Annotated in this window: 98 protein-coding genes, 2 tRNA genes and 3 pseudogenes (1 of these 103 running past the window's edge); 45 read left to right on the forward strand and 58 right to left on the reverse strand. The window is 61.1% G+C overall.

Annotation, left to right across the window (positions count from 1 at the left end):
- Positions 1-85: 85 nt before the first annotated feature.
- Positions 86-328, forward strand: a complete 243-nt coding sequence (locus tag FJ426_RS24135) for an isochorismatase family protein (RefSeq protein WP_281405499.1) — start codon at positions 86-88, stop codon at positions 326-328.
- Positions 329-489: 161 nt separating this feature from the next.
- Here the strand turns inward: FJ426_RS24135 and FJ426_RS24140 are convergent, their stop codons facing one another.
- The 5 genes from FJ426_RS24140 to FJ426_RS24160 all read right to left on the reverse strand — a co-directional run bounded on the left by FJ426_RS24140 (position 490) and on the right by FJ426_RS24160 (position 5,559).
- A complete protein-coding gene (locus tag FJ426_RS24140) occupies positions 490-1,251 on the reverse strand; it encodes a Crp/Fnr family transcriptional regulator (RefSeq protein WP_140498452.1) in 762 nt (253 codons plus the stop codon).
- Positions 1,252-1,382: 131 nt separating this feature from the next.
- Complete coding sequence (locus FJ426_RS24145; protein ID WP_140498453.1) at positions 1,383-2,162, reverse strand: response regulator transcription factor; 780 nt, start codon at positions 2,160-2,162, stop codon at positions 1,383-1,385.
- Positions 2,163-2,602: 440 nt separating this feature from the next.
- The gene (locus FJ426_RS24150) at positions 2,603-4,255 is read right to left on the reverse strand and encodes a GMC family oxidoreductase (RefSeq protein WP_140558006.1); all 1,653 of its coding nucleotides are present in this window, start codon (positions 4,253-4,255) and stop codon (positions 2,603-2,605) included.
- A gap of 144 nt (positions 4,256-4,399) precedes the next feature.
- Positions 4,400-4,879, reverse strand: a complete 480-nt coding sequence (locus tag FJ426_RS24155; RefSeq protein ID WP_318012505.1) for a MucR family transcriptional regulator — start codon at positions 4,877-4,879, stop codon at positions 4,400-4,402.
- A gap of 485 nt (positions 4,880-5,364) precedes the next feature.
- On the reverse strand, positions 5,365-5,559 hold the full coding sequence (locus FJ426_RS24160; protein ID WP_140498455.1) for a hypothetical protein: 195 nt from the start codon (positions 5,557-5,559) through the stop codon (positions 5,365-5,367).
- A 685-nt stretch (positions 5,560-6,244) separates the two neighbouring features.
- On the opposite strand from FJ426_RS24160, the gene FJ426_RS24165 reads away from it, so the two are divergent.
- The 4 genes from FJ426_RS24165 (at position 6,245) to FJ426_RS24180 (ending at position 10,402) form a co-directional block, all read left to right on the forward strand.
- Positions 6,245-8,251, forward strand: coding sequence for a DUF4838 domain-containing protein (locus tag FJ426_RS24165; RefSeq protein WP_140561292.1), 2,007 nt, complete (start codon positions 6,245-6,247; stop codon positions 8,249-8,251).
- Positions 8,252-9,008: 757 nt separating this feature from the next.
- Positions 9,009-9,338 (forward strand): DUF768 domain-containing protein, encoded by a 330-nt coding sequence (locus tag FJ426_RS24170; RefSeq protein WP_140498457.1) that lies wholly within the window; start codon positions 9,009-9,011, stop codon positions 9,336-9,338.
- 79 nt (positions 9,339-9,417) lie between these two features.
- Positions 9,418-9,918, forward strand: a complete 501-nt coding sequence (locus FJ426_RS24175; RefSeq protein WP_140561381.1) for a metallophosphoesterase family protein — start codon at positions 9,418-9,420, stop codon at positions 9,916-9,918.
- Between the two features lie 178 nt (positions 9,919-10,096).
- Complete coding sequence (locus tag FJ426_RS24180) at positions 10,097-10,402, forward strand: hypothetical protein (RefSeq protein WP_140561294.1); 306 nt, start codon at positions 10,097-10,099, stop codon at positions 10,400-10,402.
- A 135-nt stretch (positions 10,403-10,537) separates the two neighbouring features.
- Here FJ426_RS24180 and FJ426_RS24185 read toward each other — a convergent pair whose 3' ends face one another.
- From FJ426_RS24185 to FJ426_RS24220, 8 genes are all read right to left on the reverse strand, one after another.
- Positions 10,538-11,722 (reverse strand): FAD-dependent monooxygenase, encoded by a 1,185-nt coding sequence (locus tag FJ426_RS24185; protein WP_140561295.1) that lies wholly within the window; start codon positions 11,720-11,722, stop codon positions 10,538-10,540.
- Complete coding sequence (locus FJ426_RS24190; protein WP_140561297.1) at positions 11,719-12,441, reverse strand: class I SAM-dependent methyltransferase; 723 nt, start codon at positions 12,439-12,441, stop codon at positions 11,719-11,721. The genes FJ426_RS24185 and FJ426_RS24190 overlap by 4 nt, the downstream gene beginning before the upstream one ends.
- Positions 12,442-13,527 (reverse strand): type III polyketide synthase, encoded by a 1,086-nt coding sequence (locus tag FJ426_RS24195; protein ID WP_140561299.1) that lies wholly within the window; start codon positions 13,525-13,527, stop codon positions 12,442-12,444.
- A 455-nt stretch (positions 13,528-13,982) separates the two neighbouring features.
- On the reverse strand, positions 13,983-15,170 hold the full coding sequence (locus FJ426_RS24200; RefSeq protein WP_140561300.1) for an extracellular solute-binding protein: 1,188 nt from the start codon (positions 15,168-15,170) through the stop codon (positions 13,983-13,985).
- Positions 15,171-15,204: 34 nt separating this feature from the next.
- Complete coding sequence (locus FJ426_RS24205) at positions 15,205-15,966, reverse strand: glucosamine-6-phosphate deaminase (RefSeq protein ID WP_140561302.1); 762 nt, start codon at positions 15,964-15,966, stop codon at positions 15,205-15,207.
- A 2-nt stretch (positions 15,967-15,968) separates the two neighbouring features.
- Entirely contained in the window at positions 15,969-17,021 is a 1,053-nt protein-coding gene (locus FJ426_RS24210) for a LacI family DNA-binding transcriptional regulator (protein ID WP_140561304.1), read from the reverse strand.
- Between the two features lie 211 nt (positions 17,022-17,232).
- Positions 17,233-18,417, reverse strand: a complete 1,185-nt coding sequence (gene uxuA / locus FJ426_RS24215; RefSeq protein WP_140561305.1) for a mannonate dehydratase — start codon at positions 18,415-18,417, stop codon at positions 17,233-17,235.
- Positions 18,418-18,452: 35 nt separating this feature from the next.
- Positions 18,453-19,127 (reverse strand): GntR family transcriptional regulator, encoded by a 675-nt coding sequence (locus tag FJ426_RS24220; RefSeq protein ID WP_140561383.1) that lies wholly within the window; start codon positions 19,125-19,127, stop codon positions 18,453-18,455.
- Positions 19,128-19,356: 229 nt separating this feature from the next.
- On the opposite strand from FJ426_RS24220, the gene uxaC reads away from it, so the two are divergent.
- The 6 genes from uxaC to FJ426_RS24250 all read left to right on the forward strand — a co-directional run bounded on the left by uxaC (position 19,357) and on the right by FJ426_RS24250 (position 25,167).
- Entirely contained in the window at positions 19,357-20,757 is a 1,401-nt protein-coding gene (uxaC, locus tag FJ426_RS24225; RefSeq protein WP_140561307.1) for a glucuronate isomerase, read from the forward strand.
- Positions 20,758-20,759: 2 nt separating this feature from the next.
- Positions 20,760-20,975, forward strand: coding sequence for a hypothetical protein (locus tag FJ426_RS24230; protein ID WP_140561309.1), 216 nt, complete (start codon positions 20,760-20,762; stop codon positions 20,973-20,975).
- A 119-nt stretch (positions 20,976-21,094) separates the two neighbouring features.
- Positions 21,095-22,270, forward strand: coding sequence for an extracellular solute-binding protein (locus FJ426_RS24235; RefSeq protein ID WP_140561384.1), 1,176 nt, complete (start codon positions 21,095-21,097; stop codon positions 22,268-22,270).
- Positions 22,271-22,347: 77 nt separating this feature from the next.
- The gene (locus tag FJ426_RS24240; RefSeq protein ID WP_140498466.1) at positions 22,348-23,415 is read left to right on the forward strand and encodes an ABC transporter ATP-binding protein; all 1,068 of its coding nucleotides are present in this window, start codon (positions 22,348-22,350) and stop codon (positions 23,413-23,415) included.
- An 8-nt stretch (positions 23,416-23,423) separates the two neighbouring features.
- On the forward strand, positions 23,424-24,320 hold the full coding sequence (locus tag FJ426_RS24245) for a sugar ABC transporter permease (RefSeq protein WP_140498467.1): 897 nt from the start codon (positions 23,424-23,426) through the stop codon (positions 24,318-24,320).
- Position 24,321: 1 nt separating this feature from the next.
- The gene (locus tag FJ426_RS24250; protein ID WP_140498468.1) at positions 24,322-25,167 is read left to right on the forward strand and encodes an ABC transporter permease subunit; all 846 of its coding nucleotides are present in this window, start codon (positions 24,322-24,324) and stop codon (positions 25,165-25,167) included.
- An 88-nt stretch (positions 25,168-25,255) separates the two neighbouring features.
- Here FJ426_RS24250 and FJ426_RS24255 read toward each other — a convergent pair whose 3' ends face one another.
- From FJ426_RS24255 to FJ426_RS24275, 5 genes are all read right to left on the reverse strand, one after another.
- Complete coding sequence (locus FJ426_RS24255) at positions 25,256-26,251, reverse strand: Gfo/Idh/MocA family oxidoreductase (protein WP_246675592.1); 996 nt, start codon at positions 26,249-26,251, stop codon at positions 25,256-25,258.
- Between the two features lie 17 nt (positions 26,252-26,268).
- On the reverse strand, positions 26,269-27,291 hold the full coding sequence (locus FJ426_RS24260; RefSeq protein WP_140561312.1) for a Gfo/Idh/MocA family oxidoreductase: 1,023 nt from the start codon (positions 27,289-27,291) through the stop codon (positions 26,269-26,271).
- A gap of 7 nt (positions 27,292-27,298) precedes the next feature.
- Positions 27,299-28,483: an extracellular solute-binding protein gene (locus FJ426_RS24265; protein ID WP_140513467.1), complete on the reverse strand. Its 1,185-nt coding sequence runs from the start codon at positions 28,481-28,483 to the stop codon at positions 27,299-27,301.
- Between the two features lie 222 nt (positions 28,484-28,705).
- Positions 28,706-29,899 (reverse strand): extracellular solute-binding protein, encoded by a 1,194-nt coding sequence (locus tag FJ426_RS24270; protein WP_140561314.1) that lies wholly within the window; start codon positions 29,897-29,899, stop codon positions 28,706-28,708.
- A complete protein-coding gene (locus FJ426_RS24275) occupies positions 29,896-30,948 on the reverse strand; it encodes an N-acetylglucosamine-6-phosphate deacetylase (RefSeq protein ID WP_140498473.1) in 1,053 nt (350 codons plus the stop codon). The genes FJ426_RS24270 and FJ426_RS24275 overlap by 4 nt, the downstream gene beginning before the upstream one ends.
- A 110-nt stretch (positions 30,949-31,058) precedes the next feature.
- Here FJ426_RS24275 and FJ426_RS24280 point away from each other — a divergent pair, with 110 nt between their 5' ends.
- Positions 31,059-32,300 (forward strand): ROK family transcriptional regulator, encoded by a 1,242-nt coding sequence (locus FJ426_RS24280; RefSeq protein ID WP_181172791.1) that lies wholly within the window; start codon positions 31,059-31,061, stop codon positions 32,298-32,300.
- A 201-nt stretch (positions 32,301-32,501) separates the two neighbouring features.
- Here the strand turns inward: FJ426_RS24280 and FJ426_RS24285 are convergent, their stop codons facing one another.
- The 6 genes from FJ426_RS24285 to FJ426_RS24310 form a co-directional block, all read right to left on the reverse strand.
- The gene (locus FJ426_RS24285) at positions 32,502-32,954 is read right to left on the reverse strand and encodes a VOC family protein (protein ID WP_140561317.1); all 453 of its coding nucleotides are present in this window, start codon (positions 32,952-32,954) and stop codon (positions 32,502-32,504) included.
- A 64-nt stretch (positions 32,955-33,018) separates the two neighbouring features.
- Positions 33,019-33,297, reverse strand: coding sequence for a hypothetical protein (locus tag FJ426_RS24290; RefSeq protein WP_140525297.1), 279 nt, complete (start codon positions 33,295-33,297; stop codon positions 33,019-33,021).
- A gap of 83 nt (positions 33,298-33,380) precedes the next feature.
- Entirely contained in the window at positions 33,381-34,079 is a 699-nt protein-coding gene (locus FJ426_RS24295; protein ID WP_140561318.1) for an ABC transporter ATP-binding protein, read from the reverse strand.
- On the reverse strand, positions 34,076-35,911 hold the full coding sequence (locus FJ426_RS24300; protein ID WP_140561320.1) for a branched-chain amino acid ABC transporter ATP-binding protein/permease: 1,836 nt from the start codon (positions 35,909-35,911) through the stop codon (positions 34,076-34,078). Before FJ426_RS24300 ends, FJ426_RS24295 begins: the two co-directional genes overlap by 4 nt.
- An 11-nt stretch (positions 35,912-35,922) precedes the next feature.
- Complete coding sequence (locus FJ426_RS24305; RefSeq protein ID WP_140561321.1) at positions 35,923-36,798, reverse strand: branched-chain amino acid ABC transporter permease; 876 nt, start codon at positions 36,796-36,798, stop codon at positions 35,923-35,925.
- A 185-nt stretch (positions 36,799-36,983) separates the two neighbouring features.
- Positions 36,984-38,336 (reverse strand): substrate-binding protein, encoded by a 1,353-nt coding sequence (locus FJ426_RS24310; RefSeq protein ID WP_140513453.1) that lies wholly within the window; start codon positions 38,334-38,336, stop codon positions 36,984-36,986.
- Between the two features lie 223 nt (positions 38,337-38,559).
- Here FJ426_RS24310 and FJ426_RS24315 point away from each other — a divergent pair, with 223 nt between their 5' ends.
- Together FJ426_RS24315 and FJ426_RS24320 are read left to right on the forward strand one after the other, a co-directional pair.
- Complete coding sequence (locus tag FJ426_RS24315; RefSeq protein WP_140498481.1) at positions 38,560-39,297, forward strand: Crp/Fnr family transcriptional regulator; 738 nt, start codon at positions 38,560-38,562, stop codon at positions 39,295-39,297.
- Positions 39,298-39,521: 224 nt separating this feature from the next.
- Complete coding sequence (locus tag FJ426_RS24320) at positions 39,522-39,794, forward strand: hypothetical protein (protein ID WP_140498482.1); 273 nt, start codon at positions 39,522-39,524, stop codon at positions 39,792-39,794.
- A 265-nt stretch (positions 39,795-40,059) separates the two neighbouring features.
- Here FJ426_RS24320 and FJ426_RS24325 read toward each other — a convergent pair whose 3' ends face one another.
- Positions 40,060-40,746 (reverse strand): Crp/Fnr family transcriptional regulator, encoded by a 687-nt coding sequence (locus FJ426_RS24325; protein ID WP_140513449.1) that lies wholly within the window; start codon positions 40,744-40,746, stop codon positions 40,060-40,062.
- Between the two features lie 46 nt (positions 40,747-40,792).
- The gene (locus tag FJ426_RS24330; protein WP_181172792.1) at positions 40,793-44,545 is read right to left on the reverse strand and encodes an adenylate/guanylate cyclase domain-containing protein; all 3,753 of its coding nucleotides are present in this window, start codon (positions 44,543-44,545) and stop codon (positions 40,793-40,795) included.
- 416 nt (positions 44,546-44,961) lie between these two features.
- Between FJ426_RS24330 and FJ426_RS24335 the strand changes: the two genes are divergently transcribed.
- Both FJ426_RS24335 and FJ426_RS24340 read left to right on the forward strand, forming a co-directional pair.
- Positions 44,962-49,089, forward strand: a complete 4,128-nt coding sequence (locus FJ426_RS24335) for a GMC oxidoreductase (RefSeq protein ID WP_140825547.1) — start codon at positions 44,962-44,964, stop codon at positions 49,087-49,089.
- On the forward strand, positions 49,086-50,789 hold the full coding sequence (locus FJ426_RS24340) for an alkaline phosphatase D family protein (protein ID WP_140561326.1): 1,704 nt from the start codon (positions 49,086-49,088) through the stop codon (positions 50,787-50,789). The genes FJ426_RS24335 and FJ426_RS24340 overlap by 4 nt, the downstream gene beginning before the upstream one ends.
- Positions 50,790-51,074: 285 nt before the next feature.
- On the opposite strand, the gene proX is transcribed toward FJ426_RS24340, so the two are convergent.
- From proX to FJ426_RS24355, 3 genes are read right to left on the reverse strand one after another with little or no spacing between them, the layout of a single operon-like run.
- Positions 51,075-52,127 (reverse strand): glycine betaine/L-proline ABC transporter substrate-binding protein ProX, encoded by a 1,053-nt coding sequence (gene proX, locus FJ426_RS24345; protein ID WP_224519139.1) that lies wholly within the window; start codon positions 52,125-52,127, stop codon positions 51,075-51,077.
- A 56-nt stretch (positions 52,128-52,183) separates the two neighbouring features.
- Complete coding sequence (locus FJ426_RS24350; protein WP_140498487.1) at positions 52,184-53,122, reverse strand: proline/glycine betaine ABC transporter permease; 939 nt, start codon at positions 53,120-53,122, stop codon at positions 52,184-52,186.
- A gap of 2 nt (positions 53,123-53,124) precedes the next feature.
- Complete coding sequence (locus FJ426_RS24355) at positions 53,125-54,318, reverse strand: glycine betaine/L-proline ABC transporter ATP-binding protein (RefSeq protein WP_140561328.1); 1,194 nt, start codon at positions 54,316-54,318, stop codon at positions 53,125-53,127.
- Positions 54,319-54,539: 221 nt separating this feature from the next.
- On the opposite strand from FJ426_RS24355, the gene FJ426_RS24360 reads away from it, so the two are divergent.
- On the forward strand, positions 54,540-55,202 hold the full coding sequence (locus FJ426_RS24360) for a cysteine hydrolase (RefSeq protein ID WP_140561330.1): 663 nt from the start codon (positions 54,540-54,542) through the stop codon (positions 55,200-55,202).
- Here the strand turns inward: FJ426_RS24360 and FJ426_RS24365 are convergent.
- The 15 genes from FJ426_RS24365 to FJ426_RS24435 form a co-directional block, all read right to left on the reverse strand.
- Positions 55,188-55,502 carry an NIPSNAP family protein gene (locus FJ426_RS24365; RefSeq protein ID WP_140498490.1) on the reverse strand — a complete coding sequence of 105 codons (315 nt, stop codon included), beginning with the start codon at positions 55,500-55,502 and terminating at the stop codon, positions 55,188-55,190. The two genes, FJ426_RS24360 and FJ426_RS24365, sit on opposite strands and share 15 nt — an antisense overlap.
- A gap of 16 nt (positions 55,503-55,518) precedes the next feature.
- The gene (locus FJ426_RS24370; RefSeq protein ID WP_140498491.1) at positions 55,519-56,601 is read right to left on the reverse strand and encodes an LLM class flavin-dependent oxidoreductase; all 1,083 of its coding nucleotides are present in this window, start codon (positions 56,599-56,601) and stop codon (positions 55,519-55,521) included.
- 42 nt (positions 56,602-56,643) lie between these two features.
- Entirely contained in the window at positions 56,644-58,155 is a 1,512-nt protein-coding gene (locus tag FJ426_RS24375) for an aldehyde dehydrogenase (RefSeq protein ID WP_140561386.1), read from the reverse strand.
- Between the two features lie 4 nt (positions 58,156-58,159).
- On the reverse strand, positions 58,160-59,173 hold the full coding sequence (locus tag FJ426_RS24380) for a flavin reductase (protein ID WP_140561332.1): 1,014 nt from the start codon (positions 59,171-59,173) through the stop codon (positions 58,160-58,162).
- A 112-nt stretch (positions 59,174-59,285) separates the two neighbouring features.
- Positions 59,286-61,160, reverse strand: a complete 1,875-nt coding sequence (locus tag FJ426_RS24385) for a helix-turn-helix domain-containing protein (RefSeq protein WP_140561334.1) — start codon at positions 61,158-61,160, stop codon at positions 59,286-59,288.
- An 88-nt stretch (positions 61,161-61,248) separates the two neighbouring features.
- Positions 61,249-62,748 (reverse strand): aldehyde dehydrogenase family protein, encoded by a 1,500-nt coding sequence (locus FJ426_RS24390; protein WP_140561336.1) that lies wholly within the window; start codon positions 62,746-62,748, stop codon positions 61,249-61,251.
- Positions 62,749-62,829: 81 nt separating this feature from the next.
- Positions 62,830-64,578, reverse strand: a complete 1,749-nt coding sequence (locus tag FJ426_RS24395; RefSeq protein ID WP_140561338.1) for an ABC transporter ATP-binding protein — start codon at positions 64,576-64,578, stop codon at positions 62,830-62,832.
- The gene (locus tag FJ426_RS24400) at positions 64,575-65,345 is read right to left on the reverse strand and encodes a hypothetical protein (RefSeq protein ID WP_181176986.1); all 771 of its coding nucleotides are present in this window, start codon (positions 65,343-65,345) and stop codon (positions 64,575-64,577) included. Before FJ426_RS24400 ends, FJ426_RS24395 begins: the two co-directional genes overlap by 4 nt.
- Positions 65,342-67,099 carry a hypothetical protein gene (locus FJ426_RS24405; protein ID WP_140561342.1) on the reverse strand — a complete coding sequence of 586 codons (1,758 nt, stop codon included), beginning with the start codon at positions 67,097-67,099 and terminating at the stop codon, positions 65,342-65,344. The genes FJ426_RS24400 and FJ426_RS24405 overlap by 4 nt, the downstream gene beginning before the upstream one ends.
- Positions 67,100-67,112: 13 nt before the next feature.
- Positions 67,113-67,853, reverse strand: a complete 741-nt coding sequence (locus FJ426_RS24410; protein ID WP_224619722.1) for an ABC transporter permease — start codon at positions 67,851-67,853, stop codon at positions 67,113-67,115.
- Positions 67,854-67,925: 72 nt separating this feature from the next.
- Positions 67,926-68,867, reverse strand: a complete 942-nt coding sequence (locus tag FJ426_RS24415; RefSeq protein ID WP_140498498.1) for an ABC transporter permease — start codon at positions 68,865-68,867, stop codon at positions 67,926-67,928.
- 190 nt (positions 68,868-69,057) lie between these two features.
- Positions 69,058-70,569 (reverse strand): ABC transporter substrate-binding protein, encoded by a 1,512-nt coding sequence (locus FJ426_RS24420; RefSeq protein ID WP_181171806.1) that lies wholly within the window; start codon positions 70,567-70,569, stop codon positions 69,058-69,060.
- A gap of 101 nt (positions 70,570-70,670) precedes the next feature.
- Positions 70,671-71,294 carry an amino acid synthesis family protein gene (locus FJ426_RS24425; protein ID WP_140561345.1) on the reverse strand — a complete coding sequence of 208 codons (624 nt, stop codon included), beginning with the start codon at positions 71,292-71,294 and terminating at the stop codon, positions 70,671-70,673.
- The gene (locus tag FJ426_RS24430) at positions 71,291-71,683 is read right to left on the reverse strand and encodes a carboxymuconolactone decarboxylase family protein (RefSeq protein WP_140525281.1); all 393 of its coding nucleotides are present in this window, start codon (positions 71,681-71,683) and stop codon (positions 71,291-71,293) included. The genes FJ426_RS24425 and FJ426_RS24430 overlap by 4 nt, the downstream gene beginning before the upstream one ends.
- A 17-nt stretch (positions 71,684-71,700) precedes the next feature.
- Positions 71,701-72,480, reverse strand: a complete 780-nt coding sequence (locus FJ426_RS24435; protein ID WP_181172793.1) for an alpha/beta fold hydrolase — start codon at positions 72,478-72,480, stop codon at positions 71,701-71,703.
- A gap of 191 nt (positions 72,481-72,671) precedes the next feature.
- Between FJ426_RS24435 and FJ426_RS24440 the strand changes: the two genes are divergently transcribed.
- The 4 genes from FJ426_RS24440 to FJ426_RS24455 all read left to right on the forward strand — a co-directional run bounded on the left by FJ426_RS24440 (position 72,672) and on the right by FJ426_RS24455 (position 75,995).
- Positions 72,672-73,352, forward strand: a complete 681-nt coding sequence (locus FJ426_RS24440; RefSeq protein WP_181176987.1) for a GntR family transcriptional regulator — start codon at positions 72,672-72,674, stop codon at positions 73,350-73,352.
- Entirely contained in the window at positions 73,349-74,329 is a 981-nt protein-coding gene (locus tag FJ426_RS24445; protein ID WP_140561349.1) for an aldo/keto reductase, read from the forward strand. Before FJ426_RS24440 ends, FJ426_RS24445 begins: the two co-directional genes overlap by 4 nt.
- An 81-nt stretch (positions 74,330-74,410) precedes the next feature.
- A complete protein-coding gene (locus FJ426_RS24450; RefSeq protein WP_140561351.1) occupies positions 74,411-75,091 on the forward strand; it encodes a GntR family transcriptional regulator in 681 nt (226 codons plus the stop codon).
- A 73-nt stretch (positions 75,092-75,164) separates the two neighbouring features.
- Positions 75,165-75,995, forward strand: a complete 831-nt coding sequence (locus FJ426_RS24455; protein ID WP_210242339.1) for an alpha/beta hydrolase — start codon at positions 75,165-75,167, stop codon at positions 75,993-75,995.
- Positions 75,996-76,087: 92 nt separating this feature from the next.
- Here the strand turns inward: FJ426_RS24455 and FJ426_RS31875 are convergent.
- Positions 76,088-76,632 (reverse strand): annotated as a pseudogene (locus FJ426_RS31875) (glycerol-3-phosphate dehydrogenase); the annotation flags it as partial.
- A gap of 346 nt (positions 76,633-76,978) precedes the next feature.
- Here FJ426_RS31875 and FJ426_RS24465 point away from each other — a divergent pair.
- The 8 genes from FJ426_RS24465 (at position 76,979) to FJ426_RS24500 (ending at position 84,674) form a co-directional block, all read left to right on the forward strand.
- Positions 76,979-77,797 (forward strand): metallophosphoesterase, encoded by an 819-nt coding sequence (locus FJ426_RS24465; protein ID WP_140513420.1) that lies wholly within the window; start codon positions 76,979-76,981, stop codon positions 77,795-77,797.
- Between the two features lie 38 nt (positions 77,798-77,835).
- Positions 77,836-79,041 carry an ABC transporter ATP-binding protein gene (locus FJ426_RS24470; RefSeq protein ID WP_140525274.1) on the forward strand — a complete coding sequence of 402 codons (1,206 nt, stop codon included), beginning with the start codon at positions 77,836-77,838 and terminating at the stop codon, positions 79,039-79,041.
- Positions 79,038-79,958 (forward strand): sugar ABC transporter permease, encoded by a 921-nt coding sequence (locus tag FJ426_RS24475; RefSeq protein ID WP_140561355.1) that lies wholly within the window; start codon positions 79,038-79,040, stop codon positions 79,956-79,958. The genes FJ426_RS24470 and FJ426_RS24475 overlap by 4 nt, the downstream gene beginning before the upstream one ends.
- A complete protein-coding gene (locus tag FJ426_RS24480) occupies positions 79,958-80,845 on the forward strand; it encodes a carbohydrate ABC transporter permease (protein ID WP_140561356.1) in 888 nt (295 codons plus the stop codon). Before FJ426_RS24475 ends, FJ426_RS24480 begins: the two co-directional genes overlap by 1 nt.
- Before the next feature lie 120 nt (positions 80,846-80,965).
- A complete protein-coding gene (locus FJ426_RS24485; RefSeq protein WP_140513416.1) occupies positions 80,966-82,240 on the forward strand; it encodes an ABC transporter substrate-binding protein in 1,275 nt (424 codons plus the stop codon).
- A gap of 111 nt (positions 82,241-82,351) precedes the next feature.
- Entirely contained in the window at positions 82,352-83,185 is an 834-nt protein-coding gene (locus FJ426_RS24490; protein WP_140561357.1) for a phosphodiesterase, read from the forward strand.
- Positions 83,182-83,967 carry an inositol monophosphatase gene (locus tag FJ426_RS24495; protein WP_140561359.1) on the forward strand — a complete coding sequence of 262 codons (786 nt, stop codon included), beginning with the start codon at positions 83,182-83,184 and terminating at the stop codon, positions 83,965-83,967. Before FJ426_RS24490 ends, FJ426_RS24495 begins: the two co-directional genes overlap by 4 nt.
- A gap of 26 nt (positions 83,968-83,993) precedes the next feature.
- A complete protein-coding gene (locus FJ426_RS24500) occupies positions 83,994-84,674 on the forward strand; it encodes an HAD family phosphatase (RefSeq protein WP_140561360.1) in 681 nt (226 codons plus the stop codon).
- Positions 84,675-85,009: 335 nt separating this feature from the next.
- Here FJ426_RS24500 and FJ426_RS24505 read toward each other — a convergent pair.
- Positions 85,010-86,956 (reverse strand): annotated as a pseudogene (locus FJ426_RS24505) (AI-2E family transporter); the annotation flags it as partial.
- Positions 86,957-87,702: 746 nt separating this feature from the next.
- On the opposite strand from FJ426_RS24505, the gene FJ426_RS24515 reads away from it, so the two are divergent.
- Together FJ426_RS24515 and FJ426_RS32075 are read left to right on the forward strand one after the other, a co-directional pair.
- Positions 87,703-88,347 (forward strand): redoxin domain-containing protein, encoded by a 645-nt coding sequence (locus tag FJ426_RS24515; RefSeq protein ID WP_140561364.1) that lies wholly within the window; start codon positions 87,703-87,705, stop codon positions 88,345-88,347.
- Between the two features lie 63 nt (positions 88,348-88,410).
- A pseudogene (locus FJ426_RS32075) lies at positions 88,411-88,581 on the forward strand (MBL fold metallo-hydrolase); the annotation flags it as partial.
- A 90-nt stretch (positions 88,582-88,671) separates the two neighbouring features.
- Here the strand turns inward: FJ426_RS32075 and FJ426_RS24525 are convergent.
- Together FJ426_RS24525 and FJ426_RS24530 are read right to left on the reverse strand one after the other, a co-directional pair.
- Positions 88,672-88,744: transfer RNA gene (locus FJ426_RS24525), tRNA-Ser, on the reverse strand.
- A gap of 32 nt (positions 88,745-88,776) precedes the next feature.
- Positions 88,777-89,970 (reverse strand): site-specific integrase, encoded by a 1,194-nt coding sequence (locus tag FJ426_RS24530; RefSeq protein WP_140625437.1) that lies wholly within the window; start codon positions 89,968-89,970, stop codon positions 88,777-88,779.
- A gap of 175 nt (positions 89,971-90,145) precedes the next feature.
- On the opposite strand from FJ426_RS24530, the gene FJ426_RS24535 reads away from it, so the two are divergent.
- From FJ426_RS24535 to FJ426_RS24545, 3 genes are read left to right on the forward strand one after another with little or no spacing between them, the layout of a single operon-like run.
- Positions 90,146-90,634: a MerR family transcriptional regulator gene (locus FJ426_RS24535; protein ID WP_140625436.1), complete on the forward strand. Its 489-nt coding sequence runs from the start codon at positions 90,146-90,148 to the stop codon at positions 90,632-90,634.
- Between the two features lie 42 nt (positions 90,635-90,676).
- Entirely contained in the window at positions 90,677-90,865 is a 189-nt protein-coding gene (locus FJ426_RS24540) for a DNA-binding protein (RefSeq protein ID WP_140625435.1), read from the forward strand.
- On the forward strand, positions 90,862-91,059 hold the full coding sequence (locus tag FJ426_RS24545) for a hypothetical protein (RefSeq protein ID WP_140625434.1): 198 nt from the start codon (positions 90,862-90,864) through the stop codon (positions 91,057-91,059). The genes FJ426_RS24540 and FJ426_RS24545 overlap by 4 nt, the downstream gene beginning before the upstream one ends.
- Positions 91,060-91,129: 70 nt before the next feature.
- Here FJ426_RS24545 and FJ426_RS24550 read toward each other — a convergent pair whose 3' ends face one another.
- Entirely contained in the window at positions 91,130-91,462 is a 333-nt protein-coding gene (locus FJ426_RS24550) for a hypothetical protein (RefSeq protein ID WP_140625433.1), read from the reverse strand.
- A 758-nt stretch (positions 91,463-92,220) separates the two neighbouring features.
- On the opposite strand from FJ426_RS24550, the gene FJ426_RS24555 reads away from it, so the two are divergent.
- From FJ426_RS24555 to FJ426_RS24585, 7 genes are all read left to right on the forward strand, one after another.
- Entirely contained in the window at positions 92,221-92,619 is a 399-nt protein-coding gene (locus FJ426_RS24555) for a hypothetical protein (RefSeq protein ID WP_140625432.1), read from the forward strand.
- 2 nt (positions 92,620-92,621) lie between these two features.
- Positions 92,622-94,124 carry a terminase large subunit gene (locus FJ426_RS24560; protein WP_246674912.1) on the forward strand — a complete coding sequence of 501 codons (1,503 nt, stop codon included), beginning with the start codon at positions 92,622-92,624 and terminating at the stop codon, positions 94,122-94,124.
- A gap of 67 nt (positions 94,125-94,191) precedes the next feature.
- Positions 94,192-94,698: a hypothetical protein gene (locus FJ426_RS24565; protein WP_140625431.1), complete on the forward strand. Its 507-nt coding sequence runs from the start codon at positions 94,192-94,194 to the stop codon at positions 94,696-94,698.
- Positions 94,695-95,183 carry a hypothetical protein gene (locus FJ426_RS24570; protein ID WP_140625430.1) on the forward strand — a complete coding sequence of 163 codons (489 nt, stop codon included), beginning with the start codon at positions 94,695-94,697 and terminating at the stop codon, positions 95,181-95,183. Before FJ426_RS24565 ends, FJ426_RS24570 begins: the two co-directional genes overlap by 4 nt.
- A complete protein-coding gene (locus FJ426_RS24575; RefSeq protein ID WP_140825549.1) occupies positions 95,180-95,917 on the forward strand; it encodes a hypothetical protein in 738 nt (245 codons plus the stop codon). Before FJ426_RS24570 ends, FJ426_RS24575 begins: the two co-directional genes overlap by 4 nt.
- A 3-nt stretch (positions 95,918-95,920) precedes the next feature.
- Positions 95,921-97,807, forward strand: a complete 1,887-nt coding sequence (locus FJ426_RS24580; RefSeq protein WP_140825550.1) for a hypothetical protein — start codon at positions 95,921-95,923, stop codon at positions 97,805-97,807.
- 77 nt (positions 97,808-97,884) lie between these two features.
- Positions 97,885-100,161 (forward strand): hypothetical protein, encoded by a 2,277-nt coding sequence (locus tag FJ426_RS24585; RefSeq protein ID WP_140825551.1) that lies wholly within the window; start codon positions 97,885-97,887, stop codon positions 100,159-100,161.
- 70 nt (positions 100,162-100,231) lie between these two features.
- On the opposite strand, the gene FJ426_RS31495 is transcribed toward FJ426_RS24585, so the two are convergent.
- Positions 100,232-100,402 (reverse strand): hypothetical protein, encoded by a 171-nt coding sequence (locus FJ426_RS31495; RefSeq protein WP_181175046.1) that lies wholly within the window; start codon positions 100,400-100,402, stop codon positions 100,232-100,234.
- A gap of 351 nt (positions 100,403-100,753) precedes the next feature.
- Here FJ426_RS31495 and FJ426_RS24590 point away from each other — a divergent pair, with 351 nt between their 5' ends.
- Positions 100,754-101,080: a hypothetical protein gene (locus FJ426_RS24590; protein ID WP_140625424.1), complete on the forward strand. Its 327-nt coding sequence runs from the start codon at positions 100,754-100,756 to the stop codon at positions 101,078-101,080.
- A complete protein-coding gene (locus FJ426_RS24595) occupies positions 101,077-101,289 on the forward strand; it encodes a hypothetical protein (protein ID WP_140625423.1) in 213 nt (70 codons plus the stop codon). Before FJ426_RS24590 ends, FJ426_RS24595 begins: the two co-directional genes overlap by 4 nt.
- A gap of 205 nt (positions 101,290-101,494) precedes the next feature.
- Here FJ426_RS24595 and FJ426_RS24600 read toward each other — a convergent pair.
- Positions 101,495-101,571: transfer RNA gene (locus tag FJ426_RS24600), tRNA-His, on the reverse strand.
- A gap of 338 nt (positions 101,572-101,909) precedes the next feature.
- Complete coding sequence (locus FJ426_RS24605; protein ID WP_140498518.1) at positions 101,910-102,368, reverse strand: phasin; 459 nt, start codon at positions 102,366-102,368, stop codon at positions 101,910-101,912.
- A 249-nt stretch (positions 102,369-102,617) separates the two neighbouring features.
- Here FJ426_RS24605 and FJ426_RS24610 point away from each other — a divergent pair, with 249 nt between their 5' ends.
- Positions 102,618-106,406 carry a histidine kinase dimerization/phospho-acceptor domain-containing protein gene (locus FJ426_RS24610; RefSeq protein ID WP_140561366.1) on the forward strand — a complete coding sequence of 1,263 codons (3,789 nt, stop codon included), beginning with the start codon at positions 102,618-102,620 and terminating at the stop codon, positions 106,404-106,406.
- Between the two features lie 271 nt (positions 106,407-106,677).
- Here the strand turns inward: FJ426_RS24610 and FJ426_RS24615 are convergent, their stop codons facing one another.
- On the reverse strand, positions 106,678-108,648 hold the full coding sequence (locus tag FJ426_RS24615) for an acetoacetate--CoA ligase (protein ID WP_140625421.1): 1,971 nt from the start codon (positions 108,646-108,648) through the stop codon (positions 106,678-106,680).
- Positions 108,649-108,887: 239 nt separating this feature from the next.
- On the opposite strand from FJ426_RS24615, the gene FJ426_RS24620 reads away from it, so the two are divergent.
- Complete coding sequence (locus FJ426_RS24620; protein ID WP_140498521.1) at positions 108,888-110,741, forward strand: AsmA family protein; 1,854 nt, start codon at positions 108,888-108,890, stop codon at positions 110,739-110,741.
- Positions 110,742-110,890: 149 nt separating this feature from the next.
- On the opposite strand, the gene FJ426_RS24625 is transcribed toward FJ426_RS24620, so the two are convergent.
- The 5 genes from FJ426_RS24625 to FJ426_RS24645 all read right to left on the reverse strand — a co-directional run.
- Positions 110,891-111,709, reverse strand: a complete 819-nt coding sequence (locus FJ426_RS24625; RefSeq protein WP_140513402.1) for an ABC transporter permease subunit — start codon at positions 111,707-111,709, stop codon at positions 110,891-110,893.
- Positions 111,706-112,671, reverse strand: a complete 966-nt coding sequence (locus tag FJ426_RS24630; RefSeq protein WP_140561369.1) for an ABC transporter permease subunit — start codon at positions 112,669-112,671, stop codon at positions 111,706-111,708. The genes FJ426_RS24625 and FJ426_RS24630 overlap by 4 nt, the downstream gene beginning before the upstream one ends.
- Before the next feature lie 9 nt (positions 112,672-112,680).
- A complete protein-coding gene (locus FJ426_RS24635) occupies positions 112,681-113,823 on the reverse strand; it encodes an ABC transporter ATP-binding protein (protein WP_140561371.1) in 1,143 nt (380 codons plus the stop codon).
- Between the two features lie 80 nt (positions 113,824-113,903).
- A complete protein-coding gene (locus FJ426_RS24640; protein ID WP_140561373.1) occupies positions 113,904-115,001 on the reverse strand; it encodes a polyamine ABC transporter substrate-binding protein in 1,098 nt (365 codons plus the stop codon).
- A gap of 338 nt (positions 115,002-115,339) precedes the next feature.
- Positions 115,340-115,343, reverse strand: partial view of a DMT family transporter gene (locus tag FJ426_RS24645; protein ID WP_140525264.1) — the end only. The gene runs 950 nt beyond the window's last position; 4 of the gene's 954 nt are visible here — the last part of the coding sequence; its start codon lies off the right edge, out of view; it ends in the stop codon at positions 115,340-115,342.

Below are 115,343 nucleotides of genomic sequence, written 5' to 3' on the forward strand. Positions count from 1 at the left end.
TCTCCGATCCCACTACAGAACCGGCAACCTCACAGATCGCGACCACTCCCGAAAGGTGGTCCCAAAACAGCGCTTACACCTCATCGTGACAGGATGCACGACCAGCGTGTGTGTGGAATCGACAATTCGGGATGCCTTCTTCAGGGACTATCGCTGCATACTGCTGACGGATTGCACCAGCGAGCCCATCGCTTGGGACGCCCCAAGGAGCAATCATGATGCCTCGATCACGCTCGTTCAGATACTCTTTGGATGGATATCGACGTCCGACCAATTCCTGAAGTCGGTCGCAGAGCGAGTTCACGGTCGTCTTGAACTAGCCGAATGAGCAGGCGAAGCTGCCTATCAGTCACCTTGGAGCACCGCGGCTGCCGCTCAGGGCCAGCGTAGATCAAGCCCAAACACAACCGACGTCCGGTCCCAATGCAACCCAGCAATCTCAGAGATCGCGACCACTCTCGAAAGGTGCCCCGACGCATCGCCTACGATTTAGTCGTCCGACTTTGCCACAAGATCGGCGATACGGGATACATCAGGCACGTAAAGCTCTTTGGCGTGGCGCAGCACGAGTCCGATGTTTTGCAGGTAGCTCAGCTCGCGTGCCACCGCCTCGCGGTGGGTGCCAATGCGGTGGGCCAGATCCGTATGGGTCGGGATAGGAGAAATCCTCGCCGAACCGTCGGCTCCGATGTCTTCAGCGCATAAGCGCAGCAACTCCTTATGCACCCGGGACCGAACGTTGAGCGTCGAAAGCTCAACGATGTGCTCGACAAGCACCTGCTGACGTTCCACCAACAATTGTACAACCGCATGCAGGGCTTCAGGATCCTGCTTGACTATGTCCAGAAAGGCACGACTGCCGATCGAAGCGATAGTGCATGGTCCCGCCGCTTCGACCGAATATGGCATCTGGATGTCGCCGCTCAAGGCAATTCCGTTAACAAGCGAGCCACGATGCGCAGGGGGGAGCGACACAATCTTGCCATTGCGGGTATAAACGAGCGCTCGAAGCTCGCCCTCGAGCAGAAAAAAAAGCCGGTCGACACTTTCGCCGGCCGGGACCAGGACGTCCCCTTCATTGAGATGCAACCAACGACAGCGGCGGTCTATCTCGATCAGCGTGGACGACTTAACATTGCTGAAATGCTCGATATTTTTCAAATCCGGCCCGTGCATATGGTTGGCATCAGCTACGGAGGTGATCTCCCCGTCAGTCTGCGGGCCTGGATATCGAACGGGCGGTTGTTTCATCCTGGGTAGCGCCCCCTTGCAAAGGTTCGCAGCCGCTTCCGTTGCGGCTGCTCCCCAAACTCAAGCAAATCACATCTACTAAAACGGTCCGTCAAGAACCATTACTCGTTGAGTGAGGCGGCACCCATATTTCAATTCCGTATGGCAATCCCTTCATACGGCGTTGTGTTGAGTATGTAGGCGACTTCGGTACGGTTTCTCGCACGAAGTTTTTTCATGACATTCCGAATGTGTACCTTGACCGTACTTTCACACATGTTGAGCTCGTACGCGATGACCTTGTTCGCCTTTCCTCGACGCAATGCCTCGATGACAGACATCTGACGCGAGGTAAAAGTGTTGTCTCCGTGCGGCTGCTGCTTGGTCGCGGACTGACCGTCGGTGACGGCGCGTCCTGAATGAAAGAGAACACTGGGCGGGACGAAAGTTCCGCCCGCCGCGACAAGCTGGATGGCCTTGGCGGCCACCTGCAACCTGACGCTGGTAGGAATATAGCCACGCGCGCCGTTTTCGACCACTTTGAGAATGTCCTCAAAGTTCTCGATATCCGATAGGATGACCACCCCTACCTCGGGCCTGGTCGCTTTCAGATGGCCTATCTGGGAAAGATGATAGTCCGCCTGGGAGTTCGACCACATCACACACATCAGGACCGTCGAAACTCTCTGCGTTTCTTCGGGATCCGCCATGTCGAACGCTTCGACCGACGCGTAATGCTGGATATGAAATGATGGCTCGATGATTTCGAGGCTTCTGCTGAAGCAGTCACACATCAAAGGCCGGCCATCGATGATTGCAATCTCGATTCCCTCTCCCGAGGACGGTGAGAGACGATTGACGTCGAGAATAGATGGATATTGATCAAGATCAGTTTTGTCCGTCCGATCATTCGCAGGCAAAAAACTTGTCATGACTCACCCCCGCGCAAATCTCGCCCCAACGGAGATTTCGCTTTTAAACCCATACCTTAACACTTTAGTAATAGCTTGTGGACCGGAGGTGGTGGTGTGACAAAACGCACAGCGCGGCCAAAATTTCGGTTTCCCCAAGCAATCAAAGTGAAAAAGTCGTGGTTGCAGTATTATAGTTGGCTTCGAAGTCCATGCGCTTACCAATAGGGGGTAGCTACGGAAGTAGCGGTCATCCAGAATCGTTACGACAAAGAGCTGAACAGGGGTGGCTATGTGAGCCGTTGGTCAGACCTTCGCTCAAAACGCGCACACTTTCTCGGCAAAGCGTAAAATTACATTCAGGAGCCGGCATATTCCATATGGCGGACCTGCGGCATGAGACGTCGCAGCCTGCTCCCTTTCCTCGTCGATTGACCGCTTTGGCGAAGGTGGAGGCGAGCTTATTCGAGGCTTTGCCGCAAGTGCTGGCCCAGTCTGATAGCGAGCGCGACAATGGTGAGGGTGGGCATGTCGTTGCCTCCGGTCGGGAAGACCGAGCTGCCGGCGACGAACAGATTTGCGAGGCCGTGCACCTGGCACGAACTATCGACCACGCCGGTTCGCGGGTCGTCGCTCATCCTCGTCGTGCCCATGTGGTGTCGAACCCAGTGATATGGAATGTCTCGCTCCCCCGCCGGGTTTTTGTCCTGGCCTGGATGAATGGCGCTTCTATGCCCCAGCCGCTTCATCTCTTCAGTGATGATCGCCTGGACACGCTCAAGCGTCCGTCGGACGAGAGGCCCCACGTTCCATTGCAGCTTCACACGGGGCAGACTGAACTCGTCGAGCCTTGTATCGAGCGTGACGCGGCTTGCCGGATCCGGTTCTTGTTCCAGTATCGTGTCAAAATGAAAATGCCTTGCACGCCGACGTGAGTGCCAGATCCGTTCGAAACCTGCCGATATTGCTCCCGCCGGATGCATCAGGATAGTTCGGCCGCATTTGATAAGGTCGCGATGCAGCCGGCCTCTCCGCAGCCAGAAGGCAAGATACTGCAAAGCTTCGGAACCATCCATGTGATTGACGCAAGGCCCAGGCTTGATCCATGTGCGGGAATCGAGGAGGCGCTCGCTTGCACGTATTTCGGGCCGCAGCGCCAGTCCGAATGCATCATTGGTGCCGCGGTTTTCAGGCGACAATCCGGTCGTGCGGGTCCAGGGCACGTGGAGGTCTATCATGTTGTCGGGCTGGCTGACTTGCAGGCTTCCCCATTTTACCCGGGGATGCTCCATGAAATAGCGGCCAACCAGGTCATACTGGTTTCCTATGCCATTCGGCGCCTGTCGGTTTGAAACAAGGAGCAGGCGCGCGTTTTCGATACCGCCGCAGGCCAGCACGAAAAATCGCGCACCAATCTGGAATCGTTTGTTCGGCGTACTCGCTACCTCGATGGAGCGAACCCGCCTTCCGCAGTCGTCGGTGTCGAGCCGCAGCGCCGTGGCATGCAGCACGACCTGGACGTTTTTTGCGTCCTTAAGCTTCTTGCGAAGCGTTGCTCCGAGATCCGGAGTGGGACTGAGAAAGCAGCGTTCCGAAAAGAGCGGCCCGTTTTCAGGCATGACCGCGGAAGTCGGCCAATCGGTCAGCAGGTCGTCGATTCCGAGCAGGCGGGCTGCGGTCTCATAGTGGGGTAGTAATGATTTATGGTCGACGGGCCAACCACTCAGGGGTATCCAGGGCCGATGCTCGAAATCGCCATGATCCAACATCTTGCACCATCCGCCCCAACCAGCCTTGCCTGTGCTCCCGCCGAACTGACGGAGGCGGCAAAGGTCAAGAGCTTCGTAAGGTTGGCCCACGGACAGCCCGCGCGACAGCCGTTGGCGCCAGTGCTCGTACGTCATGCCACCGCTTTCGATGACGCATATGCGATGCCGCGTGCCTTCTAGTTGTGATGCTATCGCCAGGCCTGCGGCACCCGCTCCCACGATGCACACATCCGCCTCCAGGCGCATGCCTTGCGGAAAGGCGTTGCAATCTTCAATCATGGCGTCGATCGGGCATGATGTCGATCGGGACCAGCAATTGCACGCCTGTGAGAATAGCGTGGCCATTTGCGCCTTGCCCCCAGCCCCATTTGGCTGTTGGTCCCGCTGGCATCGGGCGGGCACGTCAAATTTGTGATCCGAAGAAAACAAATGTCACGATACGAGCAACGGCGCGAGGACTGCCGGAGCCTCGCCCTGTGCTCCATTCGGTTAGCCTCTGGAAGTTCGGCCACTGGCATTCCGTTGTCCAAGCCTGATCCTCTTGGCTGCCTCCGAGCGCAACGCAGTTAAATTTGGCGCCACAATCGGATAATCCGGCGGCAAGCCCCATTTCTGGCGATATTGCGCTGGCGTCATGCCGATGGATGTAAGGTACCGCTTCAAGGATTTCATGCGGCGCCCGTCCTCCAGGTTGACGATGAAGTCAGGGGTCACCGACTTGCGGATCGGCACGGCTGGAACAGGTTTCGGTTCGGGCTGGTGATCGCCCACGGCAAGCTTTTGCAAAGCACGGCCGACATTCTGGATCAGGTCAACCAGATCGGAAGGCGACGTCCGGTTTTTCCTGACATAGGCCGAAACAATATCAGCGGTTAGCTCAATGTGGTCGGCGGGGTCAGAGTCCATGAGTCCGCTCATTGCCTGAAGAAGGCTATCTTCCGTGGCCGAGGCGCGGAGCACGTTCTGCATCGCTCATTGAAGGATTGCCCACCGTCACAGGAGAATGCTCCTGATGCCCCGCTCCTTGCATGGCCCAATGCCATCCCCAGGTGCCGTTTGTGTCAATTGTCCCTTGGCGGCAGCCGATCCATCCAAAAGTGGTACCGCTTGGCAATCCCGATCCCGTGATGGCAGCGGCGAAACCGGCAACACCGGCGGCACAGCTAAGCCGGCAAGACCGCACTGATCCGATGCCGGCGCGCACATGTCGCGTACCGGTATCGACCGTCAAATCGATATCCAGCGCCGCCTCGCTGCGACGGCTCGACTTGTTCGCGACGGCTCGACTTGTTCAAGGCTGTCGTGTCTGGAGCTTCATGGCGCGCTTAAAGTCACGATTGTCCACGCGGCCGGCGCAAGACATCTCCAAGCCCGTAAGCCTTGAACAATGCTTGCGCCTTGCACTGCGCATGTGCGCTTGGACCTGAGCGGCGCGGCTTGACGAACCGCTCTTTCTACCACTCCGAGCCGGTATAGCCCGCAGCTTCCTTCCACAATGCGAGTGCGATGCTTGGCGAGCGGCCTTTCACTTCAATGTCTTTGCCGCGGTACTTTCCAGCCGCAATCCACACTGTCTTTGAACGCTGATAGATGTTGATGTCGAGGGCGCTGGCTAGAGCTTCCCAGTCCCTGCGTCTCGAAAAATCCATCCGACCCCCATCTCTCCATAATGTGGAGCAGTAACGAACATGGCGGATGAGAGTTCCCAGATCGTGAGGACTTCACCATTGGTTTGCGCAAATGGGTCGCACAGCGGTGAAAACTGCCTCCGCTGGCTTCGCCAGCGGAGTATTGAATTGGGCGATATCCCCAGGCTGGAGCTATTTGGCCGCCTTTGCCGTCCTCTCCGCACCCACCAGACTGCCAGCGGTTTTTCACCAGATCCGCAGGTGCCACCCGATCGGGCCGGCCTCGGACGACCCGGTCTTTGTCCGAATCGGCAAAACGGCGAGATGAAAGAAGCCACTGAAGCACTCAGTGAGATTGTCAAAAGAATGTGTTTGATCATGATAAGCCTCCAAAAGAGGGCATTGCTTATCCCGTGGAGATGGATAGTTCCCGAAGAATATCGCGTATATCTCGATTAATTCTTTGCAACCTTTAAATGATATGGGACTCTGCGTGTATGTACCTATTATACAAAGAGAACCCTAACACGCTGATCTTCGTCTTGGCCCCGAACTGCAGACTGGCCATCAATGGATCGGCATGCGGGTAAGGGAAACGTAACGGCTGAAGCATGCAAAGCTTACGTGATACAAATTGTTGTGAACGCCCGTCCTCGTAAAATGGGTCTACATTCTTGGATGCGCGCGCATAGGTGAGGTCTTTGGCATGGGGCCGTTATCGCGAAGGACGTTTGCACAGGGAACGGTTCTGGGCCTGTTACACTGGCTTGGCTTTACCAACCCTGGCAAAGCGGCCACTCAATCTTCAGCTGGCGTAACGCTTATCGCCCGCGGCAGACCTGCGGCAACGCTCGTTACTTCGGATCAGCCGAGTGGCTCTGTTCACTACGCCGCCACGGAACTCGGCTGGCACATAAAAAAAGCGACCGGCATCCAACCTGCCATCACAACTGAAAACCATGTCTCGCCGGCTGGCCTGCGTAACGCCGCCCATATTTTTCTGGGCGACACCCGGTTCGCCCGGGCAGCCGGAATCACATTCGGCGCATTGGCGCGTGAAACCTGTATCATCCGAACCGTCGGCAACCATCTGTGCGTCGCCGGCCTCGATCATCCCGGCAGTGCACTCGACCAAAACACGTCCGCGGGCACCCTCTTCGGCGTGTACGAGCTCCTTGATCGCTATTTCGGTGTCCGATGGCTATGGCCAGGTGAACTGGGAACGTTTGTCCCAAAGGCACAGTCCTTGGTGATCCCCGCGCTTGATTACGTCGTTACGCCCCGGTTCATGCAGCGTCGCGTGCGCGCTGGGGCTGGCTTCACGAGCGAAGAACATCCCGAAATGGGTTTCACCGCAGCAGCGGCGAAAGAATATATGAAAGCCCAGGCCACGTTCCTGCGTCGCCACCGAATGGGCCGCAGAGTACCCACGAACTACGGTCACGCTTTCGTCGACTGGTGGCAGCGGTATGGCACCGAGCATCCCGAATGGTTTCAATTGGTCAGAGGCAAACGGGGCCCGGTGAGGCTGGGCGCTCGCTTCTCGATGTGCATTTCCAATCCGGGCTTGCGAGAAGAGATCGTCTCGCAATGGCGTGAGCATCGGAGCGCCTCTGCGGGACAGCCAACTTTCGTCAATGCGGTCGAGAACGACATCCCGGGGCAGTGCGAGTGCGAAATATGCAAAGCGCTGGATGGCCCAGAGCCGCCTGACTATCGAAAGTTCATTCCGTCGAAGTCGAAGATCGCCAGCAAGCCTTTCGTATCGGACCGCTATGCGCGTTCATGGCAAGCCATTCAGCGGATAGCCGCGAAAGACGACCCTAACGCGGTCGTGGTGGGATACGCCTATATGAATTACTTCGCGGCACCGACATCGGGAATCAAGTTGAACCCGAATATCCTGATCGGGTTTTGCCCATCGGCCTGGTACTATCCACGCAGCGGCGAAGAGCAGGACTGGATAAAAGACCAGTGGCGCGGATGGGCGGCAACGACTGCCCAGGTGTTCATGCGCACCAACTATTTCCTGGATGGCTACTGCATGCCGCACATATTCGCCGGCCAGTTCGCCGACGAGTTTCAGAACGCGGCGCGAAACGGGATGGTCGGAACCGATTTTGACTCGCTGACAGGCCATTGGGCGACGCAAGGTCCAAATCTCTATTTGTTGATGCGCCTGCAGACACATCCTGAGACTGCCGTGGAGTCATTGTTGTCGGAATATTATTCAGCCTTCGGACCTGCGGCCGACGACGTCAAAAGCTATTTTGATTATTGGCAGGCGTATACTTCGAACGCTCGCGCCCAGCTGCGGGAGGGGTTCGAGGCTCTTGGAGCATCTCGTTGGCGAAGCTGGGCGAAGGCGGCGCACGCTGTCTATCCAGAGGAGAGTTTCGCGCCGGCGGAAGCCCTGCTTGACAGGGCGGCAGCCTCCGCAATCCAAGATCCGGAAGCCTCGATGCGGGTGAAGTTTCTTGAGCTGGGATTGCAGCATGCGAAGCTGTGCTCGCGAGCGGCCAGCAAGCTCACGCTCGGCGATCCGCAATCCGCCTATGAGCGCGGAAAGCCGGAACTGGAAGCGTTGCTGCAATTTCGGCGATCATATGAGCATATGTGGATATCCAACATGAATCACTGCGCGTGGGTGGAGAGCCAGAGTTGGATCCTGCCGGGCTTTGCGATTCAATCTCCGGACCTTGATCCGGAATGATCCATCTATTTTGAAAGAAGATTTGCGGGAAGCTAGCTGGCCAAGCCGCGCGATATCGCGCCCTGGCCAGCTAGGGAGAGGTGGTCGGCGTTGTGCCAGGCACTGCCGACTGTGCTCGGTGCAGTTGCGGGAGCGCTTCTGTCCATGAACGGGGGGACTGCGTCAAGACAGGCGACAGACACGACAATCACCTCGCAATTTTTCCTCAATCGCCGGAGAGGACACGTCGTGCTGCGCGGAAGTCGGTGCCTGGCTCTGGTTTCCCGATGTGAGGCCGAGACTTGCCGGACTGCATTTTCCTGTCGGCTTTGAGCTGTGTTAACGTTGCCCTTGAACCGGTGGATCGGACCGAGGGGACTAGGGTCCGAAACCCGATTTTCATCCTGTTTGGCTGACACCTCCCATTGTTTTGGGAGCTGTGAACCACCTGGGCATTTCGCGATTCGAAGGCGAACCTTCAACCGCGCCCTAGAGTATTGTTAGGCCCAGGTACTTCCCACCTCCCTTTATAGAACACGGGAAGTCTGTAACCTATGACTGCAAATTGTAAGCTGACAGTTTGGGGCTACTCCGTTCGGATACCGTGTGTTGCCGACGGCAAGGGCCGCGGCACCGATGGCAGCGGCAATGGCCATGCTCAACCGGCGCGTTCATCGGATCCCCGGTACCCAAGGTCAACGTCACAAGAGTCCGCAAAGTGTAGCCAGGAACATGGAACAACCGCTCTCAGCAGCAGTTGTCCGGTTCAGGAGGCAATATGAGCGCGACGATCGAGTTCTTTCGAACCTGGCTGCAGGAGAATGTCGGAAACCTGGCGACCGACACGCAAGTCAGCGTCGCGGTGTTGGCCCAGCAATTCGAGCAGGATGCGGACGCCGCAGGATACGGGCGCGAGGTTCGCGAAGAAGATATCGGCAACATAGAGGACGCCATCCAGCAGGCCCTCGACAAGGCGAACGCAGCCAACGGCCGGCAACCAGTTCCGGAGGAAGATGGCTCGCTTACGCCGATTATCGAAGGTCTTGAGGCTGCGGAGCCTGAACACTCAGCGTCTGCCGCCGGTGACGGCCGTAAGGAAGGAAGCTGACGAGCGCGTACAGCCGAATACCGGATCGTTAGTCCGGCGTATCGGGCTGGGTCGATCAGCGAGGGAAGTCGCGCACAGGATGATCTTCTTCACGAGCGATACTCATTTCAACGATCCACGCATCCTGCGAATTGATCGGCGGCCGTTCGGCTCGCTGGCAACGCATGACGCGGCGCTGATGAGCCTCTGGAACGAGACCGTCGGCTCGGACGACGAGATCTGGCATCTGGGTGATTTTGCCCGCCCGAAGGCCGGCATCGAAAACATCCTGTCGCAGCTCAATGGGCGCAAGCACCTGATCATCGGCAACAATGACGGAAGCGATGCAACGCTCGCATCTGGCTGGGCCAGCATCCAGCACTATGCGGAACTGGTGGTGGACGGTACCCTCCTCGTCCTGTGCCATTATCCGTTTCGGACCTGGAATCAGATGGGCAAGGGATCGGTGAATTTGCACGGCCATTCGCATGGCAAGCTGAAGCCGCTTACTCGCCAGCGTGATGTCGGCGTTAACGTGTGGAATTTCCGGCCGGTTTCCCTGCCGATCCTGCTCAGCAAGCACAACCGTCGATCAGGCTGAGCGTGGCCCGTCGCCACTGACCGGCAGTCGTCCTTTATACAGTTCTGGATGTGCTTCGCTCAGCATCAAAGCCGGACAAGAATGAAGATCGATCACGATTTTCCGTTACAGGAACAACAAGGACGGCGCTCCGTTGGGAAAGTGATCGCAACAAGCGATTTAACCAATGGAGGCACTTATGATGAAAACGATCTTGGTCGCATCCGCCCTGTCCTTAGCGCTCGCCACATCCGCCCTGGCCCAAACGAGCGGCTCGGGCAATGCCGGCGGTACCGCAGGCGGCGGCATGAACAACAGCGGCACGAGCGTCAACGGCTCCGGCAGCACCACGGGGACCGTCACAACTGATCCGAATGCGACGAACTCGACCACGACAACACCAAACGGCACGAATGACCGTTGCAAGGACACTGCGGGCAATGACGTCGACACCAATACCGCCAGCGGCACTGCCACCTCGCCGTCCCAAAATTGCAACAAATAGTTCCGCCAGCAGAATTCAGCTCAGGTCCGGCGATGACCCGGGCCTGAGACGTCATCCCGAATCGCAAGGCTGGGCCTATCGAAAGACAGAGTTCATGACCGCTATAGCGTCTTGGAGCACCAAGTCTTGAGCCTCTCAGTCGCACGCGATCGGCAGCGGTTTCGTCTTGCCGGTCAATCTGGCTCCCAGCGTCAGGCTGTTCGGGAAACCGCTGACGAACGTGTTCATCGCGGCAGCGGACATGGGGTGGGAGGCAAGGCGTGCCAACAAGGCAGCCACGCGAATGCGGGTTGCAAATTGGCTGTTCCAGCCCTTGGAATAGCGGCGTCCAACAGCAATCCTTGCCGCTCGGTCCCAACGGGCGAACCTAGCCAGTTCATTGGCCAACAACCAGCCTGACTGCAAGGCCATCGAGATGCCTTCAGCGATGATGGGATGGGACTCACCGGCGAGGTTGCCCACCCGAAATATGTCGTTGGCAAAACATGGGCGTATGCCAGGCCGTATGGGACCTGCGGCGAGCCATTCGCCATCGAGCGTGGCATTCACGATCGTGGAGGCGACACGGGGACACGAAGCAAGGATATGCGCATGAACAGCTTGGGCTGCCGACGAGGCGTTGCCTTTTTTGCGTAGCCTGATCAAGGCGTCGCGGCGTATGCAGCACGACAGCGACATCCTGTTCCGGTCGGCCCAGACCATGCCGCCATAGCCGCCCGGAAATGCCAGCAGGGGCATGAGGTCGCGGTCGAGCTCAGCGCCGGTGAAATGAGCCTTGAATCCGAAAAGATCGTGCGGCGCGTTGGTTTTCGGCAGGTTCGTCGGAAGCCTTCCTTGTTCCCACGAGCCATGCGCGGCAATAACGACCGGCGCAACGAGAACTCCCTGATCGTGCTTGCTTTCGATCCGAACCATAGCGTTGTCACCATCGGTGGTGATCTCCGCCGCCCGCCAAGGCTGGAACACGTCGGCTCCGGCATCGCGAGCCGCATCCAAAAGCATGCCATCCAGAACGTCGCGCCCGAGCGCGCGTCCAAATGCATCTCCCGCGGCCCGCGGCATGCCCGCATCCGTGCCGGGACCCGATGCAAAAAGTGCAACCCGCTTGACCTCCGGACCGGCTTTGGCGCGAACCGCGGCGCCTCCGCCCAATCTATCCAATAGATCCAGATTGACCGCGGACATGAATTCCCCGCAAACTTTGCGGCGCGGGAATTCACTTCGCTCGACGATAGCAACGGCGCGCCCCTGGCCGCTCAAAGCCAGGGCCACCGAAGAACCACTTGGCCCGGCGCCTATGACGATGGCGTCGTACATCATGGCAAACCTTCCGAAGCGCGGTCGACGGCAAGGAAGGCATGGGTAAACGGTCCAATTCTGCGTTCTGCACACTGGCGCCTGAAATCCGGGGGCCATAGGCTGGAAAGCTCATGACCCGCAAAACCGGCGCGGACGCTTGCCGGCGCATCGTGCAAAGTCACCTCGTTCGCGCCAATGACATGCAGAAGCGAGCAGGCTCTTAAGGCAATGGCGTTTCGGCTCGGCTCGGTGGCGAGAAACACTGGCGCCAGAGGGCGAATCGCCAAAAACAGGCGTTTCAGGGCTGCGTCCGGAAAATGGTGCAGAAACAAGTTGGCCGATACCACATCGAAGGCGCCGGCTCGGGGGCTTTGGATCCATTCGAAGACATCATCGATGATGGTTTCGACCCGCCAACCAAGTGCGTAGAAATCAGCGAACCGCCTGTCTGAAATGAGGTTGAACTGGTCAAGCATGACCAGGTCGACATCTGTCCAGCGCCGGGCGAGGCGCTTTGCGACGGAAAGCATGAATGCTCCATCGCCGGAACCAATTTCCAAAAATCTGGTCGGGCTTTTGCGCACGCTTGCCTTCAACAGGCTGGCCATGATCGCGCTCTGAAACATCAGTGCGTTTATCCAGGCGAGATCACGCCGCGAACCGACGGCCCTTGGATCGTCGGGAGGCAAATTGTCGAGCAGTTCCCGCTCGATCCGACGATGGTCGAGATCATTGGCCATTCAGGTATCGCCGGCTGTGTGGAACATCATCGTCTCGGTCGTCAGGCCAGGTCCGAATGCCATGGCACAACCCACACGGTCTTCCTTTGTGGCCTCGCGCAGCATTCGCTCGAGTACGAACATGACGGTAGCAGAGGACATATTTCCGTTTTCACGAAGGACCTCGCGGGAGGTCGACAACGCATCGGAACGGAGATTCAGCGCGCGCTCCACTGCGTCGAGAACGGAGCGGCCGCCCGGGTGGACGGCCCAAAGGTCGACGTCTGAAACGCTCCTGTTTCCCAGAATGCTGCCTATGTCTGTGCCGAGTGCATGGTGGATTGCGGCGGGAACCTCTCCCGACAACACCATGTCGAAACCGTCGTCGCGTATGTTCCAGGTCATGAGGTCGCGGCTGCCGCCATCGACGAGCGCGTGAAAACTATCCAGTCCTATGCCAAAAGGACTGGCGCTTACCGACGCAGCCGAGCAGCCATCGCCCCACAGGCAGAACGAGAGCAGCTTTTCAAGGTCGGAGGTCTCCTTGAGGTGAAGCGTACAGAGTTCGATGCTGACCACCAGAACCCGGGCCTCGGGTTCCGACCGGATGATGTGTCGTGCCTGCTTGAGTGCGTTGATCGCTGCATAGCAACCCATGAAGCCGAGGATTGTGCGCTCGATGGAGGTCGGCAGGTTGCACCGGGCAATTATTTCCAGATCCAGGCCGGGGGCGGAAAACCCCGTGCAGGTGGTGACGATCAAATGTGTGATACGGCTCCTGTCCTGACCATGAAGGAGCTTCTCCACGGCCTGTTCAGCCAGAGCGGGCGCTGTGGCCGCGAACATCTCCATGCGCTTTGCCGTGCCTGGAAACGCGCCGCGTTTGAAAACACCCTCCAAATCGACACTTGGGCCTTCAGGATCATCGGCGGGCGCAAAGCACGAATAACGATGCTCTATTCCGCATCTGTCCGCCATGCGATCAAAGATCGCCCGGCGACGGGGATCTTCCGTCAGCTGGGAACCGGCAAATTGAAGAAAGAAGCGGTGAACGCCATTCTCCGGAACGGCTGCCGCAATCCGGTTGATGAAAGCTTGAGCGGGCATCTTTTCCTCGGCCTACAGCTTTAGGCTGGTGTACCGCGGGCGGTGACTACGAACCCGACCGGGTCGGGACCAGCCCCTGAGAGGTGGTAAACACTCTCATAAACGTTCGGGACAGATGAAAGCTTCCCTCGTCCTCGACGATTTCCAAGGTGCCGGCCAATGGCGGCACCAAGCGCAATTGGAGGCCTCCTCGCTGTCGGCGGCGCAGGCGGGCGAGCGTCGAATGTGGCACCGTACCGCAACGGATGCCGCATTCGCATCAGGATGGGTGGCATCGCGGCCGCCATGTAGCCAGACGAGTCATCCATTCCTTGACCGGCCAAGGCCTTGGCCAGTCGACCGCGATCTCGGTCGGACCGGCCGGTTCCCCGGACCACCAGGGGTATTGTCGAGGCGGCTTAGCTATCATGGCAGCGGGGACAAACCGCTGTCGAATGGCCGTGCGCGGAGATACCCTATTTGGCGTTTTTGGCCCCGCCGATCTCCTTGTCCCACTTCTCGAACATGGCAACCAGCGGTTTGGCGTCGAGCGGCGGTTCGATCGGGTTGTCGGCGATCATCGCGGCATATTCGGGCCGGCCGAAACGCTTGATCGTGTCCTGGCTGTCCTGCGGCGCCATCTCTATCGGCACGTCCCTGATCGACGGGCCGGGGTACATGTAGCCGTGATCGTACATGAATGCCTGCTGCTCGGGCTCAAGGATGAAGGCGATCAGTTGCAGGAGAACGCCGAGCTTTTCGTCGGAAACGCCCTTTGGGATAGCCACATAGTTGGCGTCGCTGACCCAGTGGAAGCCCTTCAGGGTCGCAATCTTGTAGTCTTCGGGAACGATGCCGAGATAGCGCGGATTGATGTCCCATCCGGTGGTCGTGGCGATGATATCGCGCGTGCCGTCACCCAGTTCCTTCATGGTGACGGTCGTGCCGGAGGGATAATAGTCGATCCAGTCGTTCAGTTCCTTGAGATAGGCCCAGGTCTTCTCCCAGCCGTCGATAGGATCCAGCGGATCCTTGTCGCCGAGCAGGTAGGGAAGGCCCATGACGAAGGTTCGGCCGGGGCCGGAATTCGCCGGGCGCGCATACATGAACTTTCCCGGATGCGCCTTGCACCAGGCAAGCAACTCTTCAGCGGTCCCAGGAAGGTCCTTGACCCGATCCGGCGCATATTCCAGGAGCGGGCCTGACGGATACCAGCTATCGACGAAGGCTTGGCCCTTCGCCATCTGCTGCATGGCATAGGCGCCCGGTAGGTAGCGCTCGTCGAGCTTGGGAAACATATCGGCATAGTCAGGCAGGATCTGGGTCCACAATCCCTGGTCGATGCCCGCGGCAAGGGCGTCGTTACCGGTGAGCACGAAATCGATGTCCAACCGGCCTGCCGCCTGCTGGGCCTTGAGCTTGGCGGCAAGTTCGGGCGCGGGCGCCTGCGTGTAAACGAACTTCGAAATCAGTTCCGGATGGGTCTCGGCGAACTTTTCAAGCGCCCGCTGGCTGAGTTGCAGGTCGCCGGCAACGTCGACCACATTGATGACCAGCGGCTCCTTCGGCTTCGGGAACTCCTTGGCAAGCACGAAAACCGGCCTTGCCGCCGCGGCAACGCCAGCACCCAGGATCGTTAGAAGGGCATTGCGTCGGGTTGTCATTGGTGTCTCCTCCCTTTCTAGGTTGCGTGGACGGTTATTCGCCCACGGTGTCCGGCACTTCGCGAAGCAGAGCAGCCGATTGCGGATCGAGAAACAGGTGGCAGTCGGCATGCCTGCGCAAGATACCGGCCGGCACCATCGGCGAGATCGGCGCTTCGACCGTATCGCGCACCGCCTCGGCCTTGCGGCGGTCCGGCACCGCCAGCACGATCAGACCGCTTTTCATGATCTGGTTGACGGTCATGGAGATCGCCCTGTGCGGAACGTCTTCCAGCGTCGGAAACCAGCCTTCGCCGAACTGCTGGCGGCGGCAGCGGTCGTCCAGCGTTACCAGGTGGAACGGTGCGGTCGTCTCGAAGTCCGCGGGCGGATCGTTGAAGGCGAGGTGGCCGTTCTCGCCAATGCCCGCGAATGTCACATCGATGGGGTGACGCTCAATCAACGCATTGATGCGCGCCACCTCGGCACCTGGATCCGGCACGTCCCCGTCGATGAAATGAAAGGCCCCGAGCGACGGCAGCAACGCGGTGAAGCGCTCCTTGAGATAGCGCCGAAAACTGGCCGGATGCGTATCCGGCATGGCGACATATTCATCGAGGTGAAAGCCGGTGACGCGCGACCAGTCGATGTCATCCCGCTCCACCAGCGCGGCAAGTACCTCGAACTGGCTGGCTCCGGTGGCGACGACGATATTGGCCGCCCCGCGCGCCTCGATCGCGGCGCGGATCGACTGCGCCCCCAGTTCAGCGGCAGCGGCGCCCAGCAGCTTTTTGTCCGGTTTCACGTAAATTCGCATGATCACTCCGTGGTTGTAAGTCGATCGAGCCCCGCCGTTTCTCGCTGCGAGCACGGGGCCTGGGTTGTCGCCCTGATGACGAATTCGGTGACGAGATTGATGCGCTTGTGAGCGAGCGGCTTGCCTTGCAGCATAGCGACGAGAAGCTCGACCGCCTGCCTGCCGGCCTCCGCGCAATGAGTTGCGATGGACGTCAGGGGCGGGAAAAGGGTCGGCGCGAGTATGCCGTCGCAGCCGATCACGCTGTAGTCGCCCGGCACCGACAGGCCGCGCGCGGCAAGCCCGGCCATGATGCCTTGCGCCATGACATCGTCGAATGCGAGTACGGCGGTCGCGCCCGTCAGGACGAGTTCATCGACGCAGGCCTGGCCGGCCTCGAAGCTTGGCCGCGAGGTCGGAACCCGTACGATCTCAACCCCAAGCTCGACGGCCCTCCTGGTCACGGTGCCGTAGCGCTGGCTGTTCGACCAGGAGAATGCCGGCCCGGCAACATAGGCGATCGATCTATGGCCCAGCGAAACCAGATGCTCCAGCGCCTGCCCATAGCTTGGCCCGCTATCGACCAGAAGCCGTACCATGCCGGGAATGTCGCGGTTGACGAGGACGCAAGGCCGCCTCCGCGCATGTTCAAGGATCTGTTTCGTGTGCAGGCGCGAAGAGGCGATGATGAAACCTTCTACCTGCGCCGACAGCTTGGTCAGGAGAATGTCTTCCACATCCGGCGTCTCATCAGAATCGCCGATAAACGTCGCATAGCCACATTCGCGGGCCGTCGCCTGCCCCCCACGCATCATCGCCGCGAAGAACGGGTTGGTGATATCGGGCACGATTAGCGCGATGTTGCCCATCCGGCCGGTGCTTAGTGCGCGCGCGGCATGATTGGGGACATAGCCGAGCCGCGCGGCGACCGAGTGAACCCGCGCGACCGTCTCGCGACTGAGAAGTTCCGGCCGGCTGAAAGCACGCGAAACGGTAGCCGAAGAGACGTTGGCAGCGTCCGCCACCTCGCTCAGCGTCGGTGTTGAAGATGAATTGTTCCGCTTTCGGTCAGGCATGCGCGCCCCTATGCAAGCGCTTGCATGAAAGCGCTTGCACGAAGTCGTGTCAAGGATTGATTGGCCTAGAACAGGTCGGATAGTCGGGCTGTCCCCCGAGGCACTCCTCCACAGGCGGAAACCGACCTAATGCCGACCGACGTCAGGGATAGGGCAGGATCGGCGCAGGCGGACCGAAGCCGCGCCGATCACGGTAGGCATTGCCGCGCTGTCAACCCTTCGACTGGAGCGCGTGGATCACGCCGCGCAGTTCCGCCAGACCGCGCAGGCGACCTATCGCCGGATAGCCGGGATTCACCGTTTTTGTGAGATCATCCAGCATGCGGTGGCCGTGGTCGGAGCGGAAGACGATGGTGTCGTGCGGTTCCCGCTTGCCGTCTTCGGCCAACAATTCGCGCAGTACCGCAACCATGTCCACGTCGCCGTCCAGATGCGCCGCTTCATGGAAGGTGCGGCCATCGCCTTCGCGCTTGGTCGCCCGCAAATGTGCGAAGGGGATGCGCGACGCGAAGTGCTTCGCCATCGCCGGAAGATCGTTGTCGGCGCGCACGCCAAGGCTTCCGGTGCAAAAGCACATGCCGACGGCCGGCGACGGAACTGCCTCGAAGAGCGCGTTGTAGTCGGCGGCGGTCGAGGCCACCCGCGGCAGACCAAAGAGCGAGCGGGGCGGATCGTCCGGATGCAGCGCAAGCCGGACGCCGCTGCTCTCTGCGGCGGGCGCGATCGCCGCCAGGAATTCGGTGAGATGGTGGCGCAGCCGGGCGGCATCGATGCCCGCATAACGCTCCAGCCGGTCGCGAAACTGCGGGACCGTCAACGGCTCCGTGGTCGAGCCCGGCAGCGCACTGGCGATGTTGGCGACGAGGGTCGCGGCCTCCTCTTCGCTCATCGCCTCGAAAACAGCTTTCGCCCGCTCGCGGTCCTCGTTCGAATAATCGGCTTCGGCTCCCCTGCGCTGCAGGATGTGGAGGTCGAAGGCTGCAAACCGGTCCTGGTCGAAACGCATCGCGGTCGCGCCGCTTGGCAGTTCGTAATCGAGATCGGTGCGGGTCCAGTCCACCAGGGGCATGAAATTGAAACAGATGATATGGATGCCGTTGGCCGCAACCGCTTCCATGCTGGCGATCCAGGCCTCGATCTCGGCTTTCGCCTCGCCGCCGTGGCGCTTGACAGCGTCAGGGACCGGTATGCTTTCAACGACCGACCAGACAAGCGGCGAGCGGTCGGACGGCGTATCCTCGATCATCGCCTTGCGCGTCGCCACCTCCGCCTTCGTCCAGGCACGCCCGATCGGGACTTCGTGCAACGCCGATACGATATCGGTGGCGCCGGCCTGACGCACGGCATCGAGCGGAACCCCCGCATCCGGCCCAAACCATCTCCATGCCTCGCGCATTCGTCATTTCTCCAACTATTTCAGGGCTGGTCGGCTCAAATAAACCAGTCGGGGTAGGCGTCGCGCAGTTGCTCGACATCGGGAATGACAGCGCCCAGATGGATTCGCATGGCCTCGCAGGCAGCCTTAACGTCATGCGCCGCTATAGCGTTGCGGATGACCGTATGCTCGCCAATCACATGGTCCATGCGGCCGAGCGCGGGCAGCGTCATGCGTCGCGCCCGGTCGATCTGCACCTTGACCGGCTTCAGATAGTTCCAGATGCCGGAATAGCTGGCTATTCGGGCAATCGCCTCGTGAAAGGCCTCGTCGGCCTCGTGAAAGCCGTTCATGTCCTGTCGTTCGGCAAGGAACCGCTGCCGCGCCAATATGTCGTCGAGCTTTCCCACATCGTTGCCGTTTGCGCATTGCGCGGCCTTTTCGACCGTGGCGCCTTCCAGCGCCTTACGGATGACGACGGCTTCGGGAATGAGCGAGATCGGTATCGGCGCGACGAAGGTTCCCGACTGAGGATAGATATTGACCAGCCCGTCTTCGACCAGGCGAATCAACGCCTCGCGCACCGGCGTGCGGCTGACACCGAAACGCTCGGTCAGCACCTTTTCATTCAAGGCGTTGCCGGGCTTAAGCTGCATGGATACGATCGCCTCGTGCAGTTCGCGGTATACTGCGGACGCAGCCGTCGTACGCACGATGCCCGGCCGACGCATCTTCGTTCGAACGGGGGCGGCGTCGCGGTCGGAGCCCGCAATGCCCGCATGCGCCTTTGCTGATGTCATTTCTCAATCCCCGATCTTCAATCAGTTGACATATTAATATATTATTCCTTACTGTTCGCCAACATCGGAACGCCGCTTCATCCCAAATTATGATCGCGCGCATTCAATCGCCCCTCCCTTCCGAACGCCGCTTTCGCGGCTCGACCGCAAGGATTTTGCAATGCCGCTCCATCCCGACAGGCTTTTTTCGCCTGATCCTACCGTCCGTTCCATCGCCAGGCGCCTCTATGAAGGCGTGCGTGCCTTGCCGATCATCTCCCCGCACGGCCATACCGGGCCGGATTGGTATGCGTATGACCTGCCGTTCCCGGATCCGGCCACGCTGTTCGTCAAGCCCGACCACTACATTTTGCGCATGTTCTATTCCCAGGGAATGCGCATGGAAGATTTCGGCGTCCCACGACTGGATGGGGGCCCGATCGAAACCGATCCCCGCAAGATCTGGCGCCGCTTCGCCGAGAACTACGCCCTTTTCCGCGGCACGCCGACACGGCTGTGGTTCGAGCATTCGCTGGCAACGGTCTTCGGAATCGAAGAGCGGCTCGGCGCGAAGAATGCCGACCTTCTTTATGATCGCATCGCCGAACAGCTCGAACGGCCGGAGATGCGCCCGCGCGCGCTCTACAAGCGTTTCAACATCGAAGCCATCTCAACGACGGACGCCGCCACCGATGCGCTTGCCGCGCACGATGCGATCAAGGCTTCCGGCTGGGACGGCCAGGTTGTGCCAGCCTACCGGCCAGACGCCGTCGTCGACCCTTCGCGCAAGGGTTTCCATGCCGAGGTGGAGCGGTTCCTGGCGTTGGCCGGAACGCCGACCAGCTATCCCGGCTATCTTGAGGCGCACCGCATCCGCCGTGCCTACTTCAGGCAGCGCGGCGCGACGTCCACCGACCACGGCCATCCGAATGCCCGCACCGCCGACCTGTCGAAGGCGGAAGCAACGGCTCTGTTCGACCGGGTGCTGAAGGCCGATGTCTCGCCCGAGGATGCGGACCTGTTCCGCGCACAAATGCTGACCGAAATGGCGCGCATGAGCGTCGAGGACGGCCTGGTCATGCAAATCCATCCCGGCTCTTTCCGCAACCACAACCCGCAGATTTTCACCGAGTTCGGCTTCGACAAGGGCGCAGACATTCCCACCGGCACCGATTATGTCCACGACCTCAAGCCGCTCCTCGACGCGTTCGGCAACGACACGCGCCTGACATTGATCCTGTTCACACTGGACGAGACGGCCTATGGGCGCGAGCTTGCGCCGCTTGCCGGGCATTATCCGGCGCTGCGCCTCGGCCCGCCCTGGTGGTTTTTCGACAGCCCCGAAGGCATGTACCGGTTTCGCAAACTTACCACGGAGACAGCTGGCTTCTATAACACGGTGGGCTTCAACGACGACACCCGTGCCTTCTGTTCGATCCCCGCGCGGCACGACATGGCGCGCCGCGTCGACTGCAATTTTCTCGCGGAATTGGTGGCTGACCACCGGCTCGACGAGGACGAGGCGCAGGAAGTGGCGCACGATCTCGCCTACCGCCTGGCCAAGAAAGCCTATAGGCTCTGACCATGGCGCAGCGGCTTTCCAATCGGACCTGGGTGACCTGCCGGCCGGGATCGGGCGCGCGGACCGCAGAGGTCGGCTCGGCTGCCGAACTGGCCGCCGTCTTCCTGCGGCTGAAGCAGGTCCTCGGCACCGATCTCTCGGCCAGCCCCCATCTCGCAAGGCTAGGAACCGCATTGACCGATCTTTTGAACGACGGCGCCGCAACCACCGTGGCATGATTGGCGCAGCGGTTCACGCACGAAGCAGAAAGCGGTTGTTTTTGAGGACTGGTAGATTAATATATCAAAATTGAAATCCTGCCGGACAAGACAGGACCCCAGCGGAGGAGATGAAGATGATCAAGATCACTCGGCGACAGGCGGTCGGCGGACTAGCCGGCATGGCGGCGCTTCCGGTTGCGCGCGCGTTTGCCCAGACCGCCAAGCTGCCGACCGCGCCCGTCACCATCAATATCGTCGATGTCGCCGGCAATCTGGCGCTAACCCAGAAGGCGATCGAGAATTACAAGACGGCCAAGCCGGAACTGATCTCGAACATCGTCTTCACCAAGGCGCCGGCCCCGGAGCTTCCGGGCAAGATCAAGGCGCAGCAAGCGGCGAACCGCGTCGATATCGACCTCGTGCTTACCGGAACGGATGCGCTGTCGGCAGGCCTCGAGATGGACCTGTGGGTCAAGCTGCTTCCTGACGATTCGGGCGCCTTGCCGAAGCTGGCCGATATCTATCAGGAGCCGGCAGCGCGGATGCAGACGCTGGCCAAGGACCACGGCGTCGTCGTCACCTACTACCCGTCCGGGCCGCTGCTCGAATACATGCCCGACAAGGTCAAGACGGTGCCGACCACGGCGGAGGAGCTTCTGGCGTGGGCCAAGGAGAACCCGAACCGGTTCCTCTATGCGCGCCCGGCCAATTCCGGCCCCGGCCGCACCTTCCTGATGGGTCTTCCCTATCTGCTCGGCGACAGCGATCCGAAGGATCCGGTCAAGGGCTGGGACAAGACCTGGGCCTATCTTAAGGAACTGCACAAATACATCGAATATTATCCGACCGGCACCGGTGCGCTGATGAAGGAACTCGGCGAAGGCACGCGCGACATGACTGTGTCGACGACTGGCTGGGACATCAACCCGCGCGTTCTCGGCGTCGTGCCGAAGGAAGCCAAGGTTGGGGCGCTGAAAGGCTTCCATTGGGTCGCCGACGCCCATTACATGTGCGTGCCGAAAGGGGTCAGCGACGAAAAACTGGCCGTGCTCAAGGACCTGATGGCATTCCTGCTGACGCCTAAGCAGCAGGCCTATACCTATGACGAGGGCTATTTCTATCCGGGCCCGGCGGTCAAGGATGTCACCCTCGACATGGCGCCGCAGGAAAGCCAGGATGCGATCGCCGAATTCGGCCGCACCGAATATGCCGACCTGATCGCCAACAACCCGATCGAACTGCCGCTGGAGCCAGCTTCGATGGTCGCGGCATTCCGAATCTGGGACGAACAGGTCGCCGCCACCGCGAAATGACAAACCTTTGATTGTCAGCGCATAATAGGAACCGGGCATGCCGCCCGGTTCGCCTACAACAATGGGGCTACGAACGGATGCTGCTCGCCTCGTCGAAATTCGACGAACTCCGCCTCGATCATATGAGTCGAAAATTCGGCAGTATGAGCGCGCTGAGTGACGTTTCGCTGACCGTGCGCAAGGGGGAATTCATCGCCCTGCTCGGACCTTCGGGCTGCGGCAAGTCGACCGCACTGAACTGCATCGCCGGACTGCTTTCCACCACGGGCGGCAGCATCTATCTCGACGACAAGCGCATCGACCAGCTTAAGCCGGAAGACCGCGGCTTCGGCATGGTCTTCCAGAACTATGCGCTGTTCCCGCATATGACCGTCAAAGCCAACATCGGCTTCGGCCTGAAGATGCGCGGCACGCCCAAGGCCGAGATCACGCAACGCGTCGACGAGGCGCTGGGGCTGGTGCGGCTGGAAACGCAGGGCCACAAGCTGCCGGGTCAACTGTCAGGCGGTCAGCAGCAGCGGGTGGCCATCGCCCGCGCCATCGTCATCGAGCCGCCGCTGGTGCTGATGGACGAGCCGCTCTCCAACCTCGACGCGAAATTGCGCATCGAGATGCGTGCGGAAATCCGGCGCATCCACAACCAGCTCGGGGCCACCACCCTTTATGTGACGCATGACCAGGACGAGGCCTTGTCGCTTGCCGACCGCATAGTCGTGCTGCGCGATGGCCGAATCCGGCAGGTCGGCGCTCCGCGGGACCTCTATGAGAGCCCGGACCATCTCGACGTCGCCGAATTCATGGGTTACCGCAACCGGCTAACCGGCAAGGTCACCCGGCGCGACGGCGACATTGCCATGGTCGAAGTCGGCGGCGTCAGCCTTTCGGGCAGGCTGCGCGACGATCTCGCGGTTGGCGCGCAAGCCGTGATCGCCGCCAGGCCGGACGATGTCACCGTGAGCGACAAGGGCATCGGGACGCTTGATGCGAAGGTCGAAACCATCGAGTATCGCGGCCGGGAATTCGTCGGCACGGCACGCACCGAGGGCGGCCTCGAGCTGATCTTCCATGCCAGCCAGGCCGCGTCGGTCGGGAACACGGTTTCGCTCTCGATCGATTCTGCCCACGCCCTGATCTACGCGGCCTGAGGACGGCGATGTCGACGCTCGATCATACGCCCTCTCCTTCCCTGCGCCAGCGGCTGGCCTTGCACGGGATCGACGGCGTCACCCTTCTGGTGCTTCCGGCCGCCTTGTTTACGCTGGCGATCTTCGTCTATCCCTTTGTCTACGGCCTGCTCCTGTCCTTCCAGCCGAAGGAAGGGGGGCTCCTCGCCAACTACCAGCGTTTCTTCTCCGACCCGTTCCTTTACAACACCATTGCCACAACGCTGTGGCTGGCGGTGCCGGTCACCGTTATCAGCCTGGCGCTGGCGCTGCCCATCGCCTTTCGCGTTCGCCTGATGACGCACCAGCGTATGCTGACCACCATCCTCGTGCTGCCGGTAACGCTCGGCACGGTGCTGGTGGCGGAAGGCCTGCTCAACTATCTGGGACCGCAGGGCTGGTTCAGCCGCACGCTGATGTTGTTCGGCATCATCAGCAGTCCCGTGAAACTCACCAACAATTACTGGGGTGTTTTCGCGTCGCTGATCATCACCGGTTTCCCGTTCACGTTCCTTTTGACGCTCTCCTATGTGACAGGCATCGATCCGGCACTGGAACAGGCAGCGGCGACCCACGGCGCGCGCTCCTGGCAGCGGTTCCGCTATGTGTTCCTGCCGCTGCTGATCCCCGGCCTGGCCATCGCCTTCCTGCTTTCATTCGTACAGGCCTTTGCCGTCTTTCCGTCGGCGGTTCTGCTCGGTGCGCCGGCCGGGCCGACCCGGGTCATCTCGATTGCGGCCTACCAGGCCGCCTTCGAGCAATATGACTACTCGATGGCCTCGGCAATCGCGATGATCATGGCCGGTGTGCAGTTGGTCATCGTCGTCGCCATCCTGATGCTGCGCAACCTGTTCTATCGGGGCAGCACCGCAGGCGGAAAGGGCTGACATGATCCGCGACACAACCATCGCCGCCAAGCTCTGGATCACCGCCATCTGGGTGGTGGTGGGTTTCTTCGTACTCAACCTCGCGGCGATGATTGCCACGGTCATCCTGTCGTCCTTCGGCACGCGCTGGCTGGGCACATGGATTCCTGCCGGCTTCACCACCCGCTGGTATTTCGCCGCCTGGGCGGAGTTCCAGCTCCACGATATCCTGATCGTAACCTTCCAGATCGCCTTCACCGTGGTCGCGCTTTCAGGCCTGCTCGGCGTGACGGCGGCCTATGCGCTGGCGCGGCGCGATTTTCCCGGCAAGAAGCTGGTCATGCTTCTGTTCCTGCTGCCGCTTCTGGTCCCGCCGATCACCTTCGGCATTCCGCTGGCTACCGTGCTCTACCAATCGGGGGTCGGTGGCACCTTCTGGGGCGTGGTGCTGGCCAATCTCGTGCCGACGGTTCCTTTCGTCATCCTGGTGATGATCCCCTTCATCGAGCAGATCGATCCCAAGATCGAGGCGGCCGCGCGTGTCTTCGGCGCCAACACGTTCCAGCTCTTTCTCCATGTTCTGCTGCCGATGCTGATGCCGGGCATCTTGGCGGCGCTGCTGCTGGTGCTGGTGCGTACCATCGGCATGTTCGAACTGACCTTCCTGACAGCCGGGCCGACCAGCCAGACGCTCGTCGTGGCGCTGTACTATTCGGTCTTCGCCTCGGGCGTTCGCGCGGTGCAGTCGATCGACGCGATGGCGGTGGTGTATATGATAACGACGCTGGTCTGGCTGCTGATCGCATTGCGCTTCGTCAATCCGACGCAGATTGTAGCGCGGGCAAAGCAGCAGCCCGCCTCCGCCTGAAACAGGCTTTTCTTTCCGCCGCATGATGGCGGCGGAAAGCCACTCGCTCCAGGAATCCTGGAGCGTTCGAGGTTCGAAGGAAGCGCTCTTATACGGGTTGGTTGCTGGCCGGATCCGCACGGATGAGAGCTGCGATCAAGCGCTGTGTCTGGAGCGCCTCCTCACCCGTCACGACCGGATCGCGGTCTTGCGAAATCGCATCGGCGAAATCGTCAATCAGCGCACGATGCGCGTCATGGGGGAAGTCCATGATGGCTGCGCCGCTGCCTGTCTTCCCCTCCGCCTCGACGCGCTCTTCGCGCCCGTCGAGCCAGCCGACGCTCAGCGCACCGCCGGTCAGCGTGGCCGTGCCGAGCGAGCCGACAAGCTCCATGGTTTCAGGCGAGCCCGGATAGGCCGCCGTCGTGGCGAGCAGCGAGGCCGGCGAGCCGTTGCCGAGCCGCATCAGGGCGGTGACGTAATCCTCAGCCTCCATCCGGTGCAGGCCGGTCGTCCGCACCTGCGAAGCCACCACCTCTACCTCTCCCAGCAGAGAGCGGAAAAGGTCAATGGCGTGGATGGCCTGCGACAACAGCACGCCGCCCCCGTCCCGCGCGAAGCTGCCGCGGCCGCCGGTATCGTAGTAGGCCTGCGGCCGCCACCACGGAACCCGAAGACTGGCCGCCTCCACCGTGCCGATGGCGCCGGAAGCCAGCAGTTGGCGCAGCCGCAGGCTGGCCGGCCGGAAACGGTGCTGCAGGACGACGCCGAGGCGCAGGCCGGCCCCGCGGGCCAGCGTGACCAGCTTCTCGGCGCGGGCCAGTGTTGTTTCGAGCGGCTTTTCGACGAGCACGTGCTTGCCGGCGGCAAGGGCCAGTTCGGCCACCGCCAGATGTGCGTTGGCCGGCGTCAGCACCAGCACCGCCTGAACCTCGGGATCGGCAATCGCGGCCGCAATATCGGTCGTCACGGGAAAGGAAAACTGGTCGGCAAAGGCTTCTGCCGTCGCCTGGCTGCGGCTGGCCGCCCATTTCACCTCGATCCTGCCAGCAAGATCGACGAGGCTCTTCGCATGCGGCAACGCCGCCGGACCCAAGCCGATCATGGCGACACGTAGCCTGCTCATCGCGCGTTCCTTTCCTGCCCCGTCACGACGACCGCCGCCGCCTGCGCCTCGAGCGCCAGCCGGCAGACCGTGAAGACATGCTCCTGCGTCATCGCCGTTTCGGTACGCTCGCACATGTCGGCAAGCAGGCGCTCGAAATAGGATATCTTTTCGCCCGACGCATCGAAATGGCGCGTGCCCTGGCCATCGACGAGGAATACGTGGTCCGTGCCAGGTTTGCCGGCTATGTCGACATATTTCCTAAGTTCGATCGTGCCCTTGGTGCCGAGCAGGATGAGCCGTCCATCCCCCCAGGTCGGCAGCCCGTCGGCGGTGAACCAGTCGACGCGGATATAGCCGCTCGCTTTGTCTCCCCGCAGGAGGATGTCGCCGAAATCCTGGAATGCTGGAATGTCAGGAGCGCCAAAATGGCCGACCGCACTTGAAACGACATTCGCGTCGGCGCAGCCAGTATAGAACAGGAACTGATCAATTTGGTGCGAGGCGATATCGACCAGGATGCCGCCGTAATTCACGGGATCGAAAAACCACGCCGGGCGTAGCGCACGGTTGAGCCGGTGCGGCCCCAGGCCCGTCACATGGATGACTTCGCCGATGGCGCCCTCCATCGCCAGCTGCGTCGCCAGCGTCGAGGCTCGGGTCAGGAGGCGCTCCGAAAAGCAGATCGAAAAGATGCGTCCCGTCTCACGCACGGTCTGCCGCACGGCGGCAAGCTGCTCGAACGTGGTCAGGCCGGGCTTGTCCGCAAGCACGTCCTTGCCATGCCACATGGCCTCGACGGCAATGGCGGCCCGGTCGGAGGGGACAGCCGCGGTAACGACGAGGTCGATGGCGGGATCCTCGATCAGGCGCCGTCGTTCGACCGGCGCGATCCGTGGAAAACGCTCGGCGATGCCGGCGGCAACCTTGGGATCGGTCGTCGCGGGATCGTAGCCGGCGCACTCGGCGCCGGCATCCAGAAGCCCACCGATCAGGTCATAGACGTGACGATGATCGATGCCGATCACGGCAAATCGCATTGGTCCGCTATTTCATCTTGTTGGCACCGACCTCGCGGTCCCATTTCTCGAAGGCGGCGACCAGTGCTTCCGGCTTTAACGGCGCTTCGACCGGGAACTTCCTGATCAGCTCTTCATATTGTGGGCGGCCGAACTCTGCGATGGCGTCCTGGCTTTCCTGCGGCGCGGCGCTGAGTGGTACCCCCTTGACCGCTGGACCGGGATAGAAATAGCCCTTGTCGTAGGTATAGGCCTGCTGCGCGGGTTCGAGCATGAAGGCCATGAGCTTGACCAGAACCGCGACCTTTTCCTCCGCGACGCCCTTGGGAATGCACATGAACTGCGTATCGGGCACCCAATGCGTGCCTTCGAGCGCAAACGTCTCGATCTCCTTCGGCACGATGCCCAACACACGCGGGTTGATGTCCCAGCCGAAGGTGGAAACGATCATGTCGCGGGTGCCCTCGGCCAGCTCCTTCATCGTCACCGTGGTGCCGGAGGGATAGTAATCGATGCCTTCATCCAGCGCCTTCAGATAGGCCCAGGTCTTCTCCCAGCCATTGATGGGATCGGAAGGATTCTTGTCGCCGAGGATGTAGGGCATGGCCATCAGGAAGGTCCAGCCCGGTCCCGAATTGACCGGCCGCGCATAGCAGAATTTGCCGGGATTGGCCTTCACCCACGCCAGCAGTTCGTCGGTGTTCCTGGGGATGGTCTTGACCCTGTCCGGCGCATATTCGAAGAGTGGGCCCGACGGCGAATAGACGACGGCGACGCCTTCGTTCTGGCCGAAGTTCTTCTGCATCATCAAGGCGCTGTCGAGATAGACGTCCTCAGCCTTGGGCAGCACAGTGGGGTATTTCGTCCACACGTCGATCCACAGGCCCTGGGTGATGCCGTCCGACATGGCACCCGGCCCCGTCAGCACCAGGTCGATGTCGACCCGGTTGGCCGCCTGCTGCGCGGCGAGCTTGGCCGGCAGTTCGGGGGACGGCGCGCGCGAGAACGTGATCTTGGAGACGAGCCCCGGATTTTCCTTGCCGAATTTCTCGATTGCCGCCTGGGTAAGCTGCAGATTGCCCGCGACATCAATGATGTTGAGCGCCACCGGCGAAGTGGGCAGAGCAAGCTCGTCGGCGAATGACCTGCCAAAGGGCAGCGCTGCAAACCCAGCCAATCCGCCAAGCGCCTGGCGGCGTGAAATCGTGAACATCGTCGTCCTCCTCATTTATCTCCTTGAAAGAGCGGCATCTCCGCACTTTCATCCCGGCTCTCCCAGACGAATGATATATTAGTCTATTAGTATCGAATGCAACACAAATGACGCCCCGCTGCGCTGAAGGTCCCGTCGCGGACAGGCCGCGTCAGGCCGGTGCCTGGCATGCTGCACTATCCTAGCGCCAGCCCCTCGACGCGGCCGGCCTTTGGCGAAGCATCAGGATTTCTTTGCGCCGACCAATTCGTCCCACTTTCGGAAGGCGGCGATCATCTTTTCCGGCGGCAGCGGCAGTTCGATCGGGTTATCGGCGATGAGGCTGGCATACTCGTCCCTGCCGAAACGTTTGACGATGTCCTGGCTGTGCTGCGGCGCCATGGAGACAGGCACGTTCTTCACCGCCGGGCCGGGGTAGAGATAGCCCTCATCGTAGGAATAAGCCTGCGCTTCGGGCGTAAGCAAAAATGCCATCAGATCAAGCACCACGGCGAGCTTGTCGTCGGAAATGCCTTTCGGAACGCACATGAAAAAGGCGTCCGAAACCCAATGGAAGCCCTTGAGCGTGCCGATCCTTGCCGATTCCGGCACGATGCCGAGGGCGCGCGGATTGATGTCCCATCCCGTGGTCGAAATGATGATGTCGCGGCTGCCTTCCCCGAATTCCTTCATGGTGACGCCGGTGCCGGCGGGATAATAGTCGATATACTGGCCGATCTCTGCCAGATAGGCCCAGGTCTTCTCCCAGCCGTCGACGGGATCCTGCGGATCCTTGTCGCCGAGCAGGTAGGGGAGACCCATCATGAATGTACGGCCGGGGCCGGAATTGGTGGGCCGCGCATACATGAAGCGGCCCGGATGGGCCTTGGCCCAGGCTAGCAGCGCCTCTACCGAGCCGGGAACCTCCTTCACCCGCTCAGGCGCGTATTCGATCAGCGGGCCGGAAGGATAGTAGTTGACGACAACGCCATATCCCGCGCCCTGCTTCTTGTGTAGGGCCAGTGCGGCCGGTTCGTAATTGTCCTCGATTTTGGGGAACTTGTCGTTGAAATCAGGCAGAATCTTGATCCACGTGCCGTTGGCTAGGCCTGCCGCCAGACCGTCGGACCCGGTCAGCACCATGTCGATATCGACGCGGTTGGCTTCCTGCTGCGCGCGCAGCTTTCCGGCCAGCTCGGTCACCGGTGCCTTGGTGAAGACGATGCGTTCGGTGCGCTCGGGATATTTCTTGGCGTAGTTTTCGAAGGCCGGCTGCGAAAGCGCCAGCGCGCCGCCCACGTCCATCACCGAGATGACGACCGGCGATGCCGGCAGTTTGGGTGATTGCGCCCAGGCCCGCGTCGTGCCGGCGAGGAATGTACCGCCAATGCCGCCAAGGATGGTGCGGCGATTCACCTTGAGTTCACGAGCAGTCATGGTTGTCTTCCTTCCCATTTTGTCGTTTGCCGGTCGTATTCGCGTTCTTCTTCTCCGACGCGCGCACGGGTGATGGTCATGTCCGGCGCCCACTCGATCTCGCTGGCGGGCACGCGAAGGCCATGCGCGTCCAGCACCGGCTGCAGCAGCGCCATCACATTTGCCGAGGCCATATCGACAGCCTGTGCGAAACCGGCGATGCCCCAGCGCACCAAGTTGCGCACGGCGTCGTCCAGTCGCAGCGCCGACCCGGCGAGCCCGATGCCGCCAGGAACGCGGACCGAGCCATCGGCGCGGCTCTCGACCCGCATTCCGGCAAATTCGTAAGATCCGTGCGGCGCACCGGCCGCCGAAACGGCATCGGTAACCAGGACCGACCGGTCCAGCCCTTTTGCCCGGACCAGCGATTTCAACGCGCCTGGCGGAACGTGAATCCCGTCGGCGATGAATGTCGCGGCGAGACGGTCTTCGGCCAGTTGGGCAAACAGGGTATTGTCCAGTTTCGGCAAGGTTTGCGGCAGCCCGTTGCCGAGATGGGTGGAAAGGACAGCGCCAGCCGCCGCGGCCTGCGCCACGAGCTCAAAACCGCAAGCCGAGTGGCCGATCGAAACAAGAATGTTGTGCCGGTTCATGGCCCGTATGAAAGCAATGCCACCTTCCACTTCGGGAGCCAGCGTCGTCAAAAGGATCGGGCGCTTGAGCAGCGACTGCAGACGCTCAATGAGCGCAGGATCCGCAGCGGTCATCGCCGAGGCGGGATGGCATCCGGAATAACCCGGGGCGGGATTGAGGAACGGACCTTCCAGATGATAGCCGGGGCACATGAGGGGACCGAGGCGGCTTTCGGAGACAGCCTTGTCGAGAGCGCTGAACCGCGCCGACAATTCGTCCGGCCTTGCCGTGATGATCGTCGGCAGGCACGCTGTCACGCCGCACGCCAGGAGGGCCTCCAGCGCTTCGTCGAGTTCCGCCGCCGTCAGGGTCCCCGAGTTGAAATCGACGCCGGCGAAGCCATTGACCTGCATGTCGACCAGACCGGGAGTAATCATGTTGCGGCCGATCGCCAAGATTCCTTACGCGGAGAGTACACGGCTTGATACCGCTTGCAAGCCATTTTTGAATAATGTTATCCAGAAATGCGAAAGGAAAGAATCCGGGCATGTTGACGCTCTACACCGCGGATTTCGAGGACGCCCGCCAACGCGACTGCGCACGCGTCATCGCCAGCCTGCACGAAGGCGGCGGCAAATCCCGCGCCGCACTTGCCGCCGAGTTGGACATGACCTCGATGGCGATCTCGCGCGCCATCGCCGACCTCGTCGGCAGGGGCATCATCGAGCAAAGCGTCGGCCAGGTGAGCGGCCGTGGCCGCCCACCGGCGCAAATCGTTTTGAACCCCGGTTGCGCGGGCGCGACCGTCCTTCTTGTTTCCAGCCAGGAACTGGTTGGCGTCCTTGTCGATTTCCGCGGAAGTGTCCTCGCCCGGCAAACCGCCCATGTTCCGTCCGACGCCGATTCGGCCCGCATGACCGCGACGATGCGTGACCTTGTCGCCGGTCTGCTCGGCAGCTGCCCGTCTGGCATGCGTCATGTCGGAACGTCCGTTGCCGTTTCCGGCATCGTGGACGTGAAGACCCGGACGTGGATAGTGACCTCGCGATGGCCGAACGTTCGCGATTTCGACGTCGGCAAGGCGCTCGATGACATCACGCCGCGCGTGTTCCTGTTTCGCCAACTGGATGTCGAATTGAGCGCCCGATACGCCGTGCCGGGCATGGAAAGACTGGAAGGCGCCTTCATTCTTCATTGGGGTTGGGGCATCGGCCTGGCCTATCGCGGCAGCGCCTATGCGCCGATGCGCCAGGGCGGCCCCTTCGGCGAAATCGGCCATTGGCGTTTCAACGTGCTCAAGGATCGCCCCTGCGGATGCGGCAACCGGGGCTGTCTCGAAACAGCAGCTTCGCTGTCAGCCCTGTTGCCGGTCATACGGGAGATATATCCGTGGGCTTCAGGGGAGGAGGAACTCCTCTCCAGCCAAATCGAGACGATGGAGCTGACGGATATTCCCGAAATCCGGGTCGCCGTCGATCTTATGGCGCGCGCGCTGGGGAACGCCTGCAGGCTGCTTTTCCCCGAGAAGGTGTTCATCACCGGCCCGGTTACCTGCAATGCCGGACTCTACGAACTTCTACGCTCCCGCTTCGAGGCGGAAGGATTGATCGGCACCTTGCGCCTGCCGACCCTGATCTCCGATCGCTCCAGCCTGGACTACGTCGTCCAAGGCGCCGCGCAACCGCTTCATGAAATCGCCGTTCGCGTGCTGCTCGGCACGCCGCAGGGGAAACCGAATGGCGCGGGGCGGAGCCGGCGGAATGGAAAGCGGCAAAGGCCGATGCCCTGACGCGAAGCATCTGAATGATTGACGCTGCGGGTTCAGAGATCCGGGAGCAATCTCGATGCCCCACACCTCTCACGTCCTGTGGAGAATGCTGCGACGCCGCTCGGGCGAAGCTCACTGCCTCGCGGAGGTTTTCGAGCCGGTTCTCACTGACGAGCCGCACAGCGAACAGCCGCATTTAGCATGTCGCCAGCGTTTTCTTCTTTAGGCCAGGAGCGCATTCCCGCGCCGTTCCATCTCTGCCGGATCGAGGTCCTCCCTCCACGACAGGAGCACCCAGACGTGGCCGAAGGGATCGCGCACGGTGGCGGAACTGGCGCCATAGCACATATTCGTGGGTGGCTGAATCTCTTCCGCGCCAGCCTTGACCGCGCGCCGCAGCAAGGTCGCGTTATCATCAGTGAAGATGTGAAGGCCAGCTGTGCAGCGACCAAGTGTCCGCGGCTCGCCGTATAGTCTCTCGTCCGGATCCCCGATCATGATCACGGCTCCGCAGATCAAAATCTCGGCGTGCATGATTTTGCCGCCTGGGTGGGCAATTCGGAACAATTCCATCGCTCCGAATGCCCGCTCGTAGAACGCGATCCCATCCGACGCCCCGTCGACGTAGATATGAGGGACAATCGCATTTCGATATCTCTCCGGTCGTTCAGTCATCTCGGTGTCCTCGCGCCAAATATCAGAGCGCTCGTTTGCGGTGCACAAGCCGGCGAAACACTCTTTACAAGACCCGGCGGAAGGCTCGCCTCAGTTCGCCCACCGCACCGCCGGAGACCATCAACCGTGCGTCGACACGATCCGTTCCGGGTTCCACGCGATCATCTGCTCGATTGCCGCCGAAGCCGGCGCCGGCTCGACTTGAAATTCCTCGAAAATCGAACGGTGCCTCTCTTTTCCAACACGGCAGGTCGGCAAAAATCCAGGCCGACTCCAACCTGGAGACTGTCCTGATATTTCCGGCGATCAGCGGCTGGCGCCAGAAGGCGATACGGTCCTGCAAGCGATGGCCTGGATAGTCGCCGGCATGAAGCACGGATGGCCGAAGGCGGTCGGAAGTCGAACGCCGTCCGCGGCTGCTCGCCCCTAGACGCCGAGATGATGCTGCAGCAGCCCCGGCTGTGTCTTGAGCTCGGCGGCCGGGCCCTCGTGGGCGATATGGCCGTTATTGATGATATAAACGCGGCTCGCGAGCGCCAGCGTCGCGGCGATGTTCTGTTCCACCAGCACGATTGTCTGCCCTGCCTGGGCCAGTTCGCGGCAGGCGCGCACCAGATCGTGCACAATGACTGGAGCAAGTCCTTCGAAGGGCTCATCAAGCAGAAGGATCTTCGGGTTGCGCACCAATGCACGGGCTATGGCCAGCATCTGCTGTTCGCCACCCGAGAGATCCGTGCCACGGCTGGTGCGCCGTTCCTTCAGCCGTGGGAACATCGTGTAGATGCGTTCCAGCGGCCAGCGGCCGTCGGCGGTCAATCCGGCCAGAATGATGTTTTCCTCGACGCTCAGGCTGCCGAAGATGCGCCGATTTTCGTGCACGAGCTGCATGCCTTCCCGAGCGATGCTGTGCGCCTTCCTGCCAACCAGCTCAACCCCGTCGAGCTCAACCGAGCCGGCTCGTGGCGTCACCACGCCCATCAGGCTCTTCAGCGTCGTCGACTTGCCCGCGCCGTTGCGCCCGAGCAGCGCCACGACCTCGTTTTTCTCGACCCTCAATGAGACGTCGAACAGAATGTGACTGTCGCCATAATAGCTGTTCAACGCCCTGACTTCGAGCAGGCTCATGCCACCTCTCCATGTACTCCGCCGAGGTAGGCTTCCTGCACCTTTGCGTTGGTCTTGATCTCAGCGGGCATGCCTTCGACCAGTACCCTGCCCTCCTGCAGGACGGTCACTTTCTCGACCAGCTCGAAGAGCGAATCCATGTCGTGGTCGATGATGATCATCGTGCGTCCACGCGCGATTGACTTGAGCAGCGCCACGGTCTCGACGCGCTCGCGCGGGCTCATGCCGGCAAGCGGCTCGTCAAGCAGGAGCAGGCTCGGCGACGTCGCCAGCGCAAGGCCGATTTCCAGCCGCCGCTTCTCGCCATAGGCCAGTTCCGAAACGGGCCGATCGAGCCGCGCCGTAAGGTTCACCAGCGCCGCCGTTCGCTCGACCTGCTCATTGAGACCGGGAACGCTGTGGATACTCTTGAACAGGTCAAGCCGGAACTTTCCACGCGCCTCGCCCAGCGCGGCAATCATCAGGTTCCGCCGCACCGTCAGGCGGTCGAACAGCTGGTTGATCTGGTAGCTCTTGGTGAGCCCGAGCTGGCACACCTCGGACACACCCATGCCCGTAATGTCGCGGCCGGCCAGTATGATGCGGCCGGAGGTCGGCGCGATCTCGCAGGTGAGCATCTTGAAGAACGTCGTCTTGCCCGCGCCGTTGGGTCCAATGATGCCCCTTATCTCCCCATGGTCGACGCTGAAGTCGATGTCGCTGTTGGCTGTGATACCGCCATAGCGTTTGGTTAGGCCCTGCACCTGCAGGATCGGTCCGGATGCTGGCGCAGTGCCATGCCGGCGCGCCGGCATCGGTTCGACGACGGTCACGACGTGCGGCGCACTCTCGACCGCGGGATTGGCCCGTTCGATGCGCTTGCGGCCGCCGGTCAACCCATAGAGATCGACGATCGCACCGACGATGCCGCGCCGCAGGAAGCAGACCAGCAGCACGAAAACGATGCCGAGCACCAACTTCCATGTGGCGCCGAGATGCAATGTGTTCTGGAAAAAGTCGCTCAGATAGAGCCACACCGTCGCGCCCACCAGCGGCCCGAACAGTGTGCCGGCCCCGCCGATCGCCGTCTGCATCACGACCTGGCCAGACGTGTCGAACATGAAAGCGTCCGGCGGCATGAAGCCCTGCATGACGCCCAACAGGCCGCCGGCAAAGCCGGCATAGATCGCCGCAACCACGAAGGCCGTGAGCTTGTAGCCGTGTATGTCGTGGCCGAGCGCCGCGGCGCGGAGCGGATTGTCACGGATCGCCGAAAGGATCGCGCCAACCGGCGAGCGTACGATGCGAAGTGCGACGACAATGCCCACGAAATACCAGAACGCCAGGAAGGTATACATCGTCCAGTCGGTGTTGAATTCGAGTACCGTGAAGCCGAGGTTGACGACCGGGGTTGGCACGCCAGGCAAGCCGTTCTCGCCGCCTGTGAATGCCGAGAGCGGATTGAACTCGACAAAGAAGAAGACTTCGGCGATGGCCACCGTGATCATGGCGAAATAGATGCCGGTGCGTCTCAGGGCGATCAGGCCGATCACATAGCCGACGACACCCGACACGACGGCGCCCATGACGATGGCAGCCATGACATAGGAGAAGCCGGTTTCAGTCAGGAGATAGGCGGCGAACATCCCGCCAGTACCGTAGAAGGCCGACTGGCCGAACGACAGCAATCCCGTGTAGCCGAACAGGATGTCGAAGCCGATCCCGAACAGGCCCCATATAAGGATACGATTGATCGTGCTGGGCGAAAAGCCGAGATGGGGCAGCACGAACGGCGCCAGGACGAGCGCCAGCGCCGTCAGAAGCTCGACAAGGAAGGGATGTTTGATGTTCATGGCGACCGCGTCTACTCGCGCCCTGCCGTGCCGAGCAGCCCGTGCGGGCGAAGCACCAGCACCAGAGTCATCGCCACGAACAGCATGACATAGGAATAACCGGGATTGAACATCGAGGTGATGCTGATGATTTCGCCGGCGATGAGGCCGCCGAGGATCGCGCCCGGAAAGGAACCGACGCCGCCGATCACCACGACCACGAAGGTCTGGACCAGTATGGCTTCCCCGACATCGGGCGCGATCGACACCACGGGTGCGTTGACGATGCCGGCGAAGCCGGCCGCCATGGCTCCGATGCCGAAGACGAGCATGAAGATCTTGTAGACGTCGATTCCAAGCGAATCGACCATTACCGAATCCTCGATGCCTGCTCGCACGATCATCCCGATGCGGGTGCGATAGAGCACGACATAGAGCATCAGCAACGCCAGGGCGACGATGCCGAGGAGCGCCAATCGGTAGGTGGGATAGACCATGAAGCCCAGATGGGTGATGCCGACCAGCGAGGCGGGCGGCGGCACCGTGCGCGAGAGGCTGCCGAAGAAGAAGCGGATCGTCTCGACGAAAACGATGCCGAGCCCGAACGTAACGAGAAGCTGGTCCTCGAGCGGCCGCATGTAGAAATGGCGAATGATCAGCCGCTCGATCAACACGCCGACGATCATCACGAACAGCGATCCGGCCGCCACTGCGGCCAGGAATGAACCTGTGTAGGTGTAGGCGAGCCAGCCGGCATAGCCTCCGAGCATGAACATCGCGCCGTGGGCAAGGTTCAGGACGCCGAGCGTCCCGTAGATGATGGTCAGCCCGGAGGAGATCAGCGCCAGAAGCGCGCCGAGCACGAGCCCATTGAAGCACTGCGAGATGAAATTTGCCCAGTTGATCACTCTGTGCCCACCTTAATCATGAAAAATATGCCCTGCCCTCGCGCCAGCAAGGGTTTGGTTGACAAGTCGCGAACAATCGACATTCCACCGACCGCCGGGAGACGAACCGTCTGAGTCCAGCCAGAGCCAGTCCCGGTGCGAGCGCCTTCTCCACCCGTGGCGGGCGGAGAAGGCGCTGCGGGATATCAGGTGTAGCTGCCCAGGTTGCAGCCGAACTCGTCAGGCTTCTGCATCAGCGGCGCGCCATCGACCACCTCGACCACGTTCCAGTAGTCGTCGTCGCTCTTCATGTCCTTGGGGTCCTTACCCTGGACGAGTACGACCGGTCGCACGCACTGATGGTCTTCCGGCCGATAGTGAACGTCGCCGACGAGTGAAGGGATGGTCTCACCCTTCTCGTATTGCTTGATGACGTCCGGCGGATAGAAGCTACCGGCCTGCGACACCATGCGCGCCCAATGAGCGAAGCTGACATAGGCATTTTCGGCGCCCCATTCCGGCCGATAACCGAACTTTTTCTGGAACGCGTCCACGAACTGCTTGGCGAGCGGATACTTGTCCTGCAGGGTCCACCAGAAATCGGTAGCGGCAAAAACCCCGGCTGTCAGTTCGGGGCCCACTTCCTTGGCAAGGAAGGGTATCTGGTAGGGGATGACCATCTTCATGCTCGGAGTCAGGCCGAACTGCTTGGCCTGCTGGATCGACAGCACTGCGTCGCGGCCCCAGTTGACGTTGACAATGAATTCGGCGCCTGAATTGGCGATGTTGGTGAGATACTGGCTGAAATCCTGGGTGCCCAACGGCGAGACCTGGTCCGTCACCATCTCCCATCCGCCCTGAGAGGTCAGGTAGTCGTTCACCGACTTGGTGACGGTGTGACCGTAAGTGTAGTCCGGCGTCATGAATGCCGCCTTCTTCCCCTTTCCGTAGGTCTTCAGAAGGATCGGGCCGATCGCGTTGGCTGCGGTCTGGCCGTAGAAGTTCTGGCGGAAGCCGTAGCGGACACAGTCCTTGCCTGTTGTGTCGTTTGAGCCGGAGATGCCCGCGACGTAGAGGATCTTCTCGCGCTGCGCGAATTTGTTGAGCGCAACCGCGACCGCTGATGAAGTCGAGCCGGTCATCAGGATGATGTTGTTTTGGTGGATGAAATTCTGCTCGAGCTCGACGGCCTGGTTCGGCTTGGCCGCGCTGTCGGCGGACAACAGCTCGACCTTCTTGCCGAGCAACCCCTTGTCGACTTTCGGCGCCAACGCCTTCATCAACTCATGGCCGTTGTTGATGTGGTCGACCGCCAGCTGCCAGCCCTTAAGTTCATCAGCACCCTGCACGGCATAGGCACCGGTAAGGGGCACCGCGGCTCCGATGTAGACGGTGTCGCCCGCCGACCCGGCCGGCCAGGTGCCTATCGCGGGCTTGTCGTCGGCTGCAAAAGCCGCAAAGCTGGATAAGGGCAGAACGGCACTACTGAGAAGACCTGCGCCCGCGTGCAGCATGGTGCGGCGGGATATATTGGAAGTATTTTGATCGTCGAGCGGCATCAGCTGTTCCTCCTTAGCGTGGAGCCGTCGGACGGCTCTCATTTGTTGTTGCCGCAAACCGGTTTTTTCCAGCGAAACGCTGAAAATGGCCTATTTGCATGGGCATTCGCAGTGGCGTAGGCCTGCCAGTCAATACAACTTTCGTTTGATAATTCTGTTCATTGATCTGGATTAATAAGCATAGGAAAGTTTCGTTGAAGGTCATGAACATTTGGAGCATGGCATGCCGCTGACCGGCCACCCGATCGTGACCCGACTGACACGTGCAATGAAGCTGGATTCGCTAGACATCAAACGTCTTGAGGCAATCTTCGAGCGCGATCTTACCATTCGGAAACGGGAGGAACTCGTCGTTCACGGCTCCGAGTTCCGAAACCTGTGCTTTGTTAAAGACGGCTACGCGATCCGCTACAGGTTGCTGCGCAGCGGCAGGCGGCAAATCCTGAAGCTCATCCTGCCCGGTGATGTCATTGGATTCCCGGTCAGCTTTTTCGATCGATCCACTTGTTCGGTCGTTGCCGTGAGCGAACTGACCTACGCCGTCTGCTCGTTCGACGCGTACATTCGTCTCTGCTACGAGCAGCCCCAATTCGGTCTGGTGTTAAGTTGGCTCGCCGCCCAAGAGGCAGCGACTTATGCGGAACACATCGTCAATCTAGGTCGGCGCACTCCGATTGAAAGGTTGGCGCACCTTTTGCTGGAGATTCACGCGCGTCTCCTGGAAGTCGAACGCGCCGACGAAGCAAGTTTCGATCTGCCGTTTTCACAGGAAATCATGGCGGACGCGCTCGGGTTGAGCGTGCCCCATCTCAATCGCATCATTCAGCAATTGCGCGCCGAACAGCTTATCACCAGCAACGCGCGCTTCATCGACTTGACTGATCTTGCGGGCCTTCGAAGACTGGCTCAGTACCAGCCGATGTCCCTCGTTCCGATCCCGGTGCTGAAGCAGCGGGAATGAAAAGCGTCCCGTCGATCATATTAGCACCCTGCGTGAATTCCTTCACATACAAATCTCACCCGCGGCGTACAAGAGATGACAGAGCAGGCAATTTAGTCTCTCTTTCGGACAGATCATAAAGAAAATAGCAAAGATCAACCCCGAAGAGGAAGTTGGTTTTTAAACTAAGCCAATTTCGTTCTCATCACGAATTTTGTGATGCCATCAACCAAAGGGAGAGAAACATGTATAAGATCATTACAGCTGCGTCTGCATTCTTCATCCTCACGGTGCCTTCGTTCGCGATCGACTCGACCTTCGTCCACAGTCTGCGAGCCGACAATGGTGACTTCGAAGCCCCGGGTGACTTGAAGGGTCAACATTCATTGGCTTCAGAAGAAGCGGTGTATGGCTTCCCGACCGGGTCGATCGGATTGCCTGGTGGCGCTTCGAACTCCAAGTGCATGGGGGTCAGCCCACACCAGTACGATCCTGTCAGCCCGGACTGCCGGAATTGATCCAGATAAGAGCGGTGGCTAGCGCCACCGCTCTGCCTCCTTGAGCGGGTACCGACTGACCGACGGACTATTGAGAAAAGGCCCGACCATAGATCGCGCGACAGCCCGTGTTAGGTCCAATCGCCTGGGACGGCGTCAGGATGCTGAACGGAGGTTCCCAGTTCGTCGCCACGACAGGTGGAGGACTATCCCTTCATGCCGATCCGGTCTTCGTTGCGCAATCTAATTTCGCGGCTCTGATGCGCGCCGATTGCGAACGGCGACATCAGTCATCGTCCTGTGACTCGGCGATGTGACGAAGCGCACCGGCGTTCTTTATGCGCAGGCCACCACGCTTGATTGCGATAATCGAACGGTTGCGCCAATCGTTAAGCGTCTTGTTGACGGACTCGCGCGTGGCGCCCAGGAACTCCCCCAGTTCGGACTGGGAGATCGGTATCCAACCTGAGCCATCCGCCATAACGCCGGCCAAAAAGGCCAGTCGCTTTGCCAGCCTGGCCTCAATGCCGAAGAAAGCCTGATCGCCAAGTTCGCCGCTGACCCAACGCAGCCGTGCGCACAAAAGCTCAATCATGGCGCGTGCCAGAGGTGGGTTTTTTTCGATGCGATCGAAGAGCTGCTTCCGACCGAGCGAGGCCAGATCGCAAACGGTCAGGCAAGTGGCGGTTGCGGTGCGCGGGCGCCCGTCGAGCGCGCCGATCTCTCCGACCAAGCTGTGCGAAAGCTCGATATTGGCCACCAGCTTCCGGCCTCCCGGCGAATACATCGAGATCTCCACCGTCCCGCTCGTCACCCCGTAAATACGATCGGATGGATCTTCCTGGACGAAGAGGATCTGGCCCGCCGCGTGGCGTTCAACCTTGCAGCCGCTGAAAAGAAGATCGAACAGGCGCGGATCGATCCGTGCAAGGCGCGGGAGATCATTTCTTTCGTTCGCGCCGCCAAAAGCCATGTCGCCCCCAAGTTGCCGATCGGATACTCCAACGCAGGAGAGTATCTTAGATCTTGTCTTGCCGGCGCCTCAGCTCGGCCGCAATGATCGACTGATCCCTGCGTAACGAGAGGCGCCGTGCAGCCGCGAGTGCTTGCCGCCAAGTAGAGACGGCGCGGTCACCGCGCCCGTCCAGCCAATGGGCCACGCCGACCCACAGCCCATACTGAGCAGTGCCGACAGGAAACGCGCGGCGGTAACGCTTGAGCTCATGCAGCGCTTGGCGCTCCCAGTGGCGCCACTGGTCGTACTCGCGCGAGAGGCCTACCTCCCTGCCGCGCAGAAGCACTTCGCACACGCCGGCAATGCCGGGCAGTGTGCTGTGCACAGTCGGGCGACGCATCTCGCGCAGCAGGCGTAGCGTCTCGACCACAGCCCGAAGGCTCTCAGCATGGAGCCCGACCCGTGCAAGCGCGAGCGCAAGCGACCCTTTGGCGGAGACCAAGTCGGCGAGATCGGCGGATCCGACCATAGCGGACGTGGTCAGCCGAAGGATGTCGACCGCTTCACGGGGGCTATCCGTGTGGAGCACACACAACGACTTGCATCGGAGCGCCCAAATCTCTTGCTGGAGGTTTCCGCTGTTCTGCGCGCGGGAGAGCAGCGCCTGGGCGGTGTACTCCAGCGCACCCGATTCACCGCGGTAGTACATTGACCAGAAGCGCATGGCCTGGGCGTTGCACCAACTTAGTTGATCGCCCGCCTTTAGACACAGCTCTTGAGACTGATCCAGACGACGATCTACCATCAGCCAGTCGCAGCGGCCGATGCGCCAGAGCGCATCGAGATTACACAGGTGGGCATGGACCGCTGGATCGGCGAGCGCAGTCACCACCCGTTCTGCCCTTGCCATGAAGTAGTTGCAAGCGCGCCGGCGCCCCAGAATTCCCAGCCCGCATGCCAGTTGGGCGGACGCGATCACCATCTCCATGGTGAGCCCCGTGCGCTCCGCATGGGCGACAGCCGCGACGGTGTGGGAAAACGCTCGCGAAAAGCGAAGCTCGAAATAGTCCACGACCGCCGCCTGGTTAAGGCAGCGAGCTAGTTCTCGCTCCCAGGAGTCCAGCACACCACCCTGAGTTGACCATAGCGAAGGAGGGAACACTTGTTGGAACGCGAGCCGCATTCCACCCCCAAGCAGCCGCATCAAAAGGGCTGCCGAGGAACGTGGAACCGGCGTGCCCGCCAAGGTGAGGGCGCGCCTCACCGAAATGCCCTGAGCATGGAGGTCGCCACGACTGTAATGGGCCTCGCCGAGCTGCCTGCGCCAACGCACCGACTGAAGTCTTTGCTCAGCACTCCAAGGCTGCTTCGACTCGTATCTCAAGCAGATTTCCAGAAACGCCTCGACCTCTCGAAACGCACCGACCTGCAGCGCCTTGATTGCTGCCAAATTGGCATATCCAACTGCCTTGAAATTGTTTCCGGCGGCCTCAAAATGCTGAACGAGGGCCGCGACATCCGCGCCCATGGCGGCCGACTGGCTCGACTCGATCCAAGCGGCCAGAGCTGCATGAAGTCGCTGTCGCACTTCACTGGGAATTGAGCCATAAACGACGTCTCGGATTTGATCATGACGGAACTCGTAGTTCCCTGATCCAGTGCCCTGACGCACGAGATGCGCCGCCACGAGCGACTCGACAGCTGCACCCACACCGTCGTGATCCAACTCGCCCTCGAGCAACGTCGCCAGGGCCTCGCCGGTAAATGAACGCCCGATCACGGCCGCAGCCCTGAGAACGTGCTGGACTGGGGTCTCCAATCGATCAACGCGCTCCCGAATGACCCGATCGACACCTTCGAAATATCGAAGGCTCTCGAGCGGGCGGATCGGACACCACAAACCATCGCGTATGGCGATGAGCCCCTGGCTCTTTAATGTCAGCGCTATCTCCTCGGCGAAAAACGGATTGCCACCGGCTAAGGCCGAGACCCGGCGCGCCAGTTCGCCATGTGGGGGCACATCCCCGAGCGTGCGGGCGACCAGTTCGCAAATCGACGCCTCGCTGAGTTCCTCAAGATCCAGGATACGACACAGGCGCGCGGGATCGTCAGGTTCCGTTCCGGATGTATTCCTTCTTGTGGCCTCGGCTCGCCTTCGTAGGTTTTTTAACTCCTCCGGAACTTCGTCCGAGCGTACGCACAGGACCAGAAGCAACGAGGACAGAGATGAGAGAACCCACTCGACGAGGCGCCACGATGCCGAATCCAGCCACTGACTGTCCTCCAGGACCAATGCCAACGGGCGCGGTGCCAAGTTATCCATGAGATCACCCAAAAGACGCATGGTGGCATCAGCGCGATGAGGTCCCTCCAGATGTCGCGTCCCGTCGTTTTGGGGAATTTCGATGCTCAGAACATCACCTAGCAAGGGCAGTCGCCCAACGAGCGACGAGTTGCCTTGAACCCGTTGTGTGACGACATCAAGCACCGCAAATCCATCGCTGTCGGACGGTAGGCCGAGAAGGGACACAAGCACCCGCCGCCATGGCAGGAGCGATGTCCGGCGATCGTCACGTTCGGCGCGCGCGGTCAAAACCTCGATTGCGGTTGAGCGCAGTTCGTCCGTGAAAGCTCTGATCAAAGCGGTTTTTCCAATGCCCGACTCACCCAAGACAACGAGCAAACGCCTGCCTCCACGGCGGGTCTCCTCGAACGTACGTTTCAGGAACTCCAGCTCGCTCTGCCGACCAATCAGCGGACTAAGAGGTTGGACCGGGGCGCGCGGATCCATGGGACAAAATACCGTTGCCATGTCCCCAAGTCCGTCCAGTTGCAACGTGCCGTGTTCTTCGAACCAAAACGCCGTCCGGCTGGCTCGCTCTGTTGGTGCATCGCAGAGAACGTTTGCCGATGCCGCCGTCATAAGCCGCGCCGCCCGATTCACGGGCGCGCCGATCACCATCAGCTGGCGCCGACGTGCGCTTCCGACAACACTAAAAAGCGCATCGCCGGTAGCCACGCCCATCGACGCGGAGAGGCCCAAGCGTTGGGCCGTCAGACGGATCGCGCGAGCAGCATCGACGGCACGGCAAGGATCGTCGCGGTGGAAACTGCCTCGCGCTCCGAACGTCGCAAAGAAAATCAGACCTTTGTCGTCAAAGAGCAACTCGCCGGCCGGCCCACCGCGCGAACGCAGATCCTCCTGGAGGGTCGCGCATAGCAATTGATAGCGCGCAAGCGCCTGAGGTTGACGATGGTCAAGTCCGGCAATTCGCGCGAAAAGGGCGGTGATCGGCCTAATCTCCGCCAGGGCGTCTAAGCGGGCGGTCGTTGGATGATCTTCTTCGGAACGGATGGCAACGGCGCTGTCCGCGGCAACTGAGCGCAAGTCGGCTTCGGACAGCAGGTCCCTGAGCTGCAAAGGCAAAAACCTTGCCAGCCAGCCCGGAGGCGGAGAAGCCAGCGTAGGCCGACTGCGCCGCGATTGAGACGGCTGCGCAAGGGCCAAGTTGGCTTTGTCGGAAAGTACATATTCCCATCGGCGCGCAGCCGCTTGGGACTGAGCGGCCTGCATGATGGCATCTCCGCCTGCAAAGAGAGTCCAGACCGGCTGACCGCCTAAAGCCGCCGCCCAGAGGGCCCCCGCCCCTACTCCAACATGCAGCGCGGGTGCGATTTCAGCTGTTCCGTCCTCCAAACGCTCGTTCTGGCCGCCGCAGATTGCCTTGGCACAGGCTGTCGCCGCTCGCACCGCGCTTTCAAGTCCGCGGACATCCGCCGACCAGTAGGCTAGCAGTTCGTCGCCGGCGAGGTACAAAATCTCGCCTCCACGATTGTATACTTGCTCTACGCATCGCGCGTAGGAGTGACTAAGCAGGCTCGGGATTCTTTCAAGTCCTTCTTGCCCCCGTCGTGCTAGTTGCTCGACCAAGGCCGTGTATCTGGACACATCGACAAACACCACTGCAGCCTGGAATTCGACGGCTACTGGGCCATCCGCTCGAAGTGCGTGAATTCTACCGAGTAATTCCAGCGGCAGAAAACTCTCAAGTAGCTCGCAAGTACCCTCCATGGGTTCCTTCCCGCAGCCGTGCCCATGGTTTCAGGGCAGAGAAAGGCACCGCCGACCGCGCACTTCCTAAAGGGAATGAATATCGCCCCGATAGATTGCGTGACTTCCTGACGTTACACCAAATTTCGTATATGATTGATATCTAAATTAGGGAGGACGCATTGCCTGTACACATCAAGGCAGCGCCGGAGCCGCCACGTGCGACGGCTTGGCTCTCGCACCGACTCGAGACATTGGTCCACGATTTTCCGCAGATCGCCGATAGGGAAAGGACAACCGTCAAGGGCGGATATGACTTTGATGTTGCCATCGTTGGCAGCGGCTATGGCGGCTCGGTGGCTGCCGCCGAATTGAGCGCCTGCAAGGATGTGCAAGGCCAATCTTTAAAAATCTGCGTACTGGAACGCGGCAAGGAGTACCTGGCCGGAATGTTCCCTTCGCGATTGGCCGATCTGGGCGGCCACGTCCGCTTTGCCACCCCCTTTGCGAAACGCCAACGCGGCGTGTTCGATGGTCTTTACGACTTGCGCTGCAGCGACGACGCGGTAGCTCTCGTCGCGTGTGGCTTGGGTGGAGGCTCATTAATCAACGCCGGCGTGATGGAGATGCCGCTGCTGGAGATTTTCCGGGAAGCACGCTGGCCCACCAAAATCCGCAGAGATACGACGCTCGCAGAGACAGCTGAACGGCTGCGTGATTGGTTGGGAGCCAAGCCGATACGTGTCACCAAGCCTTTCCTGGCCAAGTCCGAAGCAATTAGAAATTTGGCTGGTGGCAAAGCACGACCCGCTCACATAACCGTCGCTTCCGATTGCCACACCAACCACGCCGGGGTCGCGATGAGCGAATGTCGCCGTTGCGGCGACTGCGCCACTGGTTGCAACTACAATGCCAAAGAATCCCTCGACCTGAACTTGTTGCGGCTAGCTCGACAAAGCCTGGTACAGATCGTCACTGGCGCCACCGTCTTGCGCGTTTTGCGCGCGGGCGAAGGATGGCAGTTGGACGTCAATCACACCGACGGCCATCTACGCGATAACCAGCGGAAGCCGTTCGCGCTGCTGGCGAGACGCGTGATCCTTGCAGCAGGCACATTCGGCTCGACGGAAATTTTGATGCGCTCGCAAATCCGCGGGATAAAGTTCTCCGATCAGCTGGGAAGCAAGTTCTCCGCCAATGGTGACATGCTCGTCGTTGCCCATGATTTGGCGGCACGGGTGAATGGCGTCGCTGACGAAACCGAGAATCCGGCCCCAAACATCAAGAGCGAGGATTGCGGTCGCGCGGTCGGCCCGACGATAACCGCAATGATCGATCTGCGCGACGGCAACGCGGCTACTGACCTGGTGATCCAAGATCTTGCCGTACCGGGACCGCTGCGCCGCCTGTTTGAGGAAAGCGCCACCACATTCGATGTGCTCAATCGCGTCGCCGATGGCGACTGGGCGAAGCATGAGCCGAATCCTTCACGGGCAGACGATGCAGCCGTCAATCCAGCCGCCATCACCAACTCCCTGGTGTTGGCTATGATCGGCCGCGACGACGCGGAGGGAGCACTGGCGCTAGGGCCCTCGATGCAAAACAGCGCCGATGAGAAGCAAGACGATCCTGAAAAAATGCTCGCCGACGGGATGCTCACAGTGCGCTGGCCGGAGTTGCGACTGGACCCCCGACTCGAGAACCATCATGCGCGCCTTGGCGCCTTGCTTCGAGAGTCTGGATTGGGCGGACGGCTGGTGAACAACCTGTTGTGGCGACCTTTGTCCGACAGGCTCGAAGCCGTGTTCGGTCGCCAGCGCGGCCCGCTGCTGACGGTGCATCCTCTCGGGGGCTGCGCCATGGGTGACGACGTTCGCCAAGGCGTGACCGATCATTGCGGCCGCGTGTTCGATGCCGCCGCGGTCGGCCTCAGACGCACTCACGAAGGGTTGATCGTGCTCGATGGCTCGGTCGTGCCCACGTCTCTGGGTATCAATCCCGCCTTGACCATAGCCGTTCTGGCATTGCGAGCGATCACCGAGCTCAAGGAGGAATGGCAACTCAGTGGCGGCCGTTTGACCAATGCACCCTTGCCTGGGAACTCTCGTGGCGAAACGCGGCCGATATATTCCACGCCGCGGACGAACCCTGCGCCTACGCCTACCAGCATCGAACTGACCGAACAGGTGCGCGGCAAGGTCCCTCTGGCTATGCGCGGCAACGGTGTGAAACCACACATGGTCGAACTGACGCTAACCACCAAGCCGGTGGTGCTCACCGATCTCTACGCGCTGCAAACGCCCCGTGGACGGTGTTTGCCGATTGCCCATGGTCGGCTGCGCATTCTGCGTGCAGGAAAGGAGTTCGACCCCATTGCAGATCAGGCCTATGAAAGCCATGTTGCGCTCGAGGCGGAGATCTCGGGATCGCTCCACCTGTTCGATCTGGAAAAATCGCGCCCCGTGCCCCGAATGCTGCGCGCTATCCTTGCGTGGGCGCTCAACCGCGGGATGCGCGACTTTGCTTACCGCTTGGTCCGCCAGGGCCAGGAATGGTTGCGTTTCACGCCGCCTAGCGGAGGGGCATCCCATCTCAGACTGCTCGACATTCTGCACCTGTGCTCGCGTGCGGGCGGGGTCCGCCTGATCGAATACGATTTGCACATCGACAAGGTTGTCGAGCCGGAAGATCTCGGCACGGGCGCGAGGTTCGACAGCTCTCTGTTCACGCAGAAGAAAATCAGAGCGGTGAAGCGGCTCACCTATGCGCGCGGCGCCAGCCCTTGGCAGCAATTGATGGAGATGTCGGTCGAAGTTTTCCCGCAGATGAGCAAGACCGTCATTGGCAAGAAGCTACCGTCGCTCGAGCTAAACAAACGATACCTGGCGCGGCAATCGGTGCCTCTGCTGCGAATAGTGGGGCAGCAAGACCGTGTCGCGGCACTGGCAGATCTGGCCTCTTTCATACTCTACGGTTTTCGCGTCGTGCTTCAGATACATGCACTGAGTTTTCGCCGCCCTGACCCGCCATCTGCGCGTGAACCACAACGGCTGCCCGGGGCGGTGCCGGGCTTACCAGCGCCTCAAATCGACTGGTTGACCTTGAAAGGTCAGCTCAGCCCGCCGATCCGCATTCGCCTGGCCCGCTATGACGGCAGTATCGAGAAGGGCGTCCCGAAACGCCCCGTCTTGCTCATCCATGGTTACAGTGCGAGCGGCACCACATTTGCTCATGCTGCCGTACCCGGCAACCTCGCTCAATCGCTGTGTGATGCTGGGCGCGATGTCTGGGTGCTCGATATGCGATCGAGTTCAGGCCTGACTACCGCCACAGGCGGTTGGGCTTTTGAGGAGATGGCGGAGAATGACATTCCGATCGCCGTCCAACACGTGCTGGCTGCGACAGGGCAGGAAAGGCTCGATGTCGTCTGCCATTGCATGGGCGCGGCAATGTTCAGCATGGCAGTGCTTGGCGAGCATGATCGAAGGAATTTGCACAATAAGATCGGGCGCGTGGTGTTTTCGCAAGTCGGCCCGGCGATGCTGTTGAGTTCGGCAAATGTGCTCGCCGCATATGTGATGCGATATGTACGTTATTTTCTTCAACTTGAAGACTATGTGTTTAGTCCGCATGGCGATATCTCGCTCGCCGGTCAATTGCTCGACAGAGCGCTCTCGGCAATGTGGCTGCCGTCCGACGAGTATCGGCGCGAGAATCCCCTCTGGCCCCCAGGCAAAGCGACGCCTTGGGTCGGCACAAGACATCGGATGGACGCGCTCTATGCACGCACCTTCTCGCTCAACAATCTCTCTGACCTCGTACTCGACCACATCGACGATTTCTTCGGCCCGCTCAGCGTCGAGACAGTCTCGCAGGTCATACATTTTGCTGGCTTCAACACCGTGACCGATCGCGCCGGCATAAATCGCTATGTGCTGCCGGACCGGGTGAGGGATCGACTGAGATTCCCGATGATGTCGATCCATGGAGCGGAAAACGGTTTGGTCGCCCCCTCAACGCTAAGACTGATGCGAAATATGCTCAAAGGGGCCGGCGTGCCGCATTTGAACTCATCTCTGCATGCGGTCGAGGCGGTGCAATCGGAGGAAGAAATCAGGGATCTTATTGACAAAAGCGGCCAGTTCCTGGCGCTCGGCCAACCGTCCTACCTGACCTGGTGCATTGCCGGCCACGGTCATCAGGATTGCCTGATCGGCAAAGACGCCTCGTCGATCTGCGGCGTTATAGCGAAATACCTCGGAATGCCGGATATCTCCGATATGCCGGGCCCCTTGGAGGAAAAGCCATGACGCTCCCCTTTGAAGCCAGGGCGCCCGTCTTCGGGGTGCGCGTAGAGGTCGAGGCGGGCAAGATCCTGGTGCAAGCGGCCGATAGCGGAGGGCGGGGCTTGCCTCATGCAGCTTTCATTGTTCCCGTCTACGCAAAGGGCGACCGCCTGCACATGATCGGTCCGCCGGTTACGAGCCGCGGCGACGAGAAAGGACAGAGGGACGATAGCCTCTATAATAGTCTTCCGCATTACTATATTAAGCAACCCGCATCTCCTTACGTATTTGAAGTTCCGCTCCATGAATGGCCTGAAGCGCAGCAGGTACTGGTCTTGCTGCTGTACGTTCAGGCGCAGGGTATTGGCGGCTTGGCTCGGTTACCGAAACTGCCCGACGGGGCGGGATCACCACCTGAAATCCTCGACACAGGTTCGCATGCCAAGAACGCGGTGAAGAGGGCCGCCGAGGCTATTCGGTATGCGCTCGAGACTGACACATTGGATGATTTGCGAGGTGGCCTGATCGTCGGCGGGCCTGGAAGGTCGCACAGAAGCCATCGGCACAAGAGCGATGCCCGCGCGGTATCGAACCTTTCATTCGCTCTCGCAAGTTGCCAATACCCCAGTGATTTCCTCGACCACATGCCCGACGGTCAGCATGCGACACGAGGGCCCGCGGATGCGTCTCTGCTCGCGCTCGGCGATCTACTGGGCAAACCCGGCGCCCCAACGTTGCTGCTGCTGGCCGGCGATCAGGTATATATCGACGCTACGGCAGGGCTTTTCGACCCTAAGGTAGTCAACGACCGATTCCGAATACCCTACGAACGCCGGGGCCAGAGCCGCGGTGTGAAGGCGGTGATGCAGCGCTTGGACATGGCGGTTGAAATGATGCTGGACGATCATGAGATTCGCGACAATTGGGCAAAAGACCCCGACCCGGCGATGCGCAAGAATGATATCGTCATAAAGCCTGGGAAGCTGGCTTACTTCAGGTACGAACGTGGCAAGACCGAGGTGCTGGAAAAGCGCCTGCCGGCACACATCTGGCGAGACGATTTAACCCACAACGGTATGCCATTCTTCCTTTGCGACACGCGCACCGAACGTCAAGGACGGACGGTTTCGAACTGGTGCGAAGCGCGGATCATGGGTTCAACGCAATTCGCCAAACTTTGTGAATGGCTTACCAAGCCTGAACACACCGAAATGCCCAAATTTGTTCTCACATCCTCGGCAGTGCTGCCGCGGCGGCGGGAGGTGGCCGAGGCCCCCACTTGTGCCTTGCGTTCGGACGCGTGGGATGGATACCCGTTTTCCTTACATAAACTGCTCAGGTTCGTGTGCAACAAGGAAATAAAGGGACTGGTATTCCTGTCGGGTGACGAGCACGTGAGCAGCCTGGTCACCGCTCGTGTAACAAACAGCAAAACCGGCAAGCAGAGCATCCTGCATTGTATCCACAGTTCGGCGCTGTACGCGCCATATCCGTTTGCGAACGGAACTGCCGACAATTTCCAGGCCAATGAGACTTTTTGCTTTCCCGATCCCGATCCTGAGCAGGGGCCGTATTGTTGCGAGGTGCAGACAAGTTTCGCCCCTGGCGACGGTTTCGCGCTTGTAACGACATGCCGCCGCCGTTCGCATTGGCGTCTGGATGTCAAGTTCCACGACAGCGGGGGGCTCAAGGAGAACGGAACCTTCACGCGCGACCTAGAGTAATAGCTGCGCGTGAAATAAGGCTTCACTCAGTTTTTCTCACTATACCAAGCGGCCCGCGCTCGATCAGGCGCGGCGGCAGCTATTTATCCCGAGATAATCGTCTCTGAGGCCGCATGTCCAAACGATCGCCTGCCCTTTGCATGAGCCTGTGTAGCCGCTCCCCATAAGGAAACGTCGCCATGAAGCGAAAACGCTTGGCCGGCAATCGGTCTCCTCAATCGACAATGGTGGCGGACAGGGTCCGCCACCATTGTGATAACAGGCCACGATAGAGGCCTGCCCGGATTATTTCCCGGCGGCAGCCGCATTCTTTACCCAGCCATCGAACTCCGACTGATTTGCGGCAATCCAGTCGTTGGCGATCTTCTTGATCTCGGCGTCGGTCTTGTTGCCGGCCCCCAGATCGCCTTCCCACTGGCTCCAGATGTCCAGCGACCATTTCGCTTGTTCGATGAATTTCTTGGCCGCCGGATTGTCAGCCAGGAACTTCTTGTTGGCGAGCGTGCGCCAGTTCCATGGGCCAACCGCCATGCGGCATGGGTTCTGCCCCCCCGCACAGCCAACCACGTCCTTGACCTCGTGCGTCTTCGGTTTCGATACGCCCTCGGGAAGAGCGTCATACGGGATCGGCAGCCACACCACGTCCTTGCCGGGCTTCAGCCGATAGACGATCCAGGATGGGCTCCAGGTGTAAAGAAGGATCGGCTCTCCTCGGTCGGCCCGTGCAAAGACCTCGCCGATCAGCGGCTCGTATTTGGCGCGGATGGAGCGCACCGTATCGCTCAAGCCGAACTCCTTGACCTGGAAATCGACGACGTCACCGCACTTCCAAGCGGGATCGCAATTCACCAGATTGGCTTTTCCGTCACCGTCGGTGTCGAACAAGGCGGCGATCTTCGGGTCCTTCAGTTGCGAGACATTGGTGATGTTGTTGGCTTCGGCTGTCTTCTTGTCGATCATGTAGCCGTTGATGCCGCCGCCCGCGATCGTGCCTTCATTGATCAGTTCGACCGTATCCGAGATCTGTGCGATGGCGGGCTCGGCCTGCGGCCAGTTGATGTCGCCGGTCATGTCGAGGTCGTCCTGCGAAATGGCCTGCAGGATCGCCGACATGTTCATGGTCGACAACTTTACGTCGTAACCGAGTTTCTCGAGGCCCGCTATCAGGACCTGGTCCTGAATATAGTTGGCGCCCAGGCTGTCGGAGGACGTGAAACGAATGGTCTTGCCTTCGCCAGGCTTATCCTGCGCAAAACTCTGCCCACCCATCATGGTTGCTGCAACAGCCATGGCGCAGGCCAGTCTCAGCCCTTTGCGGTATCGATAATTCGCCGACATGTATTCTCCCCTTGTTGTGATATTTGTTGCGTCGTTCCGCCTGATCGAGACGGTGTTCAAACCTGCTGGTGGTTCGTTTCGAAACTCCCCGCTTCCTCATTTCTGGGACGCAGCAACTGAGCCAGGGCGGCCCGGATGCCCCGGGTTGGTCCGGCCTTGTCCTGGTTGGCCAGGCCCTGCGTGATGCGATCGAGGATCATGGCTAGCAGGACGATGGCGATGCCGCCGACGGCAGCCATGCCGACATCGAGACGTCCCAGCCCCTGCAGGACCACAAGTCCGAGCCCTTCGGCCCCGATCATGGATACGATCACCGACATGACCATGGCCATCAGTACTGTCTGGTTGAGGCCGCCCAGAATGGTTGGCAAGGCCAATGGAAGTTGGACTTCCCAGAGAAGTTGGCGATCGGTGGCACCGAAGGCCCGCCCCGCCTCGACCATCTCCTTGTCGACAAGACGAATCCCGAGATTGGTGAAGCGGATCAGCGGTGATATCGCCGCCACGATGACCGCGACTGCCCCAGGCACCGTTCCGACGCCGAACAGCATGACCACCGGGACCAGGTAGACGAAGCTGGGCGTCGTCTGCATGACATCGAGCACCGGCCGCACGATGGTCCAGGCGCGATCGTGGCGCGCGCACAGGATTCCGATTGGAATGCCAAGGATGACGCACACCACGATTGCCGTGGCGATGAGCGACAGGGTGGTGATCGCTTCCGCCCACAGGCCCATGAAGGCAATCAGGGTCAGCGAAAGCAGCGTGAATATAGCCACGCCACGCGATGCGGAGCGCCATGCGATGAGGGCAAAGATCCCGATCAGGATCGGAAACGGAATGGCATGGAGTCCATGGTCGATCGCGGTCAGAAGGGTCTCGACGGGCCACTTGATGGTCTGGAAAAGTGGCCGGAAATGCATTGCCAGCCAGCGGACGCCGACCTGGATCCATTGGTCCAGCGGGATGACATAGAGATTATCGACATCCAGCATGGTCAGGCCTCCGCTCCCCGGGATTGCGAGGAAGCCGCCGCCGGAGCGCCAATGCGGGACAGGATCTGGAGTGGATCGACACGCCCCAAATATCGGCCGCCCTCGTCAACAACGGCTATCGGCCGGTCTCGATGGCACAGGCTGGCCACCACCGACAGCTTTTCCGTGCCGCATACCGTCTCATAGTCCTTGCTCATCAATGATTGGATCGCCGAACCATCGGCGAGGCGTGGCAACTGGCGTGGTCCGACGACACCCACGACCTGCATCGAATCGTCGACGATGAACACCGGTTCGCCCTCGGCATCGCGGCCGCCAAACGCACGTCCGTCTAGCCGGAGCGGACTGCTTTCCACCATCACGGAACTCGCATCGAACAGATGGGCCCGGTTGACGTCGCGGGTGAAGGCGGCGACGTAGTCATTCCCGGGCTTGGTCACGATGTCCTGCGGAACGCCTTCGCGCATCACCATTCCATCCGCCATGATGGCGACCCGGCTTCCGAGCTTCAGCGCCTCCTGGAAATCATGCGTGATGAACAGGATGGTCTTGTGGAAAGTCCTGTGCAGGCGCAGCAGTTCGTCCTGCATTTCGCTGCGGATGAGTGGGTCCAGCGCGCTGAAAGCCTCGTCCATGATCAGGACATCGGCATCCGTGGCGAGTGCGCGGGCCAATCCGACGCGCTGACGCATGCCGCCACTCAGCGTACCGGGAAGATGATTTGCCCACGAAGCCAGCCCGACGACCTCCAGCACCTCCATCACCTTCTTCCTGCGCGCGGCGGCTGGCACACCTCGCAGTTTCAGGCCGAACTCGGCATTCTCCAACACCGTTCTGTTCGGCAACAGGCCGAAGTGCTGGAACACCATGGAGATACGCGTCCGGCGGATTTCGCGCAGCCGCGCTTCGCTGGCGCCGGTGATCTCCTCGCCATCGATAAGGATGCGCCCTGCATTCGGCTCGATGAGGCGATTGATGCATCGCGCAAGCGTCGACTTACCGGAGCCGGACAAGCCCATGATCATGTAAATCGAACCGACGGGAACGGACAGCGACACGTCGCTCAAGCCGACGACCTGCCCGGTCTTCTGGAGCACAGCTTCCTTTGTCTCGCCAGACTTCAGCATGGCCAAAGCCGATTCCGGCGATCTGCCGAAAATCTTGTACACGCCCTCGACCGTTATGCGATCCGTCACACCTGTCCTCCACTCCTGGCCTGGCGGACGATAGTCAGCACATTCCAGAGCCACGATCCCGATTAATGAAGATAGAAGTGCACCCGCCGTCTTCCCCCGTTCGGCAGGATACCCGCGTAGCCCAGTGCTACGAAGGAAAGCATACGGCTCGCGGGTTCGATGATATAGGCTCTCCGCTACCCGGATAGGTATAATCCGGGACGCCTGTATGGAGAAACGGCGTGCTGGCTTCGCTTAAAAACCCTGCCCTCATGGTCGTGGACATGCAGAACGATTTCGTGCGCAGGCATGCGCCGATGGAGGTTGCATCCGCGCGCGAAACCATACCTTCGATCGGCAGACTCATTGCGGCGTTTCGCGGCAACGGCAAGCCGGTGGTATTCACGCGATACGTTGCCGACTCCCTGTATCAGGCCCTCGCCGGCAAGCTGACCTGGATCAAGCTGACCGATGCGCCGACCCATGCGTGCGTACCAGGCTTCATGCGCTCCTACGGCGATGTCGAGGGCATGCGGGATGCCGCGGAGGTGATTGACGAGCTTGCGCCACAGGATGGCGATATCGTGCTGGACAAGGTCTATTTCAGCGCCTTTCATGCCACGGATCTTGCCAAGACGCTCAAGCTGCTTGCGGTGGACGGTCTGGTATTCGTCGGCACGGTAGCGGAGATGTGCGTCGAAGATAGCTGCCGTCACGCCGTGCATTTCGGTTATCCCACGATTGTGGTAGAGGATGCTGTTTCTTCCAACCATCCGCCCAGCCGGCAGGCCATGCTCGATGCTTTCGCACGCAACTACGGCTGGGTCATGACCACGGACCGGCTCCTGGATTCTTTCGCGGTCGGGCAAGCGGGAAGCCAGGTCTTGAACCTACCGCAGCGGTGAAAAATCGGTCGGGATCAGGATTCGGTTTTCCATCGTTTCGATATTCTCGGTGAGCTTGACGGTAAACGCCCGCCACGCGGGATCTTCGGCCAGCCGCTGACGCCGCTCGGCGCGGTCGTTCAGGTCGCTATAGCCCCATAGATGCACGACATGGTTGAGAGGTCCGATCTCGGTGCGGAAATAGCCGATCAGGTTGCCCAGGATCGGCTGCTGGATGGCAAGGCCTTCCTCGCTGATAAGCTGCATGTACCTGGCGAGACGGCCGGCCCTTATCTTGTAGATGCGTTCCTCGACAATCATGGCGTGACAGCTCCCATCAGGCGATCACCCGCGACTTTTCCCTGCCCGCTTCCTTCTCGCGCATCGCAAATACGGGCATCACTTCCTTGATGAACAGCGCCAGCGATTTCTTCTGCACCTCAAACGGCAGGTCGAAGGCGAGGCCGAGGCAGAACTGGTCTACGCCCGCCGCTTCATAGACCATCAGCTTTTCGACCACCTCGTCCGGGGTGCCGAAAAGGAGATTGTCGCGGATCGACCGCGGATCGTAGTCGCCGCTGTTGCCAACGGTGTCGTAAGAAACCGCTTCAGGAAAGCCGTTCTTCACCGTGCCGATGTTCTGGAACAGGTTCTCGAAGCTGCGCCCATATTGATAGCTGTAGCGAACCGGCAGTTCCCAGTCCTCGGGACGTTCATACACGCAAGTGCGGCGCAGCATCATGAACCGCGGTCTCGGCACTTCGGGATGATCCTGGACCGCCTTCTTGAACTTGTCGCCGAGAATGCCGATTTCCGCGACCGGCCGCGACAACGGCGTGGAGAGGATGTTGTGGCCATTGCGCACCGCCCAATCGAATGTGCCGGGGTCACGCGCCGCCACCCAGATGGGCGGGTTGGGTTGCTGCAAGGGCTTCGGCACCGAGGTTGCCAGCGGGAAGTGGTAATACTTACCCTCGTGGGCGTAGTCGCCTGCCCATAATTTCTGGACTGCCGGCAGCAGTTCCTGCATGTAGGCGCCGCCTTCCTGTTGCGGGATGCCTCCCGCCATACGGTCAAATTCATACTGATAGGCGCCGCGGGCGATGCCGAATTCCAGCCGCCCTCCCGTCAGGTGATCGCAAAGCGCGGCCTCTCCCGCGAGACGGATCGGGGTCCAGTACGGCGCGACGATGGTGGCGGTGCCAAGCCGGATCTGTTCGGTATGAGCTCCCCACCAGACCAGCAACTGGAACGGGCCGGGCGCGATCGTGAATTCAATCGTGTGATGCTCGGGCGACCAGGCGGTCTCGAAGCCGCCGGCATCGGCCATACGCACCAGTTCCAGCGTCTCAGCCGCCACCTGGCGCATATCCTTGTCGGGACTGAACCTCTCCATGTTCAGGGAAACGGAAAATTTCATGACAATGACCTTTTCGAATATTAGGGAATCGTCGGATGAGCGTCAGCGCAAACGGATTACGAACGGGTCCTGCGTGGCGCCGGAGTAGTCGATGACGACATTCTTCACACGGGAGAACTCGCGCATGACTTCGAAACCCCCGCGCTTGCCGTAACCGCTCTCCTTGAACCCGCCGGAGGGCGACATGTAAGCAGCAGAGCGATACGTATTGACCCAGACCGTGCCGGCATCGACGTTGCGCGCAAAGCGCAGCGCGCGATCGATGTCGCGGGTCCAGACACCCGCCGCCAGCCCATAATGGGTGTCGTTGGCAAGCCCAATCAGTTCGCTTTCATTGTCGAACGGCACGACGCCCACGACCGGGCCGAAAATTTCGTCGCGCATGAAGCGCATGTCGTTGCGCGCATCCGCCAGAACCGTGGGCTCGTAATACCAGCCGCCGGAGAGGTCGTCCCGCCGCGGCCGGTGGCCTCCGGCAACCAGCCGCGCGCCATCGGCGACGCCGTAGTCCACATACTGCTCGACCTTGTCGAGTTGGGCAGCCAGCGCCAGCGGACCGATTTCCGTGTCCTCATCGGTCGGATGGCCGATACGCACGCGCCTGGTACGATCCGCCAGCTTTTCGACGAATGCGGCATAGATGGATTTTTCGACGAAACAGCGCGAGCCTGCGATACAGGTCTGCCCGGCAGCGGCGAACACGCCGGCAACCACGCCGTTCACCGCACGCTCGATGTCGGTATCGGCGAATACGACATGAGGCGACTTGCCGCCCAGTTCCATCTGACACGAAACAAGTCGGCTGGCAGCGTTGGCGGCGATGCGGCGGCCGGTTGCCGTACTGCCCGTGAAGGCGATCTTGGCGACATCGGGATGCAAGGTCAGCGCTTCGCCCGCCGTAGCGCCCTTGCCGGTAACGACATTGAAAACGCCAGCCGGGAAGCCCGCTTTTGCAATCAGTTCGGCGAGGGCAAGGGTGGACGCGGAAGTATGCTCTGATGGCTTGACCACGACCGTATTGCCAATTGCCAGGCAGGGTGCGAGCGTGCCGGTCAGCAGCATCAGCGGTGAATTCCACGGCGAGATCATGCCCACCACGCCGATCGGCTCGCGCAGCGTGAAGTTCAGCATATCGAGCTTATTGACCGGTATGGTCTCGCCATGCAGCTTGTCGGCCATTCCGGCGAAATAGAGATAGCTGTCCGGCGCCGCGCGCAGTTGCACACGCATCTCTTTCAGAAGCTTGCCGTTGTCACGCGTCTCGATGGCCGCGAGTTCATCGGCGTGTTCCGCGATGAGATCGGCCAACCGGCGCAGCAGCTTGCCGCGATCCGTCTGCGTCAGCCTGCGCCAGGCCGGATCGTGAAACGCTCTTTTGGCTGCCTGCACAGCGGCGTCGACATCATCCGCCCCGGCGTCGGCAACCTCATACCAAGGCGCCGCGTTCGTCGGATCGTAGCTCGGCATGTAGCGGCCGGACCGCGGCGCGACGCGCTCCCCGGCAATGAAAAGATCCTGGCGCGATCCTTCGATCACCTTCAGCGTCAGGTCCATCATCTCATCCCTTCGCGGTTTCTCGGTCGCCGGCCAAGCCGTTAAGCGACCGCCACGGACGCGGGGCGCCGTCTATCATCGCCACCCGGCCGCCATCACTGGAATCGACGTAGATCCCGAAGCGAGAGTCCGCGCGCTCATGCAGGTAACGGCGCAGCGTTGCGCGTATCTGCCTGATCGGAATGCTGTCCCAAGGCAGCTCTTCATGGGCAAAGAACCTCAGCGACGGCGACAAATCCGGAATTTCGCCGGGCGGGCCCGCGAGCGCGCCACGGTAAACGACATAACCGGGCTGCTGGTCGGCCACATCGAAGACCGAATAGAGAAACGCATCGCTGGTGAGCGGCGCAACCACGCCGCCGCCTTCGAAGCTGAGCATGTCGCCCGGCTTACGGTGCGTTGCCGTCGGCAGTTCCCAGCCTCCGGCGCCATCGTCGCGCAGCAGGATGCGGCCGTCATGCTCGACCAGGTAGCCGATGATCATGCGATGGGAAGGCGTCCAGCCAGGCGGCATCGGGTCTTCCACGCAGACATAGCGCCCCCGGCAAAACCCTAGCGGAGCGGCAGGGCTGGTGCCGAAAGCACGCACCCGGCCGATCAGGATCACATGGTCTCCCGCCTCGATACGGTCATGCACCGTGCAGTCAAACCAGGTAAGGCTGTCGGTGAGCACCGGCGAGCCCGTATGCACGGTGGTATGGGCTATCGTCTCGAACTTGGAGAGTGACTTCGAGGCGAAGAGACTCGCCACCTCCTTCTGGCGGTCGTGCAGAACGTTGACGGCGAAGCCTTCGGCGGTGTTGAACGCCGGAAAGCTGCTGGCGCTCTTTCCTATGCAGACGAGCAGCAGCGGCGGCTCAAGGGAGACTGAGGTGAAGGAATTCGCAGTCATGCCGCGCGGCGAACCATCTTCGTCCCGCGTCGTCACCACCGTGATGCCCGTGACGAAGGTGCCGAACGTTCGCCGCAGTTCCACTGGATCGATCGTGCTCAGCTCTTTTTCCCTCTTGTCCGTCATGCGTCCTGCCTCTCCAGGAGGGTGGAAGGATAAAGGGACGTGAGAGAGGGTCTTCCTGCTCTACGCAGGAGAGGCGGCAGTCAGACTCCTAGGACACGAAGCAGAGACCGCATCAGACAGGTTGCTCCCGGGCAATGGTCTCCTTGAGGCGTATTGCCAGTTCAAGCGCGAACCGACGTTCGGGTGAATCGATCTCGATGCCAAACAGTTCCTGGATACGGTTCAGGCGATAACGAAGCGTAGTAACATGCAATTCCATCGCGTCCGCGCAGGCCTGGCTGCGGCAACCGTGCTCCAGAAAGACGGTCAGGGTCCTGATATAGTCCGTTGCATGCGCCTCGTCGTGACGCACGACCGCGCCAATGGCGATATCCACGAACGACCTCACTTCCTTGCTGTCGGCCGCCGAAAGCAGCAGCGGAAAAGGACCGAAGTCCTGGGGCGCAAGCAACCCGGTACGGTTGAAGCGGACGGCAAGACGGATCATGCGCTCGCATTCAAGCCATGCCTGGGGATAGTCGTGAATGCTCGAACAGGTCTTACCCGCCACGATGATCGGCTTGGTGCCGATCAGCCACTGCGTTTCCTCGATCAGCTTGCGCACAAACGTCTTGACCACCGTGTCCGCGTCGCGGGGCGCGTCGGGAATGCGGCACAGAATGATCTCGCCCAATGCGGCGGCGGTCGCCTGCGGCGCCAATTGGCCGGCGAGCCGCATGATGGAGCGGTGCAGTTCGGGTATGGTCTTGCCCTTTTCCGGCACAGTTTCCGGGAGGCCGATCGCGACCAGCCTGGCGGTGGCGTTTACGTCAATGCCGAGCCGGCGCGCCCGCGCCGTCAAATCGTCCACGTTGCGCCAGTTGCCGGAAACGATTTCCATGAACAATTCGCTGGAAGTCTGCGATTCCGTCTGGAACCGTAAATGGCTGCGCATCAACTGGACGCTGAGCGCGAACCGAGCGCTCTGAAGAAGAAGATGATCGAGGTCGCCGAAATTGGCGTCGAGCGAAAACACGATCAGCGCCCCTACCGTCTTGCCATCCACGACCAACGGCTCCACCGCCGCCGGCAGGTTGAGGTGATGGCCGCCGCAGTTCAGGTACAGCTTGCGCATTTCAAGCCCGGCCTGGTCCGAGATATCGCGAGCAAGACGGAGAAACTGGCGGCTCATGCAATCGTCCATCTCCTCGCGCCAGCGGTCGGTGTCGATGAGGTCCGGCTTGGGCGAACGTCCGGCAACGACCAGGTTGGCAGTCAGATCCACCACGACGATTGCGTTCGGCAGGAAGGTTTCGACCATGGAAGCCGCGGATGCGACGGAACCGTCCGACAGGACCTGGTGCATCAGGGAGGAATGCGCGGCAAGTGCGTTTTGGAGTTGCGCGGCGGCAGCATGTTCCGCCCTTAGCCTGTGGGCCTTGTCCACGGCTATGGCGCCCAGATGGACGATCGTCTGCAGGAATGCGAGATCGGCCGCTGACAGATCGACAACGTCGCGCGACTGCACCGACAAGACCATCGCGCGGTCTTCCATGTCCCGGCAGCCCAGAGGCAAAACCACGACAGTGCGATAACCGCGCTGGATTGCCTCTTCCCGATAGCCCGGAAATTCGATGCTCTCCTGGGCATCGCGAATGATCACCGGATCATTGCGGGTCAACGCGATGAGGGATGGACTTGTCGCCAGCGTCCAGCGGTTGCGATAGGACTTCGTCAACTGGCTAGGATCATGCCGGGTCACGACCACAGCATTGCCATCCGCCTGATCGATGCTCATCACCGCCGCCATCGACCAGGCATCGTGCTGGCATGCCGCATCGACAAGGTGCTGCAGCGTTGTCTCGAGGTCGACGCTGGAATTGATGAGGCTGGTCACGTCGCGCAGGACGCGTGACAGCGGGCGATCCAAAGCGCTCAACAGAACCTCGCTGCTTGCCGGTACTCGATCGTTACATAGCCTTCCTGGTCGATGGCGCGCCACAGTCATATTCGTTACCGGGGGTCATGCCGCCGCCATATGGCCGCCATGGATAGGATCGACCTTGCCGGCTGTTCGCGAAAGGTTTGGCAGGCCTTCAAAGCGACATGATGACCGACTTGGTCTCCGTATAAAGGTTCAGCCCTTCCTGTCCCCGTTCCCTGCCCCAGCCGGATTGCTTGAAGCCGCCGGTGGGTATCGCCGCGTCCACCGAGCCGTGTACGTTGACCCCGATCCGGCCCGCGCGAATTCGCCGTACCATCTTGTGGGCGACGCTCAGGTCCCGCGTCCAGACGCTGCCAGCTAGTCCGAAGATGCTGTCATTCGCCTGCCGCGCGATCTGTTCCAGGTCGTCGTCATCGAAGCTCATGGCGCACAGGACAGGACCGAAAATCTCTTCCTGCACCACCGCCATGTCGGGTCGGGTATCGGTCAGCACCGTCGGCGCAATGAAGTTGCCTTCATTGCCTATCCGCGTGCCGCCAAACGCCACCGTTGCACCGGCGCTCCTGCCCTGCTCGATATAGCTCATGACGCGGTCGCACTGGACCGGGGAAATGACCGGCCCCATCTGGACGCCTTCGCTGAGGCCATGACCAACGCGGATGTTCCCCGCCCGCTGGCCGATCCCATCCACGATCTGGTCGAACACCTTCTTGTGGGCGAACAGCCGCGATCCTGCGGTGCAGACCTGGCCGCTATTGGCAAAAATGCCCTGCGTGACACCGGGAATGGCAACCGACATGTCAGCATCGGGAAAGACGATGACGGGCGACTTCCCTCCCAATTCGAGCGACACTTTCTTCAAATTGCCCGCGGCAGCCTTGACGATGATGCGGCCGACCTCGCTGGAACCCGTAAAGGCAACCTTGTCGATCTGGGGGTGCGAGGCTATCGCTGCGCCCGCCGTAGGTCCAAAACCGGTCACGATATTGATCACGCCGGCGGGAATGCCGGCCTCCTGGACCAGTTCACCGAAGCGCAGCGCCGTCAGCGGCGTCTGCTCCGCCGGCTTGAGCACGATCGTGCAGCCGGTGGCCAGCGCCGGAGCTACCTTCCAGGCCAGCATGAGCAGTGGCGCATTCCACGGAATGATCTGCCCGACGACGCCGACCGGCTCGCGCACCGTGAAGGCATGGTACTTGTCCGGCGCAGAGATCGAAATGGTTTCGCCTGTGATCTTGGTCGCCCAGCCCGCCATGTAGCGGAACATATCCACGCTGAGCGCGACGTCGGAATTCCGGGCATTGGCAAGCGGCTTGCCATTGTTGAGAACCTCCAGTTCGGCCAGTTCATCGGCGTTCTGTTCCAGCAGATCCGCCAGTTTCCAGATGAGACGTCCACGTTCGCTGGGCGTGATGCGGCTCCATGGGCCTTCTTCAAAGGCCCGCCGCGCAGCTTTGACGGCATTGTCGATATCGGCGGCGCCGCCCTCCGGAACCTGTGCAATTATGCGTCCCGTGCCCGGATCATATGTGTCGAAAATCTTCCCGGACTGAGCCGGCACCCATTTTCCATCGATAAGGAGTTTTTTCTCCTGGTGTAAAAAGGAAGCCGCCTTCTCTCCAATTCGGAACTGATCAGCATGTGTGTTCATCGAATTCTCCATAGGTATCGGGAAGCGCCTTGCCCGGATTCGTTCAAGGGCGTCCATCTGAAGCGCCCTCGTTAAAGCTTGTCACTCGATCACGAAGTGGTCGGGTCCGACCGCGCGAGGCTGCCGCTTCGGCGGAATGAAATCGAGCGGCCGCACGGGAGACGGCAATTCCGTCACCGGCTTGCCGATCAAGCGGTGCCTGTCCGCGGCCGGCTCCGGGTTCGGCACCGCTGCCATCAGCTTCTGGGTATAGGGATGTTTCGGATTCCCTATCACCTCGCGGCTGGGCCCGATCTCCACGATCTCGCCAAGATACATGACCGCCACGCGGTGGCTGACACGTTCGACAATGGCCATGTCGTGACTGATGAAGAGGTAGGACAACCGCAGGTCCTCCTGCAACTCAAGCAGCAGGTCGATCACCTGCGCCTTTACCGAAACGTCGAGCGCCGAGACAGCCTCGTCGGCTATAATGACCTTCGGGTCGAGCATCAGGGTCCGCGCAATGCAGATTCTCTGGCGCTGTCCGCCGGAAAACTCGTGCGGAAGACGGGTGATCATCGACGGTTCGAGGCCGACACGCTCCAGAAGATGTTTCGCCTTGTCCAGGGCCTTGGCCCTGGTCGCCAGCCCATGGCATAGCAGGGGCTCAGCCAGGATCGCACCGACGTTTTGCTTCGGGTCCAGGGAACTGAACGGATCCTGGAAGATCATCTGCACATTGCGCCGGAGATCCGAAAGATCGGACCTGTTGTCGCGCCGCACCGTGCGTCCGTCGAAGACCACCTCGCCAGAATCCGGAGGATTGAGAAACAGGATGCTGCGTCCGGTCGTCGACTTGCCGCAGCCGGACTCGCCAACCAGCGACAGCGTTTCTCCAGGCATGATGTCGAAGCTCAGACCCTCGACGGCATGGAGACGCCCCACCTTGCGACGCATCGCCCCGCCACGCACGTCGAACCGGGTCACCAGCTTGCGCACGCTCAAAACCGGCTTCGGAACAACATCCTTGGCAGGCGCGCGGTAGGAGCGGGCGACGCCTTGCCCCAGGCGGGGGACCGCGTCGATCAGCATCCTCGTATAGTCCTCGCGCGGACGCTCGAAAACGTCCTTTACTGCTCCCGTCTCCACCACGCGTCCCTTGTGCATGACCATGACGCGGTCGGCGATGTTGGCCACTACGCCCATGTCATGCGTGATGAACAGGATCGCGGTGCCGGTATCGCGCTGGACCTCGTTCAGGAGATCGAGGATTTGCGCCTGTATCGTCACGTCGAGCGCTGTTGTCGGCTCATCGGCGATAAGCAGCTTCGGCGAGCACGCCAATGCGATGGCGATCATGATCCGCTGCCGCATCCCCCCGGAGAACATGTGAGGATAGTCATTGAACCGCCGCCGCGCGTCAGGAATGCGAACGCGGTCGAAAAGCCGGATGCCCTCCTCCCGCGCCTCGGCATCGCTTAAGGGTCGATGCTGGCGCAGCATTTCCTTGATTTGGGTGCTGACCTGCAGAACCGGGTTCAGGCTCATCATCGGTTCTTGGAAGATCATGCTGGCAATGCCGCCACGCACCCGCCGCAATGTCGATGTCGACGCCCCCACCACTTGCTGGCCATCCACGATGACCGAACCGGTCACTTGGGTATTGCCGGAAAGCAGTCCCATGATCGTCATGGAGGTGACGCTCTTGCCGGACCCCGACTCGCCGACAAGCGCCAGCGTCTCGCCAGCATGGATGGCCAGATCGACATCATGCACCACCTGATGCTTGCCGAAAGCGACGTTGAGGCCTTTTACCTCGACCACTGGATCGGATTTCCGTTCACTCATGAGTTTGGCGCCGGTGCAACAGTGAAGCCCGCCTGCGAGCGAGAGCGCTCCGAAGTTGGAGCCCAGGTGAGCATTTCGAGCGCGTACAGCGCATCCAGCGTCTCGCGCGACAGGGGAATGCCCTTCTGGTGCGCCATGGCGATCTTTTCCCGAGGCCGAACGGCAACGTGCCCGGACGCCTTCAGTTCAGGCCTGCGGGCGCTGACCATGAGAAGCGCGCAGCCCGGCGTCAGCCCGGCGGCGTCGATCGATTCCAGAACCGCCGTGTCCTCACCGAGGAGCGCCGCCAGGGCATCCCCGCCCCGGCCCGAATAAAGCACACCCCGTGCGTCGGGGTCAGCCAACAGCCAGTCGAAGGTTCCATCCCTGGCGATGATGCCGATAGAGGAGAGATTGTAGTCCATCGCACCGACCAGCGTGGCCGGAACAAGCGACAGCTCGGTCGCCGCCAATATCCGGCACATTTCCCATTTGGCGCCGCCTGCATGCGCGGCGAGAGCATCGATCGCGGCAGGTCCCGTTTCCAGAAATGAAACGCCGGCGGCGTCCAGCATCGTGAGCCCGTTCGATTTCCGGTAGCGGAAGCCATGGGAGGGCCGCGGTCCCGCCTGGCGAATTTCCTCCAGAATAGCCGGATCGAGCGCCGCACCTGTTGCGACGAGATGAGCGCCCCGGTCAGCGGTTCCGAACGCGTAGCCCAGCGCCCTGAGCGACCACGGCAGGACGCGAGTCAGTTCGGAATAGGCAACAAACATGCTCGTGCTCACAGGGCGACCTCATTCTCATGCTTGCGAACCCGGGAACCCGGCCTGTCAGGCTCGAGGAATTCCGAAGGCAGCGGCTGGTCTTGGAAGAAAGTCCCCCGCACATAGCGGATGCTGAGCGGCGTCGAGCCGCGAATGCCCAGCGACGCAAGGAAAAACCGTATGAGATCGGCGGGGACGAAATCGCGATGCGCGAGCGGATCGCGTATTTCCGCATAGAGCAGGCCATCCAGATATTGCACCCGCGAAATGGCGTAATGCAAGTCCGGATGGTCGAGGACGACGTCGCCGGCGCGCTCCTTGTCACCACGGCTGACCAGCACCGCCGCCAGCCTCTGGATCAGTCCGATATGATCGATGAAGGATTCGAAACGCTCGTGCGGGTCGATGACCCGCTCGCCGCGCCTTTGTTCGCCATTGTCGATCGAATGGTACCAGAAGTGCTGATGGGTTTCGGCAAGCGTGCGGTCGGCGGTGAGAGCCCAGACGTAGTTCCTGCGCAGGATCTCGCGCAATTCAGCGACCGTCATTGCTGGCTGCAATTGCCGCTTGTGGGCTGCGCCGATCTGGAAATAGGGCGCGATGGCGTCACAAAAGTCCGGTACCACGTCGAGAAGTACGCTGTGGAACTGCTCACTGGTCTCGCCATCCATGACTTCTGCGACGTGCGCAGCAACGTCGCCCCAGCACCGAAACTGTCCTTCGCGCAGGCTTGCCGATATGCGTGTCAGGTTCTCGATGATGGTTTCGTTGGCCACCACGTAGTCCTGCGTCTGTGGGTCGGTCTGCGCATAGATGCGGATGGTGCTCTCTATCGAGCCGCGGACAACTGAAATGCTTCCCGTATCGACCGGCAGGCTTTTTGCGTAGCCAAGAGCCGCCTCGCGTACGGTCACCCATGTGGCGACCCAATGCGGCCAGCGCTGGAGGGCAACGCACATGCCCTGGCCTGAGGAGTTGCCTATTCCAAGCCCGCGCGCGATCGAAATGTCGAGCTGCGCTGCGTCCGGATTGCGCCGCCGCGCCACGGCATTGACGAGATCGATGGAGACGAGCCGCACCAGGTAGATGGCGAAGATATCCGCAAAGAACGGGTGCGCCAGCGGATGCCCCTCGGGAATGCCCGGATAGGAAACCGTGCCATTCCGGCCGCTGCTTTGAAAGCCACCGTTCCGCATGAGATAGGCGATGCCGAGCTCGGGGGCGGGCTGTTCGCCGCGGGACAGTGCTTCGACTACGGCGTCGAAATGCCGGCTGCTGCGATTGGCCGGGGTCCAGCCGACCACATCCGAATCCGTACGCATCTGGCCTTCAGCCTTGATGTCGAACGTTTCAAATTCCCGCTCGATACGCTGTTGGCTGGCAAGATTGACGAAGAGCGCGCCGAACATGTCACGGTCCGCGCCATCGGAGCGGCGTCCGACTTTTTCGATTCCGTCCCATGGATATGCTCGGGCAATATAGGAGAAGGAATGGCCTTCCGCGTCGATCCGGTAGACGAATCTCGCCGCGCCGTCATCGCCGCATTCCGCCGAGATCATCCTTATCTGCCAGCGTTCGCGAACGATCCTGCGCAACAACATGTCGGCAAAACTGACGCGCGAAGCCTTGAAGCAGCGAAGGTTCTCCACACGCATCAGAACATCCGCCGGCCGCATCCATCGCCGCGCTTTCAGGGCACCTTCCCGGCCGGCAAACTCCTGCAGGCGTTGTTCTATGAATGCCGGCAGCGGCGGCTCGATCTGGTTAGACGTCATTTCCCTGTTCCAATCAGCGATCATTGCGGGACGCGGCCTCGTTCATGCTCGACCCGACAAGATAAAATGTGAAAACTGTAAGGGCGACGGCAGCGCCCGGCCCGAGGCTGAGCAGCGGCAGGATCGGCAGGAACATCGAACCGTCGCGTACCATGCCGCCCCAGTCCGGAGCCGGCGGAGGAACGCCCAGCCCCAGGAAGCTGAGGCTTGCGGAGGTGAAGATCGCGAAGGCCACATTGATTGCGAACTGCGCCCACACCACGCGCATCGTGTTTGGCATGATATGATGGCGGATGATCCAGAAAGAGCTTGCGCCCGTGGCGCGCGCAGCTTCCACGAAGACCATTTCCCGGACGACGAAGACCTGACCACGAACCAGCCGGGCGACCGTCGGCGCGGTGACGACACCCAGCGTGACCGCCAGGTTGACCACCGATGGCCCGAGCATCGCGGTGATGATCAATGCGAGAACGAGCCCCGGCAAGGCGATGAAAATGTCGATGATCTGGACGAGGACAAAATCGATCCAGCCACGGAAAAATCCGGCGATCAGGCCAATGGGGGCGCCGATCAGCACAGCCACTATGGCCGCCGAAGCGCCCACCTGCAGTGAAACCCTTGTTCCGTAGATGACGCGCGACAGCACGTCCCGGCCAAGTTGATCCGTGCCAAGGATGTTTTCAGCCGAAGGCGGGCCGAGGACGTTTACCGTCGTGGCGGTCGGGTGCAGGGGCGCGATCAAGGGCGCGAACACCGCGATCAAAGTGATGATCACCAGAAGCGTCAGGCCAAGGACCAATCGGAATGGAAGTTTTCTCATTGGATGCTAAGCCGATGTTCGCACGAGCGGATTGACGAGGCTGTAGGTCACGTCCGCCACAAGGTTGAGGATCATCACGCCGACGATGATCACCATTCCAACCGACAGCATGACAGGAAAATCCCGGGACGAGATCGCTTCCACCAGAAGCCGGCCCATGCCCGGCATCGAAAAGACGGTTTCGGTGACGACCGCGCCGCCAACCAGTTGTCCAAGCGAAAGACCGGCATAGGTGATCAAGGGCAATATGCTGTTGGGCAGAATGTGCCGGTAGGAAATGCGCGCCTCGGACAGCCCCTTCGAACGCGCGGCCTGGATGTAGAGGCTGCCTTTCACCGACTGGTATTCGGCTTTATAGACGAGCGTGAAGGAGCTGAAATAAAAGGTCGTAAGCGTGATGACGGGCAGGATCATGTGGATGAGATGCTGCCCGGCGCCCCGTGACCACGGCGACCATCCGGTCGTCGGCAGCCAGCGGAGCTGAACCGAAAAAAGGTAGATCAGCAGCAGTCCGAGAAAGAAATTGGGCACGGTGATGCCGACGATGCTGACGGCGGCGGTGAGCCGCTCCACCAGCTTTTTCATGAACGTCGCCGAATTGATCAGCGTGGCCCCCAGGAATGCGATGAGGATCGCCCAGGATGCCAGCTCAAGCGTTAGAGGAAGGGCATCCGCGATCATTTGCGCGACAGGCTGTTGGGTGGAATAAGACCGGCCCAGGTCGCCCGACAATGCGGCGCTGATCCAGTTCCAGTAACGCGACAGGATGGGCTGGTCGAAGCCTAGCTTCGCGTTGAGTTCGGCGATCGATTGAGGGGATGCGTTCTCCCCCAGCATGATCGCCGCCGGCGTCCCCAGAAAGGACGTCACCGACGTGAACAGCAGAAACGTCAGAACGATAACGTTCGGAACCATGATCGCTATGCGGGAAAGTACAAGCGCAAGCATGCCGGCCTCAGTTCATCGCGAAGGATTGAAGAAACGTCTCCGGGGAGCCCGTCTCGCAAAGCGGGCGGTTGGGGCACATCCGATGGGCGGCGGTCATAATGGCGATCAAGTTCCTCTACCGGTTGCAGGCGGGACCGGGTCTACCCGCGCCAGACGCCGCGGCGCGGCGCGCCGCGGCAAAGCATGAAGATCAGGCCTGCGTTTTCCAGACGTAACGGAACCGCGGGATCTCGTCCGGCATCGGAGCGAACCCTTTGACGGTGTTGCGCATGGCGTTGAATTCGATGCTGAACCCGACGGGCATGTAAGGCAGATCGGCAGAAATCTGACGCTGGATCTTTTCGTACAATTCCTTGCGGCGCGCCTGATCGGAAATTACCCGCGCTTCATCGATCCATTTGTCCACTTGGTCATTCTTGTAGCCCGTGGAGTTCGCGGTGCCTTTGCTGGAGAAGAGATAGTGGATCAGGCCGTCGGGATCCGCCCGTTGCGTCCAGCGCATCGGCGTGAAGCGTATCTCGCCTGAGACCGCCTTTGCGTAGTAGTCGCTTTGGGGGACCGGCTCGAGCTCAATGTTGAGGCCGATCGCGTCGAGGTCTTCCTTGGCAAGTTCGGCAAAGCGTCGCAGCGTATCGCCGCTTGGCGCCGCAAGCTTGATGGTGGTGCCCTTCAGGCCGGAATCAGCCACGATCTTGCGCGCCTTTTCCGGATCGTATTCGTAGTGCACCAGATCGGTTGGGGTCCACCACAGGCCGTCTGGCGTGAAGCTGTCGGAAATCTTGCCTTGCCCCGCCCATATGATCTGGTTGATGCGGTCGCGGTTGAGGCCATGCGCGATGGCCTGGCGCAGTTCCGGCTTGTTATATGGCTCGGCGTCCCACCGCCACTGGTAGGAATACCAGACGCCACCCTTCGACGGCACAAGCTCGATGTCCGGGCTGGCCTTGGAAAGGCGCGTATCCAACGGATCAAGCTGGCTTATGAAATCCAGTTCACCGATGGCCATGCGCTGAATGCCGACGACGTTCGTCGGAATGTCATGGAAGGTAATGCCGTCGAGATATGGCATTCCCTTCTGCCAATAGCTGTCGTTCTTGGTGAGCGCGATGCGCGACCCGCGGACCCATTCGCCGAAAACGAACGGACCGGTCCCGACAGGATTGGAACCGACGTCGCTGCCGTATTTCTTGGCCGCAGTTGGCGAAGCCATCAGCCCTGCGCGGTCGGCAAACAGCGCCAGCAGCGGCGGATAAGGTTCCTTCATGTCGATGGCGACGGTGAATTCATCCAGCACTTCGACATTCTTGACGCCTTCCAGCAACTTGAGCTGCGATGAGTTGCCTTTCGGATCGAGACGTGCATCAAGGTTCCATTTCACGGCCTCGGCGTTGAACGGTGTGCCGTCATGGAACTTCACGCCTTCCTGCAGCTTCAGGACCACGCGCTTGCCGTCGTCCGAAAACTCCCAGCTTTTCGCCAGGGCAGGCTTCAGGGAGAAGTCCGCCTCGGTCTCGAGAAGCGTATCGAATATCAGGAAAAGGATCTGCCGCTCGGTCCATTGCGACGACTGAAGCGGGTCGAGCGTGCGGACGTCGCTGATGAAGCCGACGTTGAGCGTGCCGCCGGTGACCGGCTGGGTATCTTGAGCCAGCGCTACCGCCGGCAAAGAGGCCACGATTGCGAAGCCGCTGACGGCGGCCATAAATTGCCTTCTATCCATGACAAATCCTCCGTTGGTTCAGTTCCCGATATTATCGGCATTGCCGTTATTGGCCTCCGGGCAAGGACCCGGAGGCTTGCGCGTTATTTGCTCTCGGCTGGCAGCGGCCGGCCGGCCTGATCGACTCCCATGATCCGCATGTCGTTGAACCGATCGCCGATGCGATGGTGCGGACGCCCGCCGCTCGCGGCGCCCAAGGCGATGACGATCTCGTCATGCGCAGGCGCGTCGGGAATGGTGAATTCCACGGTCAGAAAATGAGCGCGGCTTCCCTTCTTCTCAGCGTCCTTGTGGGTCAAGGGAACGGTGAGCGCGGTGCCGGCGCCGGCACGCTTGTTCGTGAACGGGAGAAAGGAATCGCCACCAGCGGCGATGCGGAAGACATTGCCGAAATGCAGCGTGTGGATCAGGCCGGCCGCGTGTTCGACTTCGCCGTCCGTCCCGGTCACCGCGCACTTTCCAAACGCTTCTATCCTGTCCGGACCGCCCATGATCGCCACCAGGCGAGGCACGAGGGCATCCGTGAGAGCCTTGGCGTGCTCCATGATGTGCGGCTGCAGGTCCTCGACGAATGCCGATCCTGCCCAAGGATTGCGGATTACCGCCGCGCAGGCGGCCATGCGAAGCGGAACAGGCGCGACGCGCCCCCCTTCGATAAGCGTGTCCTCGACGAAATCGACGACCTTGCGGATCAGGACCCCAGTCATTTTTCCACTCCGCCGGCTGCGAGTTCGGCAAGCACGCGGTTGGCGATGCGATGGCATTCGACGCCGACAGGAACGCCGCAATAGATCGTGAGATGGGTTATCAACGCGTCCAGCTCGTCACGAGTGACTCCGTTGCGAAGGGCGCCGCGAAAATGCAGTTCCCACTCATGCATGCGGTTGAGCGCGGCAATCATGACGATGTTCAGCATGCTGCGGGTCCTGGCATCCAGCCTGTCGTCGCCCCAGGCCGTTCCCCAGCAATATTCTGTGATAAATGACTGAAAGCCCTTGGAAAACTCGGTTGCCTTGCTCAGCGAATTTTCAACATATTCGTTGCCGAGCGTCGCCTTGCGCCGCTCCAGCCCACGCTCAAATAGCGTCTCGTTCATTCGTCTTCCCTTCATTTTCAGCGTGGACGCAAAAGGAACTCGCGGACATGGTCGGACACCAGCTTGGATGCCTCGACCAGGACGCTGTGCTTCAGGCCGGCCAGAATGCGTAATTCCGAATCGGGGATCAGCCGGTGCATCGTCTCGGCCATCCGGACATTCGACCCCTGATCGAATTCGCCCGTCATCACCAGCGTTGGCTGCCTGATCTCGGAAAGCCGATCCACCAGTTCGGTAAGGCCGAACACCCGATACGCCTCCAGGTAAGACGGCACGTGGACAGCCTTGAGCTCGGCAATTCGCCGCTCGATCACATCGGGATGGCGCTCGGCGAATTCCTTGGTGAACCAGCGGTCGTGCGCAGCACCAACGACTGCGTCCATACCGCCGTCGCGGATCATCTGCAGGCGCGCCACAACCTTCTCACGTTCGGCGGGGGTGCGCCCCGCAACTGCGGAAAGAAGCACGACGCGCTCAAACCGGTCCGGATAGGAGCAGGCCAGTTCTTGCGCGATCAAGCCCCCCAATGAAAAGCCGACCAGATGGGCTTTGCGCACGCCGGCATCGTCCATCACCCGAACGATATCGGCGGCAAACTTCTCGACGGAATATTCCGAATCGATGTGCGCGGACTGACCATGACCGCGCAGGTCGGAACGAATAATGTCGAAGCTGCCCTCCAGTTCGCTGCTGACGTCGTCCCAGCTTTGCAGATTGGCGCCGACACCGTGCACCAGCACGAGAGGATGGCCCTTACCGCTTCTCTCATAGGCGATGAGATCGTCTTTGGTGCGCATCGGCGCCATCCCAGGTCCCTCGTTCGAACTCGATTTTTTTGGTATACCGACAGACAGGCATATGGTCAACCGTATTTGAATCGGCTACTTGTGATGAAAGAGTCGAACGCGTAGCTGTCATGAAAGGAATGACGGGAGAGGACGCCGCGATGCATGAATGGACGGACTGGTCGATTGCGGATTCGCCGACATTGCGCGAGCAGACCGTTGTCACGCTGCGCGAGGCGTTATTCAACGAAGTGTTCAAGCCGGGTGACAAGCTGGTGGAACGGAAGCTCGCCGAGCAGACCGGCGTAAGCCGCACAAGCATTCGGGAAGCGCTGAGCCAGCTTGAGTCCGAAGGGCTTGTGACTCGGGTAGCCGGCAAGGGCATGTTCGTGACCCGCTTGTCGGAACGGGAAGTCCGGCAGATCTACGAGGCCCGCGCAATCCTGGAATCGGCCATGGCGCGCCTGTTTGTCGAACGGGCCAGCCAGGAACAAATGGACGAATTGGCGCGGCGTATTTCGGAAGCAGGCGAAACCGACACCTCCGAGCTTGCCAGGCAGCATGCTGAGAAGCTCGACGCGGTGTGGGACATCATCATGCAAGGCGCAGGCAACGACATCACGAGGCAAATGACCTTTCTCCTGCATGGCCGCGTCACCTATCTGCGCACCGTCACCACCCGCGTCGCCTCGACTGAACGGCGCAGGAATACGATGGCCTTGCTCCACGGCATTTTCGACGCGCTGCGCGCGCGCGATGCCGACCTCGCCGAAAAGCTCACGCGCGGGTATGTCGAAAGATCCGCGGCTTTCGCGCTGTCGCTGCTGCGGGACTCTGGGCAGAACGCCAAATCCTCATCACGCAAGCAACGGATCGACACATGAACTATGTCAGGCTCGGCAAGAGCAATCTGAAGGTATCCCGGCTATGCCTCGGCGCGATGGGATTCGGATCCGCGGGATGGCGGGCCTGGGTGCTCGATGAGAAGGCGTCGGCGCCGATCGTTGCGCGCGCCCTCGACCACGGCATCAACTTCTTCGACACCTGCGACTTCTATTCGGCTGGCGAGAGTGAACGCATTCTCGGCCAGATACTCGTTCTCAAGCAGCCGCGCGACAGCTTCGTCATCGCCACCAAGGCGGGAAACCCGATGGCCGCGCATTGCAACGGCCGCGGCTACTCCAGAAAGCACCTGTTCAAGGCAATCGACGATTCGTTGGTCCGCCTTGGAACCGATCACGTGGACCTCTTCCAGACGCATATCTGGGACAAGGACACCGACCTCGACGAACTGGTCGATGCCATGGCGGATATCGTGCGCGCCGGAAAGGCGCTCTATATAGGCGTCACGACGATGCCCGGCTGGACACTCGCAAAATGCCGTGCGGCTGCCAGCGCACGCGACCTTCCGGCATTCATCTCGATGCAATGCGAATACAATCCCGCTCACCGGGAGTGCGAGCGGGAACTGCTTGCCTACTGCCGCCACGATGATGTTGCCCTGATACCGTTCAGCCCGATCGCGCGCGGCTTCCTTGCCGCGGACCGCCGCAATCCCGGCCAGCAGACGGCGCGCACGAAAAGCGACGACTATACGCAGAGATATTACCACCGCGACGGCGACCACGCCGTGCGCGAAGCCGTCGCTGCCGTTGCCGCCGACATCGGAAAGACACCGGCGCAGGTGGCTCTCGCCTGGACATTGGCGCGCCCCGGCATTACCGCGCCCATCTTCGGAGCGACCTCGACAGACCATGTCGACGAGGCAGTCGCGGCATTGGACATAGTGCTTACGCCCGAACATATCGACCGCATCGACGGGGCTTACGAGCCACGGCCGCTGAACGCCTCAGGCCACTGAATGAAGCACAATGCTTGCGGTAAGCTGATATGCTTGTGAAATTGCACTCGTTCGCGCACGTTTCAAGGGAGCAAATCCGCCGTGTATGATCTGCGAGTCCATGCTCCGCCGCGCCTGTACACGCAGGTGGCCGATACCATCCGCAACGCCATCGTCGTCGGAGAACTGGCGCCGGGAGAGCGGCTGGTGGAGCGCACGCTTTGCGAGCGCATGGGCGTTTCGCGGACGTCGCTCAGGGAAGCGATGCGCGAGCTCGAGAACGAGGGCCTGGTCACGAACCTGCCCAACCGGGGGCTTATCGTCTCTGTCGTCGATCCCAAGATCGCGAAGGACATTTTTGACCTTCGCGAGGCGCTGGAGGCGCTTGTATGCAGGTTGTTTTGCGAGAATGCGACTGACGATCATATCACGCGTTGTCGGGGCGTGTATGACGAGTTGATGGAAACCTATCGCGTCGGTGTGGCGCGCGAAATGATAGCTGCAAAGACTAGATTCTACGACGTCTTGATAGCGGGCGCGAACAATTCCGAGGCGGAACGGATGCTTCGCAGCATCCATATGCGGGCCTCACAGTTGCGCATGATTTCTCTTTCCGATGCAGAGCGGCGAAAGGCATCTCAGGAAGAGCTGGCAGCCCTGCTCGACGCCCTTGTGAATCGCAGGGCATCGGATGCCGAGCGGCTTGCAAAAAAGCATGTACGCAAAGCCGCCCAGTTCGCGCTCGGGATTATCGAACAGCTTGAAAACCAATCCGTCAGCTGATCGGCGGCGCTTGAAAGCGCGAGACGCCGCCCGTCCGCCGCTACCCGCGGCGACGGTGAAGGAGAATTATGTCGTGGCGGGCGGCATCCGTACGCGCTATTTCGAAGCTGGCAGCGGACCGGCCGTGATCCTGCTGCACGGCTCGTCACTGGCGATCGATGCCTGGTCCACTTGGCACAACACCATCCCGGCACTCGCGCATGACTTCCGGGTGCTGGCGCCCGATCTGGTCGGCTTCGGTCTCTCGGATGCGCCGGTGGACGGGAAACACGTTCCCCGCCTCGAAAGGCGGCATCACGTTTCAGCCTTCATCGAAGCGCTCGGCGTCACCCGATGCGCGCTCGTCGGCCATTCCGAAGGCGGTTTCATCGCGGCAATGCTCGCCGTTGAAAAGCCGGGTCTGGTCGATAAGGTGGTTGTCGTGAGCAGCGGTGCGACCTCCCCGCGCCTCGGCGGAAATGAGGACCACGCTTGGCAGGCAGCAGCGGCAGCAGCGTATAATGTGCTCGAGGGATGCGACACCGAGAAAGACTTTCTGCGCACCAATGCGAGGCTAAGCACAAAGAATCCGCCGGAGTTCGTGGAGCTGCTAAAAAAGAACTACCGCCTGGCCTGCGAGTCCGGTCAGTTGGAGCGCTTCAAGCAGGCTGCCCGGAAAAAGGACGACACCGAATATACCCAGATCCAGGAGGACCATCTCCTTCCGCATTTGCCCACCATGCAGGCCAAGCTGTTCATAGCTTGGTCAGGCTGCGACGAAACCGTGCCGGTGGCGCGCGGCATCAAGCTGCTGGAACGCGCGCCGCAAGCCGACATGCACATTTTCGCCAATGCCGCTCACATGGTCATGATCGATCGCCCACGCGAATTCAATGGAGTTGTCCGGGACTGGCTTGGCAGCTAGCGCCGGTCAAACCGTCCAGCTTATGACCCACAGCAAGTCGTCCCAAGAGGCCCGCCATGCCGCGGGAGGATGTCCTCGGGCGTGCGCCCTCACTCCCTCGCCACCAGGTAACGCGCTTCCGAGTCATAGAGCAGCCCGCCATAGTGCTGCCCGAGGTCGGACATGCCAGCCGTGGCGCCCACCACCTCCTGACCGCGTGCCGTAGAGCCGCCGGTAATGATGAACGAGGGCGCGCGGCATCCACGGCCATGTTTCGCATAATCCGTTGACGGAAGGCTCAAAGTCCGCGTTCGGCATGTTGCCGCCCGGCAGCGGCACACTCGCGGTCCAGTCGCCCCCCATCTGCGGAAAGATATGTTCGAGGCGATGGGCCGCGCTAGGCCAATTTCCGGAAGGTCGTGATCTTGCCGCCGAAGACATTGAACAGTGGCGTGTCCCCGGTCTCGTCAAGGTCGAAGACGTAGTCGCGCGTAACCGCCGAAGGGTTCCCATTGCCGTCGTCGAACAACAGCCGCACGCCCCAGAACGCATACAGCAAGTCCTGGGGGCGCAGCTTCTCTTTGAAGTAGCGGTTCACGGCCGCGCTCAAACATTCGATCTCGGTCTGGTCGATCTGCACCGCTTCGGCAGCACCCTCTAGGCGCCGCAGTTCGAGGTGCGGCTACGGTCGCGATTTTTGTCTTGATATTTTTATCAAGCTGTGAAATTTTTTTCAATTAAATGCTGGAGGAAGTTTTCCGCACCTCAGAATGCCCTGACAATGGGCATCGGACGGAGAACACGATGGGAGGTTCAATATGCCGGTCCAAGCCGTTTCAACCGAGTGAGCCTTTCCTGCGGGAGACGCCGCGTCCTGGACCTAAAAATCCGGCGTCGTCGTCACACCTTCACAGGCAGGGGAAAGAGTGCATCCGGCTTCAGGCGCTTTTTTCAAAACGACGAGATCAACGCCGCGAGACGCGGCAAAGGTTCCAGAACGTCCGATGACGCGAATAGTGCAGATTTCCGATACCCATCTCAGCCCTGGCAAGCGACACTTCCATGCCAACAGCCAGCCGCTCCTCGACTGGCTGAAGGAAAGCGATGCCGACCTCGTTATCCATACAGGCGACGTCACCGTGGATGGCGCCGATGTCGAGGAGGACATGCGCTATTGCGCCGAGATGATGGACTCCATCGGACTGCCCTATCTCGCCGTGCCGGGCAATCACGACGTGGGCGAGCCCAAGCATCTCTATCAGCCAGTCAACGCAGAACGCCTGGCCCGCTGGCGACGTCATTTCGGGCCGGACTGGTGGCATCGCGACATCGAGGGCTGGCGCCTGATCGGACTCGATTCGATGCTGTTCGGCAGCGACGAGCCGGCCGAAACGGAGCAGATCGCGTGGCTGGAAAACGCCATGCGCGAAGCGTCCGGGCGCCGGATCGGCTGGTTCACCCATCGCCCGCTCTTCATCGGCGAGCCGACCGAAGGCGACGTTGGATACTGGGCGCCCACTCCCGAGCCTCGCGCGCAACTGCTCGACATGGTGCGCCGCTACGACGTGGCCTTCGTGGCCAGCGGCCACCTGCACAAACTCTACGATCGTCAACTCGGCGGCGTCCGGTACCTGTGGGGGCCGTCGTCCGGCTTCCTCGTCGAGGCGCACTTGCAGCCGGAAGGGATGGCCGGAGAAGCCACCTTGGGCGTGCTCGTCTACGACTTTTCCGGGTCCGATTTCACCGTGCGGCCTCATGAAATTCCGGGCCTCACACCCTTTTTCATCGGTGATGTCGTGCATGAGGTCTATCCACCGAGATAGCGCCTCTACCCAATTGTTCGCGAAACGGAGCAACCCCAGTGGCTGCAGTGGAAATAAAGAACCTTTCGAAGTCCTTCGGGCCCCACCGGGTTCTCAAAGACATCAACCTGTCCATCAACGATGGCGAGTTCCTGACGCTTGTCGGCCCCTCCGGCTGCGGAAAATCGACGCTCATCCGCATCATCGCCGGCCTCGAGCCGCAAACCTCGGGCTCGATCCTCGTCGATGGCGCGCCGATCGATCATCTGAGGCCGCATGAGCGGCGCATCGCCATGGTGTTCCAGAGCTACGCGCTCTACCCGCACATGTCCGTCTTCAACAACATGGCCCTGCCCCTGACGATGACCGGGCTTAGCCTCTACGAGCGCCTGCCGCTCGTCCGGCTACTCTCGTCCCGGCGCCGCAAGGTGATGCAGGAGATCGGCAAGCAGGTCAGGGGCATCGCGGCGCAACTTCAGATTGAACCTCTTTTAGAGCGCAAGCCCGCCCAGCTCTCCGGCGGCCAGCGTCAGCGCGTCGCGCTCGGTCGCGCCATGGTGCGCCAGCCCGCCGCTTTCCTGATGGACGAGCCACTTTCTAACCTCGACGCCAAGCTGCGCGTCCACATGCGTAGCGAGCTGGCCGAGCTTCACCAGAGACTCGGCGCGACATTCGTCTACGTCACGCACGACCAGGTCGAGGCGATGACCATGTCAAGCCGGGTCGCCATGATGGAAGGCGGAGACATCCTTCAACTCGGCACGCCCGACGAACTCTACGACAGGCCGGCCAACGTCCAGGTCGCCCAGTTCATCGGCAGCCCGACGATCAACCTGATTCCCGTGACGGTGGGGGTCGGTGGGCGGCTGGAATTGCTCGGAAAGCCTCTGCCGATCGGCACCGCCCTCCCCGCCGGAGAGAAAGCGACGATCGGCGTCCGCCCGGAAATGATCCTGCCCGGCGCGGTCTCGGGCCAGTCGGCGGACCAGGTCCCGCTTCCGGCGAAGCTGCGGCGCAGCGAGCATCTCGGCTCCGAGAAGATCCTGCATTTCGATGTTCCCTCGCTCCCTGGGATCTTGGTGACCTCGCGCATAGGCGCGGGCGTGCCGGACGGTGAGGTCGAGAACACCGAACTCTTGTTCCATCCCTCGGCCTGCCATGTCTTCGATGCCGCCGGAAACCGCGTGGAACCCCAAGTTTCCCAAGACGCGGCCACCGCCGCCAAGGGAAAGCTGCGCCTCGCAGAGGGAGCGCGCGCATCATGAGCCTGACCGCGGTCCCCGCTCCGCCCGCCCGGCCCGGTGCCCGGCAGGCCTTCATCGAGAGGCTGGTCGCCGGCGGCTTCGCGCTGCCTGCCCTGCTTTTGCTGGTGCTGACGATTCTCGTGCCGCTCGGCGTGCTCGGTTATCTCAGTTTCACCGACTACGAGCTCGGCGAGGTTAATGTCCATTATGTCGGCCTGCAAAACATCACCGACGCGCTGACCGATCCGGAATTCCGCCGCGCACTCAAGAACACGCTCGTCTACGTCGCGATCGTCCTGCCCGGCTCGGTGATCCTGTCGCTGCTCGTCGCCGTCCTCGTTCACCGCCGCAAGCGCACCCGCTCGCTCTACGAAATCATCTACTTCCTGCCTGTGACCTCGACCTTCATCGCCATGGCGACGGTGTGGCAGTTCCTGCTGCACCCCAGCCTCGGCCCGGTGAGCGCGGTGCTGCGCTGGCTCGGCATCGGCGAGGTCGCCTTCCTGAGCAATCCCTCGCTGGCGCTGCCGACGCTCGCCGTGATCGGCATCTGGCAACTGGTCGGCTTCAATATGATCCTGTTTCTGGCCGGCCTCTCGACCATTCCAAAGGACCTCTACGAAGCCGCCGAGATCGACGGCTGCGGCGGCGAAATCGACCGCTTCCTGACGATCACGTGGCCGCTGCTGGGACCGACGACCATGTTCGTCATCGTCACCAGTTCGATCACCGCCTTCAAGGTGTTCGACACGGTGGCGGTGCTGACCCATGGCGGTCCGGTGGGATCGACCGAGGTCCTGCTCTACAAAGTCTACCTCGAAGGCTTCCAGTACTTCCGCATGGCGTATGCGTCGGTCCTCACCTTCATCTTCCTCATTTTCATTCTGGTCTTCTCGATCCTCCAGACCGTCGTCATGGACCGCAGGGTGCATTACTGATGACCGACACAACCATCACTGCTCCCGCGACGGGCACAACAACCACACCAGCTGGCTCCGCCGGCCGGCGCTTCGCCTCTCTGTTCATCACTCACGGCATCCTGATCACCGGCGCGGCGTTCATTCTCCTGCCTTTCCTGTGGATGCTGGTGACCTCGATCAAGCCGCCGGAAGAGGTGTTCAACGCCCAGCTCAGGATCTGGCCGAAGCATTTCTACGGCTTCGAGAATTATGCGATGGCGCTGACCAGCGCGCCGCTGCTGCGCTTCGCTCTCAACGGCGTCATAGTGTGCGGCGGCATCCTCATCATCCAGCTTCTGGTCGCCATCCCATGCGCCTACGCGTTGGCCAAGCTGAAGTTCCCGGGCCGCAACCTGCTTTTCGTCCTCGTCCTGCTCGGCCTATGCGTGCCCGAACAGGTGCCGGCGCTGCCGATCTACATCGCGCTGGCGAAGATGGACCTGCTGAATACCTATTTCGCCATGATGGTGCCCTTCTTCCTCTCAGTCTTCGCGATCTTCCTGTTCAGGCAGTTTTTCCGTTCCTTCCCCGACGACATCATTCATGCCGCGCGGCTCGACGGGATGAGCGAGTTCGAGATCGTGTGGCGCATCGTCACGCCCAGCGCCATGCCGGCGATCGCCGCCTTCGCGGTGTTTTCCTTCGTCGCGCACTGGAACGACCTCTACTGGCCGCTAATCGTCATATCCGACGTCAACCTGGCGCCGCCGCCGCTCGGCATGATGTTCTTCTCGGACGCCGAAGCCGGCACCAATTACGGCGCACTGACGGCCGCCGCGACCATTCTGACCGCGCCTCTGCTGCTCGCGTTCCTGTTCGCACGCCGCCGCTTCATCGAGGGCGTCACGATGACCGGCGTGAAATAAAAATGACAACTGGCGCGGCTAGAAGCCCGGTCGCGCCGTTCCCCCACACCTTTCGCGGGGCAAGGCGGCTCCATCGCCTCAAGAGCATCGGGCAAATCGCATAACCGGAGGAAAGCCTTAATGAAATTCCTGTCAAAGATCATCGCGGCCTCGGCCGTATTGCTGGGAGCGGCGTCGACAGCGCTGGCCCAGTCTCCCGTGACGCTCGACGTCTACTACGCATTCCCGGCCTTCGCGAAGTTCCATGAGCCGCTGGCCGCGGAATTCATGAAGGAACATCCCGACATCAAGATCCAGTTCCGCGCGCCGGCGGCCAGCTACGACGAAGGCCACCAGGCCATGCTGCGGGCCTCCATCACCAACAACCTGCCCGACGTCTATTATTCGGGCTATCACGTCCTGCATGAATTGGTCGGCAAGCTGAAGGCGCGCAACCAGATATTGGACCTCGGCACGATGATGGACGCCGAGTCGAAGGAATGGCGCGACGCCAACTACGCCGACAACATTCTCGACCTCGGCCGGGTGGACGGCAAGCTCTACGGACTGGCCTTCAACGCTTCCATGCCGATCATGTTCTACAATGCCGACCTGGTTAAAAAGGCCGGTGGCGATCCCGACAACATGCCTACCGACTGGCCGGGCATCATGGAACTCGCCAAGAAGATTAAGGCCACCGGTTCCGGCATCGCCGGCCTCGCCTACAATATTCATGACTGGCCCGACGAATGGCTCTGGGACGCCATGTTGATGCAGGGCGGCGGCGAGCTGACCAAGGACGGCAAGGTGGCCTTCGGCGACGAGCACGGCCTGAAGGCGCTGGAATATTTCCGCAGCTTCGTCACCGATGCCGGCATGCCGTTGATCGACTGGGATCAGTCGCGCCAGGCCTTTATCGCCGGCCAGATTGGCATCTTCTTCGATACGCCTGCCCGTCTCAGCCAGGATACCGAACTGATCGGCGACCGATTCAAGCTGCGTACCGCGGTCTTCCCGGTCGACGACAAGGAAAAGGGTGGCCTGCCCACAGGCGGCAACGCGGCGGTGATCACTGCCTCCGACCCGGCAAAGCAGAAGGCGGCTTGGGAATTCCTTAAATTCGTCACCGGCCCCAAGGCGCAGGAGCAGGTCGTGAAGATGAGCGGCTACCTCCCGACCAACAAGGCCGCCACCGGGACCGACTATCTCGGCCCGTTCTACGAAGCGAACCCGAATTACGCCACCGTTGCCAAGCAGATGGCACTGTCGCGCCCGTGGCCCGGCTATTCGGCGGGCAACACGGTCCGCATCTGGCGCACCCAGCGCGAGATCATCAGCAAGGTCATGAGCGGCGACGTATCCATCAAGGACGGGCTCGACAGCCTCGTCTCCGAAACACAGGCACTCATGAAATAAGTCGCCATGCCACGCGCGCCGGCCGGCTTCGGCTGGCGCGCCCTTTTTAAGGTGGCGCCGATGTGGCGCCCTTCTTGTGTCAGCCCTCCCTTCACACTGCCGGACCTCCCGATGCTCATTGCACAGATCAGCGATTTTCATATCCGACCCGACGGCCAGATGGCCTATGAGGGTCTCCAGACCAACACCATGACTCGTCGCGCCATCGCGACCGTCGCCGCGCTCGATCCGGCACCCGATTGCGTCCTCGTCAGCGGCGATCTCGCCGATTGCGGTCGCCCGGAAGAGTATGCGCTGGTCGCCGACATGCTGTCGGCCCTGCCCATGCCCGTCTTCATCATCCCTGGCAACCACGACCGGCGTGAGACAATGCGCGAGGTGATGGCGCCGAAATTCCCCTATCTGAGCCAGTCGCCGGATTTCCTGCATTATACGATCGAGGACCTTCCGGTCCGCCTCATCGGGCTGGACACGGTGCAGCCGGGAGAGGACGGTGGTGCGATCTGCGAGCGGCGCGAAGCCTGGCTCGGTGAGCGGCTCGCCGAGGGCGACGGCCGCCCGACCTTCGTCTTCATGCACCATCCGCCCTTTCCCGTCGGCGTGCACGGCATGGACATCATGATGTGCGTCGTCGGCGACGGCTTCCGCGACATGATCAGGTCCCACGCCGAAATCGAGCGTGTGGCCTGCGGGCACTATCACCGACCCATCACCACGCGCTTTGCCGGCACGGTCGGCTTCGTCGCGCCGGGCGTCGCGCACCAGGTCGCGCTCGATCTTCGTCCGGGCGAGCCCAATCGCTTCATCTTCGAACCGCCGGCTTTCGCCCTGCACGCCTGGTCGCCGCAGACCGGTATCGTTTCGCACGTCGTCCCGATCGGCGATTTTGGCCCCGCCCACGATTTCATCACCGATGTCGACTACCCCGGGAAAAACGAAACATGAGCGACTACCGTCAAATCCTGAAAGACGCCGATGCCGTCGCACGCAAGGCAGCCGCGACGTTGATGTCGATGCGCGAGGAGCGCCTCGACGTCACTCGCAAGGAAGGGCTGGACATTGTCACCGCCGCCGATCTCGCTTCGGAGCGCATTGTCATCGACGGGCTGCGCGCGCTTACGCCGCAAGCTTCCATCCTGTCGGAAGAAGCCGGCACGACGGGAATCTTGGGCGAAAGCCGCTGGATCGTCGACCCGCTCGACGGCACGATAAACTACGCGTCCGGCCTGCCGTGGTTCTCCGTCACCATGGCCTATCAGGAGCAGGGTGCGACGAAGGTCGGCCTGACCGTCGCGCCCGCCGCCGGCTTCGAGGCGCACTACACCTGCGAGGGGATCGCGACCGTCAACGGCAAGACGGCCAATGTGTCGACAACTGCAAGACTGGCCGATGCGGTCATTGCCGTCGTGCTGACGTCGCACTTTTCGGCCGAGGAGGTGGCGCGCACCGCAGAGATCGTACGGCGGCTCGGCGTCGGCGCGCGCGGCGTGCGCGTTATCGTCTCAGGGGCCTTTGAATATTCGATGGTCGCCGCCGGCCAGCTCGATGCGGCGGTTTCGATCAAGGCCGACGTCGTGTCCTACGCGGCTGCCATGCCGCTGCTACGCGCAGCAGGAGGCAAGGTCACCACGCTTTCAGGTGTCGACTCCACAGACGAGGACACGCAGAAGGTCGGCTCGAACGGGCTCATTCACGACGAACTTCTTGAAGCGCTACGCGGCCTGTGACACCTGGCGCGCAAACCGGAGCGAGCATGCAAGACACATTGATCATATTCGACTGCGACGGCGTGCTGGTCGACAGCGAACCGCTGGCGGCGCTTGCCTACCGGCGGGTCTATTCGAAACACGGCATGGAACTCGACCCGCAGGCGGTCCTGCAATGCGTCGGCATGAAGCAGACCGATATCCTGGAGCGCATCAGGCTCACGACCGGCCATCGTCTTGAGGAGCATCAGACCACGGATTTGTGGGACGAGGTGAAAGCGCTCTTCACCGAAAGTCTGCAGCCGATGGCGGGCCTGAAGCCCTTCCTTGAACGGCTGTCCAATCCCCGCTGCGTCGCCTCATCCTCCTCGCTAGAGCGGATACATCACAGCCTTTCGGTCACGGGGCTCGCGAAATTCGTCGGCGAGAACATATTCTCATCGTCAATGGTCGCGCGCGGGAAGCCCGCCCCCGACATCTTCCTGTTCGCCGCGGATCGGATGAGCATCGAGCCGAAGCGCTGTGCGGTTATCGAGGACTCGCCCTTCGGCGTGCAGGGCGCAGTCGCCGCCGGCATGACGGCGATCGGCTTTATCGGCGGCGGCCACACCTATCCGGGGCATGCCGAGAAACTGCGCCTGGCCGGCGCCCGAACCATCTGCGCCGACTGGGACGAAGTCGCGCGCGAACTCGTTTCTCTGGAGTTGATCGCGCCCGTTTCCGTTTAGATTTCAGGCCCAGCGAAAGCCGGGCAGCAGATAATCCGGCACCGCCCTTTCCTGCTCGACACCCTCGAAAGCGCCGCGTCGCCGTGGCTCTCGTAGTAGAGCGCCTGACAGTCGCATCCTTGATGGTCCGATTCATCCTCTCGACTTGGCCGTGGCGTCAGACGGGAGCGGAGAGTGCGGCGGCGATCCTGTAGTGGCTTCTCGGATCAATGGGCTTGAGGTGGGAACGGCGGGACATTGCTGCCCTGGCTCTGCTTCGCACGACGTCAGCCGCACGGAAGACTGGCAGCACCAGCAGCCGAAGTTGGTCCAAAAAGAGGCCGTGCCGTTGACGATCACCGCACCGGCTGAGCCAACGAATCGTCCAATTGCACCGTCGCCGCCACGCCCTGACGAGCGCGAGGCCGCCTTAGATTTCTTTGCTTTCTCTTTTTCACTTGACGCGGTTCTTCGTTTGAAAGCGCACCCGTCACGCAGTCGACCACGTTGAACGCAACAAAGTCCGCTTCCAATTGCTCGGCGAGGCCCGCCGCATCCTCCCTGGGCTTGTCATGGGTGTCGTGCCAGAGCGCGATTCCGATGCGTGCACGCGGTGCGAGTCGCCTCAAGCGCCTCACGACGAACACCGCGTGTTTGAACGAATCGCGGTTGAGGAAGCCCACGACGACTGCGTCGCGAGCTTCAAGCGGAAGTTTCCGGATCCGCGCGGGGAGGAGGTCACGGTGGCTCGCGGCCACGCAATCCGCACCCTCGATCGAAATGACTTGCGCGAGCATCGCAGCGGCCACATCGTCGAGGTCTCCGCGCCCGCCGATACACAGCACTGACTTCCCAGCACCATCCGGGAGATCAGGCGCAAACTCGGCTTGATCCTCATCCTCTTCGCCCGGATCCGCGCTCGCGCCTTCTTTTTCCGCGTGCTCGTCTTCTTCCTCTTCTTCTTCCTCCGCGGCGATCTCGTTGAGGTTGGCCACCAGGGTGCGGGCGTTTTCGGCAAGGTTCGCCAACTGACTTGCCGTCAGTGCGCCCCGAGCCCGGTCCTGTTCACCAAGCAGCAACGCCGGAATCGCAACCGTGCTGTGGAACTCGATCAGGTATTTCTCCTCGAGCATTTCTTCCGCGTTGTCGGTGGCTTCGTCGATATCGTCGGCAAGAAGCCGCTGGTACAGACGCTCCTTCGGGTCGAGCACCGGCTCATCGCCAAACAGGATCTGCAGGAATTCGAACTGGGGCACGTGCCGTCCAAGCACGACAAGGCAGACGGTCAACGGCGTCGACAGCACCAAGCCGACCGGGCCCCATAGCCAGGCCCAGAAAACGGCGGCTACGATGATCGCCAGCGGCGAGAGGCCCGTGTGCGAGCCGTAAAGCCAGGGCTCGACGATGTTGCTGATTACGAGCTCTGCCAAGATGAAGAGAGCGCCAGTCCATACCAGTAAGCTCCAGCCGGGAGCCACTGCGAAGGCAAGAAACAAAGGTATCACCGCCGCGATAACCGGACCGATAAAGGGTACGAAACGCAAGACAACGGCCAACATGCCCCATAGCAGGGCATTGGGAATGCCAAGAAACCAAAGACCTATCGCAAGGGGCACGCCGTAGACGATGTTCACGACCAATTGCATGAGCAGATATTGTCCGACGCGACTGCCTGCATCCTGCAATGCCTGGGTCGTGCGATGGAGATCGCTGTAGCCCACAAGGCGAATGAATCGATCCCGCAATTCTTCACGCTCGAGCAGCATGAAAATCACCACGATGATGACAAGGCCGGTCGTGGCGAGTGGTCCGATCAGCGGCTCGATGATGTTCCTCAGCGTCTCTATCGGACGCTGGGGCGAGAATATCTGAACCAAAAGCGGATCCTGCTGCTTCGTGGTTTGCTCCACATCTGCCTGTCCGCTGGATTGGGATTTGTTTATCTCAGTGTTGACGCGCTCGAACACCTTGCCGAGCCGGCTGATAAGGCCGTCCTCGGATCCTGTTTCTTTCAAAGTCCGAATCTTCTCGAGGATGTTGGATTGGTATGTCGGAATGTCCTGCGCGACCTGGCTCACCTGCGTGGCAACGATCAGGCTGAACAGCGACACGAGGACGAAGGCCGATGCAACCGCGCCAAGCACAGCGATCATTCGCGGCAGCTTCAACTTTCGGAGCAAAGAAACAATCGGCGCCAACGCAAATGTGAGAAGGACCGCTATTGCCAATGGCAGCAGGACCTCCTTGGCGACGTAAAGAATGGCGACGGTAGCAATCATCGCCACGACGGTTGCCAACTTCGATGTCATAAAAGCAGGGGGCATGATGGGACCTATCTGCAATCTCGCGATTTAGAGGACGGCCATGGCCTAACCGCGCAAAGCGTGCGCTGGTCCATATACTGGCACCTCCTCAGCTTCTGGCCAATGACCTGGTTCGTTACACCCCATGTGTGATGATCTCGAACTTTTGCAGGCATGTAGCCCAAAGGTGTGGATCATCGGAACATCCGCAGCGTCCCTCGCAGGCCCAAAAGATTTCTTTGGCGGCGTGCTTCCTACCCGGCTGGCAATGACCAAGGTCATCACGCATGGCGTGACCGGCGCGTCCGTATTTCGGCCTGGTGACTGGCCAGCGGAATTCGCTGAACGGATCAGCGCTGCGGTTTTGCCGGGCTACAGCACCTTCTCCCGAGCCGACACTTTGAAAGCGGCGGATTCTCGGCCGCAGCCGACGCTACCGTGCATTTTCAGGATCCCGACGAGGGTGCCATCACGCGCTACACGGCGGTTACGCGGAAATCCGTTTAGCGATGATCAAGGGAGTGATTGACGAACTCAAAAGCAGGCACCGAAAACCGGTCGAAGCTCGAGTTTGGAAAAGGGCGGCAAGCCGATCGTCGATGGCGAACTCGACTTGGATGCGCTCTCGATGGGGTCGCCGGTTCGACGGCAGACGGCCGTCATATCGGCTTGCCTGGAATCAAGGAACATGGGGGGGAGTCTTTTGTTCGGGAGTTACAGAACCGGATCGATGGGAGCGACTGAAAATGAGACAAGACATTGTGGCTGGCGCGAAGTTCCCCGACTACGTTCTTCCCGACCACACCAAGACACCACGGCGGCTGTCGGACCTGCAGGGCGACCAGCTGATGATCGTGATGCTGACGCGTGGGTTCTTCTGTCCGAAAGACCGGCAGCAAATGCTCGAACTGGTGCGGTTTCACTCGCAATTGGTCGTCGGCTACACACAGCTCGTCACGATCACCACGGATGATTGGCATACGACCAACAATTACCGCCAGCAGACCTCCGCGCCCTGGCCCTTTCTTTATGACGAGGAACGGCTCGTGCAGAAGGACCTGGACATCAAGGAATACACCGACACCACGCACGACGTGATGATCCCGCACACGATCGTGCTCGGGCGGGACCTCGAAGTCTTCAAGGTCTATAACGGTTACTATTACTGGGGCCGCCCCTCCACCGCCGAATTGCACGCAGAACTGCGCGAACTGGCGCGAAGGACCTATCGCGACTGGGACATCACCGAACCCGAGCTGCGGGAGAAATGGACGAAAGGCGATAAATCCAAATTCTACCCCTATGGCGGGAATTCCATCTCCATGGACACACTCATGCTCCAGATGGCCGGCGCGGTCGACCAATATGCCGGTCGGGCAAAGAGAAGCTGAACGGAGGAAGCCAGCATCGCTCGCGGCGGTCTTCTCCCAGTCACGCTTTTTGTCCAGCCGCGCTTGGTAAACGAACCTTTTTCCGATCCGGGCCTGCTACTGGATTTCCGCTTCCGCAACAGGGCCATCCTTTTCTATCTCGGAGAGCTTTCGACGCTTTCGCTGCGCGAAATCCTGCGAATCTCGCACGTCTTCGTGACGCATATGCACATGGATCACTTCGGCGGTTTCGACAGCCTGAGCAGGCTGTCGCTTTACAGAGCAAGCCCGGAAGTCCACGGTCAAAATTTTATTGAGCAAACCAGTTGTTTAGAGGAAAGCCGATGGTACCGTTGGCTGGGATCGAACCAGCGACCTCCGGATCCACAATCCGAGTGCAACAATTGATACTATTGGTCTTTTCGCTTCCATGTTGCGTTTATGTCGCGATCAGCCGAGCAGCGCCTTTTCCGCCGCCGCCATCTGCTCGCCATCGTCACCTCTCGGAAACAGATGGCTGTAAACGTCCAGGGTCATGACGATCGATGAATGCCCTAGGCGTTCCTGCACAACCTTGGCAGACAGCCCAAGCCCGCCCTGATCGGCGCTGTTAATGCACCACGAAGCATAAAAGTGCCGCAGCGCATGAAAGCCGCTGTACTTGGGCGCAAGGACCGGGGCGCCGTTCTCGTCCTTCTCTTTCGTCTCAACAGTGACGCCAGCGGAGATCTGGACAGGGTGCCAGCCACGGCGAACGATGTTCGGCAACTGCTCGACGTTGCCGCTGCCGTTGGGGAACACCAATCCCTCTTTGCCCTTCGGACACTTCAACTTCCATTCCTTCAAGGTGTTGATGACCAAGGGAGGCGCCGGCACGGTGCGTTCGCCAGAGATAGACTTGGGCTTACCTATCTCATTGTGCCTGTCTGCCCGCTGGTGGACCCTGATTTCCCGCTTGGTGAAATCGACATCACTCCAGCGCAGCCCGCGAAGCTCCGAGGCTCGCAAGCCGGTGAAAATGGCTGTCAGGATGACCGGCCTCCAGCGCCCTTCCAAAGCCCCTACAATGGCCTTGATCTCGTCGCGCGTCGGAATGTCCACGCCGACCTTAACCCGCCCCTTCTGGCGCTTCTCCTGCCGTCCCTTACCCTTACGCTTGCCGCGCATGTCGCGGACCACGTTGCGGGCTACGAGGCCACGCTCTTGCGCGTCTGCCAGCAATGAGCCGAGGCTCACCAATACCTTGCGCACCATCGCAGGCGAACGGCCATCCGCGATCAGCTTGTCTTCGAAGGCGCGCACCGTGGCGATACTCAACTCGTTAAGCTTGGTGCCTCCGAGGTACGGCGCAATATGGAGTTTAAGGTGCTGCCGGTACTGGTCGGTTGTGGTGCGCTCCAGGCCCGCGTTATCGGCTGCTGCTGTCCACAGATCGCCCGCCTTCTGTACCGTGGTGCTGGCGCCGTCCGCGACGTGGGTGCCCTCCATGATCTGCACCGTTGACGTGGCCTCAAACGCGTCGGCCTCTTTCTTGCGCTCGAACGTCTTCAGCCGGCGGGCGCCCTGCCCGTCCACATAGTCAACAACCCATGCCTCACGCTCGACACCCTTTGCCGTAGTCCACTTGCGCTTGCGTACCGACATCTTGAAACCCCACTTTGTAGCCGGTTGGATTAACCGGGACCATGTTGCAGTATGTCGCAAATAATCCGGACGTCAAGCGTTCGTTATCCACTGGCACCGAATGGGGAGGCTTGACAGTAGCAGGCACTCATGCGAAACAAAGAACGGAAAGCGTTCTTGGTTAGGATGACGACAGATGGAATATACCCTTTCGGATCTCACCGAGATCACTGGCGCCAAGCGTCGGACCCTCCAGCTTTGGGCAGAGGCAGGTGTCATCCTGACAGACGACGTGCACGGCGGCACCGGCACCTATCGCCGCTACTCCCGCCAGGAGGCCCTGATCGCCTGCCTGATGGTGCCCTTTCACCGCCTTCAGATGTCGATCGGTCAGCTTGCCCTAATCTCTAATGGCATCCGTGGCCAATTGAATGGTGAAGGTGACGGCAAGGTCTACTGGACGGACATCGAGGCCAGCATTGCTGGGGCCGCCAAGTGCTATCTCATCGTCAGCGCGTTTGACGGTGCCGATGCCGTACCGGTTTCCTTCTATGTGCCTCGCCCGAGCGCGAAGCCTGGAGCTCAGTATGCAGGCATCGGCGCAATGATGGCTATGCATGAATCTGAGCCGAGTTCGATCAGCTTGACGCTACTGGTCAACACCCACGTCAAAGCCTTGCGTTGAGTACGCGTTTTTTTGAGTCAACAAGAACGGAGAACGTCTTTGATGAATGATGACAAACCTAAGATCGACCTTGTTTGGGGCTGCGCTGAAATCGCCAAGGTGATCCAGCGCACGCCCCGTCAGACCTTTTACATGCTCGAAAGCGGATCTTTGCCCGCCCGCAAGGTTGGCAATCGCTGGGTGGCAGATCGGAGCAAGCTCCACGCCCTCTTTCTGGAGGACGTAGCATGAGTAATAGCGGCATCGATCATGAATTGTCCGCCGCCGCCGATGAAGCGGCTGTCTGGTTGAGCGTCAACTGGTGGAAGGCTGAACGTCCACTGACTCCATTCCTGCGCAAACGGTTCGGGCTCTCGGCTGTGGAAGCCGTCCACGCAATGCGGGAATCGGCACGGATTAGGGGACTAACCAATGAGAAACCCTGAAATGGAAACCGCTCCCGGACTGGCATCCGAGAGCGGTAATAGATACGAAAGCAGCAATTCTGCAAACCTATCAGAAGCCCGCCACGGTCGCAACTCGCCAACGCCGCAGGAAAGGTGGAATGCCGCCCATCCTCTTGAGATGTGGGCTCATGCTTCCCTGCGCTCTGCAATCAAGCGCGGCCTTATCGAGCGGAAGCCTTGTCAGGCTTGCGGCGCCCCGGAAACGCACGGCCACCACAGCGACTATCTCAGGCCGCTGGACGTGACCTGGCTTTGCCCACTGCACCACAAGCGGGAACATCGCCGCATGCGGTGCGAGGCTGTCGATGGCTGACAAAGGAAAGGCGCGCAAAAAGGGAAGCACAACGATCGGGGGCCAGTTTTCATGGCGGCTGATCGCCATGCAAAGCTCTCCTGCCTATCGCGTGCTTTCACAATCCGGACACAGGGTTCTAGATCGACTTGAGATTGAGCTGGCTTCGCATGGTGGCGACGACAACGGCAAGCTGCCAACCACCTTCGATCAATTTCAGGAATACGGCATCCACAGGCAGGCCATCGCCCCGGCAATTCGGGAAGTGGTCGCACTAGGCTTTGTGGAGATCACAGAACGCGGCCGGGCTGGCAATGCAGAGTGGAGACGCCCCAGTCTCTACCGGCTCACCTACAGGCCCTCCAGGCTGACAGAGCCGACCGACGACTGGCGCAGGATTGAAACACTTGAACAGGCCGAACTGCTGGCAAGAACAGCTAGGCTTGCAACAGATCACCAGTATCGGAAAGCGTACCAAGCCTTAGTACGGAAACCGGACCTCTCAGGCCCATTCCATAGTACGGATTCCACCACTACTAGCCATAGTACGGATTCCACCACTACCTCTATATCTCGGGGACAGAAGCCCTAGCTCTGCTCCGCATACCTCAGGCCCCGTCATAAGCAATTTAGCAACAAGCAGACGCCTGCCTGACCACTCCCAAAGCCTCAAAGCTCTTTTGTTCGGCGCGCTTATTGCCTCCGTAGCCATTGGGAGCCTTTGAGACATGCGGATTATTCATCCGACAGTCGTTTTGCAAATGCCTGATATTCAACGATAATTTGTGACATGTTGCGAGCATGTTGCGTCGATGATAGTCTGGCGCTACTGATTTGGAGACGCAAAATTGAGCGCAGATGCAGCAGAGATGGAAGGCGAGTCCAGCCCGAAGCCGGCCGGAAAGGTTCGGCTTAAGACACTGGACGATCTCGACCGTCGCACGACTGCTGCCCGCGTGGTGTTCGAACTGCGGGACAGCCTCGCTGCTGACCTTGGCGGCAAGCCCAACCTGAGCGTGATGAAGCTGGAGCTTATCGACAACGTGGCCTGCCTTGGCGCGATGCTGAAGGATGCCGCAGCCAACTACCTTGAAGGCGAGCCGATCGACATCAACGAGTTCATGGCTCTGACCAATGCGCAGCGCCGCCTCCTGGCTGATCTCGGGCTTGAGCGGCGGGCACTGAAGGACATTACGCCAAGCCTCAAGGACTATGCCGCCACCAAGTACGCTGGTGCCGCCTCGTGAGCTTGGCAAACATCACCATCGACACGGCATTGCGTGATCCGAACCTGCTCGGTGCTGCTCTCGGGCAATCGACCACATGGGACACATGGATTGCGATCCTGCGCGCTGCCTATGGCCTGGAGCTATCAACCGAGGAGCTTATCGCCTTCAATGCCGTTGCTGGTGGCAGGGAGCCGCCTTCCAAGCGCGTTCGTGAGCTTTGGTGCATCATCGGCCGCCGCTCGGGCAAGTCGCGCATTGCAGCCGCCCTGGCTGACTTCATTGCCGCTTTCCATGACCATTCGAACAAGCTTGCGCCGGGTGAAGTCGGAACCATCCTCGTGCTGGCCGCCTCACGTGTTCAGGCACAGGCCGTGTTCAACTACATCCGGGCTTTCTTCGAAGCCTCGCCCATCCTCTCGCAGCTTGTCGAGAGCGTGACCAACGATGAGATCAAGGTTGCCGGCAACATCGCCATCGCCGTCCACACCAACAATTACCGCACGGTTCGCGGTCGCACCCTGATTGCCTGCATCTTTGACGAAGTTGGCTTCTGGCGCGACGAATCCACCTCATTGCCCGATGTCGAGACCTACCGCGCCGTACTGCCTGCATTGGCAACGACTGGCGGGATGCTGATCGGCATATCGAGCCCATACGCGCAACGTGGCCTGCTCTATACCAAGCACAGGGATTGCTTCGGCAAGAACGATGCTCAGGTGCTTGTGGTGCAGGCGGGAACCAAGGTCTTCAACCCGACCATCGACACGGAAGTTATCGACCAGGCACACCGCGACGACCCGGAATCAGCCGCCGCCGAATGGGATGCAAAGTTCCGTGGCGACCTGTCCACCTTCGTTGATCGGGCCGTGGTGGAACGCTGCGTCGATATCGGGGTGAAGGAACGCCCGTATCTTCGGCAATACCGCTACGTGGCCTTCTGCGATCCGAGCGGCGGTGCGCACGACAGCATGACGCTCGGCATTGCCCACAGGGAAGGCGACAGGAGCGTTTTGGACTGCCTGCGGGAACAGAAGCCGCCCTTTGATCCGCACGACGTTGTGGGCGAGTTCTGCCGTGTCCTGAACACCTACAAAATCACCAGCGCCACCGGCGACAGATATGCCGGCGCCTGGGTGTCGGAAGCCTTCAAAAAGGAAGGCGTTCGCTACGTTGCAGCGGAGCGCACCCGCTCGGAAATCTATCTGGACGCCCTGCCGCAGCTCATGGGCGGGATCACCTCGCTTCTCGATAACACCCGCCTTGTCGGGCAGATTTCGCAGCTTGAGCGGCGCACGACGCGCACCGGGCGAGACAACATCGACCATATGTCAGGGGCCTCCGACGATCTCGCGAATGCGGCGCTCGGAGCCGTCATGCATGTGCCCTCCCTGAACCGTGCCGACGCCAACCACTACGGCGGCGGGAGCCGCGCGCCAGTCGTCAATCTGTCCCACGCCGGCATGAAGGCAAAAACAGGACGATACGGCCCTGTGCCCATGAAAGGACCATCGCGCAATGGCTGATATCGCAGCACGCAGGCAAGAGGCTGAAAGCCGCCTTACCGAACTGAAGCACATGCATGGAATCGCCTTGCTGGACGACAAGCCATTCGATCTGGAGGAGATCCTTGGCGTCGAACGTGAGCTTTCCGGGCTCACTGCCGCCGAGGGCGAGCAGATGCGCCGGCAGCGCATGGAAGCGGCGGCGGCAGGACAGGCCCGCATTGACGCCCTGAAGGAGAAGCTTGAGCGCCGCAACACGGAACGCCTTGAGGCTGTGGAGCGCGCTGAGAAGGCTGCCATAGACCTGCGCGAGGCCAGCAAGCAGTGGATTGCTGCCAATGGTGATTGCGCCGGCCTGGTCCGCGCCCTGAACCAGACAGGCGGTGCCGGCATCCTCGACCCTCATGAGACTGAGGTACGGCTCTCCCACATGCTGACATGCGCTCTGAAGCCTCTGTTCGGGCTGCGCCGCAAGCTCGGGATGATCGTTTTTCCGGATGCCTGGAGCCGTTTCGCCGGCAGTTGGAAGGAAGCCGAACAGTCCATCACCGAACACGAGATCCTGGCCGCCCTGAAAGGAGCCGACAGAAAATGAGCAAGACAGAACTTTCGACGGAAATTCCGGCCGCCCCGCGATCGGCGCCCGACATCGATCCTGCCCGTGTAACGCTCCAGTCCACCGGCTTTGTCTGGCGGGAATATCTGGTGCGTGTCCCCGCTGATTTCGTGGCCGACGACCTGAAGGAACCAACAGTTTGGCGGAAGCTCCAGAACGGCAGCAAGAATGCCCTTCGCAAGTTGGATCGCGTCACCATCGTCGCCTATGACGAAAGCTGGCTGGCGGAGGCGATTGTCGCGAGTGCTGACGGTAAGGGCGCCGTGCTCTGCAAGCCACGTCTTACGAGCTTGCCGGCCCGCTTCGACAAGCTTTTCGAGGACGACAAGTACCGCGTCGCCTGGAACGGCTTCGGCTACATCGTAGAGCGCAAGGCTGATGGCCACGCGATGACGCAGCCTACGGCGAACGCCGATCTGGCAACCCGCCTCCTGGCCCAGCTCTATCCGGCGAGGGTCGCATGAGCAACGAACTTACCACATCCGAGAATCCTGGCGCGGCTGGAGCAGGCTCTGCGACGGGTGAAGGCCTTACGACCGGTGCCGAACAGGCGGGCTTTGCCTCCTTGCCTGCCGGCGCCGGTCGTAAGGCTGAGATTCAGCACGTCATGCGCACTGACATCGATCGGTATTACGCCGATGGCATGGACCGTGAGTATGCGCAAATCCTACAATCGGAGCAGGCAACCATAAACCCGGATTCGGTTAATCCGACCCAGCCCATGGACGCAGAGCAGAGCCGGATTTCGCTGTGCAGTTCGGATGCCGGCCGCCGGCTGGTTTCGGATTGGGACGAGATGGGCGGTTTCCGTGCCCACCTCGTCAATGTGCAGCGCACCGCGTCCGACATCGTGCGCACGATCGGCGGGAATCGTGAGCAGCGCGTGTTCATGGAGCATTTCGACCGTGATGTACCCGAGACTGCCCGGATAGCCACCTACGCTGAAATAGCCGCGGGGCCTGCCTATGTCATGCCCGCCACCCCAAACGAGGTGAAATCGTTCGAGGCCACACCAGCCGGCAGCGTGCTGGTTGCGGAATGGGGCTCTGATGCCGCGCAGAACGTGGCGCAGCTCCGCGCCCGCGCCAAGCGCCTGACTGACGCCCTGGACGAGGACGACGCGCACGAATTCTGGTTTTGGCTGGACGAGCAGACACCAGCGACAGCCGCCGCGATCTTCCGCAAGCTGGTGAGGTGAGGAATGGCCAACGATCCGATCATTGACGTCATTCAGCAGAATGTGCCCGCATTTGACGGCCCGGAGCCGGCCGAAAGCGTGTTGATGCCCGATCCGATGAGCATACCGCTGGGCCTTTCTCGCGTCGTGCCCGGAGCCACGGCCTTTTCCAACGCTCTGACTCGCGGCCAATACGAGGGCATGTCTCGTACTGCCCTGTTCGACTCGGCACTCAAGCAGCCGCTGAGCCTCTTTTCCACACTAGAACAGAGCGCCAGGCAAGGCGTCATGAATAGCTATGGCCTCGGCACCGTGTTGAGGGAGTCCCAAGTGCCTTTGCCGGCGCCAAGCCAGGATGCTCCGTACGGTTTTGACCCGGAGGGCCTTGATGTGCCGCCGGGCACTAGCCCGCAAGATTATCTGCAAGGGACGTGGGTCACGCCCGGCATGATAGACCAGAAGCGCGACGAAATGGGCGCGCTGACCGAGGACCAGTATAAGGCGTCGGCATTCTACCGGAATGATGTCCCATACGATCCCGGCATGACCGAGACGCGCGCCGCTGCCCTTGCTGGAATGTCTGACCTGAAAAAGGTGCGTGAGTTCTATGCGCAGAAGCGTCCGTTCAGCGCCTTCATCGGCAATCTGGCGGGCCAGGCGCTCGACCCGATCAACTATGTTCCTGTGGCTGGCCCGTTGGTAAAAGCCGCCGCAATCGGTCGCTTTGGCCGCGTTGCCGGCGAGGCGCTTACCGCCGGTCTCGATGCCGCCGCCAATACAGCCGTCTTCGGAATAGGTACCGCAAATGCGCGTGCGAAATTCGGCGATGACGTTTCGTGGGAGGCGCTAACTTCACAGGTCGCAACCGCCGCATTGATCGGCTCAGCCTTCGGCGGCCTTCATGGATTTTTCGGCCGGAATATCGATCCCGTGGCGCGGGCCGGAGCTGAGGCAAGGTTTGCAACACTGCGCACCACACAGGAGGCCCGCATTGCCCTGAATGAGGGCATCGACGCGCTTGTACGCGGAGAGGATATCAAACTCTCGCCTAACGTCACTCAGCCGATCGCAAGGGTGGCAGCGGACGCCGCGAATCTTTCCCCGGCAACGGCGCCCGAGGCTGCTTTTGTCACCAGGGCGGCCGGCATCCAGGATGTGGCGATATCGATCCAGACCATCAAGGACCAGCACCCCGAGCTTGACCCCGTCACCAGCCCTTCCAAGTTCGATGCGCTGCTGATTGCCGATCTACAGGCGAAGGGCTTCGACGGCGTGGAGAGTAAAGCTCCGGCCGCACCTGTCCCGCTCAAGTTCGACCCTTCGACGGTTGATGTTCCCGAAATGGTGACCGGGCCGAATGGCCGGCCGATCGAGGCGGCTCTCAACCCGACCTCGCCGGCTTTTGGCGAGAGGCTGATTGCCGATGCCGAGGCGCGCCTGCCGGAGCTTCAGAAGAGGCTTGCCAAGGCCAACAGGCCGCACAACCGCTTGCGAGCCAGGCTCGATCAGAACAGCTTCCTGAGCGGTGTTGTTGATCCTCTCGGCACTCTCGAGCGAACTCGAAACCTTCCTGATCTCGTCACGTACTACGAGGCGCAGAAGGCTCGAGGTGAGGCAATCCTTGCCGGCAAGGTCGATCCTACGCAGGCCACACCGGAGCCGCGCACCAGCGGTGTGCAGGAGGCACAGGGCAGGCTCGGCAAGACTGAGAACGCCGCAGCTCTCGCGGATCAGTACGGCGTGAACCCCAACACCGGGGCCTATGGTGAGGAAGCGGACATCATGCATCTCGCTCGCTCCGGCCGGCTGACGGAGGAAGACCAGGCCACGCTCGACGCTGCGCACCAGGAATTCCGAACTGCCAGTGCATTTGGTGAGGCGATGAAATCCCTGGCTACCTGTTTGATCTAGCCAGAGCCGAATCCGCTCCTTCGGCAAGAGCGCAATGGAACGTCGGATGACGTCCCGTCCCTTAGATGGAGCCCTTTATGACTTCGATTCAGATTGATCTGAAAGACGGCCTCAGTAGCTCGACGGCAATCAAAGGACCGGTGAAGGTCGCGACAACCGGCAACATCACCCTGAGCGGTGAGCAGACGATTGATGGAGTTGCCGTGGTCACTGGCGACCGGGTGTTGGTTAAGGACCAAACCTCCGCCTCTGAGAATGGCATCTATATCGTAGACACCGGCAACTGGCGCCGGGCGAAGGATTTCAACAAGACCCGTGACGTTGTGATGGGTACGCAAATCCTCGTCACGTCCGGGAGTCTCTACGCTTCAAGCGGCTGGTACGTCTCGAGCCCCAACCCGATATCGATCGGTTCAACCAATCTGGTGTTCACCCAGAACATCCTTCTGGATGCCGCACAGTTGATTGCCCTGGAGGCGTCGGCTGCGGCTGCGGCTGCGGCTGCGTCGGGTTCCTCGTCGGCTGCGGCGACATCGGCCGCTTCGGCTGCCGCTTCGGCTGCGTCGATCAATCTGCCGGCTGTCGTTGCTGACACCATGCTTGTGGCGAAGCCTGACGCCTCGGGCTATCTGCTCAAAGCAAAGGCCGATGTCCGCGATTTCCTCGACACGCCGGTCTACGTCGCCGATCGCACGGCGGCCAAGGCGCTCGATCCCGCCAAAGACAAGGCGTTCATCATCCATGCGGAAGGCGGCCGAAACGGATCTTTCGTCTATACACTGACGTCATCGCTCTCGACGGCGGAAGCGGCAGCGGCGACTGCCGACACGTCTGAAGGCATCTACTTCACCAACGGCCTTTATACAGCAGTTCGCCAGGATGATTGGCGGGGGCAAGGCGCGAACGCGCACGTGTTCGGTGCGCTCGGCGGCGGTGTCACCAATAACGACACCGTTCCGCTGCTTGCGGCGCCTGCCTTTGTCGGGCGCGGTGGCCGCACAATCGTCTGGCCGAAAGACAGCCACTATCTGAATGACGTCCTCGTCGTCCCTGAAGGCGGGTCGCTGGTCGGGCAGACAGGGCCGTGGAAAGGGTACGCCGGCAACCGTTTCGACTTCTACAATCAGGGTTCGACGATTGTGATGGGGCCAAGCGGCAAGATCAAGCTGTCGGCTGGTTCCACCGTGAAGGACTTGGTGATCATCAAAGAGGGTATCGTCAATACGGTGACGCAGGCGCAGGCGGCGGCTTGGACGGGGACGGCGATCCAGGGCGACACGGACAACTGGTCAGTTCTCGGGTGCTCTATCTTCGGGTTCCAATACGGCATCAACAGCGCGGGCGGCCAGCGGATGTTGATCGACGGCGTGCAGGGCGACTGCTCGAACGGCATATACATTTCGGGCAATTTTGACGTGGGTCAGATCAATGGCTGTCATTTCTGGCCGTTCCTTTCTGCCTATTCAGAGCCCGGCACTCCTGTAACAGCCAATCGTCTGCGGGCCGGCAACGGCCTGACGCTGAAGGACGTAAGCGACTGGACGAAGGTCACGAACAACTTCTTCTACGGCTATATGAATGGCTATCTCATAGACAATGTTCAATCGGTGTCGATGGTCAACAACTCGGCCGACAGTTCCTTCAACGACATTCGGGCGGGGTCTGCTGGCGTGAGCGTCATCAACGGCACCAGCAATCTTCGCATCATAGGACAGCAGGCCGCCGCTCATGCCACAGGCATAAACATAGCCACGGGCGGTGCGACGAATTTCGTCCTTGTGGATGGCCCGAGCGTTTGGGCAAACAACACAGCCGGCATCGTTTGCGGATTGGGCGACGTTGCGGTAACGGGGGCTCGCGTCCGAAACAACACCTTGCACACCACGGCGGCGGGCATCAGGCTAACCGACGGAGCGGGGCTTTGCCGTTTGAGCGACATCACGTTCAACGACTACAGCGGCGCGAACAACATCGCTATCGACATCGCATCCAGTATTCAGCGCGGAAGCCTGACAATTCAGGACGAGACGATCCGCTTCATAAACTGCGGAACCTCGCCTATTCGAGGCGCCGGCTCTTTTGGCACCGAACCTTTGGCGAGCGCCGCTAACATCAGCCTTCCTGGCTACGGTGATTATTTTGTCATCACCGGGGTGACCAGCATCGGCAATTTCGTCAACAACTCATGGGAGGGGCGGCGCCTTGAGCTGCTATTTTCTGCGGCTTTGACACTCGTCCACAGCGGGAGTCTCATTCTTCAAGGCTCCGTCAACGCTGTTGTTACGACCAACACCGTGATGCGGTTTGTTCGCCGTGGCTCGGCCTGGATCGAAACCGGGCGATCAATAAAGTGATGGGGCCAAAGCCATGAAGTGTTTGGTCAAGCGAAGCCTGGCGCCTTCCCGCGTCAGGTGCGACGACAGCTTAACCCACCCGCTCCATTACCAGCGCAAACAGTCCGAAATAGGCGAGGCCGGCTGCAACACTCAGCCCCTCGCCACCGACGTCAAAGATGGCATCGCCGAACAGGTGCGCCAGTACAGCACCGACGAGGACGTAGGCCATGAGCGCAGCGAACTTTTGGCGGTCTGTCATCACTTCGGCCCCCACAGCTTCGCCCCCGCAAGGGCGTGCTTGAATTGTTAACCGAATGAGAGCATCGTTGCCAGCGGAGCTTGAGAACTCCCGCCGATGGCCTTTGCCGGGCCTAGGCAACCAGAGCGTTGGGCGAGGCGATCCTTGCCGGGATCAATATCGACCAACGAAACGACCGTGCTGATTTGCCGTCAGCGCGACCGGCACCACTATGCCGGGAAGGCGACGGCAATACAATACCCGAAAGGGAAAGGCCGTCGCGCATGGTCTCTGGCCATGTTCTCAACTTCCCGGCGCCAGTGCTGACCGCTGGCACCAGGCCTTGAGAAGCCTGTAATCCAGAGAAACCCAATGAACGCACATGTTAGGATATTGAAGCCCTACGGGATGCCGCAGGGAGTAGACCCGCGCACATGGCGGCAGGAAGTCGAGAAGCGCCTGAATGACCTCTTGGACCGCGCCATGAGCCTGATTACCGCACTGGACCTCATGGAAGCCGATTGCGATCTGGAGGACACGGCCGACGACGAGCCGTCGCTAGGCTGCCTCGATGATCTGGAGCAAGACAACTGCGACAACGAGGAGAACGGCGACGCCGAGCCTTGCCCTGATATCGCTGGCGAGCGTGTCATGTGGCCAGACGACATGGATTCGCAGGAAGTGCTGGTGTCGCTATGACCGGCCCGAGCGACAACCTGAACGACCTTGAGGGCGACATCTGCAATCTCTCGACGCTCTTGGAGACCATTTTTGATGTCGCGGTCGAGAGCGAAGACGCTAAGGTCCAGCAGCTTTTATGGATCGCCCGTGATCAGGCAAAGCGATTGACCGAGACAGCGGCGGCCTGCCACCACAAGCTCATGAGCGAGCGCAAAGCAGCCGCCTAATCAATTGCTATTTCGGACACTTGAAGCCCGCTGCCTCACGGTGGCGGGCTTTTTTCATGTCGCGGACATGTCGCATGGATTTGCGGAGGGCTGTTGGAAACCCTTGGAAATCAACGGGAGCCAGTTGCAACATGACGCGACACGAAAGCGCTGGAGCGGCAAAGTTTGCCACTCCGTAAGAGACTGATTTCATTGATGGAAATGATGGTACCGTTGGCTGGGATCGAACCAGCGACCTCCGGATCCACAATCCGGCGCTCTAACCAGCTGAGCTACAACGGCACGTCTGCCTGAGCGGGATCGGCGGAACATAGTCCCCTCGAGCGCTCTGTCGTTCGGCGATGCGTCCTTACGGGCTTATGGATTTTAATTCAAGGCTTTTGCAAAGCAAAGGTCACTTGCCCACATGGAAGCGGATCTGCGGACAAGAAAAAGGCCGGCGGGAGGAGGTGCCGGCCTTTTCCTGTTACGAGCCAGCGGGAGGAGGTGCTGGCTGGTCACCCCGGAGGCGGAGGGAGGAGGTTCCGCCGACCGGGTATTCGTTGATGGCTGCCATCATACACACGATCATTTCAAAGAAAATGCGACCTTTTGTTACATCTTCTGATCATGCGCAACTACTAGGCGGCCTTGATGTCCTTCATCGCCTTCTCGAAAACGGTCTTGATCGGCTTGGAGACATCCTCGGCCGCCTTGGAGGCGACGGTCTGGAACTCCTTGGCCTGCTCGACGGTCATTTCGACGCGCTTGCGCAGGAACGCGGTCTGCAGCTCCACGACTTCCGACAGCGATTTGGCGCCGATCAGCGCCTCGAGATGCGAAAAGCCCGCTTCGGCATTGGCGCGCAGTGCGGCAACGGTCTTGAGCGACAGGTCGCTGGAAACGGTCTTGGCGGACTCGTATGTGGATTCCAGGGCCTTCTGGGTCTCCTCGGCGCCAGTCTTGAGCTTGGCGTAAGCCTCCTTCGACTGCTCAACGCCCTTCTCGGCGAAAGCGCGGATCTGGTCGGTGGCCTTGGAAGCGTCAAAGCTCGGGAATTCAACGTTTTCGATGGTCTCGGCAGTCTTGGTCCTGGACATTTTCCATCCTTTTCAGCGGTAGCGGCTTTGACGGAAAGCCGTCTCGTTCATGTATGATGGCAATATAAAGGCAATTTTTGTGCATTGCAATCTTTGTTGCACTGCACCATAAATTCCGTCTCGGCTGTTAACCAAGAGCCGAAATTCAGGCCTATGCACGTTCTGGCTTGTGGACCTTCGCGCCGCCGGCTTTTATTAACAAAGCGTTAACTGCAAAAAATGCCCGCTGCATGAGGATTTCGCCAGCGCATGCCGTCCGAATATTCCTTTCTCGACGTCGCCGTGCTCGACGCGGTCCGCCAGCGCTTCGCCGCCGGCGACGCGATCGCGATCCTGTCGGCGAATCTGGAGCAGGTGATCTGGGCCAATGGACCGGGTGCCGCGGTGTTCGGCTATCCCGACATCGAAAGCATCATCGGCGCCGAGGCACGGCTGCCGCTGATCGCCCGCCGCCAGATCATGGCAACCAGTGGATTTCCCGACATCGGCAGCGACCGCACCATCACGGTCAGGCTGGCGACCGGCATGTCCAGCCGCGCCATCGGTTTCATTGCAAGTGCTGTGGCGCTGCCCGACGGCGAGAACGCCATCATGCTGGCGGTGCCGGCGGCCCAGACCGGCTCGCGCAGTGCAGCCGAAATCGCCGGCAGGGCCATCAGCGGCTTCACGGAAGATGGCCATTTCATCGCCTTCATCGACGCCAGCGGCAATGTCGAAGCGGCATCGGAGAGCTTTTCGCAGCTCGGCATCGAGCCCGCGACGCTGGCCGCGCTGGTGGCCGATGTCGCGAATGAGGGCGACCGCATCGTCAAGCGCCTGGTTCCGGGCGGCGGCACATCCTATCCGGCGGGTCTCGCCCGACTGACGCCTGAGCGGCATTTGCTGGTGGTGATCGACGAAAACAGGCTCGACGACGGTGCGCTGGCGGAGGGGACTCCAGCGGCCGAGCGTTCCGAAGGACGTGACCGCTCACAGGCCGTCGCCAAGGATATCTCGGAACCGGAGGCACAAGCCGCTGCCGAAGCGGCCGTGCAGGAACCGGCGGCGGCAGAATCCGGACAACCGGCGGCAAACGGTACGCGGGCACAGCACGACCATTGGTATTTCAATGCCGGCGAGGACCGGAGGCATGCGCGCGGCCCAGCCGCGCCGGACGCCGAAGCTGCACCTTCGCCGGCTGTCGCCGAAGGTCCAGCCGAGAACGCGAAGCACGATGTCCAGCCTCTACCTGCCCTGGCAGCCCCGGCCGCCAGGACCGTGGATCGCACGGCGGCGCCGATGCGTTTCGTCTGGCGCACCGACGCCGAGGGCAGGTTCAGCGCGCTGTCGCCGGAATTCGCCGACGTCGTCGGCAAGCCGGCAGCGGATGTCATCGGCCGGCGCTTCAGGGACGTCGCGGCGGCCTTCGGGCTGGATGCGTCCGGCGAGATCGCCGGTCTCCTGGAGCGGCGCGACACCTGGTCCGGCCGTTCCGTGCTCTGGCCGGTCGTCGGCACGGACCTGAAGATCCCCGTCGACCTGGCGGCCCTGCCCGTCTATGGCCGCAGCCGTGCCTTCGAGGGCTTCCGCGGTTTCGGCGTCGCCCGCGCCGGCGACGCCGTCGTCGATCCTGAAGCGATCGGCATGGCGCTGGTGCCCAACAGCGAGGCACCCCCGGCATCGGAACCGGTCGAACCCGCACCCGAGGAACCGAAGACCGAGGAGTTGAAGCCATCGGACCCGTTCCGGGGCGAGGTGCCGGCGCTGACCATCGTGCCGAAGCCTGAACGCCGCTTTGCCGACAAGGTGATCCGTCTGGCCGAACATCGCCAGCCGGCTAACGACAAGGGTCTGTCGACCCTGGAACGCAGCGCCTTCCGCGAGATCGGCGAGCGGCTGAAGAAGGAAAGCAGCCCGGCCGAGCCGGAGGCCGAAAGACCGGGTCCGGACGATGCCGGGCAACCGGAGGCGGCAACGCCGGCGGGGCCGTCCGAGAAACCAGCGGACGCCCGCAAAAACCTTGCGCCAAAGGGCGAAGCCGCACCGGCCGAGCCGTCCGAAACCGATGTCGATGCCGAGGATGCAGAGGATCTCGCCCGGCTCGATGGCGAACGGCCGGACAAAACGGCTGATGAGGAGCCCGCCGACACGGTAGCCGGAGTGACGGGTTCGCTGCTCGACTATGCCGAGCGGAGCGAGGAACCAGCGCCGATCGCCGACAACAATGACGAGACCCCGGCTTCCGAACCGGCGGCGGCGCAGACGGAACGGGAGAGCGAAGAGCCCGTCGCGGCGGCAGGCGAACCGACCGTCGCCGGCGCCAACGATGACATTGCCGACGACGAGAGCATGACATCGGCCGATTTTCGCGATGCCGAGGACAGTGAGGACTGGGTCGGGGACGAGGAAGCGTCCGCGACCGATGAGCAGGCCGCAACCGCCGAGGGGGCCGCCGGCACAAGCGACGCGGTGGAGGCTCCGGTCGAGCGGCCACGCCTCAAAGTGCCTCCGCTCAAGCTCGAAGGGTTCGTGCCGTCGGCCTTTGCGGTCGGAGACGAGAGCAAGGCTCCCGACACCTCGCTCCTGAGCAAGCTGCCCGTGCCGCTGCTCATCCATTCCGGGGATGAACTTCATTACGCCAACGAGGAGTTTCTCGTCCTGACAGGCTATGAGACGCTCGATGAACTGGCGGACGCCGGCGGGCTGGGCGCGCTGTTTGCCGATCCCTATGGCCATGACGGCGCCGCCGAGGGCGCGGACCGGGCGTTGCGGCTGAAGACGCATGGCGGGCAGGAATTTCCAATCGAGGCTATCCTGCGTTCGGTTCCGTGGCGCGACGGCAAGGCGCTGATGCTGGTGGTGCGCCGTTCGGGCGAGGATGAGGCACCGGCGGCACTGCATGCGGCCGGCGACGAGCAGACGCAGCCCGATATTTCCGAGCTCAAGGCGCGCATCGCCGAGATGCGCACCATCATCGATACCGCCACCGACGGCGTCGTGCTGATCGGCCGTGACGGCGCGATTCGTTCCATAAGCCGTCCAGCCGAGGCGCTGTTCGGCTTCGACAGCGACGACGTGACCGGCAAGCCGTTCGCCTCGCTGTTCGCCATCGAAAGCCAGCGCGCGGCGCGCGATTATCTCGACGGCCTGTCCGAGCCCGGCGTGGCGAGCGTCCTGAACGACGGCCGCGAAGTCATCGGCCGCGAGGCGCAGGGCCGCTTCATTCCGCTGTTCATGACCATCGGCCGGCTGCCCAACGACAGCGGGTTTTGCGCGGTGGTGCGCGACATCACGCAGTGGAAGAGGGCCGAGGAGGACCTGACCCAGGCGCGTGCGGTGGCCGAGCGCGCCTCCTCGCAGAAGACGGATTTCCTCGCCCGCATCAGCCACGAGATCCGTACGCCGCTCAATGCCATCATCGGCTTTTCCGAACTGATGGTGGACGAGAAATTCGGGCCGGTGGCCAATGACCGCTACCGCGATTACCTGCGCGATATCAACCGATCGGGCAATCATGTGCTCGATCTCGTCAACGACCTTCTCGATATCTCCAAGATCGAGGCCGGCCAGCAGGAAATGGCCTATGAAGCGGTGTCGCTCAACGACACACTGGCCGAGACGGTGGCGATGATGCAGCCGCAGGCCAACCGCGAGCGCGTCATCATTCGCTCCAGCTTCGCGTCGCGACTGCCGGAAGTGGTGGCGGACCTGCGCAGCGTGCGCCAGATTGCCCTCAACATCCTGTCGAACGCCATCCGTTATACCCAGGCCGGCGGCCAGGTGATCGTCTCGACCGCCTATGAGACCTCGGGCGATGTCGTCATGCGCGTGCGCGACACCGGCATCGGTATGAGCCAAGCCGAGATCGAGCAGGCGTTGAAGCCGTTCAAACAGATCAATGCATTGAAACGGGGGCGCGGCGACGGCACCGGTCTCGGCCTGCCGTTGACCAAGGCGATGGTTGAAGCGAACCGCGCCCGTTTTATCATCACCTCGACGCCCGGCGAAGGAACCCTGGTCGAGATCGCGTTCCCGTCGACGCGCGTGCTTGCGGAATAGGCAAGCTCCCGTCCATCCAGCCGCCTGGAAAAGAAAAGGCGCCCAACAGGACGCCTTGAAAGATGGGATTTGCTGTCACAACGGGGGCTTGAGCGAATTCAGATCCTCCGGGGGCTGAGGAACGGGATTTCTCCCTCAAGTTACGTGCGACTATCGACGCCGGGCCTTAACAAGTCCTTACCAGGTCCCGAAAAAATTTACGAATGTGTACCACTCGTGAAATCTAGGTAAATTCGCGCGGCAGATTTGATTAACCATGCCGGGCGGGCGGTCACTCGGCCAATTGCGGCAGGTTTCTGAACAGCTCGAGCGCCTCGGGATTGGCGAGCGCCTCCTTGTTCTTGATGGCGCGGCCATGCACGACGTCGCGCACCGCAAGCTCGGTGATCTTGCCCGATTTGGTGCGAGGAATGTCTGACACGGCGATGATCCTGGCCGGCACGTGGCGCGGGCTGGCGCCGGCGCGGATTTTCGCCCGAATGCGCTTCTCCAGATCCTCGTCGAGCTGAACGCCGGCGGCCAGCCGCACGAACAGCACCACGCGCACGTCATTGTCGAAATCCTGACCGATACAGAGCGCCTCCAGGATTTCCGGCATCTGCTCGACCTGATTGTAGATCTCCGCCGTGCCGATGCGCACACCACCCGGATTGAGCGTCGCGTCGGAGCGGCCATGGATGATCATGCCGCCATGAGCGGTCCACTCGGCGAAGTCGCCATGGCACCAGACATTGTCGAAGCGCTCGAAATAGGCAGCCCGGTATTTCTTGCCCTCGGGGTCGTTCCAGAAGCCGATCGGCATTGCCGGGAACGCCTTGGTGCAGACTAGTTCGCCTTTCTCCTGCCTGACCGGCTTGCCGTCGTCGTCCCAGACGTCGACAGCAAGGCCGAGGCCTGGTCCCTGGATCTCGCCGGTCCATACCGGTTCAGTCGGGACGCCGAGGACGAAGCAGGAAACGATGTCGGTGCCGCCGGAGACCGATGCCAGATGCACATTCTTCTTGATCCCGTCGTAGACGAAGCGGAAATCCTCGGGCGACAGCGGCGAGCCCGTCGAGGAGATGGCGCGCACGGTTGACAGATCATGGCTTTGGATCGGCTTGAGGCCGGCCTTGCGTACCGAATCGATGAATTTCGCCGAGGTGCCGAAGAAGGTCATCTTCTCGGCGTCGGCGAAGTCGAACAGCGCATTGCCGTTGGGGTAGAAGGGCGAGCCGTCATAGAGCAGCAGCGTCGCGCCCGAAGCGAGGCCCGACACCAGCCAGTTCCACATCATCCAGCCGCAGGTGGTGAAATAGAAGAAGCGGTCGCCGTCGAGCAGGCCTGCGTGCAGGCGATGTTCCTTGAGGTGCTGGATCAGCGTTCCGCCGGCCGAATGGACAATGCATTTGGGAATACCGGTCGTTCCGGACGAGAACAGGATGTAGAGCGGATGCGCGAACGGCAGCCGCTCGAAGGTGACCTGCCTGACCGCGAAGGGCGACAGCGCCTCTTCCATCGCCACGGCCTTTTCGATCGTATCAGCGACATCGGCCGAGGTGCCGAGATAGTCAACGACCACCACCTTGCGGACAGTGCCCAGCTTTGCGGCCACCGCGGCGATCTTGTCGGCGACCTCGATCGCCTTGCCGTTGTACCAGTAACCATCGGGGACGATGAAGACGACGGGTTCGATCTGCCCGAACCGGTCGAGAACGCCCTGCTCGCCGAAATCCGGTGAGCAGGACGACCACACCGCGCCGATAGAGGCGGTCGCGAGCATGGCGGCGACTGTTTCCGGCATGTTGGGCATCATCGCAGCGATACGGTCGCCTTTCTTGACCTTGAGCGACAAGAAGAGTTGCTGGAAGCGCGAGGTGAGCGCATGCAGTTCGTTCCAGGACAGCCGGCGCTCGACCTTGTCCTCGCCGCGAAACACGATCGCCTCTCCTGCTCCGGTCTTCTTCAGGAGGTTCTCGGCGAAATTCACCATCGCGTCGGGAAAGAAGGCCGCTCCCGGCATCTTCTCGCCAGCGACGAGCACACGCTCGCTTTCGGCGCTGCCCTTGTCGCCGACGATGCCGCAAAAATCCCAGACCAGGCTCCAGAACGCTTCGCGGTCCGCCACCGACCAACGGTGAAGGTCGGCATAGGAAGTCACGGATATGCCGCTTTTTGCAGCGGCGGCCTTCATGAAGGCGGTCAGCGGCGCAGCGTCAATCTGGTCCTGCGTCGGGGTCCAGAGTGGTACTTCGGCAGCCATGATGGGTCCTCCCAGGATCGCCACCGCTTATGCATATTGCGCCGCAGCAGAGCAAGATTTTGTTCGGCCGAGGCGTCCAGATGTGCGCAAATGCCATCGCCGGGCCATAAAGACTTGAAATGCCTCGACCCTAAGTCGTAGTGACGACTAGAAGTCGTAGTGACGACTGGAAGTCGTGGTGACGACCGGGTTTACACCCGCCGGACGATTTTTGTCGGAACGAAAGCATACGGGGCGATATGCCATCATCTTTGATCCGACGCGGAACATGGGCGATCGGCGCTGCCGTGATCGTCATCGCGCTGGTGGTCGCCGCCCTGCCGCTGATCGCTTCGACGCGTATCGTGCGCGATCGTATCGCCTGGGAATTGAGTGCCTGGAGCGGTTTCCGGGTTGCCATCGAAGGCTCGCCGCGCATCGAGGTCTGGCCGAACTTCCGGGCGATCCTGACGGATGTGACGCTTTCGAAGTGGACCGACGTCGACGCACCGCCGGTCGTCGAGGCCGAACGGGTCGAGGTCGACCTCTCGGCCATGGCGGCGCTGCGCGGCGACGTGGTGTTTTCCACGGCGCGGCTGGTGCGGCCGACGATCAGGGTCCAGCGCACGGCGAGCGGCCTGTTCCTGCCCACCGCTCCGACCGGCGGCCGCATCGCACGCGCCATCGACGTGGCGCGCGGCGTGGTCGGTGCGGACCCCGCCAAACCCGATCTTGACAAGCTACCGGCCGACACTTTCGGCACGGTGGAGTTCAGGGACGGCCGCATGGTGGCGTCCGTCAACGGCAAGGACGAAGAGGTGCTGAGTAGCCTGAGCGGCCAGGCGACATGGGCGGCGATGAACAGCAATGCGACGCTCTCGGCGACCGGCATCTGGCGCGGCGAAAGCGTCGCCGTGGATGCCGCATCGCCGAAGCCGCTGGTGTTGTTTGCCGGCGGCATGGCGCCGCTCACCCTGTCGTTCAAGGCGGCGCCCGCCACCTTCTCCTTCGACGGCACGGCCAGCATGTCCGAAAACGCCTATTTCGACGGCCAGGCCAAGTTTTCAGCGCCCTCGTTGCGGCGTGTGCTCGAATGGTCGCAGGCCGATATCGCGCCGGGCGCCGCGATCGGCTCCGTCAGCATCTCGAGCAAGGTGACCGCGACGGCGGGGCGCGTCAAATTCGAGAACACCGCACTCTCCCTCGACAATAACCCAGGCATGGGTGCGCTGGACCTGTCGCTTGGCGACGCACAGCCGGTGATCTCCGGCACGCTCGCCTTCGACACGCTCGATCTGAGGTCGTTCCTGTCCGCCTTCACGCCGCTCGGGCCGGCAAGCGGGGCAGGTCCAAGCGAAGTCGACACGAATTTCGCCGACCGGGTCAATCTCGACCTCAGGCTGTCGGCGGCGCACGCCACGGCAGGCTCCATCCAGCTTGCCGACGTCGCCGCCACGGCGCAGGTCAAGGATGGCCTGTCCGTTTTCGACATTTCCGATGCCTCGGCCTTTGGCGGCAACATCCAGAGCAGCCTTCGCTTCGACCGCAAGCCCGAGGGCAGCCAGGTCGAGATCCGGCTGCTGGCTTCCGATATCGATGGCGGCGCTTTCGGCACGGCGGCCGGGATGACGCGGCTGGTGCCGGTCGGCACGGGGACCGTGTCCGTCATCCTCAAAGGGCCCGGCAGGACCTGGGACTCGATCTTCGAAACCGCCGACGGCTCGGTTTCGGCGACCTTCGGGCCAGGCGCGCTCAGCAAATTCAACCTGCCGGCCTTTCTCAAGCATACCGAACAGGGCGGCTTCTTCGCACTTGACGACGTCTCGGACGGGACACTGCCGATCGATGGCGCCGAACTGAAGGCCACCATCTCGAAAGGCGTGGCGAGGCTGGACAAGGCCGAAGCCAATTCGGCGAAGTACAAGATCTGGCTTTCCGGCATCGCCTCCTATGCCGGACGGGGGCTGGCGCTGTCAGGCGGTGTCATCCAGCCGGACCAGGTCGCCACGCAGGCAAACGGCCAACAAGGCCCCAAGCAATCGTCCTTCTTCGTTGGGGGGACATGGAGCACGCCGTTCATTTCGCCGATCAACCGCGGCGTGTCGGGCGAATAAGCAGCCTTTCGGCCTCGTTGTTCAAGCATGATCTCTGGACAAACGGAACCGTTTGTCCGCGAAAACCGGTTCCCACTTTTCGGGATCATGCTCAGCCTATTCGGGCATGATCTCGCCCGAAAACCGGTGCCCACTTTTCGGGATCATGCTCAGCCGCGTTGGGCGGCCTGCTCGTCGCGCTGGCGCTGGACCTCGCGACGCTTATTGGCAAGCGAAGCGACGATGACGCCGACCGCGACGACCGCGATCAGAATGGTGCAGGCGGCGTTGATCTCCGGCGTCACGCCGAGACGAACCTGGCTGTAGATCTTCATCGGCAGCGTGGTCGCACCCGGCCCCGAGGTGAAGCTGGCGATGACCAGGTCATCGAGCGAGAGCGTGAAGGCAAGCATCCACCCCGACACGATCGCGGGCAGGATGACGGGCAGCGTGATCTGGAAGAATGTCTTGACCGGCGGCGCGCCGAGATCCATCGCCGCCTCCTCGAGCGAGCGGTCGAAAGATACGAGGCGCGACTGCACGACGACGGCGACGAAGCACATCGTCAAGGTGGTGTGTGCGAGTGTGACGGTGAGGAAGCCCCGGTCGAGGCCGACAGCGACGAAGAGCAGCAACAGCGACAGGCCGGTGATGACTTCGGGCATGACCAAAGGCGCGAACACCATGCCGGAGAACAGTACCCTGCCCCGGAAACGCGTGTAGCGTGTCAGCGTCAGCGCCGCCAACGTGCCGAGCACGGTCGCCGCCGTGGCCGAAATGACGCCGACGCGCGCCGTCACCCAGGTGGCGTCCATGAGGCCCTGATTGTGGAACAGCGACACGTACCATTTGGTCGAAAAGCCGCCCCAGACGGTGACCAGCTTGGATTCGTTGAAGGAGAACACGATGAGCAGCACGATCGGCAGATAGAGGAAGGCGAAACCGAGCACGATCGAGGTGATGTTGAAGCGGCTCCAGCTGCTGTTCATTTGTCCTGCTCCTGCGCCTTCGCCTGGGCCTGCTGGAAGATCATGATCGGGACCGTCAGCAACAGCAGCAGGATGACGGCGACAGCTGAAGAGACCGGCCAGTCGCGATTGGCGAAGAACTCGTTCCACAACGTCTTGCCGATCATCAGCGTCTGCGAACCGCCAAGCAGATCGGGAATAACGAATTCGCCGACCGCCGGAATGAACACCAGCAGGCAGCCGGCGATGACGCCGGGCAATGACAGCGGGAACGTGATCTTCCAGAATGCACTGGTCGGCGGACAACCAAGGTCCTTGGCCGCCTCGATCAGCGAATAATCCATTTTTTCCAGCGACGAATAGAGCGGCAGCACCATGAACGGCAGGTAGGAGTAGACGATGCCGATGAAAATCGCCGTATAGGTGTTGAGGATGACCAGCGGCTGGTTGATCAGATGCAGCGACAGAAGCAACTGATTGAGCAGCCCCTCGGGCTTCAGGATGCCGATCCAGGCATAGACCCGGATCAGGAACGAGGTCCAGAACGGCAGGATGACCAGCATCAGCAAGGTCGGGCGGATCGTCGCCGGCGCGCGGGCCATGCCGTAGGCTATGGGATAGCCGACGATCAGCGTCAGCACGGTCGAGATCGCCGCGATGATCAAGCTGGTGACATAGGCGTTGAAGTAGAGCGCGTCCTGCGTCAGCCAGGCATAGTTGTCGAAGTTGAGATCGCGAAAGCCCGCGAAGAAGCCGGAGATGCCGTCGCTGAAATCAAGCACCGGCGTATAGGGCGGCATGGCGATCGCCGTCTGCGACAACGAGATCTTGAAGACGATGATGAAGGGGACGAGGAAGAAGAACAGCAGCCAGAGATAGGGAATGAAGATGACGAGACGATTGACGAAGCCGGCGCCCAGCCGCGCCAGCAACGGTTTTGCCGCGGCCGGTAGGGCGGCGTCGGTGGCGGCGATGTCGGACATGTCAGCCCCCTACCGCGTCAGCACGACGCCGGCATCCGGCCGAAAAGAGACCCAGGCGCGGTCGTTCCAGGTCAGCTGGTCCTCGGTGATGCGCGCTGCGTTCAAGGCGCTTGCCCGCACGAGCTGCCCGTCGTCCAGCCGGACGTGGTAGACGGTCATGTCGCCGAGATAGGCGATGTCGTAAACCTCGCCCTCCAGCGCATTGACGCCCTCGGCCGGCTTCTTGGACGACACCTTGATCTTCTCCGGCCTGATCGCGAAGACGATATCGGCGCCCGCGGCGGCGGCATTGCCGGCATTCTCGACGAGGATCTGGGCGCCGGTCGCTCCGGTGATGAGCGCCGTCTTGTCCGTCCGTTCGGCAACCTTGCCCTCGAACATGTTCACGTTGCCGACGAAATGCGCGACGAAGCGCGACGCCGGGGCCTCGTAGACTTCCGCCGGCGTCGCGACCTGCATGACCTCGCCCTTGTCCATGATGGCGATACGGTCGGCCATGGTCATGGCCTCTTCCTGGTCGTGGGTGACAACGACGAAGGTGAGGCCGAGTTCCTGCTGAAGGTCCATCAGTTCGAACTGCGTCTCCTCGCGCAGCTTCTTGTCGAGCGCGCCGAGCGGCTCGTCGAGCAGCAGCACCTTCGGCCGCTTGGCGACCGAACGGGCGAGCGCGACACGTTGGCGCTGGCCGCCGGAGAGCTGGTGCGGCTTGCGCTTGGCGAACTGCTCGAGCTTGACCAGCTTGAGCATCTCGGCGACGCGCCTTTCGACGTCTGGCTTGGCCATCCCTTCCTGCTTGAGGCCGAAGGCGATGTTGTTCTCCACAGTCATATGCGGAAACAGGGCATAGGACTGGAACATCATGTTGACCGGCCGGCGATAAGGCGGGATGCCGCGCAGATCCTGGCCGTCGAGCAGGATGCGGCCGGCCGTCGGCTCCTCGAAGCCGGCGAGCATCCTGAGCAGCGTCGATTTTCCGCAACCGGAGGCGCCGAGCAGGGCGAAGAACTCACGCTCGAATATGGTCAGCGAGAGGTTGTTGACGGCGGTGAAGTCGCCGAACTTCTTGGAGACATTGTCGAACTGGATGTATGGCTTGGCGTTCGGATCGTTCCAAGGCGCGAAATCCCTGCGGATGCTGCCAAGCGATTTCATGTGCCCACTCCGTCCTGCTGCTTTGCCCCATCGAAAAGAAGGAGACCCGGCAGGGTGACTGCCGGGCCTCCTCGGACTGACTACTGACCGGTGACGATTTTGGTCCAGGTGCGCGTGATGACGCGCTGGGTCTTGGGATCGTAGGGCGAGATCGTAAAGAGCTTCTGCAAGGTCGCGGCGTCCGGGTAGACAGCGGGATCCTCCAGAAGCGCCTTGTCGACGAATTGCTGGGAAGCCTTGTTGCCGTTGGCATAGAGCACGGCGTTCGACGATTTGGCGATCACCTCCGGCTTCATCATATAGTTCAGGAACTCATGCGCCTCGGCGACATGCGGCGCATCGGCAGGGATAGCCATCTGGTCGAACCACATTTCGGCGCCTTCCTTCGGCACGGCGTAGCCGATCTCGACGCCCTGCTTGGCCTCCTCGGCGCGGTTGCGCGCCTGGAACACGTCGCCCGACCAGCCAACCGCCAGGCAGATATCGCCATTGGCCAGAGCGTTGATGTATTCGGAGGAATGGAACTTCCTGATGTAGGGCCTGATCTTCATCATCAATTCCTCGGCCTTGGCAAAATCGTCCGGCGACGTGGTCTCAGGATTGATGCCGAGATATTTGAAGGCGGTCGGGAAGATGTCGGTCGGCGAATCCAGGACATAGACGCCGCAATCCTTCAGCTTGGCCAGCTTTTCCGGATTGAAGAACACGTCCCAGCTGTCGATCTTGTCGGTGCCGAGCGCTGCCTGCACTTTCTTGATGTTGTAGCCGAGGCCGACCGTGCCCCACATGTAATTGATTGAATATTCGTTGCCCGGATCGTATTTCGCGGTCCGTTGCGAAACCGTGTCCCACATGTTGGAGAGGTTCGGCAGTTTCGACTTGTCGAGCTTCTGGAACACGCCGGCCTGGATCTGGCGGGCAAGGAAATTGCCGCTCGGGACGACGACGTCGTAGCCGCTGCCGCCGGCAAGCAATTTGGTTTCCAGGATCTCATTGGAATCGAACGTGTCGTAGACCACCTTGATGCCGGTCTGCTTGGTGAAATCGTCGATGACCGAGGGGTCGATATAGTCCGACCAGTTGAAGACATTGACGACGCGGTCCTCGGCGTGGCCGCCGAGCGTAAAGAGCGCCAGAAATGCCGAAGTCGCCGAAAGCCAGAGCGCTTTGCGGATCATGCTATTCTCCTTTGTGAGTGTTCCATCGCCGGCGCGTCGCGGTATCCGCGCGGCCGGGCATTTGCTTCAGACTATTGAGCTTTCCAGGAGGCGACAAGCGCCAATTGCCGCGCCGCCGGCTGTCGCAAGCGATGCTCGCGCGCCACTGTCCTGGGCTGGAAGGAGTCGCCGCATCGTCAGAAGCTTTCGCCGCCGCGCAGGCAGAAATACTGGGATGTGATCCGGTCTCGATCGGGTCGCCGGGGAGACTTGGCAAGATAAGCCTGTCTTGTTGTTGCCGTGGTCCCAGCCTGCCCGCGCGGCAGCGAACTTGTCAATGGCAAAGCTAGGGCGCCGCATCAA

Origin of the sequence: Mesorhizobium sp. B2-6-4, from assembly GCF_006441495.1 — a bacterium.
GTDB lineage: Bacteria > Pseudomonadota > Alphaproteobacteria > Rhizobiales > Rhizobiaceae > Mesorhizobium.

Coding starts and splice junctions, on each gene's coding strand:
- FJ426_RS24140 (WP_140498452.1), bottom strand. CDS start 1,251: ATGAAACAACCGCCCGTTCGATATCCAGGCCCGCAGACTGACGGGGAG.
- FJ426_RS24295 (WP_140561318.1), bottom strand. CDS start 34,079: ATGAGCCTGCTCGAAGTCAGGGCGTTGAACAGCTATTATGGCGACAGT.
- FJ426_RS24605 (WP_140498518.1), bottom strand. CDS start 102,368: ATGTCCAGGACCAAGACTGCCGAGACCATCGAAAACGTTGAATTCCCG.
- FJ426_RS24275 (WP_140498473.1), bottom strand. CDS start 30,948: ATGATTACTCCCGGTCTGGTCGACATGCAGGTCAATGGCTTCGCCGGC.
- FJ426_RS24380 (WP_140561332.1), bottom strand. CDS start 59,173: ATGACGGACAAGAGGGAAAAAGAGCTGAGCACGATCGATCCAGTGGAA.
- FJ426_RS24315 (WP_140498481.1), top strand. CDS start 38,560: ATGCCGCTGACCGGCCACCCGATCGTGACCCGACTGACACGTGCAATG.
- FJ426_RS31495 (WP_181175046.1), bottom strand. CDS start 100,402: ATGACAGACCGCCAAAAGTTCGCTGCGCTCATGGCCTACGTCCTCGTC.
- FJ426_RS24630 (WP_140561369.1), bottom strand. CDS start 112,671: ATGTCCGACATCGCCGCCACCGACGCCGCCCTACCGGCCGCGGCAAAA.
- FJ426_RS24205 (WP_140561302.1), bottom strand. CDS start 15,966: ATGCGAATTTACGTGAAACCGGACAAAAAGCTGCTGGGCGCCGCTGCC.
- FJ426_RS24385 (WP_140561334.1), bottom strand. CDS start 61,160: ATGACTGTGGCGCGCCATCGACCAGGAAGGCTATGTAACGATCGAGTA.
- FJ426_RS24500 (WP_140561360.1), top strand. CDS start 83,994: ATGCAAGACACATTGATCATATTCGACTGCGACGGCGTGCTGGTCGAC.
- FJ426_RS24405 (WP_140561342.1), bottom strand. CDS start 67,099: ATGACGTCTAACCAGATCGAGCCGCCGCTGCCGGCATTCATAGAACAA.
- FJ426_RS24270 (WP_140561314.1), bottom strand. CDS start 29,899: ATGACTGCTCGTGAACTCAAGGTGAATCGCCGCACCATCCTTGGCGGC.
- FJ426_RS24550 (WP_140625433.1), bottom strand. CDS start 91,462: ATGGCGATCAGCCGCCATGAAAACTGGCCCCCGATCGTTGTGCTTCCC.
- FJ426_RS24180 (WP_140561294.1), top strand. CDS start 10,097: ATGATGAAAACGATCTTGGTCGCATCCGCCCTGTCCTTAGCGCTCGCC.
- FJ426_RS24590 (WP_140625424.1), top strand. CDS start 100,754: ATGAACGCACATGTTAGGATATTGAAGCCCTACGGGATGCCGCAGGGA.
- FJ426_RS24220 (WP_140561383.1), bottom strand. CDS start 19,127: ATGCGTCGGCCGGGCATCGTGCGTACGACGGCTGCGTCCGCAGTATAC.
- FJ426_RS24435 (WP_181172793.1), bottom strand. CDS start 72,480: ATGCGCACCAAAGACGATCTCATCGCCTATGAGAGAAGCGGTAAGGGC.
- FJ426_RS24535 (WP_140625436.1), top strand. CDS start 90,146: ATGGAATATACCCTTTCGGATCTCACCGAGATCACTGGCGCCAAGCGT.
- FJ426_RS24415 (WP_140498498.1), bottom strand. CDS start 68,867: ATGCTTGCGCTTGTACTTTCCCGCATAGCGATCATGGTTCCGAACGTT.
- FJ426_RS24325 (WP_140513449.1), bottom strand. CDS start 40,746: ATGGCTTTTGGCGGCGCGAACGAAAGAAATGATCTCCCGCGCCTTGCA.
- FJ426_RS24230 (WP_140561309.1), top strand. CDS start 20,760: ATGGCGCAGCGGCTTTCCAATCGGACCTGGGTGACCTGCCGGCCGGGA.
- FJ426_RS24240 (WP_140498466.1), top strand. CDS start 22,348: ATGCTGCTCGCCTCGTCGAAATTCGACGAACTCCGCCTCGATCATATG.
- FJ426_RS24145 (WP_140498453.1), bottom strand. CDS start 2,162: ATGACAAGTTTTTTGCCTGCGAATGATCGGACGGACAAAACTGATCTT.
- FJ426_RS24445 (WP_140561349.1), top strand. CDS start 73,349: ATGAACTATGTCAGGCTCGGCAAGAGCAATCTGAAGGTATCCCGGCTA.
- FJ426_RS24485 (WP_140513416.1), top strand. CDS start 80,966: ATGAAATTCCTGTCAAAGATCATCGCGGCCTCGGCCGTATTGCTGGGA.
- FJ426_RS24420 (WP_181171806.1), bottom strand. CDS start 70,569: ATGGCCGCCGTCAGCGGCTTCGCAATCGTGGCCTCTTTGCCGGCGGTA.
- FJ426_RS24250 (WP_140498468.1), top strand. CDS start 24,322: ATGATCCGCGACACAACCATCGCCGCCAAGCTCTGGATCACCGCCATC.
- FJ426_RS24185 (WP_140561295.1), bottom strand. CDS start 11,722: ATGATGTACGACGCCATCGTCATAGGCGCCGGGCCAAGTGGTTCTTCG.
- FJ426_RS24570 (WP_140625430.1), top strand. CDS start 94,695: ATGAGCAAGACAGAACTTTCGACGGAAATTCCGGCCGCCCCGCGATCG.
- FJ426_RS24195 (WP_140561299.1), bottom strand. CDS start 13,527: ATGCCCGCTCAAGCTTTCATCAACCGGATTGCGGCAGCCGTTCCGGAG.
- FJ426_RS24595 (WP_140625423.1), top strand. CDS start 101,077: ATGACCGGCCCGAGCGACAACCTGAACGACCTTGAGGGCGACATCTGC.
- FJ426_RS24490 (WP_140561357.1), top strand. CDS start 82,352: ATGCTCATTGCACAGATCAGCGATTTTCATATCCGACCCGACGGCCAG.
- FJ426_RS24620 (WP_140498521.1), top strand. CDS start 108,888: ATGCCATCATCTTTGATCCGACGCGGAACATGGGCGATCGGCGCTGCC.
- FJ426_RS24200 (WP_140561300.1), bottom strand. CDS start 15,170: ATGACAACCCGACGCAATGCCCTTCTAACGATCCTGGGTGCTGGCGTT.
- FJ426_RS24265 (WP_140513467.1), bottom strand. CDS start 28,483: ATGTTCACGATTTCACGCCGCCAGGCGCTTGGCGGATTGGCTGGGTTT.
- FJ426_RS24285 (WP_140561317.1), bottom strand. CDS start 32,954: ATGACTGAACGACCGGAGAGATATCGAAATGCGATTGTCCCTCATATC.
- FJ426_RS24300 (WP_140561320.1), bottom strand. CDS start 35,911: ATGAACATCAAACATCCCTTCCTTGTCGAGCTTCTGACGGCGCTGGCG.
- FJ426_RS24340 (WP_140561326.1), top strand. CDS start 49,086: ATGACGCTCCCCTTTGAAGCCAGGGCGCCCGTCTTCGGGGTGCGCGTA.
- FJ426_RS24430 (WP_140525281.1), bottom strand. CDS start 71,683: ATGAACGAGACGCTATTTGAGCGTGGGCTGGAGCGGCGCAAGGCGACG.
- FJ426_RS24320 (WP_140498482.1), top strand. CDS start 39,522: ATGTATAAGATCATTACAGCTGCGTCTGCATTCTTCATCCTCACGGTG.
- FJ426_RS24515 (WP_140561364.1), top strand. CDS start 87,703: ATGAGACAAGACATTGTGGCTGGCGCGAAGTTCCCCGACTACGTTCTT.
- FJ426_RS24545 (WP_140625434.1), top strand. CDS start 90,862: ATGAGTAATAGCGGCATCGATCATGAATTGTCCGCCGCCGCCGATGAA.
- FJ426_RS24155 (WP_318012505.1), bottom strand. CDS start 4,879: ATGCAGAACGTGCTCCGCGCCTCGGCCACGGAAGATAGCCTTCTTCAG.
- FJ426_RS24530 (WP_140625437.1), bottom strand. CDS start 89,970: ATGTCGGTACGCAAGCGCAAGTGGACTACGGCAAAGGGTGTCGAGCGT.
- FJ426_RS24425 (WP_140561345.1), bottom strand. CDS start 71,294: ATGACTGGGGTCCTGATCCGCAAGGTCGTCGATTTCGTCGAGGACACG.
- FJ426_RS24255 (WP_246675592.1), bottom strand. CDS start 26,251: ATGATCGGCTTGGGTCCGGCGGCGTTGCCGCATGCGAAGAGCCTCGTC.
- FJ426_RS24210 (WP_140561304.1), bottom strand. CDS start 17,021: ATGCCTGACCGAAAGCGGAACAATTCATCTTCAACACCGACGCTGAGC.
- FJ426_RS24370 (WP_140498491.1), bottom strand. CDS start 56,601: ATGAAATTTTCCGTTTCCCTGAACATGGAGAGGTTCAGTCCCGACAAG.
- FJ426_RS24165 (WP_140561292.1), top strand. CDS start 6,245: ATGGGGCCGTTATCGCGAAGGACGTTTGCACAGGGAACGGTTCTGGGC.
- FJ426_RS24365 (WP_140498490.1), bottom strand. CDS start 55,502: ATGATTGTCGAGGAACGCATCTACAAGATAAGGGCCGGCCGTCTCGCC.
- FJ426_RS24260 (WP_140561312.1), bottom strand. CDS start 27,291: ATGCGATTTGCCGTGATCGGCATCGATCATCGTCACGTCTATGACCTG.
- FJ426_RS24160 (WP_140498455.1), bottom strand. CDS start 5,559: ATGGATTTTTCGAGACGCAGGGACTGGGAAGCTCTAGCCAGCGCCCTC.
- FJ426_RS24245 (WP_140498467.1), top strand. CDS start 23,424: ATGTCGACGCTCGATCATACGCCCTCTCCTTCCCTGCGCCAGCGGCTG.
- FJ426_RS24175 (WP_140561381.1), top strand. CDS start 9,418: ATGATCTTCTTCACGAGCGATACTCATTTCAACGATCCACGCATCCTG.
- FJ426_RS24390 (WP_140561336.1), bottom strand. CDS start 62,748: ATGAACACACATGCTGATCAGTTCCGAATTGGAGAGAAGGCGGCTTCC.
- FJ426_RS24375 (WP_140561386.1), bottom strand. CDS start 58,155: ATGGACCTGACGCTGAAGGTGATCGAAGGATCGCGCCAGGATCTTTTC.
- FJ426_RS24475 (WP_140561355.1), top strand. CDS start 79,038: ATGAGCCTGACCGCGGTCCCCGCTCCGCCCGCCCGGCCCGGTGCCCGG.
- FJ426_RS24150 (WP_140558006.1), bottom strand. CDS start 4,255: ATGGCCACGCTATTCTCACAGGCGTGCAATTGCTGGTCCCGATCGACA.
- proX (WP_224519139.1), bottom strand. CDS start 52,127: ATGTCGGCGAATTATCGATACCGCAAAGGGCTGAGACTGGCCTGCGCC.
- FJ426_RS24575 (WP_140825549.1), top strand. CDS start 95,180: ATGAGCAACGAACTTACCACATCCGAGAATCCTGGCGCGGCTGGAGCA.
- FJ426_RS24640 (WP_140561373.1), bottom strand. CDS start 115,001: ATGATCCGCAAAGCGCTCTGGCTTTCGGCGACTTCGGCATTTCTGGCG.
- FJ426_RS24495 (WP_140561359.1), top strand. CDS start 83,182: ATGAGCGACTACCGTCAAATCCTGAAAGACGCCGATGCCGTCGCACGC.
- FJ426_RS24310 (WP_140513453.1), bottom strand. CDS start 38,336: ATGCCGCTCGACGATCAAAATACTTCCAATATATCCCGCCGCACCATG.
- uxaC (WP_140561307.1), top strand. CDS start 19,357: ATGCCGCTCCATCCCGACAGGCTTTTTTCGCCTGATCCTACCGTCCGT.
- FJ426_RS24625 (WP_140513402.1), bottom strand. CDS start 111,709: ATGAACAGCAGCTGGAGCCGCTTCAACATCACCTCGATCGTGCTCGGT.
- FJ426_RS24190 (WP_140561297.1), bottom strand. CDS start 12,441: ATGGCCAATGATCTCGACCATCGTCGGATCGAGCGGGAACTGCTCGAC.
- FJ426_RS24615 (WP_140625421.1), bottom strand. CDS start 108,648: ATGGCTGCCGAAGTACCACTCTGGACCCCGACGCAGGACCAGATTGAC.
- FJ426_RS24635 (WP_140561371.1), bottom strand. CDS start 113,823: ATGAAATCGCTTGGCAGCATCCGCAGGGATTTCGCGCCTTGGAACGAT.
- FJ426_RS24280 (WP_181172791.1), top strand. CDS start 31,059: ATGTTGACGCTCTACACCGCGGATTTCGAGGACGCCCGCCAACGCGAC.
- FJ426_RS24610 (WP_140561366.1), top strand. CDS start 102,618: ATGCCGTCCGAATATTCCTTTCTCGACGTCGCCGTGCTCGACGCGGTC.
- FJ426_RS24540 (WP_140625435.1), top strand. CDS start 90,677: ATGAATGATGACAAACCTAAGATCGACCTTGTTTGGGGCTGCGCTGAA.
- FJ426_RS24350 (WP_140498487.1), bottom strand. CDS start 53,122: ATGCTGGATGTCGATAATCTCTATGTCATCCCGCTGGACCAATGGATC.
- FJ426_RS24585 (WP_140825551.1), top strand. CDS start 97,885: ATGACTTCGATTCAGATTGATCTGAAAGACGGCCTCAGTAGCTCGACG.
- FJ426_RS24580 (WP_140825550.1), top strand. CDS start 95,921: ATGGCCAACGATCCGATCATTGACGTCATTCAGCAGAATGTGCCCGCA.
- uxuA (WP_140561305.1), bottom strand. CDS start 18,417: ATGCGCGAGGCATGGAGATGGTTTGGGCCGGATGCGGGGGTTCCGCTC.
- FJ426_RS24480 (WP_140561356.1), top strand. CDS start 79,958: ATGACCGACACAACCATCACTGCTCCCGCGACGGGCACAACAACCACA.
- FJ426_RS24395 (WP_140561338.1), bottom strand. CDS start 64,578: ATGAGTGAACGGAAATCCGATCCAGTGGTCGAGGTAAAAGGCCTCAAC.
- FJ426_RS24170 (WP_140498457.1), top strand. CDS start 9,009: ATGAGCGCGACGATCGAGTTCTTTCGAACCTGGCTGCAGGAGAATGTC.
- FJ426_RS24465 (WP_140513420.1), top strand. CDS start 76,979: ATGACGCGAATAGTGCAGATTTCCGATACCCATCTCAGCCCTGGCAAG.